This is a genomic window from Advenella sp. S44 (assembly GCF_002810445.1).
Taxonomy (GTDB): domain Bacteria; phylum Pseudomonadota; class Gammaproteobacteria; order Burkholderiales; family Burkholderiaceae_B; genus Advenella.
The window spans coordinates 115,344-230,686 of the sequence record NZ_NEXS01000009.1 but is presented as its reverse complement, the minus strand read 5'-3'; the positions used below and the strand labels follow the sequence as shown (position 1 = coordinate 230,686).

General features: G+C 54.9%; 98 protein-coding genes and 3 tRNA genes (1 of these 101 only partly in view). 56 read left to right on the top strand and 45 right to left on the bottom strand.

Features of this window, described 5'->3' with window-relative positions; all coding sequences use genetic code 11:
• Together CAP48_RS14895 and CAP48_RS14890 are read left to right on the top strand one after the other, a co-directional pair.
• On the top strand, positions 1-94 hold the 3' portion of the coding sequence (locus tag CAP48_RS14895; RefSeq protein ID WP_100698082.1) for a DUF4224 domain-containing protein. 134 nt of this gene lie to the left of the window's left edge; only the last 94 of its 228 coding nucleotides appear in the window; its start codon lies off the left edge, out of view; its stop codon occupies positions 92-94.
• 116 nt (positions 95-210) lie between these two features.
• The gene (locus CAP48_RS14890) at positions 211-1,218 is read left to right on the top strand and encodes an integrase (RefSeq protein ID WP_242444509.1); all 1,008 of its coding nucleotides are present in this window, start codon (positions 211-213) and stop codon (positions 1,216-1,218) included.
• 104 nt (positions 1,219-1,322) lie between these two features.
• Here the strand turns inward: CAP48_RS14890 and CAP48_RS14885 are convergent.
• Positions 1,323-1,400, bottom strand: a tRNA-Arg gene (locus CAP48_RS14885).
• A 143-nt stretch (positions 1,401-1,543) separates the two neighbouring features.
• On the opposite strand from CAP48_RS14885, the gene CAP48_RS14880 reads away from it, so the two are divergent.
• Positions 1,544-2,137, top strand: coding sequence for a hemerythrin domain-containing protein (locus CAP48_RS14880; protein WP_255411716.1), 594 nt, complete (start codon positions 1,544-1,546; stop codon positions 2,135-2,137).
• A gap of 174 nt (positions 2,138-2,311) precedes the next feature.
• On the opposite strand, the gene CAP48_RS14875 is transcribed toward CAP48_RS14880, so the two are convergent.
• A complete protein-coding gene (locus CAP48_RS14875) occupies positions 2,312-2,446 on the bottom strand; it encodes an entericidin A/B family lipoprotein (protein ID WP_100698080.1) in 135 nt (44 codons plus the stop codon).
• 126 nt (positions 2,447-2,572) lie between these two features.
• The gene (locus tag CAP48_RS14870; RefSeq protein WP_100698078.1) at positions 2,573-3,145 is read right to left on the bottom strand and encodes a bacterioferritin; all 573 of its coding nucleotides are present in this window, start codon (positions 3,143-3,145) and stop codon (positions 2,573-2,575) included.
• Between the two features lie 224 nt (positions 3,146-3,369).
• Between CAP48_RS14870 and CAP48_RS14865 the strand changes: the two genes are divergently transcribed.
• On the top strand, positions 3,370-3,819 hold the full coding sequence (locus CAP48_RS14865) for a GNAT family N-acetyltransferase (RefSeq protein WP_100698076.1): 450 nt from the start codon (positions 3,370-3,372) through the stop codon (positions 3,817-3,819).
• A gap of 400 nt (positions 3,820-4,219) precedes the next feature.
• Here the strand turns inward: CAP48_RS14865 and CAP48_RS14860 are convergent, their stop codons facing one another.
• Positions 4,220-4,864 carry an FMN-binding negative transcriptional regulator gene (locus CAP48_RS14860; protein ID WP_100698074.1) on the bottom strand — a complete coding sequence of 215 codons (645 nt, stop codon included), beginning with the start codon at positions 4,862-4,864 and terminating at the stop codon, positions 4,220-4,222.
• Between the two features lie 408 nt (positions 4,865-5,272).
• Here CAP48_RS14860 and CAP48_RS14855 point away from each other — a divergent pair, with 408 nt between their 5' ends.
• Genes CAP48_RS14855 through bioA form a run of 3 tightly spaced genes read left to right on the top strand, consistent with a single transcriptional unit; the run spans position 5,273 to position 8,363 of the window.
• Complete coding sequence (locus CAP48_RS14855) at positions 5,273-6,433, top strand: pyridoxal phosphate-dependent aminotransferase family protein (protein ID WP_161495271.1); 1,161 nt, start codon at positions 5,273-5,275, stop codon at positions 6,431-6,433.
• Positions 6,434-6,435: 2 nt separating this feature from the next.
• Positions 6,436-7,056, top strand: coding sequence for a dethiobiotin synthase (bioD, locus tag CAP48_RS14850; protein WP_197707280.1), 621 nt, complete (start codon positions 6,436-6,438; stop codon positions 7,054-7,056).
• Entirely contained in the window at positions 7,053-8,363 is a 1,311-nt protein-coding gene (gene bioA, locus CAP48_RS14845; RefSeq protein WP_100698068.1) for an adenosylmethionine--8-amino-7-oxononanoate transaminase, read from the top strand. Before bioD ends, bioA begins: the two co-directional genes overlap by 4 nt.
• A 112-nt stretch (positions 8,364-8,475) precedes the next feature.
• Here the strand turns inward: bioA and CAP48_RS14840 are convergent.
• Positions 8,476-8,569, bottom strand: a tRNA-Ser gene (locus CAP48_RS14840).
• A 158-nt stretch (positions 8,570-8,727) separates the two neighbouring features.
• Entirely contained in the window at positions 8,728-9,990 is a 1,263-nt protein-coding gene (locus CAP48_RS14835) for an aspartate kinase (protein WP_100698066.1), read from the bottom strand.
• A 238-nt stretch (positions 9,991-10,228) separates the two neighbouring features.
• Between CAP48_RS14835 and CAP48_RS14830 the strand changes: the two genes are divergently transcribed.
• The 5 genes from CAP48_RS14830 (at position 10,229) to CAP48_RS14810 (ending at position 16,306) form a co-directional block, all read left to right on the top strand.
• Positions 10,229-11,173, top strand: coding sequence for a 2-hydroxyacid dehydrogenase (locus tag CAP48_RS14830; protein WP_192871344.1), 945 nt, complete (start codon positions 10,229-10,231; stop codon positions 11,171-11,173).
• A gap of 446 nt (positions 11,174-11,619) precedes the next feature.
• Positions 11,620-12,513, top strand: coding sequence for a 3-hydroxyisobutyrate dehydrogenase (gene mmsB / locus CAP48_RS14825; RefSeq protein WP_100698064.1), 894 nt, complete (start codon positions 11,620-11,622; stop codon positions 12,511-12,513).
• Positions 12,510-13,676: an acyl-CoA dehydrogenase family protein gene (locus CAP48_RS14820; protein ID WP_100698062.1), complete on the top strand. Its 1,167-nt coding sequence runs from the start codon at positions 12,510-12,512 to the stop codon at positions 13,674-13,676. Before mmsB ends, CAP48_RS14820 begins: the two co-directional genes overlap by 4 nt.
• A 72-nt stretch (positions 13,677-13,748) precedes the next feature.
• Complete coding sequence (locus CAP48_RS14815; protein ID WP_100698060.1) at positions 13,749-14,996, top strand: magnesium and cobalt transport protein CorA; 1,248 nt, start codon at positions 13,749-13,751, stop codon at positions 14,994-14,996.
• A gap of 161 nt (positions 14,997-15,157) precedes the next feature.
• The gene (locus CAP48_RS14810) at positions 15,158-16,306 is read left to right on the top strand and encodes an FAD-binding oxidoreductase (RefSeq protein ID WP_192871343.1); all 1,149 of its coding nucleotides are present in this window, start codon (positions 15,158-15,160) and stop codon (positions 16,304-16,306) included.
• A gap of 62 nt (positions 16,307-16,368) precedes the next feature.
• Here the strand turns inward: CAP48_RS14810 and CAP48_RS14805 are convergent, their stop codons facing one another.
• The gene (locus CAP48_RS14805) at positions 16,369-17,067 is read right to left on the bottom strand and encodes a tellurite resistance TerB family protein (RefSeq protein ID WP_100698058.1); all 699 of its coding nucleotides are present in this window, start codon (positions 17,065-17,067) and stop codon (positions 16,369-16,371) included.
• A 253-nt stretch (positions 17,068-17,320) separates the two neighbouring features.
• On the opposite strand from CAP48_RS14805, the gene CAP48_RS14800 reads away from it, so the two are divergent.
• Positions 17,321-17,806, top strand: coding sequence for a YajQ family cyclic di-GMP-binding protein (locus CAP48_RS14800; protein ID WP_100698056.1), 486 nt, complete (start codon positions 17,321-17,323; stop codon positions 17,804-17,806).
• Positions 17,807-18,170: 364 nt separating this feature from the next.
• Here the strand turns inward: CAP48_RS14800 and efp are convergent, their stop codons facing one another.
• The 7 genes from efp to acnB all read right to left on the bottom strand — a co-directional run bounded on the left by efp (position 18,171) and on the right by acnB (position 29,419).
• Positions 18,171-18,728 (bottom strand): elongation factor P, encoded by a 558-nt coding sequence (efp, locus tag CAP48_RS14795; protein ID WP_100698054.1) that lies wholly within the window; start codon positions 18,726-18,728, stop codon positions 18,171-18,173.
• Positions 18,729-18,824: 96 nt separating this feature from the next.
• Entirely contained in the window at positions 18,825-20,063 is a 1,239-nt protein-coding gene (gene earP / locus CAP48_RS14790) for an elongation factor P maturation arginine rhamnosyltransferase EarP (RefSeq protein ID WP_161495270.1), read from the bottom strand.
• Complete coding sequence (locus tag CAP48_RS14785) at positions 20,047-21,246, bottom strand: DUF2863 family protein (RefSeq protein WP_100698050.1); 1,200 nt, start codon at positions 21,244-21,246, stop codon at positions 20,047-20,049. Before CAP48_RS14785 ends, earP begins: the two co-directional genes overlap by 17 nt.
• A 178-nt stretch (positions 21,247-21,424) precedes the next feature.
• Complete coding sequence (gene acnA / locus CAP48_RS14775; protein WP_100698046.1) at positions 21,425-24,112, bottom strand: aconitate hydratase AcnA; 2,688 nt, start codon at positions 24,110-24,112, stop codon at positions 21,425-21,427.
• Positions 24,113-24,266: 154 nt separating this feature from the next.
• Entirely contained in the window at positions 24,267-25,457 is a 1,191-nt protein-coding gene (locus CAP48_RS14770; protein ID WP_100698044.1) for a PLP-dependent aminotransferase family protein, read from the bottom strand.
• Positions 25,458-26,062: 605 nt separating this feature from the next.
• Positions 26,063-26,434: a glyoxalase superfamily protein gene (locus CAP48_RS14765; RefSeq protein WP_100698042.1), complete on the bottom strand. Its 372-nt coding sequence runs from the start codon at positions 26,432-26,434 to the stop codon at positions 26,063-26,065.
• 399 nt (positions 26,435-26,833) lie between these two features.
• Entirely contained in the window at positions 26,834-29,419 is a 2,586-nt protein-coding gene (acnB, locus tag CAP48_RS14760) for a bifunctional aconitate hydratase 2/2-methylisocitrate dehydratase (protein WP_100698040.1), read from the bottom strand.
• Between the two features lie 249 nt (positions 29,420-29,668).
• On the opposite strand from acnB, the gene CAP48_RS14755 reads away from it, so the two are divergent.
• A complete protein-coding gene (locus CAP48_RS14755; protein ID WP_100698038.1) occupies positions 29,669-30,634 on the top strand; it encodes a hypothetical protein in 966 nt (321 codons plus the stop codon).
• 330 nt (positions 30,635-30,964) lie between these two features.
• Here the strand turns inward: CAP48_RS14755 and CAP48_RS14750 are convergent, their stop codons facing one another.
• The 6 genes from CAP48_RS14750 to CAP48_RS14725 form a co-directional block, all read right to left on the bottom strand.
• Positions 30,965-31,243, bottom strand: a complete 279-nt coding sequence (locus CAP48_RS14750) for a GNAT family N-acetyltransferase (RefSeq protein ID WP_100698036.1) — start codon at positions 31,241-31,243, stop codon at positions 30,965-30,967.
• A 60-nt stretch (positions 31,244-31,303) separates the two neighbouring features.
• Positions 31,304-31,699 (bottom strand): hypothetical protein, encoded by a 396-nt coding sequence (locus CAP48_RS14745; protein WP_242444508.1) that lies wholly within the window; start codon positions 31,697-31,699, stop codon positions 31,304-31,306.
• Between the two features lie 479 nt (positions 31,700-32,178).
• Entirely contained in the window at positions 32,179-33,630 is a 1,452-nt protein-coding gene (locus CAP48_RS14740) for a bifunctional 2-methylcitrate dehydratase/aconitate hydratase (RefSeq protein ID WP_100698034.1), read from the bottom strand.
• Positions 33,631-33,669: 39 nt separating this feature from the next.
• A complete protein-coding gene (prpC, locus tag CAP48_RS14735) occupies positions 33,670-34,887 on the bottom strand; it encodes a 2-methylcitrate synthase (protein ID WP_100698032.1) in 1,218 nt (405 codons plus the stop codon).
• Between the two features lie 28 nt (positions 34,888-34,915).
• A complete protein-coding gene (gene prpB / locus CAP48_RS14730; protein ID WP_100698030.1) occupies positions 34,916-35,803 on the bottom strand; it encodes a methylisocitrate lyase in 888 nt (295 codons plus the stop codon).
• Between the two features lie 165 nt (positions 35,804-35,968).
• Complete coding sequence (locus CAP48_RS14725; protein ID WP_100698028.1) at positions 35,969-36,958, bottom strand: malate dehydrogenase; 990 nt, start codon at positions 36,956-36,958, stop codon at positions 35,969-35,971.
• Between the two features lie 177 nt (positions 36,959-37,135).
• On the opposite strand from CAP48_RS14725, the gene CAP48_RS14720 reads away from it, so the two are divergent.
• The 7 genes from CAP48_RS14720 to CAP48_RS14690 all read left to right on the top strand — a co-directional run bounded on the left by CAP48_RS14720 (position 37,136) and on the right by CAP48_RS14690 (position 42,907).
• Positions 37,136-37,891: a GntR family transcriptional regulator gene (locus CAP48_RS14720; protein WP_100698026.1), complete on the top strand. Its 756-nt coding sequence runs from the start codon at positions 37,136-37,138 to the stop codon at positions 37,889-37,891.
• 96 nt (positions 37,892-37,987) lie between these two features.
• Positions 37,988-38,401, top strand: a complete 414-nt coding sequence (gene sdhC, locus CAP48_RS14715) for a succinate dehydrogenase, cytochrome b556 subunit (RefSeq protein WP_100698024.1) — start codon at positions 37,988-37,990, stop codon at positions 38,399-38,401.
• Positions 38,398-38,778, top strand: a complete 381-nt coding sequence (gene sdhD / locus CAP48_RS14710; RefSeq protein WP_369806364.1) for a succinate dehydrogenase, hydrophobic membrane anchor protein — start codon at positions 38,398-38,400, stop codon at positions 38,776-38,778. Before sdhC ends, sdhD begins: the two co-directional genes overlap by 4 nt.
• Before the next feature lie 3 nt (positions 38,779-38,781).
• A complete protein-coding gene (sdhA, locus tag CAP48_RS14705; RefSeq protein WP_100698020.1) occupies positions 38,782-40,560 on the top strand; it encodes a succinate dehydrogenase flavoprotein subunit in 1,779 nt (592 codons plus the stop codon).
• Positions 40,561-40,570: 10 nt separating this feature from the next.
• The gene (locus CAP48_RS14700; protein ID WP_100698018.1) at positions 40,571-41,287 is read left to right on the top strand and encodes a succinate dehydrogenase iron-sulfur subunit; all 717 of its coding nucleotides are present in this window, start codon (positions 40,571-40,573) and stop codon (positions 41,285-41,287) included.
• Between the two features lie 6 nt (positions 41,288-41,293).
• The gene (locus tag CAP48_RS14695) at positions 41,294-41,554 is read left to right on the top strand and encodes a succinate dehydrogenase assembly factor 2 (protein WP_100698016.1); all 261 of its coding nucleotides are present in this window, start codon (positions 41,294-41,296) and stop codon (positions 41,552-41,554) included.
• Between the two features lie 39 nt (positions 41,555-41,593).
• Complete coding sequence (locus CAP48_RS14690; protein WP_100698014.1) at positions 41,594-42,907, top strand: citrate synthase; 1,314 nt, start codon at positions 41,594-41,596, stop codon at positions 42,905-42,907.
• Positions 42,908-43,281: 374 nt separating this feature from the next.
• Here the strand turns inward: CAP48_RS14690 and CAP48_RS14685 are convergent, their stop codons facing one another.
• Positions 43,282-43,680 (bottom strand): DoxX family protein, encoded by a 399-nt coding sequence (locus tag CAP48_RS14685; protein ID WP_197707281.1) that lies wholly within the window; start codon positions 43,678-43,680, stop codon positions 43,282-43,284.
• On the bottom strand, positions 43,677-45,959 hold the full coding sequence (locus CAP48_RS14680; protein WP_100698010.1) for an NADP-dependent malic enzyme: 2,283 nt from the start codon (positions 45,957-45,959) through the stop codon (positions 43,677-43,679). The genes CAP48_RS14685 and CAP48_RS14680 overlap by 4 nt, the downstream gene beginning before the upstream one ends.
• Between CAP48_RS14680 and CAP48_RS20105 the strand changes: the two genes are divergently transcribed.
• From CAP48_RS20105 to CAP48_RS14620, 13 genes are all read left to right on the top strand, one after another.
• Complete coding sequence (locus tag CAP48_RS20105) at positions 45,958-46,266, top strand: hypothetical protein (protein WP_153045711.1); 309 nt, start codon at positions 45,958-45,960, stop codon at positions 46,264-46,266. The two genes, CAP48_RS14680 and CAP48_RS20105, sit on opposite strands and share 2 nt — an antisense overlap.
• Positions 46,267-46,608: 342 nt before the next feature.
• Positions 46,609-49,485, top strand: a complete 2,877-nt coding sequence (locus CAP48_RS14675) for a 2-oxoglutarate dehydrogenase E1 component (protein ID WP_100698008.1) — start codon at positions 46,609-46,611, stop codon at positions 49,483-49,485.
• A gap of 33 nt (positions 49,486-49,518) precedes the next feature.
• Positions 49,519-50,772 carry a 2-oxoglutarate dehydrogenase complex dihydrolipoyllysine-residue succinyltransferase gene (gene odhB / locus CAP48_RS14670; RefSeq protein ID WP_100698006.1) on the top strand — a complete coding sequence of 418 codons (1,254 nt, stop codon included), beginning with the start codon at positions 49,519-49,521 and terminating at the stop codon, positions 50,770-50,772.
• 91 nt (positions 50,773-50,863) lie between these two features.
• Complete coding sequence (gene lpdA, locus CAP48_RS14665) at positions 50,864-52,294, top strand: dihydrolipoyl dehydrogenase (RefSeq protein WP_100698004.1); 1,431 nt, start codon at positions 50,864-50,866, stop codon at positions 52,292-52,294.
• Positions 52,295-52,508: 214 nt separating this feature from the next.
• Positions 52,509-53,600, top strand: a complete 1,092-nt coding sequence (gene zapE, locus CAP48_RS14660; protein WP_100698002.1) for a cell division protein ZapE — start codon at positions 52,509-52,511, stop codon at positions 53,598-53,600.
• 24 nt (positions 53,601-53,624) lie between these two features.
• The gene (locus CAP48_RS14655) at positions 53,625-55,037 is read left to right on the top strand and encodes a tryptophan--tRNA ligase (RefSeq protein ID WP_100698000.1); all 1,413 of its coding nucleotides are present in this window, start codon (positions 53,625-53,627) and stop codon (positions 55,035-55,037) included.
• Between the two features lie 168 nt (positions 55,038-55,205).
• Positions 55,206-55,769 (top strand): D-alanyl-D-alanine dipeptidase, encoded by a 564-nt coding sequence (gene ddpX / locus CAP48_RS14650; protein ID WP_197707279.1) that lies wholly within the window; start codon positions 55,206-55,208, stop codon positions 55,767-55,769.
• 516 nt (positions 55,770-56,285) lie between these two features.
• On the top strand, positions 56,286-57,836 hold the full coding sequence (locus CAP48_RS14645) for an ABC transporter substrate-binding protein (protein ID WP_242444507.1): 1,551 nt from the start codon (positions 56,286-56,288) through the stop codon (positions 57,834-57,836).
• 102 nt (positions 57,837-57,938) lie between these two features.
• On the top strand, positions 57,939-58,952 hold the full coding sequence (locus CAP48_RS14640; protein WP_242444506.1) for an ABC transporter permease: 1,014 nt from the start codon (positions 57,939-57,941) through the stop codon (positions 58,950-58,952).
• Between the two features lie 26 nt (positions 58,953-58,978).
• The gene (gene ddpC / locus CAP48_RS14635) at positions 58,979-59,824 is read left to right on the top strand and encodes a D,D-dipeptide ABC transporter permease (RefSeq protein ID WP_100698641.1); all 846 of its coding nucleotides are present in this window, start codon (positions 58,979-58,981) and stop codon (positions 59,822-59,824) included.
• Positions 59,821-60,885 carry an ABC transporter ATP-binding protein gene (locus tag CAP48_RS14630; RefSeq protein ID WP_242444505.1) on the top strand — a complete coding sequence of 355 codons (1,065 nt, stop codon included), beginning with the start codon at positions 59,821-59,823 and terminating at the stop codon, positions 60,883-60,885. Before ddpC ends, CAP48_RS14630 begins: the two co-directional genes overlap by 4 nt.
• Entirely contained in the window at positions 60,878-61,840 is a 963-nt protein-coding gene (locus CAP48_RS14625; protein ID WP_100697996.1) for an oligopeptide/dipeptide ABC transporter ATP-binding protein, read from the top strand. The genes CAP48_RS14630 and CAP48_RS14625 overlap by 8 nt, the downstream gene beginning before the upstream one ends.
• Positions 61,830-63,632 carry an ABC transporter ATP-binding protein/permease gene (locus CAP48_RS14620; RefSeq protein WP_100697994.1) on the top strand — a complete coding sequence of 601 codons (1,803 nt, stop codon included), beginning with the start codon at positions 61,830-61,832 and terminating at the stop codon, positions 63,630-63,632. The genes CAP48_RS14625 and CAP48_RS14620 overlap by 11 nt, the downstream gene beginning before the upstream one ends.
• A gap of 302 nt (positions 63,633-63,934) precedes the next feature.
• Here the strand turns inward: CAP48_RS14620 and CAP48_RS14615 are convergent, their stop codons facing one another.
• Positions 63,935-64,897 carry a tripartite tricarboxylate transporter substrate binding protein gene (locus tag CAP48_RS14615; RefSeq protein WP_100697992.1) on the bottom strand — a complete coding sequence of 321 codons (963 nt, stop codon included), beginning with the start codon at positions 64,895-64,897 and terminating at the stop codon, positions 63,935-63,937.
• 310 nt (positions 64,898-65,207) lie between these two features.
• On the opposite strand from CAP48_RS14615, the gene CAP48_RS14610 reads away from it, so the two are divergent.
• Positions 65,208-66,176, top strand: coding sequence for a tripartite tricarboxylate transporter substrate binding protein (locus tag CAP48_RS14610; protein WP_100697990.1), 969 nt, complete (start codon positions 65,208-65,210; stop codon positions 66,174-66,176).
• Between the two features lie 122 nt (positions 66,177-66,298).
• Here the strand turns inward: CAP48_RS14610 and CAP48_RS14605 are convergent, their stop codons facing one another.
• On the bottom strand, positions 66,299-68,674 hold the full coding sequence (locus tag CAP48_RS14605) for a Tex family protein (protein WP_100697988.1): 2,376 nt from the start codon (positions 68,672-68,674) through the stop codon (positions 66,299-66,301).
• Positions 68,675-68,794: 120 nt separating this feature from the next.
• On the opposite strand from CAP48_RS14605, the gene CAP48_RS14600 reads away from it, so the two are divergent.
• The gene (locus CAP48_RS14600) at positions 68,795-70,885 is read left to right on the top strand and encodes an ATP-dependent DNA helicase (protein ID WP_242444504.1); all 2,091 of its coding nucleotides are present in this window, start codon (positions 68,795-68,797) and stop codon (positions 70,883-70,885) included.
• A 195-nt stretch (positions 70,886-71,080) separates the two neighbouring features.
• Here CAP48_RS14600 and CAP48_RS14595 read toward each other — a convergent pair whose 3' ends face one another.
• On the bottom strand, positions 71,081-71,905 hold the full coding sequence (locus CAP48_RS14595) for an outer membrane protein assembly factor BamD (protein ID WP_192871341.1): 825 nt from the start codon (positions 71,903-71,905) through the stop codon (positions 71,081-71,083).
• 101 nt (positions 71,906-72,006) lie between these two features.
• Between CAP48_RS14595 and CAP48_RS14590 the strand changes: the two genes are divergently transcribed.
• From CAP48_RS14590 to phaR, 5 genes are all read left to right on the top strand, one after another.
• Positions 72,007-72,972, top strand: coding sequence for an RluA family pseudouridine synthase (locus tag CAP48_RS14590; protein ID WP_100698637.1), 966 nt, complete (start codon positions 72,007-72,009; stop codon positions 72,970-72,972).
• Entirely contained in the window at positions 72,969-73,706 is a 738-nt protein-coding gene (gene pgeF / locus CAP48_RS14585; RefSeq protein WP_100697984.1) for a peptidoglycan editing factor PgeF, read from the top strand. The genes CAP48_RS14590 and pgeF overlap by 4 nt, the downstream gene beginning before the upstream one ends.
• Before the next feature lie 172 nt (positions 73,707-73,878).
• A complete protein-coding gene (locus tag CAP48_RS14580; protein WP_100697982.1) occupies positions 73,879-75,507 on the top strand; it encodes an alpha/beta hydrolase in 1,629 nt (542 codons plus the stop codon).
• A 55-nt stretch (positions 75,508-75,562) separates the two neighbouring features.
• Positions 75,563-76,300, top strand: coding sequence for an acetoacetyl-CoA reductase (phbB, locus tag CAP48_RS14575; RefSeq protein ID WP_100697980.1), 738 nt, complete (start codon positions 75,563-75,565; stop codon positions 76,298-76,300).
• A gap of 44 nt (positions 76,301-76,344) precedes the next feature.
• On the top strand, positions 76,345-76,935 hold the full coding sequence (phaR, locus tag CAP48_RS14570) for a polyhydroxyalkanoate synthesis repressor PhaR (RefSeq protein ID WP_100697978.1): 591 nt from the start codon (positions 76,345-76,347) through the stop codon (positions 76,933-76,935).
• A gap of 66 nt (positions 76,936-77,001) precedes the next feature.
• On the opposite strand, the gene CAP48_RS14565 is transcribed toward phaR, so the two are convergent.
• Complete coding sequence (locus tag CAP48_RS14565; RefSeq protein WP_100697976.1) at positions 77,002-78,156, bottom strand: GNAT family N-acetyltransferase; 1,155 nt, start codon at positions 78,154-78,156, stop codon at positions 77,002-77,004.
• A gap of 73 nt (positions 78,157-78,229) precedes the next feature.
• On the opposite strand from CAP48_RS14565, the gene CAP48_RS14560 reads away from it, so the two are divergent.
• The gene (locus CAP48_RS14560; RefSeq protein ID WP_161495269.1) at positions 78,230-79,237 is read left to right on the top strand and encodes a GTP-binding protein; all 1,008 of its coding nucleotides are present in this window, start codon (positions 78,230-78,232) and stop codon (positions 79,235-79,237) included.
• A 275-nt stretch (positions 79,238-79,512) separates the two neighbouring features.
• On the opposite strand, the gene CAP48_RS14555 is transcribed toward CAP48_RS14560, so the two are convergent.
• Together CAP48_RS14555 and CAP48_RS14550 are read right to left on the bottom strand one after the other, a co-directional pair.
• Positions 79,513-79,722: a CsbD family protein gene (locus CAP48_RS14555; RefSeq protein ID WP_100697972.1), complete on the bottom strand. Its 210-nt coding sequence runs from the start codon at positions 79,720-79,722 to the stop codon at positions 79,513-79,515.
• A 306-nt stretch (positions 79,723-80,028) separates the two neighbouring features.
• A complete protein-coding gene (locus tag CAP48_RS14550; protein ID WP_369806360.1) occupies positions 80,029-80,838 on the bottom strand; it encodes a haloacid dehalogenase type II in 810 nt (269 codons plus the stop codon).
• A 366-nt stretch (positions 80,839-81,204) separates the two neighbouring features.
• On the opposite strand from CAP48_RS14550, the gene CAP48_RS14545 reads away from it, so the two are divergent.
• Positions 81,205-82,269, top strand: coding sequence for a YadA-like family protein (locus CAP48_RS14545; protein WP_100697968.1), 1,065 nt, complete (start codon positions 81,205-81,207; stop codon positions 82,267-82,269).
• A gap of 544 nt (positions 82,270-82,813) precedes the next feature.
• Here CAP48_RS14545 and CAP48_RS14540 read toward each other — a convergent pair.
• Positions 82,814-82,890: transfer RNA gene (locus CAP48_RS14540), tRNA-Met, on the bottom strand.
• A 74-nt stretch (positions 82,891-82,964) separates the two neighbouring features.
• Between CAP48_RS14540 and scpB the strand changes: the two genes are divergently transcribed.
• The 8 genes from scpB to typA all read left to right on the top strand — a co-directional run bounded on the left by scpB (position 82,965) and on the right by typA (position 94,321).
• Positions 82,965-84,023, top strand: a complete 1,059-nt coding sequence (gene scpB, locus CAP48_RS14535; RefSeq protein WP_100697966.1) for an SMC-Scp complex subunit ScpB — start codon at positions 82,965-82,967, stop codon at positions 84,021-84,023.
• A gap of 21 nt (positions 84,024-84,044) precedes the next feature.
• Positions 84,045-85,703 (top strand): 23S rRNA pseudouridine(2605) synthase RluB, encoded by a 1,659-nt coding sequence (gene rluB, locus CAP48_RS14530; protein WP_369806359.1) that lies wholly within the window; start codon positions 84,045-84,047, stop codon positions 85,701-85,703.
• A 507-nt stretch (positions 85,704-86,210) separates the two neighbouring features.
• Positions 86,211-86,699 carry a ribosome maturation factor RimP gene (gene rimP / locus CAP48_RS14525; protein ID WP_100697964.1) on the top strand — a complete coding sequence of 163 codons (489 nt, stop codon included), beginning with the start codon at positions 86,211-86,213 and terminating at the stop codon, positions 86,697-86,699.
• Positions 86,696-88,180 (top strand): transcription termination factor NusA, encoded by a 1,485-nt coding sequence (gene nusA / locus CAP48_RS14520; protein WP_100697962.1) that lies wholly within the window; start codon positions 86,696-86,698, stop codon positions 88,178-88,180. Before rimP ends, nusA begins: the two co-directional genes overlap by 4 nt.
• Positions 88,181-88,347: 167 nt before the next feature.
• A complete protein-coding gene (gene infB / locus CAP48_RS14515) occupies positions 88,348-91,314 on the top strand; it encodes a translation initiation factor IF-2 (RefSeq protein ID WP_100697960.1) in 2,967 nt (988 codons plus the stop codon).
• A 6-nt stretch (positions 91,315-91,320) separates the two neighbouring features.
• Entirely contained in the window at positions 91,321-91,731 is a 411-nt protein-coding gene (rbfA, locus tag CAP48_RS14510) for a 30S ribosome-binding factor RbfA (protein ID WP_100697958.1), read from the top strand.
• 14 nt (positions 91,732-91,745) lie between these two features.
• The gene (truB, locus tag CAP48_RS14505) at positions 91,746-92,504 is read left to right on the top strand and encodes a tRNA pseudouridine(55) synthase TruB (protein WP_100697956.1); all 759 of its coding nucleotides are present in this window, start codon (positions 91,746-91,748) and stop codon (positions 92,502-92,504) included.
• Positions 92,501-94,321, top strand: coding sequence for a translational GTPase TypA (typA, locus tag CAP48_RS14500; protein WP_100697954.1), 1,821 nt, complete (start codon positions 92,501-92,503; stop codon positions 94,319-94,321). The genes truB and typA overlap by 4 nt, the downstream gene beginning before the upstream one ends.
• A 388-nt stretch (positions 94,322-94,709) precedes the next feature.
• Here the strand turns inward: typA and CAP48_RS14495 are convergent, their stop codons facing one another.
• The gene (locus CAP48_RS14495; RefSeq protein WP_100697952.1) at positions 94,710-94,913 is read right to left on the bottom strand and encodes a hypothetical protein; all 204 of its coding nucleotides are present in this window, start codon (positions 94,911-94,913) and stop codon (positions 94,710-94,712) included.
• A gap of 356 nt (positions 94,914-95,269) precedes the next feature.
• Between CAP48_RS14495 and CAP48_RS14490 the strand changes: the two genes are divergently transcribed.
• The gene (locus CAP48_RS14490) at positions 95,270-96,163 is read left to right on the top strand and encodes a polyphosphate kinase 2 family protein (RefSeq protein ID WP_100697950.1); all 894 of its coding nucleotides are present in this window, start codon (positions 95,270-95,272) and stop codon (positions 96,161-96,163) included.
• 132 nt (positions 96,164-96,295) lie between these two features.
• Here CAP48_RS14490 and CAP48_RS20100 read toward each other — a convergent pair whose 3' ends face one another.
• The gene (locus CAP48_RS20100) at positions 96,296-96,820 is read right to left on the bottom strand and encodes a hypothetical protein (RefSeq protein ID WP_153045710.1); all 525 of its coding nucleotides are present in this window, start codon (positions 96,818-96,820) and stop codon (positions 96,296-96,298) included.
• On the opposite strand from CAP48_RS20100, the gene CAP48_RS14485 reads away from it, so the two are divergent.
• The gene (locus CAP48_RS14485; protein WP_100697948.1) at positions 96,819-97,244 is read left to right on the top strand and encodes a GNAT family acetyltransferase; all 426 of its coding nucleotides are present in this window, start codon (positions 96,819-96,821) and stop codon (positions 97,242-97,244) included. The genes CAP48_RS20100 and CAP48_RS14485 overlap by 2 nt on opposite strands.
• 173 nt (positions 97,245-97,417) lie before the next feature.
• Here the strand turns inward: CAP48_RS14485 and CAP48_RS14480 are convergent, their stop codons facing one another.
• From CAP48_RS14480 to pqqA, 7 genes are all read right to left on the bottom strand, one after another.
• Complete coding sequence (locus tag CAP48_RS14480; protein WP_100698633.1) at positions 97,418-98,398, bottom strand: bile acid:sodium symporter family protein; 981 nt, start codon at positions 98,396-98,398, stop codon at positions 97,418-97,420.
• Between the two features lie 236 nt (positions 98,399-98,634).
• The gene (locus CAP48_RS14475) at positions 98,635-100,668 is read right to left on the bottom strand and encodes a sigma-54-dependent Fis family transcriptional regulator (protein WP_100697946.1); all 2,034 of its coding nucleotides are present in this window, start codon (positions 100,666-100,668) and stop codon (positions 98,635-98,637) included.
• 220 nt (positions 100,669-100,888) lie between these two features.
• Positions 100,889-102,079 (bottom strand): pyrroloquinoline quinone biosynthesis protein PqqE, encoded by a 1,191-nt coding sequence (pqqE, locus tag CAP48_RS14470; RefSeq protein WP_100697944.1) that lies wholly within the window; start codon positions 102,077-102,079, stop codon positions 100,889-100,891.
• Positions 102,080-102,087: 8 nt separating this feature from the next.
• Positions 102,088-102,351 carry a pyrroloquinoline quinone biosynthesis peptide chaperone PqqD gene (pqqD, locus tag CAP48_RS14465; protein ID WP_100697942.1) on the bottom strand — a complete coding sequence of 88 codons (264 nt, stop codon included), beginning with the start codon at positions 102,349-102,351 and terminating at the stop codon, positions 102,088-102,090.
• Positions 102,344-103,102, bottom strand: a complete 759-nt coding sequence (gene pqqC / locus CAP48_RS14460; RefSeq protein ID WP_100697940.1) for a pyrroloquinoline-quinone synthase PqqC — start codon at positions 103,100-103,102, stop codon at positions 102,344-102,346. Before pqqC ends, pqqD begins: the two co-directional genes overlap by 8 nt.
• Positions 103,099-104,028 (bottom strand): pyrroloquinoline quinone biosynthesis protein PqqB, encoded by a 930-nt coding sequence (gene pqqB / locus CAP48_RS14455; protein ID WP_100697938.1) that lies wholly within the window; start codon positions 104,026-104,028, stop codon positions 103,099-103,101. The genes pqqC and pqqB overlap by 4 nt, the downstream gene beginning before the upstream one ends.
• 64 nt (positions 104,029-104,092) lie before the next feature.
• Positions 104,093-104,167: a pyrroloquinoline quinone precursor peptide PqqA gene (gene pqqA / locus CAP48_RS14450; protein WP_014751277.1), complete on the bottom strand. Its 75-nt coding sequence runs from the start codon at positions 104,165-104,167 to the stop codon at positions 104,093-104,095.
• A gap of 260 nt (positions 104,168-104,427) precedes the next feature.
• On the opposite strand from pqqA, the gene CAP48_RS14445 reads away from it, so the two are divergent.
• The 3 genes from CAP48_RS14445 to CAP48_RS14430 all read left to right on the top strand — a co-directional run bounded on the left by CAP48_RS14445 (position 104,428) and on the right by CAP48_RS14430 (position 107,662).
• Positions 104,428-105,495, top strand: a complete 1,068-nt coding sequence (locus CAP48_RS14445; RefSeq protein WP_100697936.1) for an alpha/beta fold hydrolase — start codon at positions 104,428-104,430, stop codon at positions 105,493-105,495.
• 469 nt (positions 105,496-105,964) lie between these two features.
• Entirely contained in the window at positions 105,965-106,534 is a 570-nt protein-coding gene (gene gfa, locus CAP48_RS14435; RefSeq protein WP_100697932.1) for an S-(hydroxymethyl)glutathione synthase, read from the top strand.
• A gap of 15 nt (positions 106,535-106,549) precedes the next feature.
• Positions 106,550-107,662, top strand: coding sequence for an S-(hydroxymethyl)glutathione dehydrogenase/class III alcohol dehydrogenase (locus CAP48_RS14430; protein ID WP_100697930.1), 1,113 nt, complete (start codon positions 106,550-106,552; stop codon positions 107,660-107,662).
• A 178-nt stretch (positions 107,663-107,840) separates the two neighbouring features.
• On the opposite strand, the gene fba is transcribed toward CAP48_RS14430, so the two are convergent.
• From fba to CAP48_RS14395, 7 genes are all read right to left on the bottom strand, one after another.
• Entirely contained in the window at positions 107,841-108,896 is a 1,056-nt protein-coding gene (gene fba, locus CAP48_RS14425) for a class II fructose-bisphosphate aldolase (RefSeq protein ID WP_100697928.1), read from the bottom strand.
• 64 nt (positions 108,897-108,960) lie between these two features.
• Positions 108,961-110,985: a transketolase gene (gene tkt, locus CAP48_RS14420; protein WP_100697926.1), complete on the bottom strand. Its 2,025-nt coding sequence runs from the start codon at positions 110,983-110,985 to the stop codon at positions 108,961-108,963.
• Positions 110,986-110,995: 10 nt separating this feature from the next.
• A complete protein-coding gene (locus tag CAP48_RS14415) occupies positions 110,996-111,877 on the bottom strand; it encodes a phosphoribulokinase (protein WP_100697924.1) in 882 nt (293 codons plus the stop codon).
• 104 nt (positions 111,878-111,981) lie between these two features.
• Complete coding sequence (locus tag CAP48_RS14410) at positions 111,982-113,061, bottom strand: class 1 fructose-bisphosphatase (RefSeq protein ID WP_100697922.1); 1,080 nt, start codon at positions 113,059-113,061, stop codon at positions 111,982-111,984.
• 38 nt (positions 113,062-113,099) lie between these two features.
• Positions 113,100-113,864 carry an HAD-IA family hydrolase gene (locus CAP48_RS14405; RefSeq protein WP_100697920.1) on the bottom strand — a complete coding sequence of 255 codons (765 nt, stop codon included), beginning with the start codon at positions 113,862-113,864 and terminating at the stop codon, positions 113,100-113,102.
• Position 113,865: 1 nt separating this feature from the next.
• Positions 113,866-114,828, bottom strand: coding sequence for a CbbX protein (gene cbbX, locus CAP48_RS14400; protein ID WP_100697918.1), 963 nt, complete (start codon positions 114,826-114,828; stop codon positions 113,866-113,868).
• A 92-nt stretch (positions 114,829-114,920) separates the two neighbouring features.
• Positions 114,921-115,340, bottom strand: a complete 420-nt coding sequence (locus CAP48_RS14395) for a ribulose bisphosphate carboxylase small subunit (RefSeq protein ID WP_100697916.1) — start codon at positions 115,338-115,340, stop codon at positions 114,921-114,923.
• Positions 115,341-115,343: the final 3 nt, after the last annotated feature.

Here is a 115,343-nt window from a genome sequence, read left to right as displayed (position 1 = left end):
GCTACGCGCCCATATTCATTATGCTTTTGGCGCCGGTGATAGGGTTAAGAGTTCTGATGAAAACGAAATCGAACCTAACTGGGACGCCGTATAATGGGACGCAAACGAAATGCCGAAAATAGAGGGTTACCGAGCAGATGGCGCTTAAATCATGGGGCTTACTATTATCAGGTTCCGCCAGGGCTCGAAACTCTTTGGGACGGAAAGAAAATGTTTCGTCTCGGCACTTCCTTGCCGGAGGCCTACAAAGTTTGGGCGGCCAGGCTAGAACATAATATTGAGGTACGTTCCATCGATAACCTGCTGGACCGATATTTACTGGAGGTGGTCCCGACAAAAGCAGTTAGTACGCACGAACAGCAACGTATTTGGGTACGACAGTTGCGTGGCGTCTTCGGTAAATTGTCAATAACGGGAATGAAGCCTCGGCTCGTTTATCGCTACGTTGATGCTCGGAGCAAAAAGAAAACGACTGTCGTCAAAGACGAGCTTACCGGTATGGAAAAACGCAAAGTCACCGGCGGGCGGGTGGCGGCGCATCGGGAAATCGAGGTGCTATCTCACGCATTCACCAAAGCGGTAGAATGGGGGTACTTGGATCGCCATCCTTTTAAGGGTGAAGTGAGGCTGCGAGGTGAGCTGTCGCGTGATCGTTATATCGAGGACTGGGAAATTATTGAAGCACTCTCGCTGCCATCGCAACGCAAGAAGGGTAGCGTGTTGGCAATACAGGCATATATGCGAATCAAATTGATGACCGGTATGGCCAGATCTGATTTGCTGCGCCTGCGGGTCAATGAGCACATCAAGGACGATGGCATACACATTCAACGCCACAAGACTGAAAACTCGTCCGGCAAACGAACCATTTATGAGTGGACGCCGGAATTGAAAGCCGCTGTCGAGCAGGCCAAGTTCGTGAGGCCGGTACTATCTCCGATGTTGTTCTGTAACAAGTACGGAAGAGGCTACATCGACGAGGAAACGGGCAGCACCGATGGCTGGGACAGTATGTGGCAACGCTTTATGGAAAGAGTGCTGAAGGAGACCAAGGTGACCCAGCGATTTACTGAACATGATATGCGTGCAAAATGTGCTTCCGATGCCATCACACTTGAGCATGCCAGGGCGCTGTTATCGCATGCTGATGCTCGAACTACGAATAAGATTTACCGACGCAAACCAGAGCGCGTTGGCCCTCTGAAAGGTGTGGTGTAGAGTTTGGTAAGGGCTAAAATCGAGTGTTTTTCACATTTCAATAGTGCAAACCCGATTCAATAGTGCAAAAACAAAAGGCCTCCATCTGGAGACCCTAAGTAAAATGGCGCGCCCGGCAGGATTTGAACCCACGACCCCTTGGTTCGTAGCCAAGTACTCTAATCCAACTGAGCTACGGGCGCGCTGTAACTGCAAGAAAAGAATTATGCGCTAAACACAGCCGGATTGCAAGTTATTTTTGCTTCGGTTATTGAAAAAAGTCGACAACGCGCAACAAACCCGTGATGCCGACCTTTTGAACTGAATTTTGTTGTCCAAAAGCAACGTGATTGTTGCGGATTTGTCGGTGTTCAGGCTAGATGCAGGGTTAATTGACGATATTGTAAATGTCGCAATTGCTTATGGCTTCATGACGGCCATCACGGATGGCGCAGCAAGCCCCGAAAAATCGAAAATAGGAAAGGGACCTATGATGGAAACAATTTACGATGCATTGCGTGAGAGCCACGAAACGCAGCGCAGCCTCTGTAAGCGGCTGCTCCGTACCAAACCTGGTACAGGGCGGGATGATATCTTCAAGGCATTGTATGTTGAACTTGAAGCGCATGCGGCCTCAGAAGAACGGTATTTATATGCGCCCATTCTGATGGACGATAATGGATTATCCCCATCGCGACATGCGCTGGCTGAACATCACGAGATTGAAGAGATGCTGGAGAAACTGCAATCTGAGCCTTCCAATTCGCCGGGATGGCTGCCACAGGCCAAGGCGCTGTCCAAAAAGGTGCATCACCATTTGCGTGAAGAGGAAAAAAAGTTCTTTCAGGCGTCGGGAAAAATTCTGACTGACGCGCAAAAGACCAAACTGGCAAAGCAGTATCGTCGCGATTTCGAGCGGATGAAGAAAGTGCTGGCCTAAGGTGTCGCCGTCGCCATGTTGTGTACGGTATCGGACGGTCGAATCCGCCTCCCGATCATGTGCACAATATAAAAAGCTGCCTGTGTAATGCATACACAAGGCAGCTTTAGCCAATTACCGATCTTGTCATCTGCTGGTAGACAGGGACGTTGTCCAGATATTGACGTCTGTAATTTATTTATGACGGTCTGCAGCACCAGAGATCGCAGCACCACCACGTTCCAGGTCCTGTCCGGCGCCGGAGATGGTATTGCATGCAGCCAGGCCGAGCAGAGATACCAGTACAGCAACAAGTCCTAATTTTTTCATGAATTATTCTCCTATATCGGTCTAATTACAAATACAAACGTGATAATCCGCGATTACGAATAAACTGTCAACGACCAATTACTCTGCCAGGCGATTTTTTTCGGAAATGTTATTTCAGCTTACTACTTATGTGGCTGTGACGGATCGCATCCAGTCGCTCAGTTCGTCGGCATGCTCTTCCTCGTCGTTCAGGATATTTTCCAGAAGTCGGCGTGTTGTAGGATCCTTGTCGCCGATCAGTTCGATCATTTGTGTATAAGACTCAATCGCAACCCGCTCGGCAATCAGATTCGATTTGATCATTTCGTGCAAACCAGCTTCATCGTTGTAATCAGCGTGACTGCGAGCCAATAATGTGCTTGGTGAAAAATCCGGTTCACCACCCAGTTGCACGATGCGTTTGGCAATGGAATCTGCATGCGCCGATTCTTCATTGGCGTGCACCAGGAACTCTTCGGCGATCGCAGGAGACTCCAGGCCAGTGGCAGTAAAATGATGGCGCTTGTAGCGCAAGGTACAGACCAGCTCGGTGGCAAGTGCATCGTTCAGCAGACGCACAATGTCTTCGCGCCAAGGGTTATCATGCTCTATAACGGCTCCATCATCCAGACTTTGCTTTGCTTTTTCAATGGCCGTCATGTCCAGCTCCAGACGATTGGCGGTATTATTTTTCACACTTGCTTTGCTCATCTCTTTCATAATAACTCCTGTCTTGAAATAAGTATTTAATAAGGAATATCGGATTCAGAATAGTGTCAGATAGAATGAATGCCAATCAAAATCTATGATCAAATAATAACATTAATACGCAGGATGAAAAAATTACCAGGGGAGGCACCACAATGATATGCCGACTGCCATGGTTTTATCGCTGCGTCCAACCGGAGGGTAGGTTTGCGTCAATTTAACCAGAGGAGCAACACATGCGGGATATGTATGTCAGGCGGGCGCAACCGGGCGATTTTGATCAGTGGACATTGCTATGGCGCAGTTATCTAGCGTTCTATGACGAGCCGCAGGATGCGCAGATTACCCAGACCACCTGGCAGCGCTTGATCGATGAGAAAGAGCCCATGTATGCATTTGTGGTTATCCGGGATGGACAGGTGGTCGGGTTTGCGCATCTTATTGGCCACCGTTCAACCTGGTCGCAAAAAGATCGCCTGTATCTAAATGATTTATTCATCGCACAGCCTCACAGGCAAAATGGTTTGGCGCGCCTGTTGCTTGAACACGCCAGGCATTTTGCCGCCAGCAATAATTATGAATGGCTGTACTGGACGACTCGCGAAGGTAACGCTACGGCAAGAACACTTTACGACCAGATAGCCAATCGAACAGACTTCGTGCAGTATCGTATTTTTATAGAATGATGCCTACTCACGGCGCTTCAGCTTCAAGTGCTTTTGTACCGTATTGGTATTTTGTTGTTTGTGTCGGAAATCGCGCGCGCAACTTACCGGCACGGTACGTTGATCCGGGCAACAGCAGGCATTGAGCGTTGACGCGGACAGCGCTAGACATCGGACGTCGATGCGGACAAGGCAGACTTAGGGCGTTGATGCGGACAAGGCAAGCGCGGGACGTTGAGGCGGGCCAGGGCAGGCACCAGCGTTATCAACGGGTATTTGCAAAATAACAAAGCCGTTAACGCCGCAGGCTTAGCAAGATCCCGCTCATTGGGTTCGCGCCGATCCGCCCCGTCAGAGGGCGCCGGGTAAATTGATTCTGACGGTGCCATCCCACCCGAGCCTTGCGGAGCCGGGCAGGGGACTATCTGGTTTTGGCTGACGAGCTCATTGCCTGCGCCAGCGCGTTATTGCCTACCGATTTGTCGTCATTGCGCAGATGTTCAATGACGCCGGCCTGATCGGCCGGGCTGCGATTCTGGCTCAACTTCCATTTTCCGTCGATGTGGGAAACCGTGATTTCCAGCCCGACAATGGCACGCTTTTGCCGGTCAATAAAATCGGCTGGCGCATCGGTCACCTGCCATGGCGCAGACCTGCCGGTTTCCTGCATGCGGGTCAATGCGCTGATCTGACTTTGCAGCCAATCTGCATCGTCTGTTGTAGTCAGGCAGCCTCGCATTTGCACCATGACATAATTCCAGGTCGGGACGACTTGATGGGTCGTTGCCTTGCTTGCATACCAAGATGGCGAGACGTATCCCTGTTCGCCCTGGAACACTATCAGGCAAGACGGATCGGCCGCCATTAATTTCCAATGGGGATTGGCTCGCGCTACATGCGCGCGCAGGACGCCATGTTTGCCCTCTTCTGGGAAGTAAAGAAAGGGTATCGGGCTAGCCTGCGCACCTTCCGGGCTGGCGGAGATCAGCAGGCCCAGCGGATATCTGCGGATCAAGTCTGAAATCGCCTCGGGGTCAGTAACGCGAAAGTGAGAAGGGTTATACATGACAGTCCAGCTCAAAGTGGGGATTCGGATTGGGTCAGGGGACAAGCGCCAGTGCTATGTTTATTATACGAAGTGATATTGGCCGGCGCGATGCCAGTCCCGCGCAACGCGCATAAAAGCGGTTTACGCCGACTTTTAAGCAACAGAATTGGTGACGGCGCTCGCGCAAGCTTTCGATTGCGGGTGGCGGCAGTGGATGGCGCGAGAGTGAGTGTCGATCGCAGGAATCCGTCACGCAAGACCCTATGTTCGCTCAATATCGCTGTTCGTCTCTTATTTTGGTCCTAATTTGCAATTTATTAAAATTTCATTTGCGATGCCTTCTTTTTAGAATAGTAGCTGAACGTCGCATATGCCTGGTTGATGCCAGGAATGTCATGTCTGCGACAAATATTCAGGTATTGCCCCATGTATCATTTTTACAATCAGTATTGTGCCGAACAAGCCGCCAAAAGCCGGCTGCGCGCACTGCCATCGGTAGACCGGCCTGTCTCGTTCGATTTTTCCAGTAATGACTATCTTGGTTTGGCTACGCATCCCGATGTCGTCAATGCGGCGATAGAGGCCGCCAGGCAATGCGGGGTCGGTTCAACCGGTTCCCGGCTGCTATCCGGAAACTATCGTCTGATTGAATCCTTCGAAAGGCAGATAGCCCAAAGCAAACAGACCGAGGCTGCCGTCGTATTCAGTTCAGGATATCAGGCCAACATGACTGTGCTGGCCAGTCTGTTGAGCCGGCGAGTGCTGCCGGCCCCGCCCATTGTTTTTTTCGACAGGCTCAATCATTCCAGTCTTTATAACGCGATGTTTTTATCGGGGGCGCAATATGTGCTTTTTGAGCGCAATGACATGGATGATCTGCGCCGTCAGTTACAAAAATATTGCGTGGCATCGCGGCCCGCTTTTATCGTGACGGAAACCGTCCATGGGATGGAAGGGGATTTGTTGCCCATTGCCCAGGTCGTCGATCTTGCTGCCAGCTACAACTGCTTTCTGTATCTGGATGAAGCGCATGCTACTGGTTTGTATGGCCCGCAAGGCTATGGTTTGTCCACGACAGTCGATTTGTCCCTTGTGTCCCATATTGTGATGGGAACATTTAGCAAGGCGATTGGCGGCGCTGGCGCATACATTGCCTGCAACGCGGTCATGCAGCAGTTTATTTTGAACAGAACAGCCGGTTTCATTTATTCAACTGCGCCGTCGCCCGTGAGCGTGGCGGCAGCAGCGCAGGCATGGAGTATGATTCCGTCCCTTGCTGCGCAACGCCAGCAGGCATTTTCACTGGCCGATTTGCTGCGCCGGCTATTGCGCGCCTGTGGTGTCGTCGTCATGGGCGATGGGACCAATATCGTGCCCGTGTGTCTTGGAGACGAATGCGCTACGCTTGCGTTGAAGAACGCGTTGCTAAACGAGGGCATGATGGTGTCGGCCATCCGGCCACCGACGGTGCCGACAGGAACATCGCGATTGCGTATCGCTATCAATGCGCGCCATGACAGCCAGTGTGTGAACCAGTTGGCTCGGGCGATTGCCCAACACGTGTCCCTTCCAGCGGCAGGGGGTTGAGGATGCGTATTTTTGTCACAGGTACAGATACCGGCGTAGGAAAAACACTTGTCTCGGCCTGGTTGTGCCGGTATTTTGGCTTCGATTATTTCAAACCGGTGCAGGCCGGCTTGCTACCAATGACCGATAGCGAGTGGGTAAAGCGCTATGCCGGTTGTCATATTTATCCGGAAGCATACCGGCTGCGCGAGCCGGCATCTCCCCATTACGCGGCACAACAGGAAGGCCGGCAAATCGCGCTGGACAACATTCGTCTGCCTGCTGCGCAAGGGCTGGTGGTAGAGGGCGCCGGCGGCGTCATGGTCCCGCTGGGCGCCCAATGCTTGATGATTGATTTGATTGCCAGGCTTGGCCTGCCTGTACTGGTTGTTGCCGCTACGCGGCTGGGAACGCTTAACCATACCTTGTTGACGTTGCAGGCATTGCGCCTTCAGCGTCTTTCTGTGCTGGGCGTAATCCTGAACGGCCCTTTATGCGACATGACAGCCCGCACAATCGCCGACTATGGCCGCGTGCCTGTGTTGCAGCAAATTCCAGCATTATCCGCTGGAGTCAGTGCGTCAGATTTGATGAACATCGCGCCGACAGCGGCGCTTAAGCGGACATTGGGAGTGCAAGAATGAATAGAAGAATAAATCGTACCTTGGCGCAACGGGACAAGGCGCTGATCTGGCATCCGTTCACACAAGAGAAAACCGCTACACCACGCCTGCCGGTTTCGCATGGGCGCGGGCCATGGCTTTACGATACGGACAATAATGCCTATCTTGACCTGGTTTCAAGCTGGTGGGTGAACCTGTTCGGGCATGGCTGCCCGCAGATTGCGCAAAGCATTGCCGCGCAGGCGAACAAACTGGAGCATGTGCTGTTCGCGGGCTGCACCCATGAGCCTGCCGTGCAACTGTGCGAAGCGCTCAATGCGATGCTGCCTGCGCAACTGGGCAAGTTCTTTTTTTCCGATAATGGTTCGACGGCCGTTGAAGTCGCACTGAAAATGGCGCATCAATACTGGAAAAATAGGCATGGACAGCAGCGTAAGCTGTTTATCGGCTTTGAAGGCGGCTACCATGGCGACACCTTTGGCGCGATGTCAGTTGGCGCCCATTGCGGTTATCACGATCAGTTTCGCTCCCTGTTTTTCGAATCGGTAGCGATACCGTTTCCGGATACCTGGTGGAATGACCAAGAGGTGCAGGCCCGGGAGCAGGCCGCGCTTGCGGCATTGGAAGCCGCATTAACACGACATGCCGGGCAGGTCGCGGCCTTGATTCTGGAGCCGCTGGTGCAGGGCGCGGCAGGCATGCGCATGTGCCGGCCACAATTTGTTGGCAAGGCATGTGCACTGGCCCGGGCACACGACACGCTGGTGATTTTCGATGAAGTCATGACCGGGTTCGGTCGCACCGGAACCCGCTTTGCGTTCGAGCAGACAGGCGCCGTGCCGGATTTTTTATGCGTCTCCAAGGGGATTACCGGCGGTTTTCTTCCATTGGCATTGACCATCACGGGCGAGCATATCTACGAGGCTTTTTTGTCTGAGCAGGCTGGCCGGGCATTTTCGCATGGACATTCCTATACCGCCAATCCGTTAGCATGCGCAGCCGCCGTGGCGGCAATGGCCTTGCTGGTCACCGAAGAGACATCCCGCGCCTTGCAGGTTTTGCCACAATGTCACGAGGAGGGATTGCAACTGCTGCAACAGACCGTGCCGGCAATATTGCGCCCCCGGATTACCGGAACCATCGCCGCCTTTGATTTGCCGTCGTCGTACCCGCATTCGGCAGGGCCGTTGCACCAGCGCTTTCTGGAAAAAGGCCTGTTGCTTCGTCCCATTGGGCAAACGGTGTATGTGTTGCCACCCTATGTCACCAGCCCGGGGCAGTTACAGGCAGCGTATCAAACGATGGGGCAGGTTCTGGCTGCGCAGTAAAGGCGGCAGTGTTCGGTACTGCGGCTAGCAGTATTTTAGGATCACAGATCACTGTATCCGGTCCAGTAAAAGAAAAAGCCCTGAATTATCAGGGCCTTAACTATTAGCATTGTGGCGGAGACGGAGGGATTCGAACCCTCGATGCAGGTTTTAGCCCACATGCTTCCTTAGCAGGGAAGTGCCTTCAGCCTCTCGGCCACGTCTCCGAACAATCCGAGATTCTAACACGATTTTTGTCGTAGCCGCCACAAAATTTGTTCAAATTGCTGACAACAGCTGGAAAACGCGTGTGGGTGTGGCAACAGCGCTATTGCCTGGCTCGCTTGCTGCCCCACCAGTGTGACTCCCGGCGATTGAACCGCGATCAAGCCTGTTCGGCTTCCTGGTCCAGGCCAAACGCTTTGTGCAGGGCGCGGACGGCCAGTTCCATGTATTTGTCGTCAATCAGGACCGAGGTCTTGATTTCGCTGGTGCTGATCATCTGGATATTGACGCCTTCCTTGGCCAGCGTGCTGAACATCTGGCTGGCCACACCGGCGTGTGAGCGCATGCCGATACCCACGATAGAGACTTTGCAAACCTTGTCGTCGGTTAGCACTTCACGGGCGCCCACTGCAGGTAGAATGGTGTCGGTCAGCAGTTCCGTAGCCCGTTTGAATTCGCTGCGGTTCACCGTAAAGGAAAAGTCGGTGGTGCCATCAACAGACTGATTCTGGATGATCATGTCGACGTCGATATTGGCTTTGGCAACGGGGCCTAGAATGGCATAGGCAACGCCGGGCTTGTCAGGTACACCCAGCAACGTCAGTTTGGCTTCGTCGCGGCTGAACGCGATACCGGAAATGACAGCGGATTCCATTTTTGAATCTTCCTCAAAGGTAATTAATGTTCCTGAATTTTTCTCTTCCTGCAAGGGAATCGCAGGGTCGGTGAGTGATGACAGGACGCGTAACGGCACTTTATATTTGCCGGCGAACTCGACGGAACGGATCTGCAGGATTTTGGAACCCAGCGATGCCATTTCCAGCATTTCTTCAAACGAGACGACAGACAGGCGCCGGGCTTCGGGCACAACCCGCGGGTCGGTGGTGTAGACGCCGTCGACATCGGTATAGATCAGGCACTCATCGGCGCCGATTGCAGCGGCAATGGCAACGGCGGAGGTATCGGAGCCGCCACGACCCAGCGTTGTGATATGGCCGTCGGGGTCAACGCCCTGAAAACCGGTGACAATGACAACCCGGCCACTGTCCAGCTCGGCCTTGACGCGTTTGTCCTCTATGGACTTGATGCGCGCCTTGGTATAGGACGAGTCGGTGTTTACAGGCACTTGCCAGCCGGTGAAGCTGCGGGCTTTGATGCCTTCGGCTTGAAGGGCCAGCGCGAGAAGCGAGCTGCTTGCCTGTTCGCCTGTGGAGGCGAGCATGTCAAGTTCACGACCGTCGGACAGTTCGGAAATTTCCTTGGCCAGACCCAGCAGGCGGTTGGTTTCACCGGACATGGCAGAAGGCACGACGACGACCTGGTGGCCGGCGTTATGCCACTTGGCCACGCGCTTCGCAACATTCTTGATTCGTTCAACGGAGCCCATGGAGGTTCCGCCGTATTTGTGGACTATAAGAGACATCGAATTTGCAATAAAAGTTGCCCGAGATCGGGAGTAACTCATTATTCTACAACGAGTGAACTATTTATTCTGCAAAATGCCCACCCGGCGCGCCCATTGGATAGTCTTGGCTGACAGGCCGTCTTCCATGGTTGTTTACTGCAGGCAGGTTGTGCCTGGCCAATTCATGTCAGGTTATCACAGGCGTGGTATTCTCTTTTCAGCCAAGGCATATTACGTTTTTATTGAGGAGGATACGATGGCAAAAACAAAAATCGTTCAGGTCGCCAGTGGAACGCAACGGGTCAATTCCCATCTGCAGGACAATTACGAGGTGCTGGCCTTGTGGGAACAAAAAGACCCGCAGGCGTTTCTGGCCGAACACGGCAAAGGCGTGCGGGGCCTGGTGACAACTGCCGGACATGGACTGAAGAATGAGTGGCTCGACAGCCTGCCTGATCTGGGCGTGGTCAGCAGCTTCGGTGTCGGGTACGACACGATTGATGCCGGTGAGCTTAAAAAACGCGGCATTCAACTGGGTAATACGCCCGATGTCCTGAACGCATGTGTAGCAGACCTGGCGGTTTGCCTGTTGCTGGGCAGCGCGCGCCAACTTGTTCGCGGTGACCGTTATGTGCGGGAAGGGCGCTGGCCGGTAGAAGGACAGTTTCCGCTGGCAAAAAGTGTATCTGGAAAAAACGTGGGCATCGTCGGTCTGGGCGGTATCGGGCTCGAAGTGGCACGCCGTCTGGCCGGATTCGACTGTGAGATTCGCTATCACAATCGCAAGGCGCGCGATGGTGTCTCGTATGGCTATGAAGCCAGCCTGACTGCACTGGCCGAATGGGCCGATTATCTTGTCCTGACCTGCGTGGGCGGGCCCTCCACGCATCATCTGATCAATCGGGAAGTCTTGCAGGCGCTAGGTCGCAACGGCACCGTCATCAACGTATCGCGCGGTACGGTCATTGACGAGACCGCACTGGTAGAGCTCTTGCAGCAAGACCAACTGGGCTGTGCCGCGCTGGATGTGTTCGAGCATGAGCCCGATGTGCCGCTCGCACTGCGCGAGCACGAGCGCGTCACTTTGATGCCGCATGCGGCCAGCGCCACCGTGGAAACCCGCTTGAAAATGAGCCAGCGTGTCATAGACAACCTTGATCGTTTCTTCGAAACAGGTCAGGTAATATCACGTGTTGTTTAAACCGTTTATCTAAATCGGCTCTGTCAATCCAGCAGTACGATCACGCCTGGTCCCAGTAGCAAAACGATGACGCGTGGTTCAAGCCGCAGTATGTTTACGCGTCGTCCCATTTGCAGAGCGATTACGCGTGATCCGTGTGGCAGATCATGCGGGATCCTTGTCACAGAATGTTTGTGCGTTATTCCTGGCATCGCACGTTAGGCTTGATCCCTGCCGCAGAACGATTAGGCTTTATCGCTGTTGCAGAACGTCTTGTAAATGACATTCTGCATGTCCATTTCGCAGTATCTTGCGGTATCAACAGTTTCGTATAATGGATTTACCATCGGCCAGAACTCGTCTGTACCCCATGCCTGGCGTGGTGCGCGGGCCTGCAATCCTGTCCGTGCTACAGGTAGGCACTGGCCAATCCTTGGTCGGGCTGGAAAAAAATAACGGAGACAGTAATGAATATTGGTTTTATCGGACTGGGCAATATGGGCGCGCCCATGGCGCTGAATCTGCTCAAGGCGGGACATCAGCTGCACGTGTTTGACCTGGTGGCGTCGGCGGTGGCCGAACTGGTCCAGGCCGGCGCTGCCGCGGCCGCATCGCCCAGTGAGGTGGCCGCGGCCCGCCCCGACGTGCTTATCACGATGTTGCCTGCCTCTGTGCATGTGCGCAAGGTGTACCTGGACGACGACGGAGTGTTGGCGGCAGTCGATCCGAGTGTGCTGCTGATCGATTCTTCTACCATCGATCCGCAGACCTCGCGCGAGGTGGCTGCGGCAGCGCTACGGCAAGGCAACGTCATGCTGGATGCGCCGGTCTCTGGCGGGACAGTGGGCGCCAGGGCCGGTACGCTCACTTTCATGGTTGGTGGCGAGCAGGCTGCCTTTGACAAGGCGCTGCCCATATTGGAACAGATGGGCAAGAATATCGTCTATTGCGGCGGCGCCGGCAACGGGCAGGTAGCCAAGGTTGCCAACAATATGCTGCTGGGCATTTCCATGATTGGCGCTGCCGAGGCCATGAGCCTGGGGGTGTCACTGGGCATGGATCCCAAGGTATTGGCCGGCATCATAAATACCTCATCCGGCCGTTGCTGGAGTACCGAGGTCTACAACCCGTGGCCCGACGTGGTGGAAACGGCGCCGTCGTCCAAAGGCTATGCCGGCGGCTTCGGGACAGATCTCATGCTCAAGGACCTGGGGCTGGCTACCGAAGCGGCCCGCGCGGCCAAAGTGCCGGTGGTCATGGGCGCGACGGCGCAGCAGCTGTATCAGACTTTCAGCGGGCAGGGCAATGGCCATCTGGATTTTTCGGCCATCATTCAATCCATGGGAAAGGTTGACAAATGAGTACATTTGATACGGCGCTCAGCGAAGAGCAACGCATGATCCGGGATATGGCGCGCGATTTTTCGGAACAGGAAATCGCGCCGCACGCTGCCGCCTGGGAGGCTGCCGGCTGGATTGACGACGATGTATTGCGCCGCATGGGAGAGCTTGGCCTGCTGGGTATGGTCGTGCCCGAGGAGTGGGGCGGGTCAAAAACCGATTACGTGTCGTACGCACTGGCGCTGGAAGAAATATCCGCTGCCGATGCGGCAACTGGCACGCTGGTGTCGGTTCACTGTTCTGTCGGTTGCGGAACCTTGCTCAATTGCGGCAATGACGCCCAGAAAAAGCAGTGGCTGCCCGAGCTGGCCAGCGGCCGCGCCATCTCGTGCTTCTGCCTGACTGAGCCGCAGGCGGGGTCCGAAGCGCATAACTTGAAAACCCGCGCCCAGTTGCAGGATGGCAAGTGGGTGCTCAACGGCGCCAAACAGTTCGTGACAAATGGCAAGCGTGCGAAGCTGGCCATTGTTTTTGCCGTGACCGATCCGGACCAGGGCAAACGGGGGATTTCCGCATTTCTGGTGCCCACAGACACCCCGGGGTTTATAGTGAACCGGGTCGAAAACAAACTGGGCATTCGCGGGTCCGACACCTGCGCCATTACTCTTGAAAACTGCATGATAGATCAGGATAATCTGCTCGGAGAACGCGGCCGGGGTTTGTCGATCGCGCTGTCGAATCTGGAAAACGGCCGCATCGGAATTGGAGCGCAGGCGGTGGGTATTGCGCGTGCGGCGCTTGAGGCTGCCATTGCCTACGCCAAAGACCGGATCCAGTTCAATGAGCCGCTGATCAAACACCAAAGCATCGCCAATATGCTGGCCGACATGCACACCCAGGTCAATGCAGCGCGGCTGATGGTGCTGCATGCGGCGTCATTGAAGGACAAAGCCATTCCGTGTTTGTCCGAGGCGTCCCAGGCCAAGCTGTTTGCTTCAGAAATGGCCGAGAAAGTCTGCTCGCAAGCCATCCAGATTCACGGTGGTTATGGTTATCTTGAGGACTATCCGGTGCAGCGGTTTTATCGCGATGCCCGTATTACCCAGATTTACGAGGGCACCAGCGAAGTGCAGCGCATGATTATCACCCGCGGACTGTCAGACTATACCGGATTCTGCCCCTGAGCCCGCTTGCTTTTTCGACAGATGCGGGTAAGGTACGGAATGGTATGATTGCCATCAGCAGGAGAGCCCGATATGAAAGACGAAAAAAACGCCGATGCCAGTAAACAGCGGAATGAAAACGCGCAAACCGCTGATTCGGGGGGCCAGTCGACAGGCCCGGATGCCGTTGTCGCACCCACGGGCGGCCCCACAGCCAAGGCGGGCGAACAACGAGCTGGCGGTTCTGCACACAAGGGGCACGAGCACGCAACTGGCGTTGCAGGCTTACGTGCCGCAGGCCCTGATGCACACGGCGTGGCTCAAAAAAAGGCGATTCCGGGAGTGGCCAAGGCAGTCAATCATGATAGTGGGTCCGGCGTGGTGGCTTCGGTCGAATATGTCCGAGGTCATCGGCACGCCATTATTGCGCCGGAAGACATTGCCGGCTACAAGCGCGATCCCGATCATTTATTGTGGACGGGCCTGAAGGATCCGTCTGACGATGAGCTGCGCATGACGTGCAAGAATCTGTCGTTCAGCAAGTTGGCAACCAAGGAAATCGTCAAGCGTCATTTCCGTCCAAAAGTGATCGACTATGGCAACTATATTCTGATTGTCGCGGTTACCATCTCCCGCCAGAACAAGAAGATTGTTTATGGCGAAATGCAGATGATTTTCGGACAAAGCTTCATTCTTACGGTCAGGCGGGGCGAGGCAATGAGCAATACGCCTTTGCGCAATCGCCTGGAGGACTCGCCCGACCTGATAGCCCGGGGCAGCGACTTTGTTGTCGCGGAAATACTCGACGGTCTGGCAGATAGTTACCTGGCGCTGACTAGCGGCTTCGAGCAGGATGTCGAGCAGCTTGAGCAAAAAATGATCCTTCACGGTTTTCGTGACTCGGATGTACGCAAGCTGTACCGGCTGCGGCGCGACTTGTTGCGCGTGCATACGTCAATTGCGCCGGTGATTGAAATCTGTAGTCGTATGTCGGTGGTCAACCTGGCGTTTGTCGAACCGGATTCCCAGGGCTATTATCGGATTGTTGCTGACCGGGTGGCCCGGATTGATGATCAGATAAACGCCTTGCGCGAGTCGCTGGCTTTTGCCTTTGAAGCCAGTCAGATGATTGCTCAGGCGCATCAGACCGACATTACCAAGAAGCTGGCATCCTGGGCGGCAATATTGGCCGTACCCACTGCGATCGCCGGCATCTATGGCATGAACTTTACCAATATGCCGGAAATCAACTGGGCCTATGGCTATCCGCTGGTCATGCTATTGATGTTCCTGATTTGCGGTTTGCTGTTCCGCCAGTTTCGCAAGACCGGCTGGCTGTGAATGCCCTTGCCGGTCATATGCCGAACAGTCTTTTGCGGCGAATATGATTCATAATGCTCCCAGATGTGTTGACGCTGGCCGCAATCGCCGGCCATGATACGGCGCGCAAGGCGCCGGCGACAAAAACGGCCGAATCCGGCCTATGAGGCAGGAGGAAGATTTTGAGCGACGCAGTGGTGTTTGACTACATTGTTATCGGGTCCGGCATTGCCGGGGCCTCTTTTGCCTATCAGCTGTCACAGCGGCCCGGCACGGTGCTTGTGCTTGAACGCGAGGCCCATGCGGGATACCATTCAACCGGCCGCTCTGCTGCCATGTTCATTGAAACTTATGGGCCTGCCCAATTGCAGGCGTTAACGCGCGCCTGCCGCGAGTTTTTCCAAAATGCGCAGGCCAGCGGCTTTTCCGAACATCCGGTACTCCATCCCCGAGGCTGCATTTATGTCGGGACACACGCACAGAAAGCGATTCTTGATAGAACCTATCAGGAGCTGCTGGCCCGTGCCCCGAATGTAGCGTGGCTGAGCGCAGCGCAGGTGCTTGAACGGGTACCTTGCATGAAACCCGACGATCTTTACGGCGGCATTTATGAACGCGAGGCGGAAGATATCGATGTTGACGCGCTGCATCAGGGATATCTGAAAGGAATGAAGCGCAATGGTGTAGAACTGGTTTTGTCCGTAGATATCCGCCACGGTCAACGGCACGATGGGGTATGGACGCTGGACAGCGCCGACGGCAGGCAATTTCGCGCGCGCCATGTTGTCAATGCCGCCGGCGCCTGGGCCGATGTGTTGGCGCAGCGTTGTGGCGTGCAGCCGGTGGGCATACAGCCGCGGCGACGCAGCGCATTCACCTTCAGTGCGCCGCAGGGTCTGGAACTGGAGGCCTTGCCCATGGTATGCGATATCGAAGAGACCTACTACTTCAAACCGGATGCCGGTCAGTTAATGGGCTCGCCCGCTAACGCGGACGATGTGGACCCTCATGACGTCGTGGCCGAAGAACTGGATATTGCAACCGGGATCTATTACATTGAGCAGGCCACCACGTTGCAGATTCGCCGGCCCACACATGTTTGGGCCGGATTGCGCAGCTTCGCACCGGATGGCAATCTGGTGGTGGGGTGGGATAGCGGTGTTGAGGGGTTTTTCTGGCTGGCCGGGCAAGGCGGTTACGGTATTCAATCTTCCGACGCCGTTTCCCGGCTGGCTGCAGCACTGGCTTGGAATGAAGCTTTGCCGCAAGATTTGCTAGTGCAAGGCGTGGACCCGGGGCAACTCAGTCCCTTGCGGTTTCGCGCCGGCTGAGTCCGCCAAGCCGTCGATAGGTAAAAAGGTCGCAAGTCCAAGGCTCGCGACCTTTTTTTGCATTAAGCCTGGGCAACCTGGGTTTCCAGCTCCGCCTTGAGCTCCGGTGTCAGGTCCAGTTGCTTGGCCAGTTCGTCCAGATACGCTTTTTCCATGAAATTGGTGCTGTCAATAATGGACACGCTGATCGCGTACATTTGCGATGCCAAATGCGGGTCCGTTGCCAGGCTGGCCACAGCAACCGGATCTACCGGTTTGGCCAGTTCAGCCTTGAGCCACGCCTGTTCTTCGGGCGTGCTCATTTTGCTGAAATACTGATCCAGGATGGTTTGCTCGTTTTCTTCGATATGGCCATCGGCCTTGGCGGCGGCGATCATGGCAGTCAGAATAGCCTTGCTTTGCACTTCGGCCTGCGCGGCTGGCAATTGGTTGATGGGCGCTGGAGGCTGTGACTGGGCGGGGGCAGGAGCAGAGCCAGATGCCTGCATCTCGGGCTGGCGATCAGACTGGTTTGCCTGCCAGCGTTGATAGGCACGATAGGCTACCGTACCCAGTGCGGCCAGCCCGCCATAGGTTGCCAGGTTGCTGTTGGCTTTATGTCCCACCAGCATGCCCAATACACCAGCGCTCAGCGTTGTTTTATCACTATCGGAAAGCAGTGACTGGTCACCGGAGGCGGCATTTTTTACCGATGATCCAGCCTGGTTCATTGCCGATTTGCCGGCGCCGAGCAGGGATTCAAGTATATTTAGTGCACTCATGATGGGTATCCTTATTCAATGGTGGGGATCGATAGCGCTCAAACAGTGTCGGATCAGTCCAGATCTGTCAATGCTCAGACAAAGTCTACCAAGTTTGCGTGTCCAATTGCTGTCGGGATTTGTCGATTTTTGTAAATATTCAGGTTCGCACTTGCGCTGCTGATTCATTGAAACCTTGCGGCAGGGCGCGTACATTGAAACCCCGTGACAGGACGCGTAGAATATCCTTTAATTTCAATAGATGGAGAGAGGGATGCCCAGTTTTGACGTGGTTAGTGAAGCCGAAATGACCGAGGTCCGCAACGCGGTCGATCAGGCAAATAAAGAAGTTTCCACCCGTTTCGATTTCAAAGGGTCCGATGCCCGCATCGAGCAAAAAGAGCTCGAACTCATTATTTATGCCGATGACGACTTCAAAGTCGCCCAGGTACGTGAAGTGCTGCTCAGTAAATTGGCCAAGCGCAATGTCGATTTGCGCTTCCTGGAAAAGGGTAAGGAAGAGAAAATTTCCGGCGACAAGGTCAAGCAGTTCAATACCATCAAAAAAGGGGTGACGGGCGACCTGGCCAAGAAAATCGTGCGCACGATCAAAGACAGCAAGCTCAAAGTGCAGGCAAGTATCCAGGGCGATACCGTTAGGGTTACCGGCGCCAAGCGCGACATACTTCAGGAGGTTATTGCGTTGCTGAAAAAAGAAGTGGCCGATGCGCCGCTAAGCTTCAACAATTTTCGGGACTGATCGCTATCATGCCGGTCGTGTATGTGTTCGCATCATATGCAGCATGGCTAACGGGGTGTCTTTTGCAACGGGCTTAGCCCGTTGTGTTGCAGCAGTTTCACCGTGCAGCCGAAGGGCCGACGGATTTTTTGCAACGGGCCCACGTGTTTTTGGTAGAGAGCTCAGGCAGAAAGTCGGTTTGCGCAGGTTCGGGTTCACGAGATTGATCGCGACCTGGGCCAGGCCACTATAAGCTGTGTTTTTGCCCGGATGAGCCGGCATGAAAAAAGCCCGCCGACCTGCTGAATGAATCAGCCAGGGCCGGCGGGCTCTTACATAATCGGGCTCGCGTCATCGGAAAAATACAGCGCCCGCTTATGCCTGATTACATAACACGACTGCGATATTCGTTCGTACGTGTGTCAATTTCAATTTTATCGCCGATGTTGCAAAACAGGGGCACAGCCAGCTCGTAACCTGTGCTGAGTTTTGCCGGTTTCAAAACTTTGCCTGAGGTATCGCCCTTGACAGCAGGCTCGGTATAAGTGATTTCACGGACAATGATGGTAGGCAATTCTACAGAAATCGCGCGGCCTTCGTAGAACACGACTTCAACTGTCATGCCTTCTTCCAGATAGTTCAATGCGTCGCCCATGCTTTCGGCTTCAACTTCGTACTGGTTATATTCTTCGTCCATGAAGACGTACATTGGGTCTGCGAAATAGGAGTAGGTGCACTCTTTCTTGTCCAGCACGACAATTTCAAATTTTTCGTCGGCTTTGGAAACCTGTTCGCTGCCGGATCCTGTCAGCAGGTTCTTGAATTTGAGTTTGACAACAGCAGAGTTACGACCGGATTTGTTGTATTCAGCTCTTTGCACGACCAGAGGTTCGGTGCCCACCATGACGACGTTACCTACGCGCAGTTCTTGTGCGGTTTTCATTAAATTTGCTCCGGATGGAATGGATATGGCTGATTCCGCTGCAAACGCGACAGGTGTGATGCCTGAATACGGACGCCGGCGGAAAAAAGTATGATTTTAGCCTGAGTTGACGGCTTTTTCATAAAAAATCCGGATCGATTCCGATAATGTCTTGTTTTTAGACAAATTTTCCGCAAATGTGCGACAGCTTCTGCGCCAGCTGTCCAATTGTCTCGGGTTATTGAGCAACGTCGTGAGCTGATTGGTAAAGTAGGCATGCCGGGAAGGAGAGTTCCAGCTGCGCATCATGGCTTTGGTCTCTTCATGGCCCGGGAACAGCGCCAGCCAGGCCTGCAATTTTTTCAGGTGAATATCGTCACTTTGCTCGTATATTTGCCAGAGAAAGGGCTTGCGGGCCCAGATGGCTCGAATAAAGCTGTCTTCTCCGCGCACGAAGTTCAGGTCACAAAGCCATAACAATTGATCGTACTCGTCCTGGGGCAGAAAAGGGATACGCAAAAGCGTGACACCGGGCAACGGTGCAGAAGCCAAGTCAGAGTCAGGCCTGTTTGCGACAGCACCACCCATGCCGGTATCGGGAATGGCAACCGCGCCATGAAGCTGTGTGACTGCGTCGCGCTCCAGCTGGGGCAAGACCGATTGGGGCACCAGCAGAACCACCGGTTTGAGTGATTTGCGCAGGGCATGCAGCAAACTGCGATAGGGAGCCGATGCATAGCAGAACAGACTGATAAAGAGCGTATCTGCGTCCAGGTGCGCCTGGGCTTGCGGCAGTCCGATGCGTTGCAGAAATTGTTTTTTTTTCGTCGGAGAATGCATCCAGCTGCGTCGGCGCTCGCTCAGGTCGGCTTCACGGATCAGCCCGCCCGTGTCGCCGGAAAAACCGGGGAAAAAGAAATATTTCGAAACCCCATTGCGCTGGGGAGAGGGCTGAGCGTGAAAGCCGGCAGTCCAGGGCTCTGCCGACAAATACTCCAGATTGAGCCATAGTTTTGTACGGCCCGGCATGGCGTCTATGTATTCCGATGGAGGATCGCAGGCGAACGCTTCGATGACCACTTCTGCCGGTATATGTGAGGTCGGAGTGTCAGTCCAGTGAACGATCTGGATCCCGTCCACTTCCTGTTGCGTGTTTTCGGGTTGCACCGCCGGGGCCAGGCGCCGAAATACCGTCAGGTCATCAACCCAAAGCCTGACCTGCGCCGGCCATTCTTGATGCAAGGAGCGGGCGAGCCGCCAGCACACGCCAATATCACCGAAATTGTCGACGACCCGGCAAAATATATCGATACGAGGGCCGCCCGGTTGAGCAAGCGTCTTAGTGGAATCGTCCAATCGGATCCTCCGAAACGTCCGGCATCATCACGGGCATCAGTTCGCCAGCCGGATTGGGAAACAGCGGCTCTTCCGATGCGTCGCTACTGCCGTCAAGCGTTTCCTTAAGAACGGTAATATGGCGTACGCCATTACCCTGAAGGTGTTCCACGAGCGTATCGAGCTGAGCAAAATCGCTGATGCTCTCCAGTTGCTGTTCCTCGATTTCGTCGGGAAAGACCGGCCACAGGCACCCGTAAATCACTTCATGCGATTGGAGCAGAGTGAAGCCGATCCTGATTTCCCGCAAGTTTTCGTCCTGATACATCGCCACGGTGGCACGAAAGGCATCGGGCGGTGTGTCAAAAACCGTTTGTAGCCACTGCATGGCTGCCGTAATGGCGGCAAAGCGGATTCGTTTGTCGGCCTGCCGATTGGCAATATAAAAGGCATCGGGCAACATCAGGTCCAATCCGCAGGCTGGCAGCAGTTTCTGGAATAAAGGCGTGGCGGCGTCGCGCCACTTGCCCAGGCAAATATCGCGCTGTTCGCTGAATTGGCCATCCGCCTGCTGCCAGCGGAAAATGGCCTTGCCCTTGGGCGTGCAGAAGGCGGCCAGGACAAAACGGCTGTCCGACATCAACTGCATGTCTTCGGATAGATTGTCTACCGGGACGCCGGAACGCACGGACTTGCCGAAAACCCTGGCGGTAATGGCGTTCATCCACTGAAAGACGCCGGTAAAAGAGCGCGGCATCTGATCGACGCTCAGAATCTGCGGATGAATGGCCATTCGCACGTCGTTGGCTGCCACATGCTGCTTCAGCTTGTCGGTGAGCGTTTGTTGTGTTGCCTCGTCAAGGATGGGCAGGGGGATCTCGAATCGGGTCCAGGCAACAACGGGTATGGCCACAAAGACACAATCGTAGGTGACTTCCTCATGGACCCATTCGCAAGATTCCGATAACGTTTCTGCGTGCTCCAGCAGAATGTCGTGGGTTTCGGAATCGCTGTCGGACAGGTGGTCCAGTAGTCGCTCCACTGTTTTCTTGCGGCTGTGCCTGAAAACGTCCAGAATCGCGGTCTGAATCAGATTTTCCCAATAACGATCTTCAACAATGCAGCCCGACTGCTTCAGGGCAAGGCATAAATCGAGAAGTGGCTGGTCGCTGGCGTGCAGGCTGGCTGGTTTTTTCCGGTTCATTACACTTGCAGTTGCGCTGCCACTCTACCCTTAACGGGCAGGCCGGGCAGCATGTTAGGATCGCGCGCGGCTGCGCTGATCGGGCAAAATGCCATTTGCTTGCCCGGGCCGTTGCTGCGGGGGAAAGCGCAAGGATACTTGGCTTGCTTTCCCGACACGCTGCAGAACCCGGCCTGTGTCAAAGCAACTGGCGCAGTACGAACGGCAAAATACCGCCGTTCTGATAGTAATCCACTTCAATAGGCGTATCAATGCGCAGCAGAATACTGACGTCCTGTGAGCTGCCGTCTTTACGACGGATGGTCAGGGTGACATCCTGCTGGGCCTTGATGCCGTTTTCCAGCCCGCTGATATCGAAGGTTTCGGTGCCGGTAATGCCCAAGGTATCGACACTATCGTCGCCCTTGAACTGCAACGGCAAGACGCCCATGCCAACCAGATTGCTGCGATGGATGCGTTCGAAACTGCGTGCAATGACGGCCTTGACGCCCAGCAGTTGCGTGCCTTTGGCGGCCCAGTCGCGGGAGGAGCCGGTACCGTATTCTTCGCCACCGAAGACCACAGTGGCGACCCCATCGCCAATATATCTCATAGCAGCATCATAAATGGACATTTGCTCGCCACTGGGCTGGTGCAGGGTTTCTCCGCCTTCGACGCGACTGCCGGTCGGCAACGGTGGAATCATCAGATTCTTGATGCGCACGTTGGCAAATGTGCCACGCATCATGATTTCATGATTGCCGCGACGTGAGCCGTAGCTGTTGAAGTCTGCTTTCAAAATGCCATGGTCGTTGAGCCAGCGGCCGGCGGGCGACGTTTCCTTGATGGAGCCGGCAGGCGAAATATGGTCAGTGGTGACCGAATCGCCGAATATGCCAAGCGCACGGGCGTTTTTGACCGGTGGCATGGGGGTGGGCGTCATCTCAAATGCATCAAAGAACGGCGGCTTGGCAATATAGGTTGATTCGGGCCAGTTATAAACGTCTCCCGTTACGCCCTTGATATTCTTCCACAGCTTGCCGGGATTGTTTTTGACCTGGGCGTAATTCTGGCGATAGACCTCGGGCTGCATGGCGGCCGCAAGCAGTGCCTGCACTTCTTCTTCGCTAGGCCAGATGTCGCCTAGCCAGATGTCGCCATTTTTGCCCTTGCCTACTGGTTCGGTCATCAGGTCTTTGTTAATGGTGCCGGCCAATGCGTAGGCGACCACCAACGGTGGCGAGGCCAGAAAGTTGGCCTTGATGTTGGGATGGATACGGGCTTCAAAGTTGCGGTTGCCGGACAGGACGGCGGCGCAGACCAGGTCATTTTCAGTGATCGACTGGTTGATGTCGGCGGCCAGATCGCCGGCGTTGCCGATACAGGTCGTGCAGCCGTAGGCGGCGACATCGAATCCGAGCTTGTCCAGGTAGGGCAGCAGGCCGGTTACAGTCAGGTACTCGGTAACTACGCGTGAACCAGGCGCCAGCGAGGTCTTGATGTGGCTGGGCACTTTCATGCCGGCCAGAACCGCTTTTTTCGCCAGCAGCCCTGCGGCCAGCATCACACTGGGATTGGACGTATTGGTGCAAGAGGTAATGGCGGCAATCAGAATATCGCCGTTGCGCAGCTTGGTACCTGCGCTGGTTTCAAAAGTCTGTTCGAATTTCTCGGGGGACTGGTTAAAGCCGTTTTCGATGGCCGGTTTGATGAACAGGTCGGCAAAAGTCTCTTTAACGTGTCCGATCTCGATGCGATCCTGCGGCCGCTTGGGACCCGCTAGCGAAGGCGCCACCGTGGACAGATCAAGATGCAGCAGTTTTGTATAGCGGATGTCCTGGCCATTAGGGATGCCATACATCTGCTGAGCTTTGAAATAATTTTCAAGCGCCGTCACTTCCTGCTCTGTACGGCCAGTTCCCTTGAAGTAGTCGATCGTGTGGTCGTCTACCGGGAAAAAGCCCATGGTGGCGCCGTATTCGGGGGCCATGTTGGCGATGGTGGCGCGATTGGTGACAGACAAGGTGGCTGTGCCCTGCCCACAGAACTCCACAAATTTGCCTACTACTTTTTCACGACGCAGCAACTCTGTGAGCGTGAGCACCAAATCGGTTGCGGTGACGCCACCGCGCAGTTTACCGGTGAGCTCTACGCCGATCACATCGGGTGTCAGGAAATAGACCGGCTGGCCCAGCATGGCGGCTTCGGCCTCGATGCCACCCACACCCCAGGCGACTACGCCAATCCCGTTGATCATGGTTGTGTGGCTGTCGGTGCCAACAAGAGAATCCGGATAGTAAACGTTGTTTTTTTGATAGACGCCGCGGGCCAGGTATTCCAGATTGACCTGGTGGACAATACCGAATCCGGGAGGCACCACGCCGAAGGTATCGAAAGCCTGCATACCCCACTTCATGAACTGGTAGCGCTCTTTGTTGCGCTGAAATTCCACTTTCATGTTTAAATCCAGCGACTTTTTGGTGCCGAAGTAGTCGATCATGACCGAGTGATCTACCACCAGATCAACCGGTACCAGTGGTTCAATGCGTTTTGGGTCTTTGCCCATTTCGTGGGCCACGGCGCGCATGGCAGCAAGATCGGCCAGCAACGGGACGCCGGTAAAGTCCTGCAGTACGACTCGCGCCACAACAAAAGGGATTTCGTCTTCGCGTTTTGCGACCGGCTGCCAGCTGGCCAGCTGGCGCACATGGTCTTCAGTTATTTTCTTGCCATCGCAGTTTCGCAGTACTGATTCGAGCACAATCCGAATGGATACCGGCAGCGATTGAATATTGACGCCCAGTAGTTTGCCGAGTTCCGGCAGTGAATAATATTTTGCTGTGGCGCTGCCGATACTAAATTCTTTGAGGGTGCTTCCAAACGACATTCTTTATCTCCGGGGAGGATCTGCAAAAAAACAGACCTAAGTGTAGATCATTTTACTCCTTTTTACCTGTGTGACCGGCTACAAAAAAGCGGACTATCCACAGGGATAGCCGCCTTGGCCAGATATTGCCGGTCAAACGAAATGACCGGCCGGGTTATGCCTTGAAAAGTTTGCCCAGGTCAGCAATGCCGGCCCGGATTCTTTCCTCTGTCACAGTAACAAAGCTCAGGCGCAGCGTGTTTTTCGGTGCCGAGGCGTCTGGGTAGAAAGGTCCGCCCGGCACATAGGCCACTTTGTATTGTTCTACGGCCTGCGCCAACGCCGCAGTAGTATCAAACTGTTCATCAACCGTGACCCAGATGAACATGCCGCCCGTAGGACGGGTCCATTTGGCCGACTTGGGAAAGTGTTCGTCCATTGCGTCCAGCATGTACTGGCACTGGTTCCGATACAACTCGCGTACCTTGGGCAAATGTGTGGTTAGAAAACCATTCTTGATGGTTTCGTACACAGCCATCTGGGTGACGGTAGCGGTGTGCAGGTCGGTGGCCTGCTTGATCTGTACCAGCTTGGCAATGATTTCACGCGGTGCAACCAGATAGCCCAGGCGCATGCCCGGGGCAAGGACTTTGGAGAACGAGCCCATGCGCATGACGGTGGCGCCGGCCTGGCGACCCAGATGCAAGAGCCCCGGCAAGGGTTCGCCGACGTAGCGCAACTCGCCGTACGGATCGTCCTCGACAATAGGCACATTCAGGCGGGCGCAACGCTCGACGAGCGCCTTGCGCCGTTCCAGGTCCATGGTGCGGCCCGTCGGATTCTGGAAATTGGGCAGACAGTAGATAAAACGCGCGCCATCGGCTTTTTCTTCGCTGATGTCCTCGGGGATGAGACCGCCATCATCGGTAGCAACGGGCTCATAGACCGGTTCAAAGAGCGAGAACGATTGCAGCGCGCCCAGATAGCTCGGAGATTCCACCAGTACTTTGCTGCCAGGGTCTATCAGCAATTTACCGATCAGATCCAGTGCCTGCTGAGAACCGGACACGATCAGCACTTCGTCGATATCGATTTGTGTGCCACGGGCCTGGAAATCGCTCACAACCCATTCGCGCAGTGGCCGGTAGCCTTCGGTGGGTCCGTACTGCAGGGCTACATTGGGAGATTCGGACAATACCTTGTCGTACGCAGCCCGAATCTGCTCACTCGGGAATCCGAGGTGTGATGGCAGGCCACCGGCAAAGGACGTGACATCAGGGCGTTCGGTAATTTTCAGGATCTCGCGGATGGCAGAGCTGGTCAGTTGCGTGGCACGTTGGGAGAATTGAAAGGGAACTCGGTTCATAATGACTGTTGGAATTATTCGGACAGATAGATGAAGCGCAGGTTGCACACTGGCACAGCCCGGCATCACAGGAATGGCTTTAACCCATACAGAACCGCAAGTCTTGTGTAAAAGACATGTTTTATAGAAATTTTGTTAATTCGTATAAAGCGTCTATCTGGTAAAGTATGCTGTCGATTACACCACCACCGGCGCGGCTTTTCAAGCGATTGATGCAAAAGCGCTGAATTTGTCCTGCAAAGGTGGTTTTTGGCGCAAAACTGTTATGGCAACGGCACCAATACAGCGCCAATGAAGGCTTTGCGCGCACCCGGGCAAAGGGCGGCCCGTACCCGATGCGTGTTGGGAACGAGCCCCTCAGCGGGGCCGACGCGGGCAGACAAATAACGGTATCCAACGTGCCTTAGGGCTTGGGCAGGCAGGGCGACGCAGGTACCCTCCGGCGCGCCATGGCGAGAGGTTGGCGATGGGATGGTCCCGCGGCCTGTCGAGAGTGGCTATGAGCCTGCAGCGTGTGATTATGGCCCGCAGCGTGGGGGTAATCACTTGTCGCCTGAGGAGATAACATGTCGCACGTGGGATAACATGCCGCGAGGCAGGCTCAATTAACCCTGTTCGTGATGCTGTTCACAAAATCGCAGATGATTGCCGAACGGGTCTGCAATATTCATGGTAAAGCCCCACGATTCTTTTGTGACGCCTGGACGGGCAAACGATGCCTGTTTGGCGATCAGCTCCTGCTGCAACTTGTGTATGCCCTCCATGGGCACGAAAACGGCGCTGCCCGGCGTGCCGTCGCCAAAGTGTTCGCTCAGATGCAGTATTACGTTGTCGCGGGCGATTTGGACGTATAACGGCATGTCGGGGGCAAAACGGTGCTCCCAGCACTTTTTGAAGCCCAGGAAATCTAGATAGAAGGTCTCGGCAAGCGGGACGTTGAAAATACGTAGAATGGGGACGGGATGATCAAGGCGCATGACGGTGTATCCGAGAAAAAACCGGTTGATTGTCAACGGGGGGCTGGGAAAAAAGGCGCTGCCACGGTGTATTTCGGGATTTAGCGGCTAACATTACGACGGATTTGGCAGACAATAACAGCTGTGATAAAAATCAGCAATAAGAGGCAGGAATAAAGCACAGTAATAAAAAATACTATTCAACGCCGTAATCGAAGATAACTGCAAATCGCTGAAGTAAAAAGCCGCAACTAATGCCGACAATAAAAAACAGTATGGCAATGAAAAACCCGGCAACAGTGTGCCGGGTTCGGTGTGCGCGCGAGCGCCGATAACTTGCGTGGTTTGCGAAGGCGGCGGCCACTTTAAACCGATGCCTTTGCAATTGCGGTCAGCGTTGGCATTGCTGACCGATGTCCATCAAATACCAACGGAATCCGCGATTTCCTTGAAGTCTTCAATTTGATCGAAGTTCATGTAGCGATAGATGTTTTCGCTATTCTTGTCGATGATACCCATATCGGCCATGTATTCTTCCCGAGTCGGGATTTTGCCAAGGCGTGAGCAGATCGCGGCCAGTTCGGCCGATCCGAGATACACGAACGTATTCTTGCCCAAGCGATTCGGGAAGTTACGGGTACTAGTGGACATGACGGTGGCGCCTTCACGAACTTGTGCCTGGTTACCCATGCACAAAGAGCAGCCCGGCATTTCCATGCGGGCGCCAGCCACCCCAAGCACGCCATAGTGCCCTTCTTCGGTAAGCTGCTTCTGGTCCATTTTGGTTGGCGGGGCGACCCACAGTTTTACCGGAATATCGCGTTTTCCTTCGAGCAGCTTGGAAGCGGCGCGGAAGTGCCCGATGTTGGTCATGCAACTGCCGATAAACACTTCGTCAATTTTTTCACCGGCCACATCCGACAGAGTTTTGACGTCGTCCGGATCGTTCGGGCAGGCAACAACAGGCTCGTGCACATCGGCCAGGTCGATTTCGATGACTGCGGCGTACTCGGCGTCAGCATCCGGTTCAAGCAATTGCGGATTGGCAAGCCAGGCCTCCATGGCCTTGATACGGCGGCCCAGTGAGCGCTCGTCTTCGTAGCCATTGGCGATCATCCATTTTAGCAATGTGATATTGCTGTTCAGATATTCGATAATGGGTTCTTTGTTCAAACGAACGGTACAACCGGCAGCAGAACGTTCCGCGGAAGCGTCTGACAGCTCAAATGCCTGCTCGATTTTAAGATTGGGCAGACCTTCGATTTCCAGGATACGGCCAGAAAAAATATTCTTCTTGCCCTGTTTGGCAACAGTTAGCAGGCCATTTTTGATGGCATACAGGGGAATCGCATTGACCAGATCACGCAGGGTGACGCCGGGCTGCATTTTACCCTTGAAACGGACCAGCACAGATTCGGGCATATCCAGCGGCATGACGCCTGTCGCTGCGGCAAACGCGACCAGGCCAGAGCCTGCCGGAAAACTGATGCCGATCGGGAAGCGCGTGTGAGAGTCGCCGCCGGTGCCAACTGTATCAGGCAGTAGCATCCGATTGAGCCACGAGTGGATGATGCCGTCGCCGGGCCGCAGTGCGATACCGCCACGGTCACTGATAAAGTCGGGCAGTTCGTGGTGGGTTTTGACATCTACCGGTTTCGGATAGGCCGCTGTATGGCAGAAAGACTGCATGACCAAATCAGCAGAGAAGCCCAGGCAGGCCAGATCCTTGAGTTCATCACGGGTCATGGGGCCGGTTGTATCCTGGCTGCCCACCGAAGTCATTTTCGGCTCACAATATGTACCGGGGCGAACACCCTTGCCTTCAGGAAGGCCACAGGCACGGCCGACCATTTTCTGGGCCAGTGTATAGCCTTTGCCGGAATCGGCAGGGTCTATGGGCAAACGAAACAGGGTTGAAGCTGGCAGGCCCAGCACTTCACGAGCCTTGGCGGTCAGGCCGCGTCCAATGATCAGCGGAATACGGCCACCGGCACGTACTTCGTCAAACAGCACATCGGATTTGACCTTGAATTCGGCGATCACCTTGCCGTCTTTGAGGGCTTTGCCTTCGTAGGGACGCAGCTCAACGATATCGCCCATGTTCATGTCCGACACGTCCAGCTCGATTGGTAACGCGCCGGCGTCTTCCATTGTGTTATAGAAGATTGGAGCGATCTTGCTGCCCAGACAGACGCCGCCAAAGCGCTTGTTTGGCACAAAAGGAATATCCTGACCTGTGAACCACAGAACGGAGTTGGTTGCCGATTTACGTGAAGAGCCTGTACCGACGACGTCTCCGACATAGGCAACTAGATGGCCTTTTGCCTTCAGTTCGTTCAACTGGCTGATCGGGCCAATCTTGCCCGGTTCCTGAGGCTCGATGCCCTCACGCGGGTTTTTCAGCATAGCCAGGGCGTGCAGCGGAATATCCGGGCGGCTCCAGGCGTCGGGTGCCGGTGACAGGTCATCGGTATTGGTTTCGCCGGTCACTTTGAATACGGTAATGGTCAGGCTTTCGGGCACTTCAGGACGGCTGGTGAACCATTCGGCATCGGCCCAGCTTTGCATTACGGCCTTGGCGTTAGCATTGCCTTTTTCTGCTTTTTCCTGGACATCGTGGAAAGCGTCAAATACGAGCAGGGTTTTTTTCAGGGCTTCGGCAGCCATCGTACCGAGTTTTTCGTTGTCCAACAGCTCAACCAGCGGGCTGATGTTATAGCCGCCCAGCATCGTGCCCAGCAATTCAGTCGCTTTTTCATCGGAAATCAGGGGGCATTTTTCTGTACCAAAGGCGACGGCCGCCAGATAAGACGCCTTGACTTTGGCTGCATCATCAACACCGGCGGGCACGCGATGGGTGATCAGATCAAGCAGAAACGCCTCTTGTCCGGCCGGCGGCGCCTTGAGCAGCTCAATGAGAGCGGCTGTTTGCTGTGCAGAAAGAGGTAGCGGAGGGATGCCCAGCGCATCGCGTTCTGCGGCGTGCTGACGATAGGATTCCAACATGTTAAGACCCTTGAAAGAGAAGAGGAGGGATATGATTTTCACCTATCATTATAAGGGTTTAGCCGTATTTAAGCAAATGTCTTATATAAGACATAAGACTGGATGCGACACACTCGCCTGCGGTGAAACCCGTTACAATCCCGCAAGGGTCCGATGGGCTTCGCAATTTGTGCCAAACGGTATCTAAATATGCCATACCGCGACGGAAAGACAAATTGTTGCGTAATTCAACGAAAGTAAGGAAACAACATGGCAGGATCCAGAAAATTTGGAGTTACGGCAGGTGCGCTGGTGGTGGTGGCCGCGGCTGTCTGGTTCGGGGGTAATTACTACGCTAAAATCCGTATCGAAGAACAGCTCAATGCATACTTGGTGGAAAATGGCATGCAGCAAAACGTGACATGGCGTTCACTGGATGCGTCGATTCTGGGGAATGCATCCTTGCATGACGTAAAAGTCGTTCACGAGGACGACCCGGCCCGGTTCTTCACGATTAATAATCTGACAGTTCACCAATTGCAGGTTGACAACGACGAGCAGCACTACGATTTCGAATTTGCCGGGGTTGCCGATGAAACCGGCAACAGTCCGCTTTTGAGCCTGCTCGCGGACAAGGCGGGCGAACTGGGTTATGACAAATTGCCCTTGCTGGAAGGTCGGATGAAGGGAGTGCAAGATGAGAAACAGGATGCTGGTGATCTTGATCTCGTTTTAAAGCAGCCGGAAGTCGGCGAGCTCAAAGCGGTGGTGAAAGTGAGCCAGATTGCTGAGCTTATCAAGGCTTCGCGCACGCAGCGCGACGAGCTTCAGTCCAATCCGCTCGCGCTCATGGGTGCGTTATCGTCGCTGAAGATCCATCAGTTGTCGGTGATGTTCGACGATGGAGGCGTGATGCCTCGCGTGGTGAAGGTGCAGCAGGGCGTAGCGCCTGTAGATGGCAAGCCGACCGAGCAGCAACTGCAGGCTTTTGATGCCCGCGTGGCCCAAGAGGAAAGCAATTGCCTGAAGGAGGCGCCGACGCAGGGCATTGCCAATGCCGAACAAGTGTGCAAGTCGGTCAGCCGCTTCATGAAAAACGATGCAGGCAGCCTGAAAATCTCCATCACGCCCAATCCGCCATTGCAACTCATGTCATTTGTCATGCAGACGCAAATGGGTAATAGGGAAGCAATCGCTAAGGCGGTGCAGCAGTTGAATGTGAAGGTCAGCAACTGACTTTTGTTTCGCCCGGTCGGTTTTTCCGGCCGGCTTATTATTGCGAGTCTTAGAGAGGTTTATTGTTGCGAGTCTTTCAGGGACGCGCTCACCGATCACGTGGCGCGGTTATGGTCATGTATGTCGGTTTATATCGCCCGATAACACCGTATTATTCGCGACGGTATAGTGTGTCATATTTGGCTGTACAGAATTATTTTCGCCTGCATAGCGTGACCATCAACCGTTCAGGGAGATCAGCAACCGTACAGTGAGATCAGCAACCGTACAGTGAGATCAGCGACCGTACATTTTTATTCGCGCCTTACTGTATCGTTCCAACCGTACCGGTCATGCCGCTGACAGGTCTCGATGCTCCGGATGACGTTTGAAATAAGCTGCGGTGTAGCTGCATACCGGATTGATTTTCCAGCCGTTTTCCCGCGCCAGGTCCAGCGCATAGTCGGTCAGTTTGCCAGCGATCCCTCGTCCGCCTACCGCAGCGGGCACAATGGTATGCAGGACATGCATAACCGTGCTGTCCAGCCGATATTCAATATAGCAGAGGTTGTTTTCAACGTTGGCTTCGATTCGTCCTGCTTCAGGACGGTGATTAATTTGCAAAGTCATCGGCAATTCCTTTTCATGGCGAAAGTGGGCGCAATGGCGCCTCACTGGTATGACTGCGTGCTACTGCCGAGCCGTGAGCATCAGGCCCCAGAAGATAATCATCAGCACAATACCCAGCAGGCACGCTCCCCACAAACCCAGTAACGGCCAGCGAATCCGCAGCGGAACCGTTTTCGGATTGACGTGCGCCAGCAGGATATTGGCATGGCCGGCAAGCCATACGGTGCTATTGGGTAAAAACAGACGCAGGAAGTAGTCCAGCAAAATCGCGCCGCGAATTCCCAGCGGGTAACGATTGAACGGCTGTTGCGTCAAATACGGGTGCTTGAGCAAGGCATTGGTTTCTTTAAGTGAGACAAATGCCAAATACAGGATAGAAGCGAGGGCAATGACCAGACAGGCGACCAGAAGACTCAGAATAAACGGCAGCGCCGCTGCAATATAAGGATGAAACATGGCAACAAATGGGTATGACGAATGTGAAGGACAATGAAGCAATAGTAAGCGAATTTGCCGGCAAGCAGGGTGTAGACGCCGCGTGATGGCGATATTTTCCTGCGACCGGCAGGTCGCCCGACAGCAGCAGAAGCGTTGATCATTACCGCGACAGTATTGCAGGCGCGGGATCGCGCGAAGATATAAGCTGCGGTACAACCATGCGCGGACTGAAGGCGCGAGGGAATCACGCGAGGACTCAAGCTGCGACGGAATCACGTGTGACGTGAAGGTGCGGTAGAATCGCGCCATTCACAGGGCAGCAGCGCGCCAGACCCGCAGAAAATCTGCAGCAGAACTGCGGCGCAAGTGCGGCCGCATCGCAGCAGAACTGCCGTAGCACCGCGGCGGGCGCTAAGCCGCTGGCAAAAACGGCATCCCGAGAGATGCCGTTTCCGTTAATGACGACTTTTGTTTATAACGAAGACTTATGGCCTCCGCTAAATGACGTACATGTCAACGTACTCATGAACCGGCATTGTTTCAAGCGCCTTTTGGTCTAGTGAAACTGCCAGGATTTTATCCTGCTGCTTGTCTGGAAACACGCGTGCCAGGTTGATGCGGAATTTGGCCTCCAGCAGGGGGATGCCATCCTGGCGACGACGCTTGTGGCCGATGGGGTATTCGCACACCACTTCTGCCAGTTTGCTGCCGTCATTGAATTCAACGGTCAGCGCATTGGCAATAGAGCGTTGTTCGGGATCATGATAATCACGGGTGAACGCGGGATCTTCGACACATTCAATCTTCTCGCGCAGTGCATCAATACGTGGATCGGCAGCAATGCCGTCTTCATAGTCGCCTGCAGTAAGACGCCCGTATAGAATAGGCACGGCAACCATATATTGAATGCAATGATCGCGGTCGGCCGGATTATTCAGCGGGCCCTTTTTGTCAATGATGCGGATACACGCTTCATGGGTGCGGATCGTGATTTTCTTGATATCGTCGGCGGTTTTGCCGGCAGCCACGATCTGGTCATGGATCTGCATGGCGCACTCAACGGCCGTCTGCGAATGAAATTCCGCCGGAAACGAAATTTTGAACAGCACGTTTTCCATGACATAACTGCCATAGGGGCGCTGGAACTTGAACGGCTGCCCTTTGAACAGCACATCGTAAAATCCCCAAGTTTTGGCTGTCAGTGCCGATGGGTAGCCCATTTCACCAGTTTTTGCAATCAGTGCCAGGCGCACGGCGCGGCTGGTGGCATCGCCCGCAGCCCAGGACTTGCGACTGCCTGCGTTGGGTGCGTGGCGATAAGTGCGAAGACTTTGACCGTCGACCCATGCCAGTGATACGGCATTGATGATTTCGTCACGAGTCAGGCCAAGCATGTGCGCAACCACGGCGGTGGAGGCTACCTTGACCAATACCACGTGATCCAGGCCAACTTTGTTGAATGAATTTTCCAGTGCAATGCAGCCCTGGATTTCGTGGGCCTTGATCATGGCGGTCAGCACGTTGCGCATCGTCAGCGGCGTCTTGCCTGCGGCGATTGCATTGCGTGACAGCCAGTCTGCGGTCGCCAGGATGCCGCCCAAATTGTCCGAAGGGTGGCCCCATTCTGCAGCAAGCCAGGTGTCATTGAAGTCGAGCCAGCGGATCATGGCGCCGATATTGAATGCAGCCTGTACCGGGTCAAGTTGAAACTGCGTGCCGGGTACCTTGGCGCCATTGGGAACCACGGTGCCTGGCACGATGGGGCCCAGCAGCTTGCGGCATGCCGGGTATTCGAGCGCTTCCAGGCCGCAACCAAGCGTATCGATCAGGCAGTTGCGCGCCGTTTCATAGGCGACATCGCTGTCGACCTCATAGTTAAGAACATAGTCGACGATGTCGACAAGGACCTGATCCGGCTCGGGACGGACATTTGAAATATGGCTGGACATGTAGTTACCTGTATAACAAGATGAATAATACGATTGTGATTATTTGCGTTTGGACAGCGGCACGAATTTCTGATCATCCGGACCGGTGTAGTTGGCCGTTGGCCGGATGATTTTGTTGTCGATACGCTGTTCGATAATGTGCGCTGACCAGCCTGCGGTTCGTGCGATGACAAACAGAGGGGTAAACATCGAAGTGGGAATGCCCATCATGTGGTAGGACACGGCAGAGAACCAGTCCAGGTTAGGAAACATCTTTTTGATGTCCATCATTACGGTTTCCAGCCGTTCTGCAATATTGAACATTTTCGTGGTGCCCGCATCCTGGGACAGTTTTTTTGCCACGCGCTTGATCACGACATTGCGCGGATCGGAAATGGTGTAAACCGGGTGACCGAATCCGATGATGACCTCCTTGTTTTCTACGCGCTTGCGAATATCGGTTTCAGCCTCGTCAGGCGTGTCATAGCGTTTTTGCACTTCGAAAGCCACTTCGTTAGCACCGCCATGTTTGGGACCACGCAGCGCGCCAATTGCGCCCGAGATGGCCGAGAACATATCCGATCCTGTGCCGGCGACAACACGGCCGGTAAACGTGGAAGCATTGAATTCGTGCTCCGCATACAGAATCAGCGAGGTGTGCATGGCGCGCACCCATTCTTTGGACGGCGTCTGGCCATGTAGCAGATGCAGGAAATGTCCGCCGATACTGTCGTCGTCTGTCTGCACATCGATGATGCGGCCGTTGTGGCTGAAGTGATACCAGTAAAGCAGGGCAGAGCCCAGGCTGGCCATCAGTCGGTCAGCGATATCGCGCGCATCTGCCAGATTGTGATCGTCCTTCTCGGGCAGGGTGCAGCCCAGGACGGAGACGGCAGTGCGCATCACATCCATCGGATGACTATGGGCCGGCAGGGATTCAAGTACCGTCTGCAGGTTGGCAGGCAAACCGCGATAACGCTTGAGCTTTTGCTTGTACGCCGTCAGTTCAGCCTGCGTTGGCAGTTTGCCGTGGATGAGCAAATGGGCGATCTCTTCAAATTCACTGGAGTCAGCCAGATCAAGAATGTCATAGCCGCGGTAATTCAGATCGTTGCCGCTGCGTCCGACCGTGCAAATGGCCGTATTGCCCGCCACAACGCCGGACAAGGCGACTGATTTTTTCGGTTTGAAGCCTGCGGGATTGTCGGCGGAGGCCGCGGCAGCGGGTGCGCTGGCGGCTTTGCGGGCTTTTGCTGGCTTAATCGCTTTTGTAGACATAGTGTTATCTCCTGGCTGATATAAAGTGTTATTTTTTGCTGGCGAACAGAGCGTCAAGTTTCTGTTCGAAATCGTGGTAACCAATGCGATCATAAAGCTCATCGCGCGTCTGCATTTGGTCGATCACGCTTTTCTGATGCCCGTCGCGGCGAATGGCTGTGTAGACGTTTTCTGCCGCTTTGTTCATGGCGCGGAAGGCCGATAGCGGATACAGTACCATACCCACGCCCACGCCGCCGAGCTCCTGGACCGTAAACAGCGGGGTCTGACCAAACTCGGTAATGTTGGCCAGCAAGGGCACGCTGATGGCGCTGGCAAATTTTTCGTAGGTCGGCAGATCGTAGGCCGCTTCGGCGAAAATACCGTCTGCGCCTGCCTCGACGCACTTGATGGCGCGTTCGATCGCAGCATCGACGCCGTCTACTGCAATGGCATCGGTGCGGGCGATAATGAAGAAATTGCTATCGGTCTTGGCATCGACGGCAGCCTTGACGCGATCGACCATCTCACCGGTGGTGACGATTTCTTTTCCGGGGCGATGGCCGCAGCGCTTGGCGCCGACCTGGTCTTCAATGTGGCATGCGCCGGCGCCGAACTTGATCAGGCTTTTTACGGTGCGTCCGATATTGAATGCCGAGGGTCCGAAACCCGTGTCGATGTCCACCATGAGCGGGGTGTCGCATACATCGGTAATGCGTCGCACGTCGGTAAGCACATCGTCCAGTGTGTTGATGCCAAGATCCGGCAGGCCCAGTGAGCCGGCAGCGACGCCGCCCCCGGAAAGGTAAATGGCTTTGTAGCCGGCGCGTTTGGCCAGCAGGGCATGGTTGGCATTGATGGCGCCGATAACCTGAAGCGGCTTTTCTTCAGTCAGGGCCTGGCGAAAGCGGGCCCCTGCGGACGAAATAGTTGACATACAGTCTCCGGGTAGAAATGATGTACAGAAGATTATCTGCGCAATGGCGACCGAACACTGTCCTTCAGAAGATAATTGCCACCGGCTTAGAACATTTTTTTGTGTATGGGTCGCTGTAATGTTAAAAAAATAGCCACGGCACCGTGGCTATTTGTGTATCCAGGGTTAGCCCAGCAAGTCCGCGACGCCGTCGCGCTCTTCGAGCAACTCTTTCAGGGTAAAGTCCATGCGCTCACGGGAGAACTCGTTGATCTCAAGGTCTTTCACAACCTGATATTCGCCGTTTTCCGTGATGACGGGCACGCCATAAATAATGCCTTCGGGAATACCGTAGGAGCCGTCAGACGGCACGCCCATGGTGACCCATTTGCCATTGCTGCCCAGAACCCAGTCACGCACATGGTCGATAGCTGCATTGGCTGCAGAGGCTGCAGAGGACAGGCCGCGTGCTTCAATGATGGCTGCGCCGCGCTTGCCGACGGTAGGAATAAAGGTGTCTTTGTTCCATGCATCGTCGTTGATCAGTTTTTCCAGTCCTTGGCCGCCAACGGTGGCAAAGCGGATGTCAGGATACATGGTAGGCGAATGGTTGCCCCAGACCACGAGTTTTTCAATGTCCTTGACGGCTTTACCGGATTTTTGCGCCAGTTGAGTGAGGGCACGGTTATGATCCAGGCGCAGCATCGCAGTGAAATTTTTGGCAGGCAGATCCGGTGCGGACTTCATGGCGATGTAGGCGTTGGTGTTGGCAGGGTTGCCCACGACCAGCACTTTGACGTTGCGACTGGCGACCTCATTGAGTGCCTTGCCCTGTGCTGTGAAAATCTGGGCATTGACCTTGAGCAGGTCTTTACGCTCCATGCCAGGGCCGCGCGGGCGTGCGCCAACCAGCAGTGCAATATCGGCATCTTTGAAAGCCGTTTTCGGATCGCTGTGAGCGGTGATTTCCTCCAATAACGGAAAGGCGCAGTCATCCAGTTCCATGATGACCCCTTTGAGGGCCTTTTGCGCTTTTTCGTCGGGGATTTCCAGCAGTTGCAAAATAACGGGCTGGTCTTTACCAAGCATCTCGCCTGATGCAATGCGGAAAAGCAGAGCGTAGCCGATCTGACCGGCGGCGCCCGTGACGGCGACGCGTACGGCGGGTTTGGACATAGGGGATCTCCAATAAATAAGGGGGAAAAACGGAAATATTTGAAATGATTTTAACGCTAAAGCTTAGTAGAAATCTGCCGTATCGTCAAATTGTCTTATAACTTATATCTTATATAAGAATAGACAATTCGGCTCGCAATATGAGATAATAAACAGGTTTTAATTTGTTCACCGAACATGTCTGAAATCCCAACCTCCTCGTTGAAGTCGTCTGCTGCGGCATTCAGCCCTTTGTATAAACAAATCAAGGACCTGCTGGTTCACAGTTTGCACGAAGGCGAATGGAAGCCGGGCGAGAGCATTCCCAGCGAGCTAGAGCTGGCGGCGCGTTTCCAGGTCAGTCAGGGAACGGTGCGCAAGGCCATAGACGAGTTGGCTGCCGAAAATCTGCTGATTCGTCGGCAGGGCAAGGGAACATTTGTTGCCACGCACCATGAGGCGCAGGTCCGCTATCGTTTTTTAAGGTTAAAATCTGACAGCGAAGGAAATGCAGCCCGCGCCCAAAGCGTTTATTTACAGTGTAGCCGGCAGCGTGCGTCGCAGGATGTGGCACGCGTACTTTTGCTGCGCAGCAGCGATTCCGTGATTTATATCCGGCGGATCATGTCATTTGGCACCGTGCCCACCGTGCTCGACGAAATCTGGCTTCCGGGAGACGCATTCAAGGGTCTGAGTATTGAAAAGCTGCAGGCAATGAATGGCCCACTATACGGTTTTTTTGAGACGGAATTTGGCGTGAACATGGTTCGCGCCGACGAAAAACTCAAGGCGGTGGCCTGTGATGCCGAGACCGCAGCGCTTCTTAAAGCGACGGAAGGCGCGCCGCTGTTGCAGGTCAATCGTGTTTCCTACACCTATGGTGACAGGCCCATGGAGATTCGCCGGGGTTTATATGTAACCGAACATTATCATTATCGAAATGGTTTAAACTAATTCGATCAAAAATGCGGGGGCCGGACAGCGGTTCTTCGCATTTTTACGTGCATTTTTATTTTTTATTTTGTTGTAGTTTGTTTCCTAGAGGCCGTTATGTCAGACACCCCGTCAAAACAGCGCCCGCAATATCGTAATATCGATGTTGCCCAGATCACAAAATACCACCTGCCGGCTGCTGGCAAAGTGTCTATTTTGCATCGAATCAGTGGCGCTATGCTTTTTCTCAGTCTTCCCATCATCCTGATCCCGCTTTTTGCCGCCAGTGTAGCGTCGCCGGAAAGTTTTGCATCGTTGGGCAGCGGGGCAGGCGGTCTCATTCTCAAGCTGATCCTGTTGGTTCTGCTTTGGGGCTTCATGCATCATCTGTGCGCCGGTATCCGTTACCTGGTCCTGGACCTGCATATTGGTATTGACAAGGTGTCGGCACAGAAAAGCGCAGCCGTGGTCATGGGAGTCAGTCTGGCGCTCACCCTGGTGTTCGCCGTTAAAATGTTTGGAGCAATCTGATGGCCAAAGAACGGGTAGGTACAAAACGCCTGGTTGTGGGTGCGGGCTATGGCATCAAGGATTTCATTGTTCAGCGTATTACAGCCGTGATTCTGGCTGTGTATTCAATCATTTTCCTGATTGCAGCGCTGTTCACCCCCATTAATTACGAATCCTGGAAAGGGTTCTTTACGTTCTCCTGTTGGGGCCTGCCCCTGGGGCAGATCGCGGCAACGCTGGCCTTTTTCTCACTTGCCTGGCACGGGTGGATCGGCGTACGCGATATCTGGATGGATTACGTCAAACCCGTGGGTGTCCGATTAACGTTGCAGGTGCTCACTATCCTGTGGCTGATCGCCGCCGTCCTGTATTTCGCAAAAATTGTCTGGAGTTTATAAGCCGTGGTCGCTATCAATTCATCCTTACCGCGCCGCCAGTTTGATGTAGTGGTTGTAGGTGCCGGCGGTTCCGGCATGCGCTGCTCCCTTCAATTGGCTCAGGCCGGATTATCCGTCGCCGTCCTTTCCAAGGTTTTTCCAACCCGCTCCCATACGGTAGCCGCGCAGGGTGGTATCGGCGCCTCGCTGGGCAATATGAGCGAAGACAACTGGTACTGGCACATGTACGATACCGTTAAGGGATCGGACTGGCTGGGCGATCAGGACGCCATTGAGTTCATGTGCCGTCAGGCGCCCAATGCGGTTTACGAACTTGAGCACTTTGGCATGCCGTTTGACCGCAATGCCAACGGCACCATTTACCAGCGTCCATTTGGCGGCCATACCGCCAACTTCGGCGAGAAGCCCGTGCAGCGTGCCTGTGCAGCGGCTGACCGTACCGGTCACGCACTGTTGCACACCTTGTATCAGCGTAACGTTGCGGCGCGCACCCAGTTCTTTGTCGAATGGATGGCACTTGACCTGCTGCGCAATGACGCCGGCGATGTTGTGGGTGTCACCGCGCTCGAAATGGAAACCGGTGAAATCTATATTCTGGAAGCCAAGGCCGTTGTCCTGGCTACCGGTGGCGCCGGTCGCATCTGGCAGGCCTCCACCAATGCCTTCATTAACACCGGCGACGGACTGGGTATGGCTGCCCGTGCCGGCATCTGTCTGCAGGACATGGAATTCTGGCAATTTCACCCAACCGGCGTAGCTGGCGCGGGTGTGCTGATTACCGAAGGGGTGCGCGGCGAAGGCGGTATCCTGTTGAACAAGGACGGCGAGCGGTTCATGGAGCGCTATGCGCCAACCCTGAAAGATCTGGCCCCACGCGATTTTGTTTCGCGCTCAATGGACCAGGAAATCAAGGAAGGCCGCGGCTGTGGTCCCGACGGCAGTTATGTGGTACTCAAGCTGGATCACCTGGGTGCGGATGTCATTAACAAGCGCCTGCCTTCCATTCGCGAGATCGCGATCAAGTTCGGCAACGTGGATCCCATCAAGGAGCCCATTCCCGTTGTGCCAACCATCCACTATCAAATGGGCGGCATTCCGGCCAACTATCATGGCGAAGTGGTTACCTGGGAAAATGGCGAAGAAAAAATCGTCAATGGCCTGTATGCAATCGGCGAATGCGCGGCCGTATCGGTGCACGGCGCCAACCGCCTGGGCACCAACTCGCTGCTTGACCTTGTGGTCTTTGGCCGTTCAGCCGGCAACCGGATTGTGGAGTCGCATCTGGAACGCCAGCTCTCGCATCAGGATGTGCCCAAGGAATCGCTGGACTTCTCGGTGTCTCGCGTCAATGAACTGGAATCGCGCACGAGCGGCGAGAAAGTGCAGGATGTGGGCAACAGCATTCGCGCCTCCATGCAGCGTCATTGCGGTGTGTTCCGCACTCTCGAATTGCTCAGGGAAGGTGTCGGCCAGATCAACGAGCTGGCCGAGCAGGCCAAGCATGTCAAATTTGACGACAAATCCAAGGTCTTCAATACGGCGCGTGTCGAGGCGCTGGAGCTGGCCAATATGACCGAAGTGGCCCGTGCCACGATCCAGTCAGCAGCAAACCGTACCGAGAGTCGCGGCGCGCACGCTCTGGATGATCACCCAGAGCGCGATGATGCGAACTGGCTCAAGCATACGTTGTGGCACTCGGCCGATAACCGTCTGGAATACAAGCCGGTACATATGAAGCCGCTGACCGTCGAGTCGTTCCCTCCAAAAGCACGTACATTCTAAGCAGGGTATTATGAGCACAAAACGTACCATGAAATTCGAGATTTACCGCTACGATCCCGACAAGGACGAGCGCCCCTACATGCAGAAACTGGAAGTGGAGCTGCAACCGACAGACAAGATGCTGCTCGATGCCATTATCCGCATCAAGAACGACGTGGATGACAGTCTTGCCATCCGTCGTTCATGCCGCGAAGGGGTATGCGGTTCCGATGCTATGAATATCAATGGCAGAAACGGCCTGGCGTGTACCACGAATCTGAACGAGCTGAAAGAGCCGATTGTTCTGCGTCCGTTGCCCGGTCTGCCGGTCATTCGTGACCTGATCGTTGATATGACGCACTTCTTCAATCAGTATCATTCCGTACGCCCGTATCTGGTCAACGATACGCCGCCGCCAGAGAAGGAACGCCTGCAGTCGCCCGAAGCCCGCGAAGAGCTCGACGGCCTGTATGAGTGCATTCTGTGCGCGTGCTGCTCAACTTCCTGTCCTTCCTTCTGGTGGAATCCTGACAAGTTTGTCGGCCCTGCCGGATTGCTTCAGGCTTACCGGTTTATTGCAGACAGTCGCGACGAAGATACGAACGCCCGTCTCGATAATCTGAACGATCCATACCGTCTGTTCCGTTGTCATACCATTATGAATTGTGCCGATGTATGTCCGAAAGGGCTGAATCCGACCAAAGCAATTGGCAAGATCAAGGAACTGATGGTTCGTCGTGCGGTCTGATTACCAATGACCACACTAACCGAACTGGAACGGGCGCGCCTGCGCTGGCGTGCTCGCCGGGGACTGCTTGAAAACGATCTGATTATTACCAAATTTTTGGATCGTTACGAACAGGAGTTGACTGACGAGGATGTCTCGTCGCTCACCCAGCTTTTTGAACTTGATGACAACAGTCTGCTTGATATTCTTCTTGACCGTGCCGAGCCGGAAGGTATCTATGATACGCCTAATATACAACGCCTTATCGATTTGATGCGGCAGGGATAGCGGGCAGACTGAAGTCTGGTTTTTTCTTAAGGATGTTAAATGAACCTCTCTGACAAGAAAGCGATTCTGAGCTTTTCAGATGATTCTACGAAGATTGAGCTGCCTATTTACAAGGGCACGGTAGGACCGGATGTGATTGACATCCGCAAGCTGTACAGCCAGACCGACATGTTTACCTACGATCCCGGCTTCATGTCCACGGCAGCGTGCGAATCCAAAATCACCTATATTGATGGCGAGAAGGGCGAATTGCTCTATCGCGGATACCCTATCGAGCAACTGGCAGTCAATTGCAGCTTCCTGGATATCTGCTACCTGATCCTGAATGGCGAACTGCCCAACTCATCGCAGAAAGAAGAGTTTGACCAAACAGTAACGCATCACACCATGGTCAATGAGCAGTTGCATTTCTTCCTGCGCGGCTTTCGCCGTGACGCCCATCCCATGGCTGTGCTGACCGGTCTGGTCGGTGCGCTGTCTGCGTTCTATCACGACTCAACCGATATCACCAATCCAGAGCACCGTCATATCTCAGCGATTCGTCTGATTGCGAAAATGCCGACATTGGTTGCCATGGCATATAAGTATTCTTTGGGCCAGCCTTACATTTATCCGCAGAATAACCTGTCCTATACAGGCAACTTCCTGCGCATGATGTTCGCAACGCCATGCGAAGAATATAAAGTTAATGATGTGGTCGAACGTGCGCTTGATCGCATCTTCATTTTGCATGCGGATCACGAACAGAACGCTTCTACCTCAACGGTAAGGCTTTGCGGCTCTTCAGGCACCGACCCGTTTGCGGCGATTGCTGCCGGCGTGGCTTGCCTCTGGGGTCCTGCTCATGGCGGCGCCAACGAGGCTTGCCTGAACATGCTGGAAAACTTGCAAGCCAATGGCGGTATCGAAAAAGTTGGCGAGTTCATGGAAAAAGTGAAGGACAAGAACTCGGGCGTGCGTCTGATGGGTTTTGGCCATCGCGTCTACAAAAACTACGATCCTCGCGCCAAACTGATGCAGGAAACCTGCAAGGAAGTGCTCGAATCACTGGGTCTGGAAGACGATCCATTGTTCAAGCTGGCGATGGAAGTGGAACGTATCGCCCTGGAAGATCCTTACTTCGTCGAGCGCAAACTATATCCGAACGTCGATTTTTACTCAGGCATCGTGCAGCGCGCCATTGGCATTCCAACGTCGCTGTTCACCGCGATTTTTGCACTGGCTCGTACAGTAGGCTGGATCGCACAATGGAACGAAATGTTGTCTGATCCTGATTACAAAATCGGCCGTCCACGCCAGTTGTATACCGGCTACTCGGCTCGGGATGTTGGCAATATCGAGACACGCAAATAATACTTGTGCGCTGCTTGACCGAAAAGGCCGCAGACTAAACATCTGCGGTTTTTTTTCGTCTGTCGGTTGCCGATCGTTCCTCTGTCGCTTATCTAATGCATTTTGCTCTTGTGCATTTTGCCAACTGGGTAGCTGCCGTGAAATGACGTGAACGGCCGTTTCGGGTTGGGCCTGTCGTGTGGCGGGTGAGCTTGCTTTGGTCATGAGCATGCCATTGATGACGTCGCCCGTACCTGATAGCGTTGGGGCGTGAAAAATAGTGAAACGGGGAAACCGGCCCACAAAAAAGCCGAACCACGGTTGTGATTCGGCTGGCAGCTAGACGCTGCTGTCGGTTATGCGGGCAGCAGGTTTTGCAGGTTTTGCCTGTCCTGTTAGTTGTTGTACGGGCTATTCATGCTGAAACGGCCCGCGCCGGCAAAAAAGACGGCGATAGCGGTAAACAGGAAGAAGTATTGTGTTTCCAGTCTGAGCGCGCCGTTGCCTGTCACCATGAACAGCTGGCCGCTATGGGCCAGCGCAATGGCAACCACCATGTTGATCGCAATCAGCACTGCGGCAATACGCGAGTAAAGGCCGACGATCAGCAGGATCGGCGCAATCACCTCGCCAATATAAACGGCGTAACCCAGCCATCCGGGTAGCCCGGTAGAGGCAACCATGCCCATAATCCCGCCGATGCCGTTTTGCACCTTGAAGATGCCGTGCATGAGCAGGAGAATGCCAAGCGTCAGGCGCAGCACCAGTTTTGATATATCGTCCGAGCGCATTATTTGGACTCTCCAAGCGTGTCAACGACGGCCAGCGCTGTCATATTGACAATGCGTCGCGTTGTCGTGCTGGTGGTCAGGATGTGGACGGGCTTGGCCGCACCCAGCAAAATCGGGCCCATCGCGATACCATGGCTGCCGGTCATTTTCAGCATGTTATAGGTAATATTGCCGGTATCCAGATTCGGCATGATCAGCAGATTGGCACGACCTGCAAGCGTGGAGTCTGGATAGGCGTCCAGCCGGATGCGTTCGGACAAAGCGGCATCAGCATGCATTTCGCCATCGACTTCCAGATCCGGGCGACGTTGCGCGATCAGGCGACGGGCCGAGGACATTTTGTGCGAAGAGTCTGAAGGACGGCTGCCAAAATTCGAATGCGACAGCAGGGCGATTTTGGGTTGGATGCCGAAGCGGATCATTTCGTCGGCCGCCTGGATTGTGATATCTGCAATCTGTTCGTCCGTCGGATCTTCATTGACATGCGTGTCGCAAATGAATAGCGTCTGGTCAGGCAGAATCAATACGTTCATGGCGGCGTAGGTCGTAACACCTTCCTTCAGGCCAATCACTTCCGATACATATTTGAGCTGGTTGTCAAAGCGGCTGCCCACGCCGCAGATCATGGCATCGGCATCGCCGCGTTCCATCAGCAACACACCGATCAGGGTATTGTGCTTGCGAACCATGGCTTTAGCCACATTGGGCGTTACGCCATCGCGCCCTTTGATTTTGTAGTAGGCTGTCCAGGTTTCCGTAAAGCGTTCGTCGTCTTCGGGGTTGACCACTTCCATATTGATGCCGGCAGCCAGGCGCAGCCCCAGTTTTTTGACCCGCATCTCGATGACGGCAGGACGACCCACCAGAATCGGGTAGGCCAGTTGTTCGTCGATGACCGTCTGCGCTGCACGCAATACGCGTTCGTCTTCGCCATCTGCATAAACGACGCGTTTCGGTGGCGTTGTGCGGGCCTGTTTGAAGAGGGGTCGCATCAGCGGGCCGGAACGGTAGACGAACCCAAGCAGTTGCTGGCGGTAAGCATCCATGTCTTCTATCGGGCGGGTTGCCACGCCCGACTCCATGGCCGCCTGGGCAATAGCCGGGGCAATCTGGACGATCAGCCGAGGATCAAACGGTTTTGGAATAATGTATTCGGGCCCGAAGCTTAGATCCTGGCCTTCATAGGCCAGGGCAACTTCATCGCTAGGCTCGGCCTGCGCCAGCTCTGCAATAGCGTGTACGCACGCCATCTTCATTTCTTCCGTAATCCGGGTGGCGCCGACATCCAGTGCGCCGCGGAAAATGAAAGGGAAGCACAGCACATTGTTGACCTGATTGGGGTAGTCGGAGCGGCCAGTCGCGATAATGCAGTTAGGGCGCACCGCCTTGGCATCTTCCGGGCGGATTTCCGGATCGGGATTAGCCAGTGCCAGAATCAGGGGAAAGTCTGCCATGGTGGCGACCATCTCTCGTTTCAGGACATCTTTGGCTGAGCAGCCCAGGAACACATCGGTGTCACGCATGACGTCTGCCAGCGTGCGGTCATCGGTTTTCTGTGCGTAGCGCGCCTTGTTCGGTTCCATGTTGTCGTCGCGGCCTTCCCAGATAACGCCACGAGAATCCACGACGTAGATGTTCTGGCGCGGCACGCCCAGGTTGACCAGTAGATCCAGGCAGGCAATGGCAGCGGCACCCGCGCCGGAGCAAACCAGCTTGATCTTGTCGATGTCCTTGCCGACGATTCTCAGGCCATTGAGAATGGCAGCCGAAGAAATGATCGCTGTGCCGTGCTGGTCATCGTGAAAAACCGGGATCTTCATGCGTTCGCGCAGTTTTTTCTCGATATAGAAGCACTCCGGCGCCTTGATGTCTTCCAGATTGACGCCACCTAGTGTGGGCTCCAGCGCGGCAATGATGTCCACCAGTTTGTCAGGGTCATTTTCCGCCAGCTCGATATCGAATACATCGACCCCGGCAAACTTCTTGAACAGGCAGCCTTTGCCTTCCATTACGGGCTTGGAAGCCAGCGGACCGATATTTCCCAGTCCCAGTACGGCCGTGCCGTTTGTGATAACGCCCACCAGGTTGGAGCGCGAGGTATATTTTGATGCTGCCATGTCGCCATCTGCAAAAATGGCCATGCACGCCGCAGCGACGCCGGGAGAATAAGCCAGCGACAGGTCATCCTGGTTGGCCAGGGGTTTGGTCGGGGTAACGGAAATTTTGCCCGGCGTTGGATACGCGTGGTAGTCCAGGGCAAGTTTGTTACGGTCGTGGCTCATGGTTTCTATCCTTAAGGTTCAACAATATTGTTCTGTTCATTGCAATGGAAAAAAATTACAGTTTCGATATGATAACGCCGTTGGCCGCCTTCATGCGGCAACTTGCCCCCTCTGGCTGCAGGTGAGTGCCTCGGGCTTTGCCCTTGGTGATTCCGCTTTAGTGATCGGGCAGTCGCGGTCGGGCGCATCGTTTATGACCACAACGTGGCTGACATGGCGGATGCTCGGTGGCGCGGCAAGAGCGTCCTTTATTCTAAAAAGGATGGGTCGCCCGATTTCTAAAAAACAATGGCAGGCCCTCTTTTAAAAAGGATCGGCGGGCCATCCAAAAAAATTGCTGAACGTGAAAATGGGGCCGCCGATCTGCGAGCGCGCACGCCGGTAAAAACCGGTAGCTGCGGCAGCGGCGTGGGTCGTTAGCAACGAAATATTGAAATATACCAATCACAATCGATTGAAACCGGTTATTTCCTGCATAATCGAAAAAGTTCCTTGGATTAAGACTGCCCGGTGGTTATACTTTAAGGCATTGGCTATCAAGGCTATGTTATGTGCCTTCTGCCCGCTATCCGCAACTCGGTCTAGCCGTAACCCGGAAGGTATACCTGCATCTCAAAGGGTGAAACACCCGCAACGGTGAAGCGATTTTATGACAACGGAAACTGAAAAAAAATCTACCTCTTATTTATTTGGGAGTAATGCTCCCTACGTTGAAGAACTGTACGAAGAGTACTTGGCCAATCCGGCTGCAGTGGGGGACCATTGGCGTAACTACTTTGATCAGCTTCAGCACACGCCCGCCACAGACGGCTCCGAACGCACACGGGACCAGAACCATCATTCTGTCGTCACTTCCTTCGCTCAGCGCGCCAAGGCCAATGCCTTTGCCCAGGCAGCACGGGCCACTGCGCCATCGCTGGAGGTGGCCAGTAAACAGCTTCACGTTCAGTCACTAATCGCCGCCTATCGCACCCTGGGGGTACGCTGGGCAGAACTCGATCCGTTGAAACGTCGCGAACGCCCCGAAATTCCAGAACTCGATCCTGCCTTTTACGGCCTGACCGAAGCCGACCTGGACCAGGTGTACTCTGCCACCAACACTTATTTCACGAAACAGGGCACCATGACTCTGCGTGAAATCTTAAATTCCCTGCGCGACACCTATTGCGGCGCAGTCGGCGTTGAATTCATGCATATGTCCGACCCCAAGGCCAAACGCTGGGTGCAAGAACACCTGGAGTCGACCCATGCCAACGGCTCCTTCGATAGCGGCACCAAGAAACGCATATTGCAGCAACTGACCGAAGCCGAAGGGCTGGAGCGTTTCCTGCATACCAAATATGTGGGTCAGAAACGCTTCTCGCTTGAAGGCGGAGAAAGCTTTATCGCCGCCATGGACGAAGTCGTCAATCACGCCGGCGATCTGGGCGTTCAGGAAATTATCGTGGGCATGGCCCACCGTGGTCGCCTGAATATGTTGGTCAATATCATGGGCAAAATGCCCGGCGACCTGTTTGCCGAGTTCGAAGGCAAGCATGCTGAAGGCCTGACCGACGGCGACGTGAAATATCACAATGGCTTTTCCAGCGACCTGTCCACCCGCGGTGGTCCGGTGCACCTGTCACTGGCATTTAACCCGTCGCACCTGGAAATCGTCAATCCGGTCGTCGAAGGCAGTGTTCGCGCACGGCAGGAGCGCCGCGCGGATCCGCTGGGCCAGCAGGTGCTGCCGGTGCTTGTGCATGGCGACGCGGCCTTTGCCGGTCAGGGCGTGGTCATGGAAACCCTCAATATGGCGCAGACCCGCGGTTATGGTACGGGCGGCACGCTGCATATCGTGATTAATAATCAGATCGGGTTTACGACATCCGATCCGCGCGACGCCCGGTCTACGCTGTACTGCACCGATGTGGTCAAGATGATCGAAGCGCCGGTCTTTCATGTCAACGGCGATGATCCGGAAGCGGTGGTTTTCGCCACGCGCCTGGCGCTCGATTACCGTATGGAGTTCAACCACGATGTGGTCGTCGATATCATCTGCTACCGTAAACTGGGACATAACGAGCAGGATACGCCGTCGCTCACGCAACCACTCATGTATAAGCGCATTGGCGCGCACCCCGGCACACGTAAAATATACGCAGATAAACTGACTGCGCAGGGTGTGTTGACCGAAGGCGAGGGCGAAGAGTTTGTCAAGAATTATCGCCGGCTTATGGAAGACGGCCAGAAAACTGTCGAGCCTGTCCTAACCGACTACAAGAATAAATATTCCATTGACTGGACACCGTTTCTGGGCGCCAAGTGGACTGACAGTGCCGACACTGCCGTGCCGCTGGCCGAACTCAAACGCATTGGCGAGCGCATTACCACGGTTCCCGATACCTTTACACCTCATAACCTGGTGAAAAAACTGCTGGCTGACCGTCGTGCAATGGCAATGGGCGAGCAGAATCTGGACTGGGGTATGGGCGAACATCTGGCGTTTGCCACGTTGCTCTCATCCGGCTATACCATCCGTATTACCGGACAGGATTCCGGGCGCGGCACATTTACCCACCGGCACGCCGTGTTGCATGACCAGAAACGTGAACGCTGGAATGACGGCACCTATATTCCCCTGCAGAATGTATCCGATTCGCAAGCGCCGTTTACCGTCATCGATTCTGTGCTGTCAGAAGAGGCTGTCCTGGGTTTTGAATACGGTTATTCTTGCTCTGAGCCGAACACGCTGGTCATCTGGGAAGCCCAGTTCGGCGATTTCGTCAATGGCGCGCAGGTAGTGATTGACCAGTTTATCAGCTCCGGCGAAGCCAAATGGGGACGCCAGTCCGGTTTGACACTGATGCTGCCGCACGGCTACGAAGGACAGGGCCCCGAGCACTCTTCGGCTCGCATCGAGCGCTTCCTGCAACTGTGCGCCGACCATAACATGCAGTGTGTGCAGCCGACCAACGCTGCGCAGATTTTCCATCTGTTGCGTCGCCAAATGATCCGGCCATTCCGCAAGCCGCTGGTTATCTTTACGCCAAAATCACTGTTGCGTAACAAGGATGCCACCTCGCCGCTGAGCGAACTGGCCGCTGGCGAGTTCCACACTATCCTGGGTGAAATTAACAGCAATCTGGATGCCAAGAAGGTCAAGCGTGTGCTTGTTTGCTCCGGCAAGGTTTACTATGATTTGATGAATGCACGCAAGGAACGCGATGCCGACCACGTTGCGATTCTGCGGGTAGAGCAGTTGTATCCGTTTGCCCATAAGTCGTTTGCCAGTGAACTGGCCAAGTATCCGAATGCGACGGAAGTCGTATGGGTACAGGACGAGCCCCAGAACCAGGGTCCGTGGTTCTATATCCAGCACCACCTGTATGAAGACATGTCTGCAGGACAGCGCCTTGGGTATGCCGGACGTACTGCTTCGTCTTCGCCTGCTGTCGGTTATATGGCCAAACATATAGAGCAGCAAAAGGCATTGGTGGAACAGGCTTTCGCGCCCAAGCTCAAAGGGTTCATTCTGACCAAGTAAGCGGTCTAATTACAATTTTACGGATTATTGAAAATGGCTATTATTGACGTTGTAGTTCCTCAGCTCTCCGAATCGATCTCAGAAGCGTCACTGCTCGAATGGAAAAAGAAAGTCGGCGAAGCTGTCACTCAGGATGAAACCCTGATCGAAGTCGAAACCGACAAGGTGGTACTGGAAGTGCCCGCGCCGGCGACTGGTGTGCTTACCGAAATCGCCGAAGGCGATGGCAGCACAGTGACTTCCGGCCAGTTGCTGGCAAAAATCGACACCGAAGCAAAAGCCGGTGCGGCCGCGCCTGAAGCGGCGGCTGCCGAGCCCGCCAAAGCAGCCGAAGCGCCTAAAGCAGCCGAAGCGCCTAAAGCCGAGCAGGCTCCCAAAGCCGCCGAAGCCAGCAAAGGCAGTGCAGGCGTTGCCTCTCCTGCCGCCAGCAAAATCTTGTCTGAAAAAGGCATTGCCGCTGATGATGTAGCCGGCTCCGGTCGTGATGGTCGTGTGACCAAGGCGGATGCGGTTGGCGCTTCTGCCAAGCCCGCCGCTGCACCGGCGGCCGCTGCCGCCGGCACTGCCGATGGCCTGTCTCTTGACGGTCGTCCGGAGCAGCGTGTGCCCATGACTCGTTTGCGTGCACGTATTGCCGAGCGCCTGATCCAGTCCCAGCAGGAAAACGCCATTCTGACGACGTTCAATGAAGTCAATATGAAGGCGGTCATTGACCTGCGCAACGCTTATAAAGACCGTTTTGAAAAAGAACACGGCGTCAAGCTCGGATTCATGTCCTTTTTCGTCAAGGCCGCCGTTGCTGCGCTGAAGAAATACCCGTTGCTTAACGCTTCTGTCGATGGCAAAGATATTATCTATCACGGTTATTTTGATATCGGTATCGCGGTCAGCAGCCCGCGCGGCCTGGTGGTGCCTATCATTCGCAACGCGGATCAGCTGTCTTTCGCTGAAATCGAAAAAACCATTGCTCAATACGGCGTCAAGGCACGAGAAGGCAAGATTAGTCTGGAAGACCTGACTGGCGGCACGTTCTCTATCTCCAACGGCGGTGTTTTCGGTTCCATGTTGTCCACGCCTATCATCAACCCACCGCAGTCTGCGATCCTGGGCGTTCACGCCACCAAGGACCGCCCCGTAGTGGAAAATGGTCAGGTGGTTATCCGCCCGATCAACTTCCTGGCCATGTCATACGATCACCGTATCATTGACGGTCGTGAAGCCGTACTGGGCCTGGTTGCCATGAAAGAGGCGCTCGAAGACCCGCAGCGCCTGCTGCTGGATCTGTAATCGCCACAGTCTGAATGCGCCCCTTCACGGGGCGCGCGTTTTTCATAGGATGCGGCAATCGCATCTGCTATATCGAAATCAAGAGAATATTATGTCTTCACAATTTGACGTTGTCGTAATTGGCGCCGGTCCTGGCGGCTACATTGCAGCGATCCGTGCTGCGCAGCTGGGCAAGAAAGTGGCGTGTATTGATGCCTGGGCCGATGAGGCCGGCAATCCCAAACTCGGTGGCACCTGCACCAATGTGGGCTGCATCCCATCCAAAGCCCTGTTGCAATCGTCCGAACATTTTGATCAAGCCAACAACCATTTTGCTGAACACGGCATTGAAGTGGGCAGTGTCAAGCTCAAACTTGACGCGCTGATCGGTCGCAAGGACACGGTTGTCAAGCAAAATAACGATGGCATTCTTTATCTGCTCAAGAAAAACAAAGTCACATTCTTTTCCGGTGTGGGCGCGTTCGACGGCAAGGCCGAAGATGGCAGCTGGAAAATTAGTGTGACCGGGAAAAAAGCAGAAAGCCTGACAGCGACCCACGTCGTTGTGGCCACCGGCTCGGTGGCACGTGCCTTGCCCGGGCTGCCATTCGATGAGAAGCAAGTGCTGTCCAATGACGGCGCGTTGCGTCTGCCAGCCGTTCCCAAAAAACTGGGTGTGATCGGCGCTGGTGTGATTGGTCTGGAAATGGGTAGCGTCTGGCGCCGCCTGGGTGCTGAAGTCACCATTCTGGAAGCCATGCCCGAGTTTCTGGCCGCCGCCGACGCGCAGGTCGCCAAGGAAGCCCAGAAGGCATTCGCCAAGCAGGGTCTGAAAATTGAAACCGGGGTCAAGATCGGTGAGATCAAGTCCACGACAAAAACCATTACCGTTCCCTATACCGATTCCAAAGGTGCCGAGCAGTCTCTGGCTGTAGACAAACTGATCGTTTCCATTGGTCGTGTTCCGTTCACGGGTAACCTGAATGCCGACAGTGTCGGCCTGCAACTGGACGAGCGCGGCTTCATCAATGTAAATGAAGAGTGCAAGACCAATCTGCCAAACGTATGGGCTGTGGGCGATGTGGTGCGCGGCCCGATGCTGGCACACAAGGCCGAAGAAGAGGGCGTTGCCGTGGCCGAACGCATTGCCGGCCAGCACGGCCATGTCAACTTCAATACCATTCCTTGGGTTCTCTATACTTCTCCGGAAATTGCATGGGTCGGTAAGACCGAACAGCAGTTGAAGGCAGAAAAGCGCGAAATCCGTACCGGCAGTTTCCCGTTCATGGCCAACGGCCGGGCGCGTGCGCTGGGTGATACCACCGGCTTTGCCAAGGTGATTGCCGATGCCAAGACCGACGAAGTGCTGGGCGTGCATATTATTGGCCCCATGGCATCCGAACTGATTGCCGAAGCGGTAACGATCATGGAGTTCAAAGGTGCCTCCGAAGATATCGCGCGTATCTGCCATGCGCATCCGACCTTGTCCGAAGCGCTCAAAGAAGCCGCACTGGCCGTTGATAAACGTGCTCTGAACTTCTGATCAACAACACGATGTTGTATACGGCAAAGGCATCGGGTTCGGCCGGTGCCTGCCGTCAGTCTGAACGTTGCGTATTGGGCAATCCGGGGTGCTACTGGCACCCCGGCCTGTTCCTGCGGTACAAGCATATCAGTCGGCCCGCGAGGGCCAGGCGCGTCGTGTCCCCCTTGCCAGTCTTGCCCTCAATCCGAATTGATTTGAACCGACCTGTTTCATGAACGTACTGCAATATTACGAAAAGACCCTTGCTGAGCGCGGCTATCAGGCCGATGAGGCCCAGCAGCGGGCGATTGCGCGTCTGCAGGTATTTGCCGATGAGCTGGTGGCGTACAAGCAGGAGCTGGGCAAGCCTTTCCGGCGCTTTTTCCGCAAGCCCGAGCCGCCGCGCGGCGTTTATATGTGGGGCGGAGTCGGGCGTGGCAAAAGCTTTCTGATGGATTCGTTCTTTATGACGGTACAGATCGAGCAAAAGACACGGATTCATTTTCATGAATTCATGCGCAGCGTTCATCATCAATTGCAGCAACTGCGGGGCAAGAGCGACCCGCTGGACGAAGTGGCGCGCCTCATCAGTGAAAAATACAAACTGATCTGCTTTGATGAGTTTCACGTTTCGGATATTGCAGATGCCATGATCCTCTATAAGCTGCTGCTCAATCTGTTTGAAAATGGCACCAGCTTTGTCATGACATCCAATTATGAACCATCGACGCTGTACCCGGATGGTTTGCACCGCGACAGGATCCTGCCGGCCATTGCCCTGATTCAGAAGCGGATGGATGTACTCAATGTTGATACCGGTGTGGATTATCGCCAGCGGACGCTGGAACAGGTACCCATGTACCTGACTCCCCTGAATGACGACACGCAAGCGCAATTGCAACAGGCGTTTGATCGACTGGCAGAAACCGCGCCTCAGGATACCGATCTGCGTATTGAAAACCGGGTGATCAAGGCGGTTGCGGTGGCCGGATCAGTGGTATGGTTCAGTTTTGCGGAACTTTGCGGCGGACCCCGCTCGCAGAATGACTATCTGGAGCTGGCCAATCGCTATCAGACAATCATTCTGTCGGGTGTACCACGCATGATGCCCCGGCATTCGTCCGAGGCGCGCCGTTTTACCTGGCTGATTGACGTCTTGTACGATCATAATGTCAAACTGATCATGTCTGCCGAATGTCCGGCTCAGGAGCTGTACACCGAAGGGGTCCTGGCCAATGAATTTCACCGGACCGTGTCCCGTATTACCGAAATGCAGTCCAAAGAATACCTTGAATCCGAAAGACGATTGTCGGTGAAACTTTAATATTATTGCAGTTGGAAATCGAATATGAGTGCTGAACAAACTCCCATCCCCAGTAGCGCAAGTCAAAGTGTACGCGTACTGACGGGCATTACGACATCAGGAACACCGCACCTGGGCAATTACGCAGGTGCCATCCGGCCAGCGGTCGCCTCCAGTCGCCAGCCCAACGTCGATGCCTTCTTTTTCCTGGCAGATTACCATGCCCTGATCAAATGTGATGATCCGCAGCGCGTGGCCCGCTCGCGCCTTGAAATTGCCGCGACCTGGCTTGCCGCCGGACTGGATCCCGACAAGGTAACGTTTTATCGCCAGTCGGATGTGCCGGAAATTCCTGAACTCAGCTGGATACTGACCTGCATTACGCCCAAAGGCCTGATGAATCGCGCCCATGCTTACAAGGCATCGGTCGATCAGAACGTGGCCCGAAACGTCGAGCCTGATGATGGCGTGAATATGGGTTTGTTTTCTTACCCGGTACTGATGGCAGCCGATATTCTGATGTTCAATGCCAACCGCGTGCCGGTCGGCCGCGACCAGATCCAGCATCTGGAAATGGCACGGGATATTGCCCAACGCTTTAATCACCAGTACGGAGCAGGACGGGACTATTTTGTGCTGCCCGATGTGCAGATTGATGAAGACGTGGCAACGCTGCCCGGCCTGGATGGCCGTAAAATGTCCAAGAGCTACAACAACACTATCCCGCTTTTTGAGGGTGGCGCCAAGGCATTATCAAATGCCATTGCGCGGATCGTGACCGACTCGCGCGCACCAGGCGAGTCCAAAGATGCCGACGCGTCTCACCTGTTTCTGATCTACAAGGCGTTTGCCACGCCCCAGGATACTGAAAACTTCCGGCGTGAACTGGCTGACGGCATGGGCTGGGGCGATGCCAAGCAAAAACTGGCCGCTCACCTGGAAGGTATTCTGGCCCCCATGCGCGAGCAATATGTCACGCTGATGGACAATCCCGAAAGGATTGAAGATATCCTGCACGCCGGCGCGGCCAAGGCGCGCAAGCTGGCAACGCCATTCATGCAGCAAATTCGCGAAGCTATCGGCTTGCGCAATGGCACCCGCGTGGCCAGTGCAGCGCCTGCCAAAAAGAAAAGTGGTAAGGCGGCCCGGTTTATCAGTTTTCGCGATGAAGCGGGCGCATTCCGCAGTCGCCTGGTCGCGGCCGATGGCGATACGCTGTTGCTGTCGGCTCCGTATGCCGAACCGAAACAGGCAGGGCAATTTTCATCACAATTGCTATCACTAGACCTTCGCTCGCTGATTCGGCGCAATCCGGATTATAGTATCACTGTCGTGCTGGACGAACAGGAATTGGGTGCCAGCCCTGCGATGCAATCGGAGATGGAACGCGAATCGCTGATTGTGCGCTTGCTGCAGACAGTAGAGTCATTGGCGCCTGCCAGCGACGCGTCGTCCTAATGCCGCCCGGCCACGGTATTGGTGCCTGACAAGTCATTCCGTGCGCTGGGTGGTGGTGAGCAGGGCTCACGGCTACCTCACTGCATGTGCTGTCTGGCGAGCTTGGTTGATGGCAGCCGAAAGATTACAATGGCCGCATTGGGCATATTTTTACAGGGCAATCAGTATATGGACACCGCGGTGATCGATCAGGATTTGGTTATTATCAACGAAGCACAGTATGGTGTTGTCATTGACCTGGTTTATGCCAGCAGCAATAACATTGCAGGGCGCGTCGTGTATCAGACCGCCCGGTGTGCGTTGCACAAAGACGCGGCGCCGCGATTGCTTCGCGCTTCGGAACTGGCCCGTTCAGCCGGATACACCCTTAAGGTCTTTGACGGATACCGGCCGCCTGCCGCGCAGAAAATCTTCTGGTTGGCGCTGCCTGATGCCCAGTATGTCGCGGATCCGTTACAGGGATCGCATCATTCGCGCGGCACCGCCGTGGATGTTACGTTGCTGGATGAACAGGGCGCCGAACTGGACATGGGCACCGGTTTTGATGCCATGGAAGATGCCTCGCACCACGATTATGCAGACTTGCCTGCCATCGTGCAAAAAAATCGCCTGCTATTGCTGGGTATTATGCTGCATGCGGGGTTCCGCGGCATCAAGTCCGAATGGTGGCATTACGAATTGCCGAACTCGGGTGCTTACCCTGTCATCGAAAGTACGCTGGTGACGGTATAGCGAACTCAGTATGGCGTTCCCATGTGGCGCTCCTGATTGGGTAAACCAGGCAACACGATCCAGGTAAGACGATCCAGGTAAGACGATCCAGGTAAGACGATCCAGGTACAACAATCCAGGTACAACAATCCAGGTACAACAATCCAGGTACAACAATCCGGGTACAACAATCCGGGTACAACAATCCGGGTACAACAATCCGGGTACAACAATCCGGGTACAACAATCCGAGTATAGCGATTTGGGTACAACAATCGGTGATGGCGATTCCGAAACGACAATCCTGATATTAAGACCTCGATATTGAGATACTGGTATAGGGATATATGTCTATTTCCTATTCCGACGACATTTGCTAAGATTTGCCGTTCATGTGCAGGCTGAGGGCTCTCCCGGTTTTCTGCATACCAATCATTGTCGCCAATGCCTGCCGGCAACAATGACCTGGCGCGGCCTGCGTAGCTTGCCGTGATCGGGTTCCCGCCTGTAGTTAGTTCATTCTATCGGAGTCTTTCCATGTCAGTTCGCCGTAAGTTTATGAGAAACGCGTTTATGGCGGCCTGTGCCGCCGCCCTCGGATTGTCCGTCAGCGTCACAGCGCAAGCGGCCACGCCTAAGAATATGCTGGTTATCTCCAAGAGTGCCGATCCGCAAATGCTGGATATCGCTGTCACCATGGATAATAACGATTGGTCCATTACCTATCCCAGCTATCAGCGCCTGATTAAATACAAGGCTGAGGGCTCGACCGAAGTGGAAGGGGAGCTGGCAAAAAGCTGGGCAACGTCGGCTGACAAGCTCACCTGGACATTCACGCTGAATGAGGGGCAGAAATTCAGTGACGGCGCACCGGTCGACGCCCAAGCGGTCAAATACAGTTTTGACCGCCTGATGAAAATGAAGCAGGGCCCGTCTGAACCTTTCCCGGCAGGGTTGCAGGTGACCGTCAAGGACCCCATGACCGTGGAGTTCAAGCTGGACAAGCCGTTTGCGCCATTCCTCAATATCCTGGCCAACAACGGCGCAGGCATCATCAATCCGGCGGTTGAAAAACAGGCGGGCGGGGCAGACAAATATCTGGCCGGCCATACCGCCGGTTCGGGACCCTATCAGCTGGCAAAATGGAACAAGGGTCGCAGCCTGATTCTTGAGCGTAATCCTCATTACGGCGGCCAGCAGCCCACACTTGAAAAAGTCGCATTCAAAATCGTGCCCGAGGCTTCAGCCCGGCGCCTGCAATTGCAAAATGGCGACCTGGACATTGTCGGCAGCATACAGCCTGACCAGGTTAAAGCGATGCAAGATGCCAGCGGTGTGGTATTCAAGAAAGTGCCATCGTTGCTGGTATCGTACCTGTACCTGAACAACAAGACGGGACCGCTCAGTAATGTCGCGCTGCGTAAGGGTATTGCCCAGGCAGTCGATTACAACGGCATGATCAATGGCATTATGCATGGCGAAGCCAAACCGCTCAATGGTCCCATTCCCGAAGGCATGTGGGCCCATGACGAGACGTTGCCGGGCGTCAAGACCGATCTGGCTGCGGCCAAGGAAAGCGTAGGCGAGGCGGCGCCTGACAAGCCGCTTACCTTGCTTTATTCGACCAAAGAGCCTTACTGGGAACCCATTGCGCTATCGGTGCAAGCCAGTTTGCAGGCCGTCGGCGTCAAGGTACGACTGGAAAAACTGGCCAATGCCACCATGCGCGACCGCCTCGGAAAAGGGGATTTCGATATTTCAATTGGCAACTGGTCTCCGGATTTTGCCGATCCGTTCATGTTCATGAACTACTGGTTTGATTCGTCCAAGCAAGGTCTGCCCGGGAACCGGTCATTCTATTCAAATCCGGAAGTGGACAAACTGGTGCGCCAGGCTGCGGAAGAAACCGATCAGGCCAAGCGCACGGACTTGTATCAGCAGGCGCAAAAACAAGTCGTCAAGGACTACGCCTATGTCTACCTGTTCCAGCATAGCAACCAGATGGGCTTGCGCGATAACGTAAAAGGTTACGCTTATAATCCGATGCTGCACGATGTATATAACGTAGCGGATATTTCCAAAGACTGATGCGAGCGATACGATCCGGTGCGTGCCGTTGCGAACCGGATCTGTCAAACATGCGGTAATTAAACCGACACGGCGTCGATATCATTTCCAAAAAGGCTCGTTTTGTTTTTCCAGATATTGTTCAAGCGCCTGCCCTGGCTCGTTGTGGTGATGCTGGGCGTATCAATGATCACTTTCATTGTCTCTCATATGATTCCCGGCGATCCGGCACGGCTCATTGCCGGTGACCGGGCAACAGAGGAAATCGTTACCGGTATTCGTCAGAAACTCGGCCTGGATCTGCCACTATACGAACAGTACTGGCTGTACCTGAAGGGACTGCTACAGGGCGATTTAGGCACTTCCATACGTACCGGCCGACCGGTCATAGAAGATCTGCTTGCGTTTTTCCCGGCCACACTGGAGCTGGCCATTGTGGCGCTGATCTTTTCCATGCTGGTGGGTATACCTCTGGGTGTCTTGTCGGCGGTCTACAAAAACGCCTGGATCGATCAAATTGCCCGCACCCTGGCTGTAATGGGTATTTCCATGCCTGCATTCTGGCTCGGCCTGGGGCTGCTCATTATTTTTTACGGGCATCTGTCCTGGTTTCCTTCGGGTGGCCGGATTGATAGCCTGCTGGGAGATCCGCCGACTGTCACAGGTTTCTTCCTGATAGACTCGCTGCTGGCCGGCGACTGGGAATTATTTCGCAGTGCGGCCCAGCATCTGGCGCTGCCTGCGTTCACACTCAGTTTCGTGCACCTGGGCGTCGTGGCCCGGCAAATCCGCTCGTCCATGCTGGAGCAGCTATCCGAAGATTATGTGCGCACCGCACAGGCCTATGGGCTTGGAAGATGGAAGATTATTCTGGGGCACGCTCTTCCCAACGCGCTGATCCCTTCAGTAACCGTACTGGGGCTGGCCATGGGCGATCTGCTTTACGGCGCAGTGCTGACCGAGACGGTCTTTGGCTGGCCCGGTATGGGACTGTATGTGGTTGATTCCATCCAGGCGCTGGATTTTCCCGCCGTCATGGGGTTTGCCGTGCTAGTGTCGTTTGTCTATGTCCTGCTCAATATGCTGGTTGATTTGCTGTACAGCGTACTGGACCCTCGTATCAAGGATGCCGGCTGATGACTGCAATGGGTGGAACCTCGTCAATGTCCTATTCGCTTTCGTATTTCTGGTATCAGTTGCGGCGCAGCCCTATGATGCTGGTCGGACTCACGCTGATCGGCCTGATGTGTCTGGCTGCGTTGCTGGCGCCGCTGCTTACCGGACACGATCCTGATGCCATCGACCTGAGCAACCGGCTGTTGGCGCCATCGGCGACGCATTTTTTCGGTACCGACGAGGTCGGAAGAGATCTGTTCAGTCGCGTGCTGTATGGCGCACGTCAGTCCATTGGCGTCGGCATTTTCGTGGCATTCGTGGCCAGCGCCATCGGCTCGGTCATTGGCTGCTTTTCGGGCATTATCGGCCGAACTGTTGATACCGTTATCATGCGTGTGATGGACATTGTGCTGTCCGTTCCGTCGCTGGTTTTGACAATGGCGCTTGCCGCAGCGCTGGGCCCGAGCCTGTTCAATGCAATGATTGCCATCACGATTGTGCGTATTCCCTATTATGTGCGTCTGGCTCGGGGCCAAACGCTGAGCATTCGCGAGATGGCCTATGTGCAGGCAGCCCGTACTTTCGGAGCTGGCAAAAGACATATCGTGCGTTGGCACGTATTGCGCAATGCCTTGCCGCCGGTGATTGTGCAGATGACGCTGGATATCGGTAATGCCATTTTGATGGCGGCCGCGCTCGGATTTATCGGCCTGGGCGCCCAGCAGCCAACGGCCGAATGGGGTGCAATGATCGCCTCGGGTCGTAATTTTCTACTGGACCAGTGGTGGTACTCTACTTTCCCGGGTATTGCGATCCTGATTACCGCTATCGGGTTCAATCTGCTTGGAGATGGTGTTCGTGATATGCTGGATCCGAAACAGAAGGTGAAATGATGAGGCCCAACAATCAGCCCATTGCGCCGCGGCACGTAGCGGCGGCGCCAGCGGGGCAGGAAAGCATCCCGCCGGTACTGGACATAGCTAATCTGCATATTGAATTTCCCATTTACCGGGGCGCTGTTCGTGCGCTCAATGGCGTGACCATTCAGGTGCAGCCCGGTGAGATTGTGGGCATCGTGGGCGAATCGGGTTCGGGAAAATCGGTGACCGCCATGATGAGCATGCGATTGATTCCCCGACAGCACTATATTGTCCGCAAGGGGAGTATTCACAAATCGGGAAAAAACATACTGGATGCTTCGGAAAAGCAAATGCGCCATATTCGCGGCCGCGACATGGCCATGATTTTTCAGGAGCCCATGACAGCGCTGAATCCGACCATGAAGGTGGGTCGTCAAATTACAGACGTCATTGCAAGGCATACCTCGCTGTCGGCAAAACAGGCGCGGGAACGCGCCATTTCATTGTTGCGAGACATGCACATTGCCGATCCTGTGCAGGTGTTTGATGCCTACCCCTTTGAGCTGTCCGGGGGAATGCGCCAGCGGATCATGATTGCGCTGGCATTCTCTTGCGACCCGTCCTTGCTGATCGCCGACGAGCCAACGACGGCTCTGGATGTCACGGTGCAAAAGCAAGTACTGATGCTGCTGCGTGAACGAGCAAAAAAGACCGGGACCGCCATTTTGCTGATTACACATGACATGGCCGTCGTATCACAATTTTGTGAGCGGATTTATGTCATGTACGCCGGCAGTGTTATGGAGCAGGGCGCAACCGGCGACGTCATTCGTGCACCAGGCCATCCCTATACGCGAGGGCTGCTTGGGGCGCTGCCGGACAACGCTACGCCGGGTGCGCCGCTGCTGGCGATTTCGGGTCAAGTGCCAAACCTGGCAGATCTGCCTGATGGATGTGCCTTTCGCAACCGCTGCAGTCTGCAAACAGAAGCCTGTAGCCGGATTCCGTCGCTGATGCCGCTCAAGCCGATGGCCGGGTCTGGCGCACATGCTGCCGCATGCTGGATGACAGTTGGGGAGACGCGTGATGCCTGAGGCCATTCTCAGACTTGACGACATCCATGTCCACTTTCCCGTAAAGCGCAACTGGCGCGGCAAGGCCCGGGCCTGGGCACATGCGCTCAATGGTGTGGATCTGGCCGTCAGACGTGGCGAAACGCTGGGTGTGGTGGGCGAATCGGGCTGTGGAAAAACCACGTTGGCCCAGGTGTTGATGGGTCTGCAACATCCAACACATGGGCAATTACGCTGGAACAATGACCTTGGCCAGCCCAATGTACAGATTGTTTTCCAGGATCCGCAGTCGTCGCTGGATCCGCGTCTGCCAGTCTGGAAAATCATGACCGAGCCCGTGTATGTCAAGGGAAAAGCGCAGGAACCTGCCATGCGGGCCCTTGCTGCGCGACTGGCTGAACAAGTGGGTTTATCGCCGGATTATCTGAACCGCTATCCGCATGAGTTTTCCGGTGGACAGCGCCAGCGTATTGCCATTGCCAGGGCGCTGGCTTCCGATCCCGATGTGATTGTGCTTGATGAGCCGACATCGGCGCTGGATATTTCAGTGCAGGCGCAGATCATCAACCTGCTGTTCAAGTTGCAACGTGAGCACCAGCTCACTTATATTCTGATTTCGCACAACGTCTCGGTCATCCGGCATATGAGCAACCGCATCGCGGTCATGTATCTTGGACAGATTGTAGAACTGGGCGACACGGCAAATGTTCTTGCGCGACAGCGCCATCCCTACACCCGACTATTGCTTGACGCGGTGCCGGTCCTGGGATCCGTCTTGCCGGAAAACGCCGTGCAGGCCATCCCCGAATTACCGGGCAATCGTGTGTTGCCAGGGGGCTGTTTTTTTCTGGACCGTTGTGCATTTCGCACACAAGGATGCGAACACAGGCAACTGCTCAAACCCATACCCGAAGAAACGCCGGCACACAGTGTCCGGTGCCACCGCTACGATCATGATGAGCCAGATGAAAAATAAAAAAACGCAGACAGAATCTGCAAGAGCAGCAAGAAAAAAAGGCTTTGGCGTTATTGTCTCGCTATTGCCTTATGTGTGGATGTTCAAGTGGCGCGTGATAGGCGCACTGGCGTGCCTGGTGATTGCCAAAGTGGCCAGCGTCATGCTGCCAGTGTATCTGAAAGATATTGTCGATCAGCTGAGCCTTCCCGGGACGACGCTTATGCTGCCGGTCGCAGCGCTACTGGCCTATGGCTTTGCAAGAATTTCCAGCAGTGTCTTTTCGGAGTTGCGTGATGCCCTGTTTGCCAAAGTCACGCAAGGCTCGATACAACGGATTGCCGCCACAATTTTTACGCATCTTTTCGGACTTTCAATTCGCTATCATCTGGAGCGGCAGACCGGCGGTCTCAGTCGCGATATGGATCGCGGCACTAAGGGCATTGGGTTTTTGCTCAACTTCACGCTCTTCAATATATTGCCCACGTTGCTTGAACTGTCCATGGTCATGGTGATTTTGCTGGTGCGCTACGACATCTGGTTTGCCGTTGTGATTCTGGCCACCATCGCCGCCTATATCGTATTCACGCTTGTGGTGACAGAGCGGCGCATGGTCATGCGCAGGCGCATGAACAGTTTGGACAGCATGGCCAATACACAGGCGATTGATGCCCTGATCAATTACGAAACCGTCAAGTATTTCAACAATGAATCCTACGAGATCAATCGCTACGATACCAACTTGGGCACCTGGGTAGATTCAGCGGTCAAGAATCAGATTTCGCTCAATATGCTGAACGCCGGGCAGGGCGTCATTATTACGGTGGGCATGGTCGTGCTGTTATGGATGGCTGCGGGGCGCGTGACGACGGGGCAAATGACAGTCGGGGATATTGTCCTGATATCGGCGTACCTGACGCAGTTGTATGCACCGCTCAACTTCCTGGGATTCATTTATCGCGAAATCAAGAACTCCCTGTCTGACATGGAACGCATGTTCGGCATCCTTGACCAGCATCAGGAGATTGAAGACACGCCACAAAGCGTTCCAATGAATACGCGCAATGCCGAAATTCGCTTTGAGCATGTGGGCTTTGCTTACGAACCGGAAAGACAGATACTGCATGATGTCAGTTTTACGATTGGCGCAGGAGAGACGGTTGCGGTCGTAGGTACCTCCGGCGCCGGCAAGTCCACCCTGTCGCGCTTGTTGTTTCGTTTCTATGACGTAACATCGGGACGGATCACGATTAACGGTCGTGACATCCGCGAATACACGCAACTGAGCTTGCGTGAGCATATCGGGATCGTGCCGCAGGATACTGTCCTGTTCAACAACAGTATTTATTACAACATTGCCTACGGGCGTCCCGAAGCGACGCGGGACGAAGTGCTGCAAGCGGCCAAGGCCGCCAGTATTCACGAATTTGTGATGTCGTTGCCAGAAGGTTACGATACACAGGTGGGCGAGCGCGGTCTGAAATTGTCTGGCGGCGAGAAGCAGCGCGTGGCGATTGCCCGCACCATTTTGAAAAATCCACCCATCCTGGTGCTGGATGAAGCGACCAGTGCGCTGGATACGCGCACCGAAAGAGCGATCCAGGATGAATTATACAAAATCACAAAAGGCCGAACGACCATGATTATCGCCCATCGCTTGTCCACTATTGTGGATGCCGACCGGGTCCTGGTCATGGATCAGGGCAGGGTGGTCGAACAGGGCTCTCATGTCCGGCTGTTGCAGGCCAACGGCGTATACGCGCGGATGTGGGCCATGCAGTTTGCCGCAAGCGAAGAAGGGACGGATGTCTGAGAGGCGTCGCGGGCAAGATGCCGCCAGCCAGTGACGCCGGCAAATTGCACGTGACGGTGTATTGATTTGCGCCGTACTGCTGCGTACGGACGCTGTATTGGTCGCGCAGAGGTGGCAAATTGGCAGGAAAGGCCCAGAGCTACGCCAGCTCATCGATATTGCCTTTCCTTAGGCGAATGCGGGTGGACCAGGCAGATTTAATAGACCGCATTATTGCATTCGCAATAGCGGTTTACTAACCCGGGCAAAGACTACAGTCCAAGTTACCCGCGCAGATTACTGATGCAGAATACTTGCCCCTGCTACTGGCTCAGACCCGCGGCCTTGATCACCTGCTTCCATTTGCTCACTTCTTCTTGCTGAAACTGGGTAAATTGCGAGGGATTATTTCCCACGATGGTAAAGCCCAGTTTTTTCATGGTCTCTTGAGTGCGCGATTGTTTCAGGCTTTCGCTGACGGCCTGGTGCAGCTTGTCAATCACTTCTTTGGGCGTGCCCTTGGGCGCGGCAACGCCTTGCCAGGAGTAAACAACCATATCCTTCATTCCGGATTCAACCATGGTAGGTATATCAGGCAGCTCGGGCGCGCGTTCGGAACCTGTGGTGGCCAGCGCCTTGAGCTTGCCACTCTGCACATGCGTGAGCACAGCGCCCAGATTCTGGAACGACACATCTACCTGCGCGCCAAGCAGATCGGCAATAGCGGCGCCGCCGCCTTTATACGGAACGTCTATTCCCGTGGTGTTGCTGCGCTGGCGGAACATCACAGCAGATAAATGATCCGATGAGCCGGTGCCCGAGGAGGCATACGAGGTCTCGTCCGGATGCTTGCCAGCGTATTCGATCAGTTCGGCGACGGTGTTGACCGGAATTTTCGAGGACACGACCAGCACGTTAGGGTTGCGAACCAGCTGGCTCACGTAGTCGAAATCCTGGCTCGGATTGTAGGACAGTTTTTTATAAAGCCCTTCATTGATCGCGAAGGTGCCAATGGATCCGACCATCAAGGTGTAGCCATCGGGCTTGGCATTTTTCAGTTCCTGGGCGGCAATCGCGCCATTGGCACCCGGCTTGTTTTCCACAATTACCGTTTGGCCCAGCACTTTTTCCATACCCGGCGCAATAGTGCGTGCGGTGATATCCGAAGAGCCGCCAGGCACGAACGGTACAATTATTCTTACCGGCTTTTCCGGATACGCTGCCAGGGCAGGCCCTGCCACAGCCGCTGCCATTACCAGCGCGCTTGTAAGCAATTTATCAATCATGCGTTTTGTCTCCGCCAATACTATTCTGTTAAGATAAGATGTCTGATGTTGTTTACGCTTGTACGACAACTATATTAAGACATCGATATATTGTCAAATGAATTATCCAGTCGCGGGCGGCTGAGCCCACGGCCCGTCGTTGGCGACGCAGGTCGCAGTGTGCTGGTAAAAAGATCCACAGTCGGTCCGCGCTTGATTTACTATAAGGGATAAGGTCGGCGATGGATCGTTGGCGATATAAGCGGCCAGTCGGGTAACAGACAGGTCATACAAACGGAGGGCTGGGGCCCTTCAATCACGGAGACGAGGAATGATAAATTTCAGTAAAACAGTCAGTGCCATGATTCTGGCCTTGGGGATTGCCGGTAGTGCCAACGCAGCCTATCCGGATGCGCAACCGGTCAAGGTGTTAGTCGGTTATACACCCGGCGGCACCACCGACTTGGTGGCACGCATTGTGGCCAGGGGCCTGAGTGAAGAGCTCAAACAAAGTTTCGTCGTGGAGAACAAACCCGGCGCCAGCAACAATATTGCCATGACGGAAGTGGCCAGAGCCAAGCCCGACGGCTATACCCTTATTGTCACGACCATTGCCAGTTCGGTCAACGCCACGATGTTCAAGAAGCTGAACTATGATCTGAAAAAAGACTTCGCACCAGTCGCCCTCGTCGCCAAAGTGCCCAATGTGCTGGTGGTCAATCCCAAGCTGCCGGTCAACAACGTCAAGGAGCTGGTCGAATACATCAAGAACAACAAGGACAAGGCCACTTATGCCTCTTCGGGAGTGGGCTCTTCGCAGTTTCTATGCGGTGAGCAGCTCAATCAGGACGCAGGCACGCAGATTCTGCATGTTCCATTCAAGGGAAGTGCGCCAGGGTTGACCGCGGTCATGGCCGGCGACGTGCTGCTGGAGTTTGACAATATGCCGTCTGCCTGGCCGTTTATCAGCTCCGGCAAGCTCAAAGCGCTGGCCGTCACCAGCAAGGAAAAATCGGCAGTGGCTCCTGAGTTGCCCACAATGATAGAGGAAGGCTTCGAGGATTTTGATATTTCTTCGTGGTTTGGCGTATTGGCGCCGGCCGATATGCCAGCCGAAGATGTGGCGCGACTGAATCAGGCAATTGTGAAAGTGGTGGCCAAGCCCGAGGTGCAGAAACAACTGGCAGACCAGGGCGCCATTCCGCAAAAGATGACACCCGAACAGTTCGGTTCATTTATCAGCGAGGAAGTCGACCGCTGGGGTGCGCTGATCACCAAGCTGGGTGTCAGCGTCGATTAGTCGATGAGTTGACTGCTCCAATAGTCGAGTCATCGAATACTTGAGTCGTCGAATTATTGAGTTATCGAGCAGTTGAGTCGTCGATCACACTGCGGCCCGCCACCGAAGCGGGCCGCAGTCTCTTATTTTTTCAGTTTGGCAAAGGCCGCTGCCATGGCATTCATGGATGTGCTGGCAGGCGCCTGGTTGCGCGCCTGTTGCCGCCCGCCACCAGAAGATCGCGGTGCGGCAGCGCCCGGACGCGAATCGCGCCGAGCAACCGGACCGGTATCGTCCTTGAGCCTCATGGTCAAACCAATACGGTTACGTGCCACATCCACTTCCTGAACCTTGACCTTGACTGTCTGTCCCACGCGGACCACATCGCGCGGATCTTTCACAAACGTATCTGACAGCGCAGAAATATGCACCAGACCGTCCTGATGAACGCCGATGTCCACAAACGCACCAAAATTGGCCACGTTGGTGACCACGCCGTCCAGAATCATGCCTTCTGACAGATCCTTGATCGTTTCTACGCCTTCCTGGAAGGTGACTGTTTTGAATTCGGGACGCGGATCGCGGCCGGGTTTTTCCAGTTCAGAGAAAATGTCTTTCACGGTAGGCAGACCGAAGCGCTCATCGGTAAACTCGCTCGGAGACAGTCCGTTTAACGCCTCTTTATTGCCAATGACCGTTTTGACGTCCTTGCGGATTTTATCCAGGATGCGCTCGACCAGCGGATAGGCTTCTGGGTGGACCGCAGAGGCGTCCAGCGGATTGTCGCCGTTCTGAATGCGCAGAAAGCCCGCAGCCTGTTCAAAAGCCTTAGCCCCGAAACGCGAGACGTCCATGAGGGCTTTACGCGTGGAGAATGCGCCATTCTGGTCACGCCAGTCGACAATGTTACGTGCCAGCGTGGAGTTCAGGCCCGACACGCGTGACAGCAGGGCGGCAGAAGCGGTGTTGACATCAACGCCGACCGCGTTCACGCAATCTTCAATGACCGTATCCAGCGAGCGCGCCAGTTCCCGCTGGTTGATGTCGTGCTGATACTGACCAACACCGATCGCCTTGGGCTCAATCTTGACTAACTCGGCCAGAGGATCCTGCAGGCGGCGCGCAATGGACACGGCGCCGCGCAGGCTGACATCCATATCAGGAAATTCTTTCGCCGCCAGTTCCGATGCCGAGTACACCGACGCACCGGCTTCGGAGACGACAATCTTGCGCAGTCCCGCATTGGGCAAGGCTTCAATGAGTTCGGCGGCCAGCTTCTCGGTTTCGCGCGAGGCCGTGCCGTTGCCGATGGCAATCAGTTCAATCTTGTGCTTGTTGACCAGTGCTGCCAGCGTAGCCAGTGATCCATTGCGATCGCGACGCGGCTCAAAGGGATAGACGGTCGCGGTATCGAGCACCTTGCCTGTTTTGTCGATGGCTGCCACTTTGACGCCGGTGCGAATGCCCGGGTCCAGGCCCAGCACCGATTTGGGGCCTGCCGGTGCAGCAAGCAGCAGGTCTTTAAGGTTCGCGGCAAACACGCGGATGGCTTCGGCCTCGGCCTCTTCGCGCAGTTTGGTGATGAACTCGGATTCAAAGGCAGTGAGCATTTTTACGCGCCAGGTCCAGCGGGCCACATCGGCCAGCCATTTGCCACGTGCATTGGCTGCGGAAGAAAAATCGGCATCCAGAGTCAGGAAACGGCTGATGCGTTCTACGCACGGATGTGGCACCAGCGCATCCTGGTCATCGCTCAGGCCGATGCGTAAGTCCAGGGCGCCCTGCTGGCGGCCGCGTAGCAGAGCCAGTACGCGATGCGACGGCAGGCTGCGGATCGATTCACGAAAGTCAAACCAGTCGCGGAAATTGGCGCCTTCCTCTTCTTTGCCTTCAATGACCTTGGAATACAGGAAACCATGCTGTCCAAGGTAGTTGCGCATATCGGCCACCAGATCGGCGTTCTCCGAGAACTGTTCGGCCAGGATGTCTCGTGCGCCGTCCAGCGCGGCGCGTGCGTCCTTGACACCGCCCTCTACGTTGACATACTCCTGAGCGCAGGTCTGTGGATCGCTATTGCGGTCGGTCAGGAGCAACTGGGCCAGCGGCTCCAGGCCGGCCTCGCGGGCAATCTGGGCCCGGGTGCGACGCTTGGGCTTGAACGGCGCGTACAGATCTTCCAGACGCTGCTTGGTGTCAGCGGCCACGATGGCTTCGTTGAGCTCGGGCGTGAGCTTGCCCTGCGCGGAAATGGATTCGAGTACGGCGGCGCGGCGCGACTCCAGTTCTCGGACGTAGGCGAGTCGCACTTCCAGGTTGCGCAATACGGTATCGTCCAGGCCGCCGGTGGCCTCCTTGCGATAACGCGCGATAAACGGGACGGTTGCTCCGTCGTCAAGCAGCGTAACGGTGGCTTCGATCTGGCTGGCACGAACATTGAGTTCGGCAGCCAGCAATGCGATGATGCGCGCCGGGTCAACCAGCGGGGAAGATGCGGTTACAGAAGGAGAAGATACGTTCATACTTAACGATTAAAATTTAAACTTAACGCGACATTGTGCCATAAGCATCGCGGTTGGGGCACCAGAACTGGAGTATGATGCCACATGTAAATGCCGAAAGGCGAAGTCGTGGGAAACGTGGTGCGAGTACTAGATTTTGATATTTCCGACTGGTTTGGCCAGGAGGGTCCGCTGGCGGCAGCGGTGCCCGGCTACACGCTGCGCGACGCGCAGATTCAATTGGCGCAGGCCGTGGACGAGACCATCGCCTCGCATTCAGTACTGGTGGCGGAAGCGGGCACCGGAACGGGCAAAACCTGGGCGTATCTGATTCCGGCTTTTTTGTCGGGCGGTAAAGTCTTGATTTCCACCGGGACCCGCACTCTGCAGGATCAGCTGTTTACCAAAGACGTGCCGCGCGTGCGCGATGCCCTGGCGCTGCCGATTCAGGTGGCGCTACTGAAGGGACGCAGCAATTATGTGTGTCATTATCACCTGGAGCGGCTGGAGCAGGATGAGCGCGCGCTCAAGTCCAGGGATGAAGTGTCCCAGCTACGCCAGATCCGTGTATTTGCCACGCGCTCGCGTTCTGGCGACAAAACCGATTGTGGCCAAGTCCCCGAAGATGCCGATATCTGGAACCGCGTCACTTCTACCCGCGAAAACTGCCTTGGGCAGGACTGCCCCGATGTCAAAGAGTGCTTTTTGTTGAAGGCGCGCCGGCAGGCGCAGGATGCCGATGTGGTGGTGATTAACCACGCCTTGTTTTTTGCCGATCTGGTCTTGCGCGAAGAAGGGATCACCGATCTGTTGCCGGCGGCCGATGCGGTGGTATTTGACGAAGCGCATCAGTTGCCCGAGACCGCCACCCGTTTTATGGGCGATGTGGTTTATTCGGGCAATATTACCGATTTTCTGAAGACGGCTGAAGTAGCAGCGCTGACCTATGCGCGAGACAGTGCTAAATGGGCTGACGCCTGCCAGCGGGTCTCTTATTACGTGAAAGATCTGCGGCTGGTGGCGGCGCCGATTGAGAAAATGCCGGGGCGCAAGGCAACCTTTGAACAAATACCGGAAGCCGATCGCTTTTTCGACATTCTAAATAAGCTTTACGATGAACTGGTCACGCTGACCGGCATGCTGACAGCGGTGCAGGAGCGGCATCCCGATCTGGCGGCAGCGGCCAAGTCGGGCACGCAGCTGTGCGCGCGATTGTATCGCTGGTCGCAACCGGTCATTCTTCCGGAAGGCGTGCCACGGGACGCGAGTAATGCGTCGTCCGATACCGGGACGGCCGCATTGGCAGTAGAACACGAAGCCAAGAACGTGGTGGCCGAACAACTGGTTCGCTGGGTCGAGGTCGGCCTGCACCATTTTCGCCTGCAGATGGCGCCGCTGTCGGTCGCTGATGCATTCTCGCGCCAGCGACGCAAGGACCAGGCCTGGATCTTTACCTCTGCCACGCTGTCGGTCTACAAGGATTTTTCGCACTATACCCGGCAGCTGGGGCTGTATGGCGCGCGCACAGAAAAATGGGAGTCGCCCTTTGACTATCAGGACCACGCCATGCTTTACGTGCCGGATCATCTGCCCGAGCCGCAGTCGCCCGATTTTCAGAAGCAGTTCGTCGAGACACTGATTCCCCTGATTCAAGCCAGCCCGGGTGGCGTACTGGTATTGTGCACCACCTTGCGTGCCGTCGACAATATTTCAGCCATGCTGCTGGAGGCCTTTGATACGCATTTTATCGAGCGTGCCGTCTTGCGCCAGGGGGAAAGTTCGCGCGGCATCCTGCTGGCACAGTTTCGCCAGTTGAAAAACGCGGTGCTGGTCGGTAGCGCCAGCTTCTGGGAAGGGATTGATTTGCCGGGCGAGATGCTCACGCTGGTGGCGATTGACAAATTGCCTTTTGCGCCGCCCGATGACCCGGTGCTGGAAGCACGCATAAAAGCTTGTCGCGAATCTGGCGGGAACCCGTTTTTCGAATTTCAGTTGCCCAGTGCCGCCATTGCCCTCAAGCAGGGCGCGGGCCGTCTGATACGTACGGAACAGGATTGGGGGTTACTGGTAGTGGGTGACAGGCGCCTGGTTGAAAAACCTTACGGCAAACTGCTGTGGCGCGGCCTGCCGCCATTTCGCCGTACTCGCAAGCTGGAGGAGGCGGCTGCGTTTCTCAAGACCCATGCCAGCGATATTGCCGTACCTGCGCAAATCGATAACGTATCCGAATAGCTTGAGCACCGGAAATTCGGCTTGCGGTGCCCAGCATCATGATCAACACGAAAAAGCATCAGGGCGACCGTCGGGGTCGCCCTGATGCTTTATAAAGACGCTGAAACTGCGCCAGGCCTGTTTTATCTGAACACGCGTAATGGATTGATTAAACACACGCAATCGCTTAATTAAAACTTAAAACGTCGCGAGGGATCAATTGAACATACGTGACGGATTAAGCCATGAGATCCAGCCACTGTCGCCGTCCAGGCCTCGTTCATAGTATTTGCTGTTAGGGTAGTTCTGGTCCAGGATCCGTTTTGCATCGTTGGCCTGATCGGTCATTCCCAACTGCTGGTAAGACTTCATCATGATGTACAGCGCCGGTTCTGCAGCGGAAACGCCAGAAAAATCTTTCAGAACTGCCTGGCTGCGATTAATTGCAGCAATGTAGGCATGACGGGTGTAATAGTACTTGGCCACGTTGACTTCGTTGTCTGCAATGGTGCTGACCAGCCAGGTAATGCGTTGCTGGGCATCGCGACTGTAGCGGCTTTCCGGAAAGCGCTCGATAAGCTCATTGAATGCATCGTAGGACTGGCGCAGACCCTTGGGATCACGCTCGCTGGGGTCTTGTCCCGTCAGGCTGCGCAGATAGGAGCTGGGCGGCGTAAAGGTAACCAGACCTTTCAGATACAGCATGTAATCGGTGCCCGGATGGCTGGGGTACAGACGCAGGAAGCGGTCGATGACAGTCACTGCCTTTTCCGGTTCATTATCTTTCCAGTTTACATACGCCTGGTCGATGAGCGATTGTTGCGCAAAACTGGAATAAGGATATCGGGCTTCGACGGCTTCCAGATAAGTGCGCGCAGTTTTGAAGTCGTTACTGCGCACATTATCGCGAGCTTCCTGGTACAACTGGGGAGCTGACATGCCGGCTGTTCTGTCAGCTTCTCGGGTCATCATGCTGCTGCAGCCCGCAATAGTCAGGCAGCTCAGCGCAATGAGAGAAGTTCGAAGCAAACGTTTATGCATAATTTGGAAGTGACTGTTAGTTAAAGTTCAAAAAGCAATCTGATAATAGCATTGCCGCGTTATTATAGGAACATTATATGATTTTACAGTGTTTTCTATCGATGTCAGACCCAACTTTGCAGGATGCCGACGAAATTCCCGACAACGCGCCGCGCCAATTCCGTCTTCCCATGACCATGAACGGCGAGCGCCTGGACAAGGTTCTGGCTGCGCTCATTCCCGAACATTCACGCAGCCGGCTGCAGGGGTGGATAGAAGCGGGGCACGTGCTGGTCAATGGCGTTCCTGGCAAAATCCGGCAGAATGTCGGTGCGGACGATTTGCTGACCGTCGCCATGCAACAGGCGCCCGAACAAACCGCCTTTACGCCCGAACCGGTGACGTTTGTCGTTGTGGCCGAATCCGCAGACTGGATCGTCGTCAATAAGCCGGCTGGTCTGGTGACCCATCCTGGCGCAGGCAATTGGTCGGGCACGTTGCTCAACGGATTGCTGTACCGATATCCCGAGCTGGCACAGGTGCCGCGCGCAGGAATTGTGCATCGGCTGGACAAGGATACCGACGGCCTGCTTGTTGTGGCGCGCCACGAAGCGGCGCAGACGCATTTTGTCCGGCAATTGCAGGCGCGCAGCATGGGTCGGGAATACGAGGCGCTGGTGATGGGCCATATTGCGGCCAGTGGGTGCGTCAACCTGCCTATCGGGCGTGATCGGCATGTACCGGTGCGCATGTCGGTCGTGGCCCCGATCGCAGCAAAAGAGGCCATTACCCACTTCGAGCGCCTCAATGTCGGCCATATTGACCAGGCACCTGTCAGTCACGTCCAGTGCAGGCTGGAAACCGGCAGAACTCACCAGATCAGGGTGCATATGCATAGCCTGGGTCATCCGTTGCTGGGGGACACCCTATACAACGGCAAACCGCTAGGGCAGGCGCAGCGCCAGATGCTGCACGCTCGGCGCCTCACGTTTATCGATCCGGCTTCGGACCAGCCGCAGTCATTCGACGCGGCCCGCCCGCCGGACATGGAACAGGTGATGGAAACAATCCAGTGGACGTCGCGATGAAGCCGTTATACGTGACAGGATCGGTCCGGCCGGGCGTGCAATACTTTACGACCACCCGTCACGGGGGCGTCAGCCACGCTCCCTTTGATACGAACAACCTTGGGTTGCACGTTAACGACGACAGTCAGGCTGTACTGGAAAACCGCAGGCGGCTACGCACTCTGGCGCCCGGCGATCCCGTCTGGCTGGATCAGGTGCATGGCACTCAGGTGCTGGATGTCGATGCAGCCGGCCCAGCCGGTTCTGGCCAATTTGACGCCAGTGTAACCATGACTCCGGGCCGCGTGCTGGCGATATTGACCGCAGATTGCCTGCCGGTCGTGTTCGTGTCGCCCAATTGTGTCGCAGCAGCCCATGCGGGTTGGCGCGGATTGGCGGCAGGTGTGCTGGAAAATACTGTCAAAAAAATGCATACTGCTTGCGGTAAACTGCCCGATTATGCCTGGATCGGTCCAGCCATTTCTTTCCGTGCATTCGAAATCGGCCCGCCTGTGCGCGAGGCGTTTCTGGATAGAGATCCGCAGTTGGCATACTGCTTTGCGCCCCATCCGGATCATGCCGGCAAATGGCTGGCCGATCTGTCGGCTATTGCGGCGCATCGCTTGTCTGCTTTGGGAGTCGCGCATGTCGAACAAAGTGGCCTGTGCACCTTTGGGCAGGACCATCTGTTTTATTCCTACCGGCGTAGCGCGACAACCGGCAGGCAGGCAACGCTCGTCTGGATCAAGCCCTGATTTTTTCCGGATTGACCGGGACCGGTGCTGCGGCGCAGAACAGGTATTAAAAACGCTCAGGGTTTCCCTTAGTGGGGTAGATACTGTCTGACGTACCATTTGTTTTTATATAGAATGATTTGGAAACGGTGAGCATGCCACGTTTGAAATCGGACCACAGCCGGAGATACAAGTGACCAACGAGACTGATAAAGCCTGGCGCTCCCAAGCAGATCGGGCCCCGGGTGGAGTATTTCCATCCCGGTTGCAGGCCGAATTCCTTGAAAGGTGGGAGCAAATCGCTGCCGATGCGCGTGAGGGCACCCTGCCTGCGCTCACCGACAGGCGGTTCAGCAGCCCGGCGTGGCAAACTAGTCCGCAGCATCTGATGATGGCTCACTTGTATCTGTTGTCCACGAAGGTCATGCAGAAAATGGTCGACGAAGCGGCGGTGCCCGATAGCGTGCGCGAACGATTGCGCTTTGCGGTGCAACAGTGGAATGACGCCATGTCGCCCGCTAATTATTTCCTGACCAATCCTGATGTGATCAACACGTTTCTGGACACCAAGGGCGAATCCCTGCAAAAGGGAGTTCTGAACCTGCTGAGCGATCTGCGCAAAGGCCAAATTTCCCAGACCGACGAAGCAAGTTTTGAGGTGGGGCGCAATCTGGCGACCACGCCCGGTTCCGTCGTCTTTGAAAACGCGTGGTTCCAGTTGCTGCAATATGCGCCGCAAACCGCTACGGTGTATCGCCGCCCGCTGTTGATGGTGCCGCCGTGTATTAATAAATATTACATTCTTGATCTACAGCCGGGCAATTCACTGGTGGAGTTCGCCGTTAGCCAGGGCTTTACCGTCTTTATGGTGTCATGGCGCAACCCGACCATAACCGATACCGACGGGATACAGAAATCGACCTGGGATGACTATATCGAAAAGGGTGTACTCACTGCCATCGATACTGTCCGCGCAATAGCCGGCCAGCAACAAATCAATGCCCTGGGCTTTTGCGTTGGCGGCACCATGCTCGCGAGCGCACTGGCGGTGGCGCGGGCTCGTGGCGAAAACCCGGTGGCCAGCCTGACACTGCTGACCACGCTGCTGGACTTTGAACATACGGGCATACTGGATGTGTTTGTCGATGAGGCTCATGTGGCCTATCGCGAACAGTCGCTGGGGCAGGGCGGGATGATGACGGCCAAAGAGCTTGGCACGACCTTTTCCTTTTTGCGACCCAATGAGCTGGTATGGAACTATGTCGTCAGCAATTATCTGAAGGGTGATGCACCTGCGGCGTTTGATTTGCTGTACTGGAATTCCGATGGCACGAACCTGCCGGGGCCGTTTTTTACTTGGTACTTCCGCAATATGTATCTGGAAAACAGGCTGTGCCAGCCCGGCGCGCTGAAGATATGTGCCGAATCGATAGACCTGGCCGACCTGGATATGCCGGCCTACGTTTATGGGTCCAAAGAAGATCATATTGTTCCATGGCAAGCCGCTTTCGCGTCCACGCAGCTATTATCAGGACAGGTCAGGTATGTCCTGGGCGCCTCGGGGCATATTGCAGGTGTCATTAATCCGCCGGCAAAGAACAAACGTAATTACTGGTCCGGTGATACCATGCAAGTGAAGCAGACTCGGGCGCAGCAGTGGTTTGACCAGGCCAGTCCCGTGCCCGGCAGTTGGTGGCCAGACTGGAGCAGTTGGCTCGCCAAACATGGCGGACGCAAGATTAAGGCCAAGGCGACTCAGGGTAATGACCTGTACCCACCGCTGGCGCCTGCACCGGGGCGGTACGTGACCGTCCGGGCCTGAACAACAGAATAACGCATCGTTTTATTACCGTGAAAAGCAGCCTAAGGAGTTCAATATGACACAAAAAATAGCATATGTTACGGGTGGGATGGGAGGTATCGGCACCTCTATCTGTCAGCGCCTGCACAAGGACGGATTCACGGTTATCGCCGGGTGTGGTCCGCAACGCAATGCCCAGCAGTGGATTGACGAGCAGGCCGCACAGGGGTATACGTTCTATGCGTCTGCCGGGAATGTGTCTGATTGGGATTCCACCGTGGCTGCATTTGATAAGGTGAAGACCGAGCACGGTCCAGTGGATGTGCTGGTGAACAACGCAGGCATCACACGGGACGGCGTATTTCGCAAGATGTCCATCGACGACTGGCGTGCGGTCATGGATACCAATCTGAACAGCCTGTTCAATGTGACCAAGCAGGTTATTGAGCACATGTACGAGAAGCGTTGGGGCCGCATCATTAATATTAGTTCGGTCAACGGGCAAAAAGGGCAGTTTGGCCAGACCAACTATTCCACGGCGAAGGCAGGTATCCATGGATTTACCATGGCCCTGGCCCAGGAAGTGGCCAGCCGCGGTGTCACGGTCAATACGGTTTCGCCCGGTTACATCGGAACCGACATGGTGCGCGCCATCCGGCCCGAGGTGCTGGAACAGATTGTTGGCACCATCCCGGTCCGTCGTCTGGGAACACCGGAAGAAATTGCTTCAATTGTGTCATGGCTGGCTTCCGATGAATCCGGCTTTTCCACGGGCGCAGATTTCTCGGTCAACGGCGGCCTGCATATGGGTTGAGTTTCTCAACCGGCTAAGACAGTTATTTAAAGGTTAAACAGGTAATGGCTAAAGCAACTGAAACGGACGTGGTCCGCACAATTAAAAAATATCCCAATCGTCGGCTCTATGATACGCAGACCAGTACATATATTACGTTGCAGGACGTGAGACAATTGGTGTTGGACAATGTCCGCTTTCAGGTGCTGGATGCAAAATCCGGCGAAGAGCTCACGCGCAGCATCCTGCTTCAAATTATTCTTGAAGCCGAATCGGGCGGGGTCCCCATGTTCAGTTCCAATATGCTGGCGCATATTATCCGGTTTTACGGGCATGCCATGCAGGGCGTCATGGGATCGTATCTTGAAAAGAATATGCAGGCCTTTGTCGATATCCAGGACAAGCTGGCTGAACAATCCGAGGGCGTTTATTCGCCACAGTTCGGTGCAGAAGCGTGGTCACAGTTCATGAACATCCAGGCGCCTTTGCTCAATAATGTGATGAACAACTACGTGGAGCAATCCAAGAACATGTTCGTGCAAATGCAGGAACAAATGCAAAACCAGACCAGCAATATGTTTGGCGCGTTTCCGTTCAATCCTGTCGTCGATAAAGAAAAAGATAAAGATCAAGACAAAGACGAGGAAGACAAATAATAGTGGGCCACGCACGGCTCGCCGGGCCCGGCTGTCTGGGCCCTTGCTGCCTACATTGAGTTTGCGCTATGGCAGGGATGGCGGTGGTATGTCAGCCGCGTCCTGTTTTCTGAATGGCGAATGCTCCTGCAGTTCATCCAGATACGCCTGCACATGTTTCGTTTCTTCGTCCAGAAACCGATGTATTGCATCGGCAAACTCAGGCCGGGCAATCCAGTGCGCCGAATAGGTGGTCTGCGGCAGCAGACCGCGTGACAGCTTGTGCTCCCCTTGCGCACCGCCCTCGAATACCAAAATGCCATTGGCGATGCAATAACGTATACCCTGCATGTAGCAAGTTTCAAAATGTAGGCCGGGGATGTATTCGTGCGCGCCCCAGTAGCGCCCGTACATTTTATCGTTTCCTATCATATTCATCGCGCAGGCTACCGGGGCTCGATCGCGTTGCGCAATCACAAGCAAAATACTGTCGGGGGCATCTTGCAGCAACTGGCTGAAGAACGCCTCGGAAAGATAAGGGTGGCGACCGCGTTCATAATAGGTGTTGCAATAGCAGGAATAGAAAAAGGAAAGGTCGCCAGCAGTAATCTGACTGCCACGTTTATATTCAAATGTAATATTCGCCTGGGCAACCTTGCGGGCCTGCTGGCGAATTTTCTTGCGCTTGTCATAAGCCAGACTGCTTAGAAAGGCATCGAAATCGTCATAGCCTGCGTTCTTCCAGTGAAACTGCACGCTTTCGCGGAGCATATAGCCCGCTTCCTGCAACACGGCCAGATCCTCTCTTTCGGGAAATAGAACGTGGATGGAAGATACCCGCAAGCGTTGGGCGACCTCAAGGGCGGCGCGGGCAAGCACCTGCCTGGCCTGGGCGTCGCGGCCAATCAGACGCGGTCCTGTGACGGGTGAAAACGGCGCGGCGCACAGCAGTTTGGGGTAATATTGCAATCCATATTGACTAAAAGCGCGCGCCCAGGCCATATCAAAGACGAATTCGCCCTGAGAATGGGTTTTCAGATACATCGGCATGATGCCAGCAGGTTTGCGGGCCTGGTCGTATAGAATCAGGTGACAGGGCTGCCAGCCGGTCTCTTCGCTGGTGCAGCCGGTGGTTTCCATGGCTCGCAAAAAAGCCGGAGATATGAAGGGGTTGCCGTCAGACCAGGCGCTCCAATCGAAATCCGGCATATCGGCAAGCGAATGCAAAAGCTCAACCTGCATGTTCGTTACGTCTTCAGATGTCACTGCACACCACCGTTTATTGCGACTACCACTTCAGACTCCTTGAATGACCATGACTGCATTTGACTCTAACGGCACAATTGTTGTTACCGCCGTTACCGGATTTCTGGGTAGCGGCAAAACCCGCTTTATTAACCAGCTGTTGCAGCAACCTGGTATGGCCAATACCGTTGTGATCGTCAATGAAATTGGCCAATTGGGTATCGACCAGGCCAACTGGTCGTTCGTGCAGGCTTCCGTTATTCTACTTGAAGGGGGATGTCTGTGTTGTCAGATGCAAGGTTCCATGAGCGCAACGTTGCAACGGTTGTTTACCGATGCGCTGGCCCGAAAAATTCCCCGTTTCAATCATATTATTGTCGAGACCAGCGGTCTGGCGGATCCGTCGGCCTTGCGATTTACGCTGTATAGCGATTTTTTTCTTAAGGAGCGTTTTTTTTACAACGGCTGTATCTGTATCGTGGATGTTGTCAATGCCGATAAACAGAGCGCTTACGTTGAATGGTCCCGACAGTTGGTGCAGGCTGATCTGGTATTGCTGTCACGAACCGATGTCGCGACCCGCGAACAGGTGCGTGAATTTACGCAGAATGCGACGTCATTCACAGATGCGCCGGCCATGGCAATACCGGCGTTTTTCTCCAACCATGCAGTGAGCGATATGCTGGTTGCGTTGGGAACGTCTACCGGGCAACCGCGCCTTGGGCGCATGGGTGCACTGCGCCCTGGTCGCACGGGTGCACTGCGTCCTGTGTTCGCGCATTCTGCGATTCGGACTATTACAGTTGAATTGTCCAGGCCGTTGCGGCGCAGCGTGTTTAATCGTGCGATCGAGCAAATATTGGCCAGACTGGAAACCCGGCTGATTCGGGCCAAGGCGCTACTGCGCTTTGTCGATGATCCGCAACTGTATCTGTTCAATATTGTTCATTCGCAACGATATCCTGCCCGGCGGCTGGATCACGTGCAGAAGACCAAGCAGACAGGTATTGTATTTTTTGTGGCGGGCGATACGCCGCAAACGCTATTGCCGCAAGCCGATGAGTTTTATTACAGTTGACGGTGGACGTCGGATTTGTTCATTCGCCGCTTGTCGGCAGAACCGGTGCGGCTATCTTTCAAGTGCCGCGTTCGCCCTTGGCTGGGAAAAGCGCGGGGCAAAAAGAAGGCCGCAGTCTTTGTGCCACTTGGCTGGCAGTCTCAAAGAATGCGGCGTTTCGTTCGAGTACGAAGATCTGATGCGGCTGGCGATACGCCAGCCCTGGGTCAGTCAAGCCACGTTTGCGGGTTTGATGAGCGTATCAATGAAACCAGCAAGCTGACTTGGACGTCTTGTTATACGTCGTTATTATGACGGGACCAGAATTCATCGACCTGTTTTTCTGCTTCCTCTTTGGTGCGGCCATATTTTTCCTGCAGGATGCCTGCCAGTTTCTGGGCGCTACCATTGACCTGGGCGACGTCATCGTCGGTCAAGTCGCCCCAAGTTTGCTTCACAGAGCCTTTGATTTGTTCCCATTTTCCGCTTGCAATATCTTTATTCATACTGTGCTCCTGTCTTCGTTAATGTGAAAAGTAGTGATTGACACTGCACTTCACAAGAGTCTTTAGCGTAACATGCAGCCCGCTGGACAGACTGTCAAGGATGTAACTTGCGGTAAAAGGGGCAGCTAGTGACACCGACCACGAAAAAAAACGTCGTAGTCGCGACGGATTTTTGCACGTGTTGGAAACAGTCGGAACACGGCGGCTGCTGGTGCGTTAGTCGCGATCTGCCGCTGCGCGAACGCGTGCTGCCAAAAAATCCATATAAATAGTTACAAGAATCCGGAATATCTACGGCCTTGTCTTTTACTTGACTTTAACAGCAGTGGTTTGGTCCTGGATCGGGTGCAGTTTTTGCGCCAGATCCAGCATGTCGGTGGCCACCACGTCCCAGTTTTCTTCCGGCGCAAGGTCTGTTGTCTGCGTGGGCCCATGTTCTGTCGTCCGAGTGATGAAGGCGGTGCGCATGCCACAGCGGCGCGCTGCTGCCAGATCACTATTGTGCGCGGCGACCATGCATATCTGGTCGGGTTGCAGATCCAGAATCTCTGCTGTACGCAGATAGGCCTCTGGCGAAGGTTTGTATGCCCCGGCGGTCTCCGCGCCCAGAATGGCATCCCATGGCAGGCCGCTGCGCTTTGCCATGTCGAGCATGAGCCGGATATTGCCGTTTGACAGCGGCGCGATAATATACCGCGCTTTTAACTGGGTGAGACCGGCCACAGAGTCTGGCCAGGGATCCAGCCTGTGCCATGCGAGGTTCAACTCATGCAGGGCTGCTGCAGGCACGCTGGATACAGACACATCAAACGTTGCCAGGGTTTTTTCCAGATTCTCCCGGTGCAGCACATCCAGTCGGGTAAAGGGGCGTCTGCCACTGCGTACCTCAAGCATGGACGGGACGTAATGACTGCGCCACATATCCGCGAACGCTGCAGGGTCAATGCCGTTGAGTCCATGCTCGCGGGCGAACGAGCTTACCTCTCTGATCACGCCGTTGCGCCAATCTACGACGGTTCCGAATACATCGAACACAAGTGCGTGCAAATCAGGCCCTATTTCTTCTGTCATAAATTTATTGCCTTTGAAAGATCGATAGACGGGGCAAGAGCCCACCCAAAAAAATGGGAAGTATTCTGATGCATATCCCCAGAAGGATAATGTACTGCATTCGCGCACAGCCTGCCAACGAATCGCTGTCGTTGCCAGGCAAAGCGCACAGCTCAGTTTTATTGCGGCAGGGCGCCAGGCTGCATCAGTTGCTTGTTGGAAGGCGCATGCGGCGCTCCGTCGACGACTATGCTAATTAGGTCCGCGTTGTTTTAACAAATTACGCCTTTCTTTCGGCATTTACGGATTTTTCCATTCTCTTTGAATCACTAGAATATTTTTGCCGCCACAGGACGCAGAATCGACTCCTGTTCATGGAGTGGATCAAGCGCGTGTAGGCGCAAATATTGATTCAACCAGAGAGAAATTTGTATGCATACACACAATAAAACGATACAGCAAGTGACCGTAATGGCCTTTACATCCATGTTGCTGTTTTGTCAGTACGCTGTCGCCGAACAGGGCGAGCCGCTTTCCACGCAACTTGGCTATAAGGCTGAAGCCCAAGGCACCGGTGCGGTGGCCATAGGCTGGGGAACAAACGCCAGTGGAAACGGCAGTATTGCCATCGGTTCGAAAAAAACAATGATAGGTTTGGATGGGACCTCGGCCACCAATGGCGGCATTGCCATTGGACAGGGTTCCCAGTCGCATGTCGACGGCGATGTGAACTTCGGTTCGCGCCGGCTGTCAGGTCTGCGAGACGGCGTCAATGACGACGAGGCGGCCACCATGCGTCAGATAAATGAAGTGAAGGCTTACTTCGATTCATCCAGTAACCAGGCCATTGCCATCGCCCAACAATATAGCGACACAATAAAAAATGACGTACTGGCGCAAGGCAAGCAATATAGTGAGGCACTAAAGAACGATGCACTGGCGCAGGCTAAACAATATAGCGATGCATTAAAGAAAGATGCGCTGGCGCAAGGCAAGCAATATATGCAGCAGTTAGTCAAGGCAGAGCGTGCCCAGCAGGATCAGCACTTGCTCTCACAAGCAAGATCATATGCAGATCGTACCAATCAGACCACTTTGGAAAACGCCAAAGAGTACAGTGAAGAAATCGGTCGTTCTGTACTTTCCAATGCAAATGCATTTACAGAACTGCGCAGCGAACGAGCAGAAGTCAATGCTGTGAAACGGGCCAATCAATATACGGATCAGCGCTTTGGCCAGTTACAGTCGCAGGTCAGGCAGTTTCGCAGGCGGGCGTATGCCGGTGTCTCGGGGGCTATGGCAATGACCGCATTAACACCACCTCCAGCAGATGCAAACCGGTCTTTCGGCATGGCAATGGCAACGTATCGTAATCAGATCGCACTGGCTTCTGGTCTATCGTTGCGAGCCGGAAAGAACAGCAACATTCGTCTGAACGCATCGTGGGATTCGGCCGGTGGTCTCGGCGCCGCTGCTGGCTTTAATCTGGCCTGGTAAGCAGGTAAAAACAAGTCGGCCGCAAAGGCCTTGGTGCCCCCTTCATGATGCGCCAATCAAGCAAAAAACGGGGCGCGACGCCGAGTGTCATCAAACAACGCTCTTCAAACGGCAGTCCTATATCTAAAACGGCAGTCCTATATAAAAGGGAGGTATCAGTTCGTACCGTAATGACAAGGACAATGTCGCGGTGGCGGCGGGCTTTTGTGCCCGCCAAGACGATCCAAAAAACTTATTGTGAGTGGTCGCCCGCTTGAATGCGCTTGAGGCCCAAAAGAGATCAATTGTTGATCGCCGGGGATTTGCTCAAGGCGAGCCACCATGTTCAGATTCCGAATAGTCAGAAGACGTTCAAGCAATTATTGTTAAAACTGAATGCAGAAATGGGCCAGTAATGTGCCGCCGGCATGGTCAAATGCGCCGCCAGCATGGTCAATTTTGCAAGGTATTTTCGGTTGGATTGAACTGAAGGCGCCAGGCAAAGAAACTGGGCCTGAAAATGAATACGGCTCAAGTGCTTTAGTTGCGCTTGAGCCGTATAGTGTGGTTGCGGGGGCAGGATTTGAACCTACGACCTTCGGGTTATGAGCCCGACGAGCTGCCAGACTGCTCCACCCCGCGTCTGTCTGTGTAAGAAAAGAATATTAGCCCAATTTGAGTTATGATGCAAGTCTGATAATACAAAGCGACAGATCATGGACCAGAATTTATCTCAAAAAATCCTAGAAACCGCCTTGCTATGTGCCGATGAGCCTATGAAAATAGGGGATTTGCGCAAGTTGTTCACTGATTTGGATGAAGTTGATAATGATGTAATTAAGCAACAGTTGCAGGTATTGCAAGACGAATGGGCTGATAAAGGTTTAGAATTATCGGAATTGGCAAGTGGCTGGCGTTTTCAAAGTCGGCCCGAGATGCAAAAGTATTTAGAACGCCTGAATCCGGAAAAACCGCCCAAATATTCACGGGCAGTCATGGAAACTCTGGCAATTATTGCCTGGCGTCAGCCTGTCACTCGCGGAGACATAGAAGATATTCGCGGTGTCACGGTTTCATCACAAATTATCAAAACGTTAGAAGAGCGCGGCTGGATAGACGTGTTAGGACATCGCGATGCCCCTGGGCGTCCGGCGTTGCTGGGCACGACAAAACAGTTTCTCGATGATCTCGGGTTAAAGGCGCTTGATGACCTGCCTGTACTGGATAGTGGCGAAGCTGGCATGCCGGATTTATCCGGACTGGATATGAATATCGCGGCCACGCAAATGCCTGCGCAAGAGCAGGTAGAATCTTCGGTTTCAGATGAATCTGCGTCCGATGCTGCCGGTTCGGATCCTTGTGATTCAGAAACGTCTGCGCAAGCGGTGACCCAGGGCGACAGCGCTGATGTCAACCATCCGGTTGATCCGCTGCCCGATACGGGAGCAGCAGCGGCTGGTGATACGACAGCGCTGGCTGGCGACGTATTGGATGATGCCGGTATACAGACAGGCGAGAACGTTCCTGCGGCCGCAGCACAGGCGCAGGACTTCGGAAAGACGCAGCAGCACATCGCCGAAGGCGACGTGAGCGAAGAAATGACTGATGTGACAGAGACTGCATCAGCCGCCCCGCAGATGTCGGGCGGGTCCGACCCGGATTCGACATCGCAAATTGAACAGCCAGACGATCATAACGTTGATCCTGCTGATGAAACTTCATCAGATCGGGAGGCGAGTGATAATCAAAACGACGATTTAAAAAATAAAACATAGTTTTTTGGAGTTACCAACATAATGAAGAGTTCGGATCACGTTGAAGCGGAAAACAATTCAAATGAAACGCGTTCAAGCCGTACAAACGAATACGACAATGATTCTGCTGCCAGAGTAATTACGGTACAGGGCGCAGAACACCCGGGTGCCGCCTCTGAAGCCGAAGGGCGCCAGAAGGGCAAGGGGCGCAAGTTGCGCACGCCGTTTCGTCGGCGTCGTGCCGATGCGGTCGTCGATAAAGCGGAACAGCCCGAAGTGGCAGTCGAAACCCATTCTGCGCCGGTGAAAAAAGCGCCGGCACGCCCGCGACGCACTTCCGGCTCGCGCGCTGCGGGTTCGCGCGCTGGCGGCGGCAAGGGGCGTGTTCAGCCACCGCGCCAGGCGCAGCAGGCTGCCAGCCCGTTTACCGCTGCCCAGGAAGAGCAGGATGCGGATCAGGCGCTGGCCTATTTAAACGGCGCCGCGGGTCTGGAGCAGAAACTCAATAAAATTCTCAATAGTGATGCGATCAACCCCAAGTTGCATAAGGTTCTTGCAGACGCTGGGGTGGGGTCGCGCCGCGATATGGAAGAGCTCATTATTGCCGGGCGTGTTTCGGTCAACGGAGAGCCGGCTCATATCGGTCAGCGGGTGGGTCCGCAGGATCAGGTCCGTGTCAATGGTCAGCTGGTGACCCGGCCCAATGCGAAGCGCCCTCCGCGAGTCATTCTGTATCACAAGCCTGCCGGAGAGATCGTCAGTCACGATGATCCCGAGGGTCGTGCTTCGGTATTCTCGCGTTTGCCCAAGATGCGTACCGGTAAATGGATTTCTGTTGGTCGTCTGGATCTCAATACGGAAGGTTTGCTGATATTTACCACGTCGGGCGATCTGGCTCATCGCTTTATGCATCCTCGCTTTGGCAATGAGCGCGAGTATGCAGTGCGGGTATTGGGCGAGATGACGGATGCTCAGCGTGAAAGTCTGGTTAAGGGTATCGTGCTTGAAGACGGTGCGGCGTCCTTTACAAGTATGGAGTTTATCGGCGGCGAAGGCAGTAACCGCTGGTTTCGCGTAACCTTGCAAGAGGGTCGTAACCGCGAAGTGCGGCGGATGTTCGAGGCGGTAGGTGTTACGGTAAGCCGCCTGATTCGCACTCGTTTCGGCGACATCGTATTGCCCCGTAATCTGAAGCGCGGTCGGTGGGAAGAGCTTGATCCGGCGCTGGTTAGCGCGCTCATGATTCAAACCGGCTTGATCAAGGAAGACGATGATTCAGACCAGCGCCGTCCCCGGCAGCCCATCTCTCATGATAACGCCATGCCTCCGGGTTTTGAAACGCCGGCCAAGACCCGTGCTCATGGCCCGGGCGCTCGCCCGAATCATGGTCGCAACCATGGCAATGGTCGCACAGGTGCTGCGCCGGGTGGTGTAGGTGCTGGGCGTCAGGGTCGCAACGGTGCCGGGCCTTACAATAATCGACGTTCGACCGGACCTGTTGAAGGTCGTGGCGGTGCCAGGCATACAGATAAGGCCGAACAGCCCCGTAACGGAAAAAGCGGTGGGCGTGGCGGCAACGCTGGCGGACGCTCTAATTCCAGGCAGGCGCCGTCGCGTAACCGCGATGAGTGGCAGCCCTCCGGGCCGTCTGCGCACGAATCCCAGCTTGCCTTCCTTGGGCGCAATCGCAACGGCAGATAGGTCCGTCGCAAGCGCGGCGCCATAGCAGGGGCGCGCTGGCGGGCCGGCGGCCGTCAAATTGATATCTCGCTGAATAAATAGTAAAGTATTGATTATTCTGTTATAATTTCTGATTAACTAATTGCTAGGTTAGTGTTTTTGCCGAATTTGCGTGTCAGGCAATAGGCTTTTGGGCTTTATTTATATTGGCTCTATAGGCTTTTTGTTCTTTGCGGGCTTTGTGCGGTGGTTTTGCCACAAGGTCAATGGCACGGCGTGACGCTGGGGCGACCCAAAAAATGGGAAGCCGCAGTGCACTGTATGGGATACCAGGCATAAAAACATAACCAGAAACAGCTATGTATACCTTGTTTTTGCAGGCAAACGGCTTTTATGGGGCTGGCCAGGTAGAAATGTCGGGTAGTCTGCCAAAAAATGGCTGCATCTGCAAATTGCTGCATCTGCGGTTTTTTTTGCGCGCATAACTGTAATCAACAATGGGCTGGAAAAGGCCCATTTTTTTATTGTATGACGGATTTATACACACTTACCGAACAGGCAATTGCCGGCCTTGGTGTCGAACTTGTTGATGTCGAACGGGCGGCCCTTGGACTGTTGCGGGTCACAATCGACCGCGAGGGCGGCGTTACGATCGAAGACTGTGAACAGGTTTCGCGGCAGCTTTCGCGCGTATTCGAGGTAGAAAACGTTGAATACAAACGGCTTGAAGTCGGCTCCCCGGGAGTCGATCGGCCGTTGCGCACTCGTCGGGATTTCGATCGGTTCGCTTCGCAGCAGGCGCGTGTAGAAGTAAAATTGCGGGAACCGCAGGACAATCGCAAGGTATTTGCCGGTATTCTGCGGCACAAAGATAGTTCAGATGGTGCGCCGACAGAGATGTTCTGTCTGGAATTTGACATTAAAAAGAACGAGACACAGACAATTGAGTTTGCCTTCGATGATATCGAAAAGGCAAAGCTGGATCCGGTTCTTGATTTCAAGGGTAAAAAGCGATGAGTCGCGAAATTCTTCTGCTTGTAGATGCATTGGCACGTGAAAAAAACGTATCGCGTGAGGTCGTATTTGGTGCGCTTGAAAATGCGCTTGCCTCTGCGATGAAAAAGCGCTTCAAGGACGACGCTGATATTCGTGTTGTCATTGACCGCGCAAATGGCTCGCATGAGGGGTACAGACGCTGGTTGGTGGTGCCCGATGAAGCGGGACTGCAGGAGCCGGATCGGCAGGAACTGTTGTCTGAAGCGCAGGAAATCCGACCTGGTATCCAGGAAGGTGAATATTTGGAAGATCCGCTGGAGCCCATCGAATTCGGGCGTATTGGTGCGCAGGCTGCCAAGCAGGCAATTATTCAGAAAATCCGCGATGCCGAAAGAGAGCAGGTATTGAATGACTTTCTGGATCGCGGCGAAACGATTATTTCCGGCACGATCAAGCGCCTGGATAAAGGCGATGCCATTATTGAGACCGGCAAGATCGAAGCGCGCCTGCCTCGTTCCGAAATGATACCCAAAGAGAATCTGCGGGTTGGTGACCGCGTTCGCGCCTGGGTCGCCAAGGTAGATCGTGCGGCTAGAGGGCAGCAGGTACTGTTGTCCCGTACTGCCCCTGAATTTATCCGTGAATTGTTTGAAAACGAAGTTCCTGAAATCGAGCAAGGTTTGCTTGAAATCAAGGCAGCGGCCCGTGACCCCGGACTTCGCGCTAAAATTGCAGTTGTGGCATATGACAAGCGTATTGATCCTATCGGCACATGCGTAGGCATGCGCGGTTCTCGCGTTACCGCTGTTCGTAATGAACTGGGTGGCGAGCAAGTCGATATCGTATTGTGGGCCGATGAGCCAGCCGAGTTTGTCATCGGCGCACTGGCGCCGGCCGCAGTCGAATCCATTGTGGTGGACGAAGACAAGCACGCGATGGATGTCGTAGTCGATGGCGAGAATTTGCCCAAGGCGATCGGCTCGCGCGGTCAGAACGTGCGTCTGGCATCAGAGCTGACCGGTTGGCAGATCAACATCATGACACCCGAAGAGAACCAGAATCGCCAGGAGCAAGAGCGTAGTGGCCAGCGCAGCATGTTCATGGAACGGCTCGACGTGGACGAACAGGTGGCTGACATTCTGATCGATGAAGGCTTTACCGGACTGGAAGAAGTGGCTTATGTCCCTATCCAGGAATTGCTGGAAATTGACGGCTTCGATGAAGAGACCGTCAACGAATTGCGCAATCGCGCACGTACTGCCCTGCTGACCGAGGCCATTGCCCAGGAAGAGCGGGTTGAAACAGCGCAAGATCTGCTGGATATCGAAGGCTTGACCCCGGAACTGATCGCCACTTTAGGCGACGCCGGCGTGGCAACGCTTGACGATCTGGCCGAACTTGCGACCGACGAACTGGCTGAAATCACGGGTATGACAGATGAGCAGGCCAGCGAAATTATCATGCGCGCCCGGGCGCACTGGTTTGATGACGAAGAAAAGTGATTACAGGGTGAACTGCCCCGGTATGTGTTGTTGCACGGTTGGCCGCCGTGCAATTGACGCACACAAGCGCAGCGGCTTTGTCGATCCAGCCCTGAAGAACGAAGCTCACACTTTGGTCAGCGGCCATCAGCCAGTTATTGAAACGTTGTAAGGGAAGAGAGAACTTAATGCCCAGTAATACCGTAAACCAGTTTGCCGTCGAACTCAAAATGCCAGCGAATGTGTTGCTTGAACAGCTTCGCTCGGCTGGCGTGAATCTGAAATCGGTGGAAGATGTCGTGACCGAAAGCGATAAAGCGAAACTTCTGGACTCATTGCGTCGCGCGCATGGTGCAAAAGATGGAAAAAAAATCACCGTGACCCGCCGTGAAACGTCAGAGATCCGTCAGGCGGATGGCTCCGGTCGTTCCCGCACAATCCAGGTTGAAGTGCGCAAAAAGCGCGTGTTCGTCAAACGGGATGTCAATGAGGGCAAGCCCGAGGCAATCGATGCGCCTCAAGCCAATGAAGCTGCAGCCGTTGCCGGTGCCGAGCAGGCTGCGACACCTGCTGTTGCTCAGACCCAGGATACTCCTGCTGCCCCCGCTCAAGCTCAAGCATCGCCGGCGCCCGCAGCGACCAGCGTAGAACCTGCAGCTCAGCCTGAGCCGGCCCAGCCTTCGGTCAGCGAAAAAGCGCCGGAACCACAGCCGGAAGAAAAGGCAAAAGCCGAAACCGATGCCAAGCCTGCCGTCACAACAGAGACGCCGGCAACTGGGGCGATATCGGCGTCTGCGCCGGCTGCGGAAACAAAGCCTGCCCAGCCTGCGGATACAGCAGCGCCAGCGGCTTCAAAAACCGCTGCTGCGGCGCCAACGCCATCGCCGGCTTCTGGGGCGCAGACCGAGGCCCGCAATACGAGCGCGCGCGATCAGGCCAAACCAGAAGCGGCGCGCACAGAGCAGGCCAAACCACGCCAGCCAGACACCTCGCGTGCCGGGGCTGCGCGTAAACCTGCACCGGTGCGCAGCGAAGCAGCCGATGCCCGTCGCGACGAAGCGCGGCGCCAGGCAGAAGCCGAGGCTGCCGCCCTGCGCGACATGCTGAACAAGCCGCGTAAAGTATTGCGTGCTACGCCGACTGCCGAAGGCACTGACGCGGCGAAAAAAGCCGTGAAGAAAGACGTCAAAACCCTGGCCGCGCCTGGTGCGCACAAGGCTGGTGAAACAGACAAGAAATGGTCTGATGAACAGTCTCGCGGGAAAAAGGCCGTTGCCGAAAAACGTGCCGGTCCTGCCGGCAAGGAAGACGGCTGGCGCTCTTCCGGTGGTCGTGGTGGATCACGCGGTCGCAATAAGCATCAGCATGCCCAGGTGCACCAGCCTTCCACCCCAGAATTTATTGCGCGTGAAGTTCATGTGCCCGAGACGATTACAGTGGCCGACCTGGCCCATAAAATGTCAGTCAAGGCAGCTGAAGTGATCAAAGAACTCATGAAATTGGGTCAAATGGTCACGATCAACCAAGTTTTGGATCAGGAAACAGCCATGATCGTCGTCGAAGAGCTGGGCCATCATGCAATTGCCGCCAAGCTGGACGATCCCGAAGCCTTCCTGGATATCGGCGACACCGGGTCGGACGCAGAGTTGCATCCGCGCGCACCGGTGGTGACTGTCATGGGGCACGTTGACCATGGTAAAACCTCACTGCTCGATTACATTCGCCGTGCCAAAGTGGCTTCTGGCGAAGCTGGCGGCATTACGCAACATATTGGCGCCTATCATGTCCAGACCGAAGGCGGCATGGTCACATTCCTGGACACGCCAGGCCACGAGGCGTTTACCGCCATGCGTGCCCGCGGTGCCAAGGCGACCGACATCGTCATTCTGGTTGTGGCTGCCGATGACGGCGTGATGCCACAAACCAAAGAGGCGATTCACCACGCCAAAGCGGCGGGTGTGCCCATGGTTGTCGCCGTTAACAAGACCGACAAGCCCGAAGCCAATCCGGAGCGCGTCAAGCAGGAACTGGTCACTGAAGAAGTGGTTCCCGAGGAATATGGCGGTGACGTTCCCTTTGTGCCGGTTTCGGCCAAAACAGGGAAGGGCATCGACGAATTGCTGGAAAACGTCTTGCTTCAGGCAGAAATTCTTGAACTGAAGGCGCCGGTTGATGCACCTGCCAAAGGTATCGTGATCGAAGCGCGTCTGGACAAAGGTCGCGGTCCGGTTGCCACCATTCTGGTGCAAAGCGGTACGCTGAATCGTGGCGATGCATTGCTGGCTGGCGCAAGCTTTGGCCGCGTGCGCGCCATGCTGGATGAAAACGGCAAGCCGATTACCAAAGCCGGTCCTTCCATTCCAGTCGAAATCCAGGGCTTGACGGAAGTACCACAGGCCGGTGATGAGGTTCTGGTTCTGGTTGACGAGCGCAAGGCGCGCGAGATCGCGCTGTTCCGTCAAGGCAAGTTCCGGGATGTCAAACTGGCCAGACAGCAGGCAGCAAAACTGGAGTCCATGTTCGACAATATCGGCGAAGGCATGCAGACCCTGTCTCTGATTGTCAAGACCGATGTCCAGGGTTCTCAGGAAGCGCTGGTGCAGTCACTGACCAAACTGTCAACCGACGAAGTGCGTGTGCAGGTTGTACATGCGGCCGTGGGTGGCATTACCGAAAGCGATATTAACCTGGCCATTGCATCGAATGCGGTTGTGATCGGGTTTAATGTCCGGGCAGATCAGAGCACCAAGAAACTGGCCGAGACCAACGATATTGACGTTCGCTACTACAACATCATTTACGATGCTGTCGATGACGTTCGCAATGCGATGTCCGGCATGCTGGCACCTGAAGAGCGTGAAGAGGTCATTGGTATGGTCGAAATCCGCGAGGTCTACAGTATCTCCCGTATCGGTAAAGTGGCCGGTTGTATGGTCACCGAAGGTGTGGTCCGTCGCGATTCGCAGGTACGCTTGCTGCGCAACAACGTTGTCCATTGGACCGGATATCTTGATTCGCTCAAGCGCTTCAAGGACGACGTCAAGGAAGTCAAGTCCGGCTTCGATTGCGGTATCACGCTGCGCAACAACTCCGATATCGAAGTTGGCGACCAGCTTGAAATTTTTGAAATCAAAGAAATTGCACGTTCACTGTAAATTATTATGAACCGTCATAAATCCTCCGGGGCCAACCGGAACGTACGTCTGGCCGAGCAGATCCAGAAAGATCTGGCAGTGTTGATTCAGCGTGAGTTCGATATATCACGCTCGGGTCTGATTACGCTGACCGGCGTGGATTTATCGGCTGACTATGCCCACGCCAAAGTATGGTTTACCGTACTTGGCGCCGAGCCGGAAACGGCAGCGGCATTGCTTAATGAAAAAGCAGGCTGGCTGCATTCTTTGTTGTTCAAAATGTTGCATATCCATACTGTCCCGACGTTGCGTTTTTTTCATGATGATCAACTGGCGCGCGGGATCGAAATGACCCAACTGATAGACCGCGCCAACCGGCCGGAAGACTATCCGGAAAGCGTCGATCCGCTGCCGGACACCAAAGACGATCGCAAGTAATATCAGGGCAGCCGATGGGAAGAAAACGCGGGCAGGAAATCGACGGCGTCCTTTTGCTGGACAAGCAATTTGGCTATTCCAGCAACCAGTCGTTGCAGCGCGTTCGCCGCATGCTGGATGCAAAAAAAGGCGGTCACACCGGAACGCTGGATCCATTTGCCACCGGCCTGCTGGTGTGCTGTTTTGGCAAGGCAACAAAAATTTGCGGGACCATGCTGGATGCAGACAAGTCCTACATCGCGACATTGCAGTTTGGATCTGAGACGGATTCAGGCGATCTGACTGGCGCCGTTGTCCAGCAGACACAGCTGACACCGGAATCGGTCACGCGTGAGAAAATAGACAGGGTATTGCCACAGTTTCGCGGTTCAATACAACAGATTCCACCTATGCATTCGGCGCTCAAGCGGGACGGGCGACCGCTTTATGAATATGCCCGTCAGGGAATCGTACTGGAAAGGGAGCCACGCAGCGTTGTCATTCATCAGCTGCAGGTGCATGCCCTGGATGAAACATCGATGGTGCTGGCTGTTGACTGCAGCAAGGGAACGTATATCCGGACACTGGCCCAGGATATCGGTCGGGCGCTGGGCTGCTTCGCGCATCTGACCGCTTTGCGCAGGACCCGTGTCGGGCCGTTTGATCTGGCCCGCGCCACGACGATAGACCAGCTCCAAGATATGGATAACAGGCTGACCCCCCTGATACCGCTGAATGAAATACCGGATGGCTTGCTGCCGTCCAATATACGACAAAAGGAAGATACATTATGAGCCGAGCGCTCCGTAACGTTGCGATTATTGCGCACGTTGACCATGGAAAAACAACGCTGGTCGATCAGCTATTACGCCAATCTGGTACGTTTCGTGACAACCAGGCGGTTGCAGAACGCGTTATGGACTCGAACGATATCGAGAAGGAACGTGGTATTACGATTCTGTCCAAAAACTGTGCCGTCGAATATGAAGGCACGCATATCAATATTATCGATACGCCCGGGCACGCCGACTTCGGCGGTGAAGTAGAACGGGTGTTGTCCATGGTTGACGGCGTGCTCTTGCTGGTCGATGCCGTTGAAGGCCCTATGCCGCAAACGCGTTTTGTGACCAAGAAGGCGCTGGCCCTTGGTCTGAAGCCGATTGTTGTTGTCAATAAAATTGACCGCCCCGGCGCGCGTCCGAATTTCGTTATCGACACCACCTTCGATCTGTTTGACAAACTTGGCGCCACAGAAGAACAGCTTGATTTCCCGATCGTTTACGCTTCGGGCCTGAGTGGTTACGCCGGCCTGACCGATGACGTTCGTGATGGCGATATGCGCCCGCTGTTTGACGCTATTCTGGAGCATGTCCCGCAGCGCAACGACGACAAGGAAGCGCCGCTGCAGTTGCAGATCATTTCACTTGACTACAACAGCTACGTCGGCAAGATTGGCGTGGGCCGTATCAATCGTGGCAGAATCCGTCCGGGTCAGGAAGTCCTGGTACGTTTTGGTGAAGACGGCGAGCAAAGCAAGGGCCGTGTCAACCAGGTCTTGAAATTCAAGGGCCTGGAACGTGAACAGGTGGAGAGCGCCGACGCCGGCGACATCGTGCTGATCAACGGAATCGAAGAAATAGGCATTGGTTGCACCTTGTGTGATCCCAACCATCCGGAACCGTTGCCCATGCTCAAGATTGATGAGCCAACGCTGACCATGAATTTTATGGTCAATACCTCGCCTTTGGCTGGTCGTGAAGGCAAGTTCGTGACCAGCCGCCAGATCCGGGACCGCCTGAATCTGGAACTCAAATCGAACGTTGCTTTACGTGTTCGAGAGACCGGCGATGATACGGTGTTTGAAGTATCGGGTCGTGGTGAATTGCATCTGACAATCTTGCTTGAGAATATGCGTCGCGAAGGATACGAACTTGCCGTTTCACGTCCGCGTGTGGTCTACAGGGAAATCGACGGCGTGCGCCATGAGCCTATGGAACTGCTGACGGTTGATCTGGAAGATGATCACCAAGGCGGTGTAATGGAAGAGCTGGGCCGCCGCAAGGGTGAGTTGCTGGATATGCAATCGGATGGGCGTGGTCGCACGCGCATGGAATATCGTATTCCCGCACGTGGCCTGATTGGCTTTCAGAGCGAATTCCTTTCCATGACGCGTGGTACTGGCCTGATGAGTCATATCTTTGATGAATATGCACCTGTGCGCGAAGGTAGCATCGGCGAGCGCCGTAATGGCGTACTGATCAGCCAGGACAACGGCGATGCGGTGGCCTATGCCTTGTGGAAACTGCAGGACCGTGGCCGCATGTTTGTGTCTCCCGGCGAGGCGCTATACGAAGGCATGATCATCGGTATTCACAGTCGTGATAATGATCTGGTGGTAAATCCGATTAAAGGCAAACAGCTGACCAACGTACGCGCCTCGGGCACGGACGAGGCCGTGCGCCTGGTGCCGCCCATCAAGCTGAATCTGGAGTATGCGGTCGAATTTATTGATGAAGACGAACTGGTTGAAGTCACACCAAAGAGTATTCGTCTGCGCAAGCGCTATCTGCTGGAGCACGAACGCAAACGTGCTGCACGCGAAAGCAACTGATAAGATAGTCGACAGGCCTTTTCATTTGCGCCTGTCGTTACCTTACAAAGAACCGTGCCCGGTGTAACCGGCGCACGGTTTTTTTGATGGTCATGCCGCTGAGCCGCCGAACTGAAAAGCGCAGAAGCTCGGAAACGCAGAAGCCGAGAAGCCGAGAAGCTTAGAAGCTTAGAAGCTTAGAAGCTTAGAGGCGGAGAGGCGGAGAGGCGGAGAGGCGGAGAGGCGGAGATGGCGAAATGCCTGCATAGAGTGGTTCGACGACTTTCACGTGTTAACTCGCAATGATGTCTTTGCTGTATCGACGGCCGATCCCGTTCGCTTGTTCTATTTCTGTTCATTCGTTTTGCTTGCCCATTGCACCAATGATGGCTGGGTTTGGCATTGCCGTTTATTGCCAGCGATAGGCAATAAGCGCAGCCAGCATCAGGGCGGCAATAAGCACCCAGCGCATCATGAGGGAGCCATTTTGTCTGATCCAGCCAAAGCCTGCGCCAATGCTGCTTGCCCACAGGCGACTGAGCGCCGGACTGAAAAAGCGTCCGATCCAAAACAGGATCACCCCCATCAAAAGCAGCTTGATTATGGTTGCCATAGTTATTCAATACTTAATCACACGTTGACCACATCTTACCCACAACTTTATCCCGGTGTGGACAGAACCGTGGCTTATCAACAGAATATGTTGAGAATGATGTGGATAGGATTTTAATAATTCTGTAAAACATTGACAACTGTATGATATTACGGCGTTTTTCGATTTCTGATCACATTTTGAGCATCGACTGTTATCCACATCGCTGTCGGGTGCGCCGATTGCATAATACGCTTTGCTTGCTAAGGCTGAGAACGCGTCGGGAATGTTACGATAGAGTCGAACCAGCATCGCAGCAGGGACAATTTTTTACATTACTTTTCATAATATTTTTCACAATACTTAAGGAGATTTTGATGGCTGAACTGCCCGACGTCGGTTTTTCTGATCAATTCCGTATCCATAACGGCAAGACGTTCAGCCTGAAAAAATGTAGCACCGATCCTGATGTTGTGCCAGGCAAGAAAGCGGCAAAAAATCGACTGCAAAAATATGTGGAAGATATCGCAGATTTACAAAACAGGCTATACGCGGATAACCGCTGGTCTTTGCTATTGATTTTTCAGGCCATGGACGCCGCCGGCAAGGATTCGACTATTAAGAACCTGTTATCTGGTGTCAATCCCCAGGGCTGTGAAGTTTATGCATTCAAGCGGCCATCGGAAGAAGAACTGGGTCATGATTTTTTGTGGCGTACCAGCAAGCGCCTGCCACAACGCGGCAATATCGGGGTTTTCAATCGTTCTTATTACGAGGAAACACTGGTGGTGCGTGTTCATCCCAAAATACTTGAGGGCCAGCATTTGCCCAAACCCTGCCTGACTGAAAAGATCTGGGATGAACGCTTTGAAGATATTTGTAATTTCGAAAAGCATATGGACCGCAACGGCACCAAGGTGCTGAAGTTTTTCCTGCATATTTCGCCGCAAGAACAGAAGCAACGATTCCTGGAGCGGCTTGATAACCCTGCGAAGAACTGGAAATTTGAAAGTGCAGACCTGCAAGAGCGGAAGTTCTGGGATGAGTATATGGACGCCTACGAGCAAACGATCATTCACACCGCAAGCGAAGCGGCCCCCTGGTATGTGATTCCGGGCAACGATAAACCCTATGCCCGGCTTGCTGTGGCCGATGCCGTGTTGCAAACACTGCAATCGCTGGATTTGCGTTATCCGGAGCTGGAAAAAGAAGAACAGAAAAATCTGGCCGGCTATAAGGCGCAGCTGAAACAGGAATCAAAAAAGTCATAAAGCCGAGGGCCTGACCTTTGCGCGGAAGGTTACAGGCAAGGCCAGGGATTGTTCTCTGTTATTTGCGGCTTCCATATGTATTGCAACTGTGATTGGCCGCCGCAGTGTATGGCGCTGCCGTGTGCTGACGGCTTACCATGTACAACAGCGCCGTCTGTTGCGTCGCAGCACGGCATTCGCTACGTTAAGCAACCGGCCCTGCAGCAATATCGTGTCGTTTGTCGCCGATGCAGCACTGGCAGTAGCCGATAAAAAATTGCGAATAACGATATAAGGATAATGACTAAATATTATCGGCAACTGACTTGATGCGGTCACGTTTGCAATGCTATATTGACCACACTTATCCAGGCACCCGGACAACGGTGCCCAACGCAATGGTGTTGACAGCACATCGTGAACAGCTGCGTCGATTGTCATCGGCAACTGTATAACGTTGGACAGGAGAAAAACAGTGGCGACCTTGAATAAAACTGAACGCGTCAAATCCCGTATCGTCAATCGCCCATTTGATTTTGAACGTGCTTCGCTGGCTTTGTTCAAACAATTAAAATTATTGGCGGGCCAGTCAGGCAAGCCCGGCATGGCAAGCGAATGGAAAGACCCACCTCGCGTACGTTGGTAATCAAGCCAACGCCCGCGCGCAAAAGGCATCATGCAGCTTCAAATCAGACAGTTTCATCCCGATGATACCGAGCAAATAATTGCGTTGTGGCAAGCCTGCGGCCTGACGCGTCCCTGGAACGACCCATACAAAGATATCGATCGCAAGCTGCAGCAAGCGCCTGAGTTGTTTATGGTGGCGCAGCAGGATGGCCAGCTGGTGGGTTCGGTGATGGCTGGCTATGACGGGCACCGCGGGTGGATTTATTATCTTTGCGTCGTGCCACAGTATCAATCGCAGGGCATCGGGAAAAGATTGGTATTGCAGGCAGAGCAAAGACTGCGTGCCAAAGGCTGCCCGAAAGTCCAGTTGATGATTCGGCAGGATAACAGCACGGTGCAGTCGTTTTACCAGACAATGGGCTACGAGCCGGCAGAGGTGCTGGTGCTTGGCAAGCGGCTTATTGAAGACGCATAAGCGTACACTTGCGGGCCTCACAAAGGGCGAGCAGGCTGGCCGTGTTCCGGCAAGCCTGCGCTTTGGCGATATCAACACCGGCCAAAGAGAGCCCTCCGACGATAAGAAAGCCAAGACCTCATTTGAAGCAGTCTTGTTCCTCCATCAATGGTGTCTTAGTCGCGAGTCGGCGCCTAATCAACCTGTTTCGGTTCGTCGTCGCCGGCTTGCGTGCCGGAGCCCGCTTCATCGTTCTTAAAGCGCTGGTACAGGGTCGCTACCAGGGGTCCGGTGATGTTGTGCCAGACACTGAAAATTGCGCTTGGTACAGCAGCTGCCGGCGAAAAGTGTGCGGTTGCCAATGCGGCGCCCAATCCGGAATTTTGCATGCCCACCTCGATGGACAGCGTTTTGCGCTGGGCAACACTCAAGCCTGATAGTTTTGCCAGCCAATAGCCCAGCAGTAGGCCCAGACCATTATGCAAGATGACGACAGCAAAGATTTCCAGCCCACTGGTGGCTATTTTTTGCTGGTTGCCTGCCACGACCGCTGCGACGATGGCAACAATGGCGACAACTGAGACCAGCGGCAGCACGGCGACGCCAGCCTGCACTTTTTCCTTGAGTACCGTTTGTGCGATCAGACCCAATCCTATGGGCAGGATCACAACTTGTACGATCGACCAGAACATGGCCGCCGCACTCACGTCCAGCCACTGGCTGGCCATCAGGTAAATCAGCCCCGGCGTGACGATGGGTGCCAGTAATGTGGTGACTGAAGTGATGGCCACGGAGAGGGCGATATCGCCACGAGCCAGAAAGGTCATGACGTTGGAGGCAGTGCCGCCCGGGCAGCAGCCGACCAGAATAACGCCGACTGCCACTTCAGGGCTCAAGTTCAGGCCCGTGGCCAGCAACCATGCCAATCCGGGCATGATAATGAACTGTCCGAGCACGCCGATGGCAACCGTGCCTGGGCGTCTGAATACCTCGGCAAAGTCTTTTTTGGATATGGTCAGTCCCATACCGAACATGATAATCCCCAGCAGGGGAACTATATACTGACCCAGCCATGTATAGCTGGTCGGGTTGAAAAAAGCCAGTATTGCAAACAGCAATACCCATATGACAAATGTCTTGCCAACGAATTGGCTCAGGCGGGCGATGGCCTGCATCATGAATATTCCTTGAGATAATCGCCATGTAGCGCGATGGGTCGCTACGGTAAATAACGACGGCGTCAGCGGGCAGTCACGGCAAAGCACAGCACGAGTAATAGGGTTGATCACCGACGGCAGGCCTGCGGCGCTGGTAAGCCCGGGGCCATTTTGTTGTGCAGATCATGCGGAAAACAAAGACACCGGCCTTTTGGGGCCGGTGTTGCGGTGCAGTAAATTAATTGTACTGCTTTTCAGATCGTGGTGGGGTTACCCTGAGTAGAGATGGTAATGTTGTGCCGGTGCAGCTTGCGATACAAGGTATTGCGGCTGACACCCAGTGTGCGCGCCACGTCACTGATATTCCAACGGTGCGTCTCGAGCAATTGAATCAGCGTGACTCTTTCACTTTCCTGCAGCGGATTGACTGGTCCGTGTTCTTCTGCAGTGCGCATGCAGTCTGTCAGCTGCGCCGGGGCAGCAACGCGGGGCGCCGGTTGTTGAGCATGCATGTCGGCCAGCGGCCCGGGCAAGTGTTCAGGGCCGATGGTGGCGCCGTCGGCCAGCACTGCCATGGTGCGCAATACGTGACGCATCTGGCGCAGGTTGCCGGGCCAGACATATTGCATCAGAATTTCCAGCACTTCGTCACTGGGCGTGACCGCCTTGCCCGCTTCCTCATGAAGGATCGCTTCAATTAGCTGGCGTTTGTCCTGGCGATCGCGCAATGGCGGCAGGCGGATTTCCACGCCATTGAGCCGGTAGTAAAGGTCTTCCCGGAATTGGCCCTTAGCCACCAGGTCTGTGAGGTTTCTATGGCTGGCGCTAATTAGCTGAATATCCACATCGACCGAGGCGTCTGCTCCCAGCGGCGTGACCTTGCGTTCGTCCAGAACGCGTAACAGGCGGGCCTGCAGAGCCAGCGGCATGTCGCCAATCTCATCAAGCAAAAGGGTGCCGCAGTGCGCCTGCAGGATTTTGCCGCTGCGGCCCTGACGCTGCGCACCCGTGAAAGCGCCGGCGCGGTAACCGAACAATTCGCTTTCAATCAGGCTCTCGGGCAGCGAGGCGCAGTTTACCGCAACGAATGGTCCATCATGACGAGGGCTTCGATTATGAACAGCGCGGGCGAGCACTTCTTTGCCGGTGCCTGTTTCTCCATACAGCAAAACCGGGACCCCTTTGCTGACCACACGCTGCGCCAGTTCGAACTGCTCGCGCAGGAAGCTGTCGCCCAGTTCGACGCAAGCGATGCCCGGTTTGCCGGTTTTCTGAGGCAGGGCAATTGAATCGGTGATTTTTTCCTGCGGTGGCAGGCCTGACGCCTTGCTCGACGAGGTATGAAACGATACATTGGCCGATGCGGCAGGAGGCAGTTGAGCCACCGCAAAGAAACGGCTTGATGCACCGGCCCGATAAATCGGCACGGGATGAAAAGAACTTTGCATACTGCGCTGCAAAAGCGTTTCGAGCGTTGACTGGAAGATCTCGTCAAAGCGGTAGCGGCGCAACTGTTCCATATTGGGAAATCCCAACTGAAATAGCGCGCTCTGGTTGGCGGCAACGATGGTGCCATCTTCCTCGACCATGAGCTTGCCGTCATGCACGGTGTTGATGCTTTCCGGACGGCTGTGAAAATGGACCGGGTGCGCATGCTGGCAACTGACGGTAAGTAGTCGGTTCTCAATCATGCGGGCTGTCATGCCGATCAGCACCAGCGAATGCTGTTGCAGCAATGACGATCGACTGGTCACGTCCAGCACCGCGATCATTTTTCCGGTATGGTCGGTAACGGGAACGGCAGAGCAGGTCAGAAGAATGTGCTTGTATAAAAAATGGTCGGTCTGGCGAATGGCAATGGGCTCGCCGACAACCAGGCATGTACCCATCCCGTTCGTGCCAACTTCTTCTTCGCTCCATATCGCGCCCAGGCGCAAGCCGAGCCCGGAAAGATCACTTTCCAGATGATCGGCGGCGACCATGTGCAAAATACAGCCATCGGTATCCACCAGCACGACGGCCAATTCCGGATCAGCCAGTTGCTGATACAGAATATTCATTTCGTGTTTGGCCTCGGTGATGAGTACCTGCTTCTGCTCGGTGCGCGCGACTCTTTCGGCGTGTGTCAGAACCGCGGGTAGTCGCCGGCTTTCCGGGTTAAGGCCATACTCATTGACGCAGCGGCCCCATGAACTGGCCACGGCCGGGTCAATGTCGGGAACCATGGCGCCATGATGGACGATCTGGTTGATCCGCTCAATGTGGTTGCTGACCTCCAACGCGTACATGTGTCCTCCTGCTATGGTAATCGGCAATCATGGATTTGATCATGATGCGATTTTTATAAACTGTCTCGGTGCATTGTGACGGGTTCGTATCCCACTGCATGCTTACGTCGTCTTGCGCGACATTAAATTGCAATCGTATCTGTAATCCTGTGCATCGGAAGACGGATTGTTGCTCTTCCGATTGTATCTCACCTGTCCGGCTGTGCGTGTCTCGTTTTCCCTATGAACGGGAGATTTGGTCGGGTGCTGCTGCCGGTAGCGTATCGTTTGCAGCCGACAGGCTGCGGGAATTGGCATCGTTGCGGAACACCAGTGGTTTTTCCTCAATCGCAGGCACTGGCGTGCGTCCGATCATATCGGTAATGACATGATGGTGGGGGGACTTATCGCAAACCGGGTCAGCGTTCGTAGCGTCGCCTGTCAGGGCCAGTGCCTGGCAGCGACAGCCACCAAAATCACGTGTCTTTTCCGGACAGGTGCGACAAGGTTCCTGCATCCAGTCATCACCGCGGAATTTGTTGAATGCGTCGCTGTGGTACCAGATATCGTGCAGTGCGGTATCGGTCACCTGCGGGAACTGCAATCCGGGAATGGTTTTTGCTGCGTGACAGGGAAGGGCGCTGCCATCGGCAGATACGGCCAGGAAAACGGATCCCCAGCCGTTCATACAGGCTTTGGGCCGAGTCTCGAAATAATCCGGCACGACAAACAGGATGCGCATCCGGTTGCCAATTTTCTCGCGGTAGCGGGCAACAGCCGCTTCGGCGCGCTCCAACTGCGCCCGGTCGGGCAATAACTGGTCTCGATTGATCAGGCCCCAGCCGTAATACTGCGTGTTTGCCAGTTCAAGATACTCCACCCCCATCTTGTCTGCCATCTCAATGATACGCTCAATGTGATCCAGGTTATAGCGGTGTAGCACCACATTCAGCACCATGGGATACTCGAACTCCCGGATCATGGCGGCAACGCGCGATTTCAGATCAAAGGTTTTTGTGTGAGTCAGAAAATCATTCATCTCCCGGGTCGAGTCCTGGAATGACAACTGAATATGATCAAGCCCGGCATCACGAAGCGCAGCTAGCCGTTCTCGCTTTAAGCCGACGCCGGACGTAATAAGATTGGTATAAAAACCCAGCTGACGACCTTCTGCCACTAGCACTTCCAGATCGTCGCGCAGCAACGGTTCACCGCCTGAAAATCCCAGTTGCGCCGCGCCCATTTCACGGGCCTGGCGCATGACGCTGATCCATTGATCTGTGGTCATCTCATTCAGATTGCTGGCGTAATCGACCGGGTTATAACAGAACACACAATGCAGCGGACAGCGATAGGTGAGCTCGGCCAGCAGCCACAACGGCGGGGCTATGGTGGCTTTGTGCTTTTGCTCAACGGCTTCAGGCATATCCATGATGACCTCTATTTAATCCAGCCACGCTCCTGTGCGGCCTGCAAAAATGATTCAACATCTTTGTGCAGTCCTGTCGTGGCAAAGCTTTGTTCCAGATCGGCAACGATTTGGGCAATGGTACGCTCGCCATCGCAACGACGAAGTATTTCAGCGGCACTGTCATTCAGTTTGACCATGCCTTCGGGATATAACAGAACATAGGCATTTTGCGCCTTTTCGAACTGCAACCGGAATAGTCGCGACAAATGGGGCTTTTCCGGCAATTCAGTCATGATTTGTCTCGCTATTGACCTGGCAGGCTTTTTCGATGGCATCCAGCATGGACCATAAAATGTCCAGCTTGAACTGCAGGATCTCCAGTGCTCGCGCCTGTTGCTGGCCAGTGGTAAAGTAATCCAGCGTCACTTGCAGGCCATGCTCCACATCCCGTTCTGCCAGAGAGATTCTGCTGCGGAAGTACTCCAGTCCATCCGGTTCTATCCATTGGTAATGCGTCGGCCAGTTGGCCAGCCGGTCCTTGTGAATCTTCGGCGCGAACATTTCCGTGAGTGATGAGCAAACCGATTCCTGCCACGGCGCCTGCCGGGCAAAATTGACATAGGCATCGACTGCGAAACGGACACCGGGTGCAACCAGCTTGAGCGACCACAAGTCTTCGCGACTGATGCCCACAGCCAGTCCCAGGCGTGACCAGGCTTCGATGCCGCCTTCGTTGTCGCCAAAGCCGTCATGGTCGAGCATGCGCAGAATCCAGCGACGCCGCGTTTCCCTGTCGGGACAGTTTGACATGACTGCTGCGTCTTTAAGCGGAATGTTGATCTGATAATAGAAACGGTTGGCAACCCAATACTGAATTTCTTCTTTGCTGAGCTGGCCGCTGTTCATCCTGATATTGAACGGGTGATGAATATGGTAGCTGGCGCCCTTGGCGCGCAACTGTTGCTCAAATTCATCCCGGTCCCACGCCTGGGGATCGGCATGTTTCTGGTTGTATGCAGCAAGATTTGAAAGGACGATGCTCACAATACGATCTCCATGCCATCGACGGCGATTTCAATATTATGCCGCTGCAGTACAGCCGCTTGTTCCGAGTCCTCGTTCAGGATCGGATTACTGTTATTGATATGAATAAGAATCTTGCGCTTCTGATCGCCTAGCGAGTCCAGAACGCTGATCATGCCACCCGATCCCGATTGTGGCAAATGGCCCATTTCGGCAGCGGTCTTGCGGGACAGACCCAATTGGATCATCTCGTCTTCCGTCCACACGGTTCCGTCTACCATCACGCAATCAGCACGGTTCATGGCTTCCAGAACCAAAGGCTCAATCTGTCCGAGACCTGGCGCATAAAAAAGCGTTTTACCAGAACTTTCGCTGGTAATGAGCAGGCCGATATTGTCGCCCACTTGCGGGTTGTTGCGATTGGGAGAGTACGGTGGCGCCTTGCTTGTCAGGGGAAAGGGCGTGATGCTGATGCCGGGCAGCTCAACCAGTTGCAATGGCGGACTGAAGCGATTTTCCTCGACAGTAATGTGTCGATGCGTCAGGCCGCAATAGTGCGACAGCACATGTGTCAGGGGCAGCCCGGTACTTAGATCGTTCCATACCGGCTCAGTGCAATACAGCGGGATGGGGCTGCCGCTCTCGCGCAGCATCAGCAAACCGGTCACGTGATCAATCTGCGCGTCCATCAATATCACAGATGTGATTCCGGTGTCACGCACGCTGCGTGCCGGTTGCAGTGCCGGATTGGATTGGATTTGTTTGAGAATATCGGGAGAGGCGTTGACCAGCAACCATTGGATGCCGTCTGCCGAGATGGCGATGGACGATTGCGTCCGCGCTGTCGCACGAATGGTTTGCCGGCGTATGCCGTCACAATTTGGGCAATTGCAGTTCCATTGTGGGAACCCACCGCCGGCGGCAGAACCAAGCACAAGAATTTTCATAGGTCGCAACTAAAAACGGCGCTGGCTCTCGCCAGCGCCGCAGGGTATAAATGTTGGAAGCAGATTAGCGGTTGGCGATGTACATCGTGATCTCAAAGCCGAAACGCAGATCGCAAAACTCAGGTGTTGTCCATTTCATAATTGTCTCCTGTTTAGAGGGAAAATGTTGGAGTGGCGAGCAGAACGCATATGAGCCAGTTGTCAGTAAAATACTGATATTTCGATATTGATACTGTCTCGCATGACTGCAAAATAATGCACAGTCAAATTAATGGTAGCATGACCCGCACATTTGTCAAGGCGCTTTAACTTGCAAAAAATTGCCGGTATTCGCTTTCATTATTATACGAGTTGTAATATGGTGCTATCGCTTTCACTCACTGCCCGGATCCTGTTTTGATGAGCAATTCTATCTCCCACGGTTATATCAATACGCCCGACGGGCATCAGCTTTACTATGCGCAATTTGGCAACATACGGGCTGCGACGGCTGTTGTTTTGCATGGCGGGCCTGGCAGCAGCAGTAACCTTGCGATGCTCGATTGGTTTGATCTGCAGCGGTGGCACGTAGTGTTGATTGATCAGCGTGGCGGCGGCCAAAGCCTGCCGACCGGCAGCCTGGAACATAATACAACGGCGCACCTGGTTGCCGATATCGAGCGCGTGCGTCAACACTTGTCGATTTCAGATTGGACTGTGGTGGGCGGCTCCTGGGGGGCGTATCTCGCGCTGGCTTATGCTGTCAGTCATGCGCGGCACGTTCGTCATCTGGTATTGCGGGGCGCATTTGTTCCTTCCCGGCTTCAGCTGGATTGGTTCTTTCAGGATCTTGGTGCCCTGGTTCCACAGGCGTGGCACACGCTGACCGAGACCATGACGGAAAACGAAAAGCAGACGGTTCTCAAAACGCTGACCAGCCGGCTGCTTGGCACTGATCCGAAGGCAATATCGGATGCGGCCCTGCGATGGAGCCAGTATGAAACGGGTATCATGAACAGTATGATGCAGTGCAGGGCGGCCCGCGGAACGCAGGGCGATGAGTCTGCCCGCCAAAATCATGCAAACGGACACGACGCAACGCCAGGGGCCGATTCAAGCGCAACCGCGCAGATGGACAGCACGCAGGACAGCAAGAAAGGCAGCCGGGACCAAAGCGAGGCTCGCTCGCGCCTTATTCATAAATATCGGATTCAGGCACATTATCTGCAGCACGGCGGGTTTGTCCACTTGCCGACTTTACTGGAGCAACTACGTACACTGGCGGTTGATACCACCTTGTTGCACGGCACTCACGACTGGATTTGCCCGCCGGCCAATGCGTTCTTGCTGCAGCAACACTTGCGCAATGCAGACATGCAGTGGATACAGGGAGGCACTCATACGCCGTCCGATCCGCTTGTTCTTGCGGCACTGACCAACACCATGGGCCGACTGGCTGGCGCGGTTGGCAAGGGACCGTACAGCTGACGGTCCTACCAGGTCAATCCGAGACGACAAGCTTGCCCGCAGCCCACAATCCGTGGCATGAAGCATGAAGCCGGCCTCCGCCAGCACGGCGTCCGTCATCCGCAGCACGCTGTCCGGCGTTCACAATCCGAAGCCCGAAGCACGCGAACGCCCGCCTATGCTTCAGCTGACAGGCGTTGCAGATGTATCAATCGCTGGTCAAACCCATACATGCATGGGACAGCCTGTATCGTATTCTGAACAACTCCTGATTCGAAGAGGCCCTGGGCGGGCAGACGACAGACGGACAAATCGGGACGATTCTGGGCCTGGCCTTACGGTTTACCCTGTGCTGACAGGGCACTGTGGCGTGTTTGGCATGGAAGTTGCTTGAGAATGGGTTATCGCCCGCCCCGGTTGCCATGCCTGCATGCGCGATGGGGAAGGGCCGCTCAAGTCAGAACCGTTCATAACCAATCCGGAGACACATATGAGTTACAATATTCATCCAGCCGTCAACAATGGCGTTCAGGCAAGTACAGACAATAACTTTACCGGTGGAAAGCTGGTTTGCAATTGCGAGACAGACAGAGTCGAAGTCACGGTCAACTCGCAATCGGCACATAATCACCTTTGTGGTTGCTCCAAATGCTGGCGGCCGGCCGGTGCCCTGTTTTCGCAGGTTGCCGTGGTCCCCCGGGATTCAGTGCAAGTGACGGCCAATGCCGACAAGCTCAAGGTGGTTGACGAATCGGCAGCCATTCAGCGCCATGCATGTAGCGGTTGTGGCGTTCACATGTACGGCCGTATTGAAAATACGCAGCATCCCTTTCACGGGCTCGATTTTATTCACACGGAACGGTCTCCAGAGACCGGCTGGTCTGCGCCCACGTTTGCCGCCTTTGTGTCATCCATCATCGAAACAGGAACCGATCCTGCCGAAATGGATGGCATTCGTGCACGACTGAACGAATTGGGATTGCCTCACTATGATGCGCTGTCGCCAGCGTTGATGGACGTTATCGCAACACACGTTGCAAAATCAAAACATGCATCTTAAGCAGGAGTTGAAGTAATGGATACAAAAGCCGCTGTTGCTACAAAAGCCGGGGCGCCGCTAACGATAGAGACGGTTCAGCTCGAAGGTCCGCGCGCATTCGAAGTGCTGGTGGAGATCAAAGCCTCGGGCGTGTGTCATACCGATATGTTCACGCTCTCCGGTGATGATCCTGAAGGGATTTTCCCGGCGATTCTCGGCCACGAAGGTGCCGGTGTGGTGGTGGAAGTGGGGTCGGGCGTAACGACGCTCAAGCCCGGAGACCACGTGATCCCGCTTTATACGCCAGAGTGTCGCAATTGCGCATTCTGCCTGTCGCGCAAGACCAACCTGTGCGGCGCCATTCGTGAAACCCAGGGCAAGGGCCTGATGCCTGACGGCACAAGTCGCTTCAAGATCAATGGCGAGGATGTGTTCCACTACATGGGCACCTCCACCTTTTCCAATTACACGGTTGTGCCGGAAATTGCACTGGCCAAGATCCGCGAAGATGCGCCCTTTGAAAAAGTTTGCTATATCGGCTGCGGCGTGACTACCGGTGTTGGCGCCGTGATCTACACGGCCAAGGTAGAGCCTGGTGATAAGGTCATTGTGTTCGGCCTGGGTGGGATCGGTCTTAACGTCGTACAGGGTGCGCGCCTGGCCGGCGCCGATATGATTATCGGTGTCGATATCAACCCGGCACGCGAAGAGCTGGCGCGTAAATTCGGTATGACGCATTTTGTCAATCCGAAGGAAGTGGAAGGCGATATCGTTCCCTATCTGGTAAGCCTGACCAAAGGCGGCGCCGATCACACCTTTGAATGTATCGGCAACGTGAATCTGATGCGCCAGGCGCTGGAGTCCTGCCATAAAGGCTGGGGCAAGAGCACCATTATCGGTGTGGCCGGTGCGGGGCAAGAGATATCGACAAGGCCGTTCCAGCTGGTTACCGGCCGTGTCTGGCAGGGTTCGGCCTTTGGCGGGGCGCGTGGTCGCACCGATGTACCGAAAATTGTCGACTGGTATATGGAAGGCAAGATCAACATCGATGACCTGATTACCCATGTCATGCCAATCGAGAAGATCAACGAAGCTTTCGACCTGATGCACGAAGGTAAATCAATTCGTTCGGTGGTCACTTTCGACTGATTGCTACCAGGCACGTCGCAGTCTGCGACGTGCCCGGGATTGCAGTACGATTTGTCAAAGCGGTATTACTGATGTGTCGGTATGGCACAACAGCCAAAAAGAAGGGGCTCTTATTATTGAGCCCCTTCGTCATTCTTGCCGGGGATGCGCTCGCGCCGGAGCCAGCCCCGTGACAGAACTAGGCTGCCTTGGCCTGCTGTGCGTACATCTTGGCCATCTGGTCAAGCGGTATCGGCTTGATGGAAGAAGCACGACCCGCGCAGCCGAATGCCTCAAAGCGTTGTTCGCAAATCTGCCTTGCGGCTGCCGTGGCTTCCTTAAAGAATTTTCGCGGATCAAATTCTGATGTGTCCTGCATCATGCAGCGACGCATGGCCCCGGTCATTGCCAGCCGGATATCTGTGTCAATATTGACTTTGCGCACGCCATTTTTGATGCCTTCGCAAATTTCCTCTACCGGCACGCCGTAAGTTTCGCGAATATCCCCGCCATGCGCCCTGATGATGTCCAGCCACTCCTGGGGTACAGAGGACGAACCGTGCATGACCAGGTGTGTGTCGGGAATACGCTCGTGGATTGCGCGGATGCGGTCAATAGCCAGAATGTCGCCAGTTGGCTTGCGGGTAAATTTGTATGCGCCGTGGCTGGTGCCAATGGCAATTGCCAGCGCATCCACTCCGGTACGGGCCACAAAATCGGCGGCCTGTTCCGGATCGGTCAGCAGTTGTTCATGCGATAAGATACCCTCGGCGCCTGAGCCATCTTCCTCGCCGGCCTGGCCTGATTCCAGCGATCCCAGGCAGCCGAGCTCGCCCTCTACCGAAACGCCCACGCAGTGAGCCATATCGGCAACCTGGCGCGTCACTGCGACATTATATTCGTAGGTCGATGGTGTTTTCATATCGGCCTGCAGCGAGCCGTCCATCATCACACTGGAAAACCCGGATCGAATCGAGGCCTGGCACACTGCGGGGCTGGCTCCGTGATCCTGATGCATACATACCGGAATGTCAGGATAGGACTCGATGGCCGCTTCTACTAGTCGGCGCAAAAAGGCTTCTCCGGCATACTTGCGTGCGCCGGCCGACGCCTGCAAAATGACCGGGCTATCGGTGCCGGCCGCAGCCTGCATGATGGCCTGGATCTGTTCCAGATTATTCACGTTGAAGGCGGGAATGCCGTAACTGTGCTCTGCCGCGTGATCCAGCAGTTGACGTAATGAAACGAGGGCCATGTTGATCTCCTTGAGTGGTACAGGGGGCGTTCAATCTGAATGCGCGACCCTGTGTTCGAATAGTCTATGGATTGAGTGCGAGCTGTGCATGGACAGCGTCGCGAACCGCCTGCGGGGTAAGACCGAAGTAGTCATACAACTGGCTGGCCGGCGCCGATTCGCCGAAGGTATCGATACCGATGACGGTGCCGTTATTGACAACGCCGCGCCAGAACCAGCGGGAGCCGGCTTCGATGCTGATGCGTGGCAGCTCGGGCGGGAGCACCTGATCGCGCCACGCTTGCGGCTGGGCATAAAACATCTCGACGCAAGGCATGGAAACGACGCGCACCGCGATACCTTCTTCGCCCAGTGCCTTGGCGGCATCGATGGCAATGCCCACTTCCGATCCCGTGGCAATCAACACGGCTTGCGCATTGGCCGCGTCCTGCAGGATATAGCCGCCGCGTGCGATCTGATCGCGTTGCGCCTTGTCACGAGTAAAGGGAGTCAGATTCTGGCGCGACAGGACCAGGCAACCCGGCCCGTCGTGGCGCTTGAGCACTTCTTGCCAGGCAATGGCTGTCTCTTCACCATCGCAAGGCCGCCATACCCGGTTGTTGGGAATGGTACGCAGCGAACTGATATGTTCTATCGGTTGATGGGTCGGGCCGTCTTCACCCAGACCGATAGAGTCATGCGTGAAAACATGGACGACGCGTTGTTTCATCAGCGCGGCCATGCGGATTGCGTTGCGCGAGTAATCCGAGAAGGTCAAAAACGTGCCTCCGTAGGGAATAAATCCGCCATGCAATGCCAGCCCGTTCATGACCGCTGCCATGCCGAATTCACGTACGCCGTAACTTAAATAGTTACCGTGGCCATGATGATTGACCCACACGGACGATTTCACATTGGTCAGGTTCGAGCCGCTCAGGTCGGCCGAGCCGCCGAACAAGCCCGGCAGGGTGGGGGTCATGGCCTCCAGAACGATCTGGGATGCCTTGCGGGTTGCGATTTTGCCGTGAAGCGCGTCGCTGGTATCCAATAGGGCGTCCAGCGCCTGCTGTGTGGCATCGGGTAGGTTGCCGTGCAGTCGCTGGGCCAGCTCATCGGCATCCTCGGGAAATTGCGCCTGCCAGCGATCAAAGCGTTGCTGCCACTCTTGTTGACGGCTCGCGCCCTGCTCGATGGCGTTCCAGTCATTGACCACGTCGTGGGGCAATTCGAATTCTGCGTAGCGCCAGCCTCTTGCCGCCCGCATTGCTGCGATTTCATCGGGCCCCAGCGGCGCGCCATGTACTTCGTGACTCCCGGCCTTGGTTGGCGCGCCGTGACCGATATGGGTGCGGCAGCAGATCAGGGTAGGGCGCGCTTGTTCGGACGCCTGGGATTTTGCCTGGCGGATGGCTGCATCGACCGCCGCTGCGTCATGTCCGTCTACATTGGCAATCACATTCCAGTTGTACGCCGCAAAGCGTCCGACGGTGTCGTCGCCGAACCAGCCTGTGACCTGGCCATCAATGGAAATTCCGTTGTCGTCATAAAAACAGATCAGCTTGCCCAGGCCCAGGGTGCCGGCCAGCGAACACACTTCGTGGCTGATGCCTTCCATCAGGCAACCGTCGCCCAGAAAAACGTAGGTGTAATGATCGATGATGGCATGACCGGGACGGTTATAGCGGCGTGCCAGCAATTGTTCTGCCAGCGCCATGCCCACGGCATTGGCCAGGCCCTGGCCCAGCGGGCCGGTTGTTGTCTCTACACCAGGCGTGATACCCACTTCGGGGTGGCCGGGCGTCACGGAGTGAAGCTGGCGAAATTGCCGGATCTGCTCCAGCGGCAGATCGTAGCCGGTCAGATGCAGCAGGGCATACAGCAGCATGGAGCCATGGCCGTTGGACAGCACAAAGCGGTCGCGATTAAGCCATCCCGGATCGGCCGGGTTATGGGACAGATGCTGTCGCCATAGCACCTGGGCGATATCGGCCATGCCCATGGGGGCGCCAGGATGGCCCGACTGCGCCTGTTCTACGGCGTCGGCCGCCAGAAAGCGCAGCGCATCTGCATGTCGTGTATCCTGAAGGCCTATTTTTTCGGCAAGATTCATGGTTTTCTCCTCAAGCCTGTGTCGCGCGTTTTTTGCGCTCCATCATGCGCCAGACAAATGGCGTAAAAATCAATTGCATGGCCAGTTCCATTTTGCCGCCAGGAACGACAATGGTGTTGGCCCGCGACATGAACGAATCGTGCACCATATTGAGCAGGTACTGAAAATCAATGCCCTTGGGGTTGGCAAAGCGGATGACCACGAAACTTTCGTCCAGCGCCGGAATGTCCCGCGCAATAAACGGATTGGAAGTATCCACGCATGGCACCCGCTGAAAGTTGACATGCGTTAGCGCAAATTGCGGACAAATATGGTTCACATAATCGGGCATGCGCCGCAAAATGGTATCTGTGACCGCTTCGGCCGAATACCCTCTGGCCGATTTGTCGCGCCACAATTTCTGTATCCATTCCAGGTTGATCACTGGCACCACGCCGACCAGCAAATCCGGATATTGCGCAATATTGATGTCCTTGTGCACGACCGCGCCGTGCAGCCCCTCATAGAACAGCAGGTCAGTATCCGGAGGAATATCCTCCCACGCCGTGAACGTGCCGGGCTCCTGATTGTAGGGGGCAGCTTCACGCGTATCGTGCAGGTACTTGCGTCGCTTGCCCGAGCCGCTCTCGCTGTATGTGCGAAACAGCGTTTCGAGTTCGGCAAACAGATTCGTATCTGGTCCGAAATGACTGAAATTGGCATTGCCGTTTTTCTCGGCGGCCGCCTGCCGCTCTTTCATTTGCGCGCGGTTGTAGCGATGAAAGCTGTCGCCTTCGATAGAAGCCGCTGTGACGCCTTCGCGGCGGAATATATTTTCGAAGGTCCGGGTCACCGACGTGGTTCCGGCGCCTGAAGAACCGGTAATGGAGATGATCGGGTGGCGTTCTGACATATTTCTGGCCCTTTGGTAAATGAAAAATGACGTATAACCGGCGCGACGCTAAAAGTGCCTGTCGCCGCAGAGGCAGCCACAAGGGCTGTGTGCATGTAGCTTCATCACACGCCCGTCGATTCGGTAAACAGGCTGCGCTCATGAAACAACGGATTTGGCGAATCGACGCGTCGCGGATGCTGGTGGTACTGCTCAATCCGCTCGACCTCGTTTTTCGATCCGAAAATAAAACCGATTCGCTGATGGATGTCGGTGGGAACCACTTGCATGACCGGTTCAACGCCGGTGCTGGCACGCCCACCGGCCTGCTCCATGATAAAGCCGATAGGATTGGCTTCATATAACAGACGCAATCGGCCATTACGCGCCGGCTGTTTATTGTCTCGCGGATACAGAAACACGCCGCCGCGCATCAGGATGCGGTGTGCTTCGGCGACCAGCGACGCAATCCAGCGCATATTGAAATCCTTGCCGCGCTCCCCCGTCTTGCCGGCGATGCATTCATCAACATAGCGTCGTACCGGATCTTCCCAGAAGCGACTGTTGGACGTATTGATGGCAAATTCATTGGTGTCTTGGGGAACCTTCAGGTTCGGATGTGTCAGCATGAATTCGCCAACCAGCGGGCACAGCGTAAAAGCGTGGACGCCGTTGCCGACCGACAGCACAAGCATGGTGGAGGGCCCGTAGATGGCATAGCCGGCGGCCACCTGTTTTACGCCGGGCTGAAGGTAGTCTTTGGTCGTGGTTGCACGCCGTGAATCAGGCGTGCGCAGCACCGAGAAAATACTGCCAACAGCGACATTGACGTCAATATTGGAAGAACCATCAAGAGGATCGAACAGCAGCAGGTATCGGCCGCGGCTATACGGCTTGGGAATGCTGTATGGTTCATCAAGTTCTTCCGATACCATACCGGCCAGTTGCCCACCCCATTGATTGCCTTCGATGAACAAGTCGTTGCTTAGCACATCCAGCTTTTTTTGCTCTTCGCCTTGCACGTTGGTCGAGTTGGCACTGCCGTTGGCGCCGGCCAGTACGCCGCAGGCGATCGTGTGCGATATTCGGCGACAAACCAGGGCGATATTGAGGATCACGCTGTTGAAATCACCGCCCGCCTCGGGAAAGCGCCGTCTTTCGTCGATCAGGAACTGGGTCAGAGTAAGTCGTTGCTGCGTTTGCATGGTGGTTTCCTCTATGTAAATCAATGTCTGGCGATATGTCAGCCGGCCTTGAGCAGCGGATCTGCGTGCAGGCACTTGAGCGTGAACAGGTCCACCATGGTCTGATGGATGCCGTTGCCAGGCGGAATCGGCAGATCGGGATCGCCCAGATGGGGTAGCACCAGCATGGCGCCATTAAAATCCTGCTCTTGGGTAAAATGCGTGGGTGTGATAATGGTCGAGATGCCGGCTTTGGCCGCCGCGCGCAACCCGTTTTCCGAGTCTTCGAAGGCAATGCAGTTTGTGGCGTCCACGTCGAGCTCGTCCAGGGCGTGAACGTAGACGTCCGGCTCGGGCTTTTTCTTGCCCGGGGTGCTGGCATCGCAGATTGCGGCAAAGAATTTTCGCCAGTCCGATCCCAGACAATGGTGCAGCAGGGCATCAACATTGGCCGCCGTCGTGGTGGTGGCAATGGCCACCGGGATGCCAGCGCAATAGGCGTCTATGAGCAGTCTGTGAATGCCGGGGCGCAACACGACCTGGCCGTTTTCCACCAGACGCGCATATTCCTCCGTCTTAATGGCGTGAATTTCCCGGATTTTTCTTGCGGCCTGCAGTGTACTGGCGCCTTCCGGGTCAATGGACAACCAGTAGTGGGCCATGCGCTCCTTGCCGCCGCTAATGGCCAGCAACTCCCGGTATAAGTCTTCGTCCCAGTACCAGTCCGTGCCGGCCAGCACGAAAGCGGTATTGAACGCGCGTAGATGGACGGTCTCGGTATCGGCCAGTGTCCCGTCCACATCAAAGATCAGTGCTTTGAGCATGTTATGTCTCCCCATTGTTTTCCTGTTTGCTGCCCGGGTCGCGCTCGCCGCCAGTCTCTGACTCCTCGCTGAACACGCGACTGGCGCGAATATCCTGGGCGCAAATGGTTTGCAAGGCGGTGTCGCTGACATTGTCCGGCGCTTGCATCAGTCTGGAAGCATGCCGCAGGCGCGCGCGCTCCAGGGCATTGCGCACACTGCGTGCATTGGCAAAGTATGGCTGTTGCATGCGCTTGACAATATATTGGGAAAACGCCTGTTGCGCCTGGTCATCAAAGCGATACTGCATGCCGTCGAGCATGATGTCTGCAATTTTTTCCAGTTCGTCGGGTGCGTAGTCCGGAAAATCAATATGGTGGGCAACGCGCGACGACATGCCCGGGTTCGAAGAGAAAAAGCGATCCATCCTATCCTTATAGCCGGCGAAAATCACGACAAGATCATCGCGATTGTTTTCCATGACCTGCAGCAGGATCTCTATGGATTCCTGACCATAGTCGCGCTCGTTTTCCGGACGATATAAATAATAGGCCTCATCGATGAACAGCACGCCTCCCATGGCCTTTTTCAAAACCTCCTTGGTTTTCGGTGCGGTGTGTCCGATATACTGCCCAACCAGGTCATCACGCGTGACGGCAACCAGATGGCCACGACGCAGGTAGCCGAGCCGATGCAGAATCTGCGCCATACGCATTGCTACCGTGGTTTTTCCGGTGCCGGGGTTGCCCGTGAAGCTCATATGCAGGCTGGGCGTGCCCGTACGCAGGCCGCGTTCGGCACGCATTTTGTCAACCAGCAGTAATGCGGCGATATCACGAATGCGCTGTTTGACCGGCGCCAGGCCTACCAGTTCGCGATCGAGCTGCTGCAAGGTCTGGGCAATGGCCAGCTGGTCTTCCGACGCCGTACTGTTTGCTGTCTGGGTTTTTTCCGGCGCATCGGCATTGAGCGTGGTTTGCGTCATGATCTTCTCCTTTGGCGTGGACCCTGGGGCTGGGTATCTATTTAATGGATATCATGCCGGGCGATAGTCGCTCCGGCTGCTTGCGTTCAATATCAGTAGCGACTGCCTTCTGCGGCGCCGGTCACGGCATAACTTTCAATGGTGTAGCGCATGCGACGTCCATCGATCTCCTGACGTACAAGGCGAAAGCCCGGTTCGTTCTCGGGACGGTTGACAATGAACGACATCACTACAGATTCAACGGTGTGCGTGTTATCAAAAGCAGTCACTCGAATGTAGTGGTTCGGAAAGGTGTTGCGCGCTTGTTCGATCTCCTGCAATATGCCGGCGGCATCGCGCAGATCAAACATCGGGTTGCCGAACATTTCCCAAAAGGTATTGCGTGGATGCGGATCATCGGTATATTCGATGCCGACAGCCCAGCCATTGTCCAGGCAATATTGCAGTTGCTTTGTGATCTGCTCGTTGGTCAGATCGGGAAGAAACGAAAAAGTACCCTGTGTAATACGCATGAT

Excerpts from the sequence above, each read along its gene's own strand:
- CAP48_RS14890 (WP_242444509.1), top strand. The coding sequence starts at position 211 with ATGTTTCGTCTCGGCACTTCCTTGCCGGAGGCCTACAAAGTTTGGGCG.
- CAP48_RS14875 (WP_100698080.1), bottom strand. The coding sequence starts at position 2,446 with ATGAAAAAATTAGGACTTGTTGCTGTACTGGTATCTCTGCTCGGCCTG.
- CAP48_RS14870 (WP_100698078.1), bottom strand. The coding sequence starts at position 3,145 with ATGAAAGAGATGAGCAAAGCAAGTGTGAAAAATAATACCGCCAATCGT.
- CAP48_RS14865 (WP_100698076.1), top strand. The coding sequence starts at position 3,370 with ATGCGGGATATGTATGTCAGGCGGGCGCAACCGGGCGATTTTGATCAG.
- CAP48_RS14860 (WP_100698074.1), bottom strand. The coding sequence starts at position 4,864 with ATGTATAACCCTTCTCACTTTCGCGTTACTGACCCCGAGGCGATTTCA.
- CAP48_RS14855 (WP_161495271.1), top strand. The coding sequence starts at position 5,273 with ATGTATCATTTTTACAATCAGTATTGTGCCGAACAAGCCGCCAAAAGC.
- bioD (WP_197707280.1), top strand. The coding sequence starts at position 6,436 with ATGCGTATTTTTGTCACAGGTACAGATACCGGCGTAGGAAAAACACTT.
- bioA (WP_100698068.1), top strand. The coding sequence starts at position 7,053 with ATGAATAGAAGAATAAATCGTACCTTGGCGCAACGGGACAAGGCGCTG.
- CAP48_RS14835 (WP_100698066.1), bottom strand. The coding sequence starts at position 9,990 with ATGTCTCTTATAGTCCACAAATACGGCGGAACCTCCATGGGCTCCGTT.
- CAP48_RS14830 (WP_192871344.1), top strand. The coding sequence starts at position 10,229 with ATGGCAAAAACAAAAATCGTTCAGGTCGCCAGTGGAACGCAACGGGTC.
- mmsB (WP_100698064.1), top strand. The coding sequence starts at position 11,620 with ATGAATATTGGTTTTATCGGACTGGGCAATATGGGCGCGCCCATGGCG.
- CAP48_RS14820 (WP_100698062.1), top strand. The coding sequence starts at position 12,510 with ATGAGTACATTTGATACGGCGCTCAGCGAAGAGCAACGCATGATCCGG.
- CAP48_RS14815 (WP_100698060.1), top strand. The coding sequence starts at position 13,749 with ATGAAAGACGAAAAAAACGCCGATGCCAGTAAACAGCGGAATGAAAAC.
- CAP48_RS14805 (WP_100698058.1), bottom strand. The coding sequence starts at position 17,067 with ATGAGTGCACTAAATATACTTGAATCCCTGCTCGGCGCCGGCAAATCG.
- CAP48_RS14800 (WP_100698056.1), top strand. The coding sequence starts at position 17,321 with ATGCCCAGTTTTGACGTGGTTAGTGAAGCCGAAATGACCGAGGTCCGC.
- efp (WP_100698054.1), bottom strand. The coding sequence starts at position 18,728 with ATGAAAACCGCACAAGAACTGCGCGTAGGTAACGTCGTCATGGTGGGC.
- CAP48_RS14785 (WP_100698050.1), bottom strand. The coding sequence starts at position 21,246 with ATGAACCGGAAAAAACCAGCCAGCCTGCACGCCAGCGACCAGCCACTT.
- acnA (WP_100698046.1), bottom strand. The coding sequence starts at position 24,112 with ATGTCGTTTGGAAGCACCCTCAAAGAATTTAGTATCGGCAGCGCCACA.
- CAP48_RS14770 (WP_100698044.1), bottom strand. The coding sequence starts at position 25,457 with ATGAACCGAGTTCCCTTTCAATTCTCCCAACGTGCCACGCAACTGACC.
- CAP48_RS14765 (WP_100698042.1), bottom strand. The coding sequence starts at position 26,434 with ATGCGCCTTGATCATCCCGTCCCCATTCTACGTATTTTCAACGTCCCG.
- acnB (WP_100698040.1), bottom strand. The coding sequence starts at position 29,419 with ATGTTGGAATCCTATCGTCAGCACGCCGCAGAACGCGATGCGCTGGGC.
- CAP48_RS14755 (WP_100698038.1), top strand. The coding sequence starts at position 29,669 with ATGGCAGGATCCAGAAAATTTGGAGTTACGGCAGGTGCGCTGGTGGTG.
- CAP48_RS14750 (WP_100698036.1), bottom strand. The coding sequence starts at position 31,243 with ATGACTTTGCAAATTAATCACCGTCCTGAAGCAGGACGAATCGAAGCC.
- CAP48_RS14745 (WP_242444508.1), bottom strand. The coding sequence starts at position 31,699 with ATGTTTCATCCTTATATTGCAGCGGCGCTGCCGTTTATTCTGAGTCTT.
- CAP48_RS14740 (WP_100698034.1), bottom strand. The coding sequence starts at position 33,630 with ATGTCCAGCCATATTTCAAATGTCCGTCCCGAGCCGGATCAGGTCCTT.
- prpC (WP_100698032.1), bottom strand. The coding sequence starts at position 34,887 with ATGTCTACAAAAGCGATTAAGCCAGCAAAAGCCCGCAAAGCCGCCAGC.
- prpB (WP_100698030.1), bottom strand. The coding sequence starts at position 35,803 with ATGTCAACTATTTCGTCCGCAGGGGCCCGCTTTCGCCAGGCCCTGACT.
- CAP48_RS14725 (WP_100698028.1), bottom strand. The coding sequence starts at position 36,958 with ATGTCCAAACCCGCCGTACGCGTCGCCGTCACGGGCGCCGCCGGTCAG.
- CAP48_RS14720 (WP_100698026.1), top strand. The coding sequence starts at position 37,136 with ATGTCTGAAATCCCAACCTCCTCGTTGAAGTCGTCTGCTGCGGCATTC.
- sdhC (WP_100698024.1), top strand. The coding sequence starts at position 37,988 with ATGTCAGACACCCCGTCAAAACAGCGCCCGCAATATCGTAATATCGAT.
- CAP48_RS14700 (WP_100698018.1), top strand. The coding sequence starts at position 40,571 with ATGAGCACAAAACGTACCATGAAATTCGAGATTTACCGCTACGATCCC.
- CAP48_RS14695 (WP_100698016.1), top strand. The coding sequence starts at position 41,294 with ATGACCACACTAACCGAACTGGAACGGGCGCGCCTGCGCTGGCGTGCT.
- CAP48_RS14690 (WP_100698014.1), top strand. The coding sequence starts at position 41,594 with ATGAACCTCTCTGACAAGAAAGCGATTCTGAGCTTTTCAGATGATTCT.
- CAP48_RS20105 (WP_153045711.1), top strand. The coding sequence starts at position 45,958 with ATGGTTTCTATCCTTAAGGTTCAACAATATTGTTCTGTTCATTGCAAT.
- CAP48_RS14680 (WP_100698010.1), bottom strand. The coding sequence starts at position 45,959 with ATGAGCCACGACCGTAACAAACTTGCCCTGGACTACCACGCGTATCCA.
- CAP48_RS14675 (WP_100698008.1), top strand. The coding sequence starts at position 46,609 with ATGACAACGGAAACTGAAAAAAAATCTACCTCTTATTTATTTGGGAGT.
- odhB (WP_100698006.1), top strand. The coding sequence starts at position 49,519 with ATGGCTATTATTGACGTTGTAGTTCCTCAGCTCTCCGAATCGATCTCA.
- lpdA (WP_100698004.1), top strand. The coding sequence starts at position 50,864 with ATGTCTTCACAATTTGACGTTGTCGTAATTGGCGCCGGTCCTGGCGGC.
- zapE (WP_100698002.1), top strand. The coding sequence starts at position 52,509 with ATGAACGTACTGCAATATTACGAAAAGACCCTTGCTGAGCGCGGCTAT.
- CAP48_RS14655 (WP_100698000.1), top strand. The coding sequence starts at position 53,625 with ATGAGTGCTGAACAAACTCCCATCCCCAGTAGCGCAAGTCAAAGTGTA.
- ddpX (WP_197707279.1), top strand. The coding sequence starts at position 55,206 with ATGGACACCGCGGTGATCGATCAGGATTTGGTTATTATCAACGAAGCA.
- CAP48_RS14645 (WP_242444507.1), top strand. The coding sequence starts at position 56,286 with ATGTCAGTTCGCCGTAAGTTTATGAGAAACGCGTTTATGGCGGCCTGT.
- ddpC (WP_100698641.1), top strand. The coding sequence starts at position 58,979 with ATGTCCTATTCGCTTTCGTATTTCTGGTATCAGTTGCGGCGCAGCCCT.
- CAP48_RS14630 (WP_242444505.1), top strand. The coding sequence starts at position 59,821 with ATGATGAGGCCCAACAATCAGCCCATTGCGCCGCGGCACGTAGCGGCG.
- CAP48_RS14625 (WP_100697996.1), top strand. The coding sequence starts at position 60,878 with ATGCCTGAGGCCATTCTCAGACTTGACGACATCCATGTCCACTTTCCC.
- CAP48_RS14620 (WP_100697994.1), top strand. The coding sequence starts at position 61,830 with ATGAAAAATAAAAAAACGCAGACAGAATCTGCAAGAGCAGCAAGAAAA.
- CAP48_RS14615 (WP_100697992.1), bottom strand. The coding sequence starts at position 64,897 with ATGATTGATAAATTGCTTACAAGCGCGCTGGTAATGGCAGCGGCTGTG.
- CAP48_RS14610 (WP_100697990.1), top strand. The coding sequence starts at position 65,208 with ATGATAAATTTCAGTAAAACAGTCAGTGCCATGATTCTGGCCTTGGGG.
- CAP48_RS14605 (WP_100697988.1), bottom strand. The coding sequence starts at position 68,674 with ATGAACGTATCTTCTCCTTCTGTAACCGCATCTTCCCCGCTGGTTGAC.
- CAP48_RS14595 (WP_192871341.1), bottom strand. The coding sequence starts at position 71,905 with ATGCATAAACGTTTGCTTCGAACTTCTCTCATTGCGCTGAGCTGCCTG.
- CAP48_RS14590 (WP_100698637.1), top strand. The coding sequence starts at position 72,007 with ATGTCAGACCCAACTTTGCAGGATGCCGACGAAATTCCCGACAACGCG.
- pgeF (WP_100697984.1), top strand. The coding sequence starts at position 72,969 with ATGAAGCCGTTATACGTGACAGGATCGGTCCGGCCGGGCGTGCAATAC.
- phbB (WP_100697980.1), top strand. The coding sequence starts at position 75,563 with ATGACACAAAAAATAGCATATGTTACGGGTGGGATGGGAGGTATCGGC.
- phaR (WP_100697978.1), top strand. The coding sequence starts at position 76,345 with ATGGCTAAAGCAACTGAAACGGACGTGGTCCGCACAATTAAAAAATAT.
- CAP48_RS14565 (WP_100697976.1), bottom strand. The coding sequence starts at position 78,156 with ATGCAGGTTGAGCTTTTGCATTCGCTTGCCGATATGCCGGATTTCGAT.
- CAP48_RS14560 (WP_161495269.1), top strand. The coding sequence starts at position 78,230 with ATGACTGCATTTGACTCTAACGGCACAATTGTTGTTACCGCCGTTACC.
- CAP48_RS14555 (WP_100697972.1), bottom strand. The coding sequence starts at position 79,722 with ATGAATAAAGATATTGCAAGCGGAAAATGGGAACAAATCAAAGGCTCT.
- CAP48_RS14545 (WP_100697968.1), top strand. The coding sequence starts at position 81,205 with ATGCATACACACAATAAAACGATACAGCAAGTGACCGTAATGGCCTTT.
- scpB (WP_100697966.1), top strand. The coding sequence starts at position 82,965 with ATGGACCAGAATTTATCTCAAAAAATCCTAGAAACCGCCTTGCTATGT.
- rluB (WP_369806359.1), top strand. The coding sequence starts at position 84,045 with ATGAAGAGTTCGGATCACGTTGAAGCGGAAAACAATTCAAATGAAACG.
- rimP (WP_100697964.1), top strand. The coding sequence starts at position 86,211 with ATGACGGATTTATACACACTTACCGAACAGGCAATTGCCGGCCTTGGT.
- nusA (WP_100697962.1), top strand. The coding sequence starts at position 86,696 with ATGAGTCGCGAAATTCTTCTGCTTGTAGATGCATTGGCACGTGAAAAA.
- infB (WP_100697960.1), top strand. The coding sequence starts at position 88,348 with ATGCCCAGTAATACCGTAAACCAGTTTGCCGTCGAACTCAAAATGCCA.
- rbfA (WP_100697958.1), top strand. The coding sequence starts at position 91,321 with ATGAACCGTCATAAATCCTCCGGGGCCAACCGGAACGTACGTCTGGCC.
- truB (WP_100697956.1), top strand. The coding sequence starts at position 91,746 with ATGGGAAGAAAACGCGGGCAGGAAATCGACGGCGTCCTTTTGCTGGAC.
- typA (WP_100697954.1), top strand. The coding sequence starts at position 92,501 with ATGAGCCGAGCGCTCCGTAACGTTGCGATTATTGCGCACGTTGACCAT.
- CAP48_RS14495 (WP_100697952.1), bottom strand. The coding sequence starts at position 94,913 with ATGGCAACCATAATCAAGCTGCTTTTGATGGGGGTGATCCTGTTTTGG.
- CAP48_RS14490 (WP_100697950.1), top strand. The coding sequence starts at position 95,270 with ATGGCTGAACTGCCCGACGTCGGTTTTTCTGATCAATTCCGTATCCAT.
- CAP48_RS14485 (WP_100697948.1), top strand. The coding sequence starts at position 96,819 with ATGCAGCTTCAAATCAGACAGTTTCATCCCGATGATACCGAGCAAATA.
- CAP48_RS20100 (WP_153045710.1), bottom strand. The coding sequence starts at position 96,820 with ATGATGCCTTTTGCGCGCGGGCGTTGGCTTGATTACCAACGTACGCGA.
- CAP48_RS14480 (WP_100698633.1), bottom strand. The coding sequence starts at position 98,398 with ATGCAGGCCATCGCCCGCCTGAGCCAATTCGTTGGCAAGACATTTGTC.
- CAP48_RS14475 (WP_100697946.1), bottom strand. The coding sequence starts at position 100,668 with ATGTACGCGTTGGAGGTCAGCAACCACATTGAGCGGATCAACCAGATC.
- pqqE (WP_100697944.1), bottom strand. The coding sequence starts at position 102,079 with ATGGATATGCCTGAAGCCGTTGAGCAAAAGCACAAAGCCACCATAGCC.
- pqqD (WP_100697942.1), bottom strand. The coding sequence starts at position 102,351 with ATGACTGAATTGCCGGAAAAGCCCCATTTGTCGCGACTATTCCGGTTG.
- pqqB (WP_100697938.1), bottom strand. The coding sequence starts at position 104,028 with ATGAAAATTCTTGTGCTTGGTTCTGCCGCCGGCGGTGGGTTCCCACAA.
- CAP48_RS14445 (WP_100697936.1), top strand. The coding sequence starts at position 104,428 with ATGAGCAATTCTATCTCCCACGGTTATATCAATACGCCCGACGGGCAT.
- gfa (WP_100697932.1), top strand. The coding sequence starts at position 105,965 with ATGAGTTACAATATTCATCCAGCCGTCAACAATGGCGTTCAGGCAAGT.
- CAP48_RS14430 (WP_100697930.1), top strand. The coding sequence starts at position 106,550 with ATGGATACAAAAGCCGCTGTTGCTACAAAAGCCGGGGCGCCGCTAACG.
- fba (WP_100697928.1), bottom strand. The coding sequence starts at position 108,896 with ATGGCCCTCGTTTCATTACGTCAACTGCTGGATCACGCGGCAGAGCAC.
- tkt (WP_100697926.1), bottom strand. The coding sequence starts at position 110,985 with ATGAATCTTGCCGAAAAAATAGGCCTTCAGGATACACGACATGCAGAT.
- CAP48_RS14415 (WP_100697924.1), bottom strand. The coding sequence starts at position 111,877 with ATGTCAGAACGCCACCCGATCATCTCCATTACCGGTTCTTCAGGCGCC.
- CAP48_RS14410 (WP_100697922.1), bottom strand. The coding sequence starts at position 113,061 with ATGCAAACGCAGCAACGACTTACTCTGACCCAGTTCCTGATCGACGAA.
- CAP48_RS14405 (WP_100697920.1), bottom strand. The coding sequence starts at position 113,864 with ATGCTCAAAGCACTGATCTTTGATGTGGACGGGACACTGGCCGATACC.
- cbbX (WP_100697918.1), bottom strand. The coding sequence starts at position 114,828 with ATGACGCAAACCACGCTCAATGCCGATGCGCCGGAAAAAACCCAGACA.
- CAP48_RS14395 (WP_100697916.1), bottom strand. The coding sequence starts at position 115,340 with ATGCGTATTACACAGGGTACTTTTTCGTTTCTTCCCGATCTGACCAAC.